Origin of the sequence: Mesorhizobium sp. M0195 (assembly GCF_040322115.1) — a bacterium.
Taxonomy (GTDB): domain Bacteria; phylum Pseudomonadota; class Alphaproteobacteria; order Rhizobiales; family Rhizobiaceae; genus Mesorhizobium.
Genome location: NZ_JAMYSV010000017.1, coordinates 1 through 96,752 on the forward strand (window position 1 = coordinate 1; position 96,752 = coordinate 96,752).

The window sequence follows — 96,752 nt, forward strand, 5'->3', positions numbered from 1 at the left end:
CACGGCATCAACACCTCCCGGCAAAAACCGAAAAGTGTTACCTATGTGTCCGGTACAAATCGTCACCTATGTCTCGGGCCGCTCAACAGCGGCTTAGCTGTTTTTGTTCCCGACACAGCCACCATCCGCCGCAGTTCTGACCAATCGCGCTATGCGCTCAGGCGAAATCGCGTGACATCGATGGCCGCGGCCATCAGTGTCTGTGTGTAGGTTGCCTGCGGATTACTGAAGATCGCCTCGGCCGGTCCCTCCTCGACGATCTTGCCCTGTTTCATGACGATGATGTAGTCGGCCATGGCGCGCACGACGGCGAGGTCGTGGCTGATGAACAGATAGGACAGCTCGTGGTCGGCCTGCAGCTTGCGCAGCAATTCGACGATCTGCTTCTGCACGGAGCGGTCCAGCGCCGAGGTCGGCTCGTCCAGCACCACCACTTTAGGCTTGAGTATCATGGCGCGCGCAATGGCGATGCGCTGCCGCTGGCCGCCGGAGAATTCGTGCGGATAGCGGTTGCGCGTGTTCGGGTCGAGCCCGACTTCTAGCAATGCATCGACCGCGCGGAGATCGCGCTGCCTGCCCGACAGATTGGGCTCGTGGACCAGCAGCCCCTCGGTGATTATCTGGCCGACGGTCATGCGTGGCGACAGCGAGCCGAATGGATCCTGGAAGACGAGCTGTAATTCGCGCCGCAGCGGCCGCATCGCCTGGCGATCGGCGTGGGAAATGTCGCGGTCGCCAAGCCGGATGATGCCGTCGCTGGGCAGGAGCCGCAGCAAGGCGCGGCCGAGCGTCGATTTTCCCGAGCCGGATTCGCCGACGATGCCGATCGTCTGGTTGCGCTTCAGCCGTATCGAAATGCGATCGACGGCGCGCAGCAGCAGCGGCTCGCCGCCAAGAAATCCGCCGCCGATCTTGAAGGTCACCTCGACGTTCCTGCCTTCAAGCAGGACAGGGGCATTCGGCGGCGGCGGCGCCTTGGTGCCGGTCGGTTCGGCGGCAAGCAGCATCTTGGTGTAGGCGTGCTGCGGGTTGGCGAAGATCGCTTCCGCTTCGCCCTCCTCGACCACCTCGCCATAGCGCATCACATAGACCCGATCGGCAAAGCGCCGGACGATGCCGAGGTCGTGGGTGATGAAGACGATCGCCATGCCGAGCTTGCGCTGCAATTCGGCGAGCAGCATGAGGATCTGTGCCTGGATGGTGACGTCGAGCGCGGTCGTCGGCTCGTCGGCGATCAATATGTCGGGGTCGTTGGCCAGCGCCATGGCGATCATGACGCGCTGGCGCTGACCGCCCGACAACTCGTGCGGATAGGATTTCATCCGCCGCTCCGGATCGGGAATATGGACCAGCCGCAGCAGCTTGAGCGCCTCCTCGCGCGCCGCCGCGGCGCCCAGCCCGCGATGCTTGCGGATCGGCTCGATCAACTGGTTGCCGATCGAATAGAGCGGGTCGAGCGAAGTCATCGGCTCCTGGAAGATCATGCTGATCTTGCGGCCGCGGATCTTGTTGAGCTCGGGCTTGCTCAAGGTCAAAAGATTGCGGCCGCGATAATCGACGGTGCCGGTGGCCTCGCCGTTCGAGGCGAGCAGGCTCATCGCCGCCATCATCGTCTGGCTCTTGCCGGAACCGGATTCGCCGACGACGGCGACGGTCTCGCCTGATTTGACGTGGATATTGATGCCCTTCACCGCCTCCACCACACCGTCGAGGGTGCGGAAGCGGACCCGAAGGTCCTTGACGCTGAGGATGGTTTCGGAAGCAGCCATCTCTCAACGATCCTTCGGGTCGAGCGCGTCACGCAGGCCGTCGCCGACGAAATTCAACGCGAACAACGTCGAGACGAGAAAGAATGCCGGGAACAAAAGCAGCCAGTTGGCCGAGCCGATGTTCTGGGCGCCGACCGAGATCAGCACGCCCCAGCTTGTCATCGGCTCTTGGACGCCGAGCCCGAGGAACGACAGGAAGCTTTCCAGGATGATGACCTGCGGCACCAGCAGCGTCATGTAGATCACCACCGGCCCGAGCAAATTGGGGATGACGTGGCGCAGCAAAATGCCACGCTGTCCGACGCCCATCGCCTCCGCCGCCTGGACATATTCCTGCCGGCGGATCGACAGCGCCTGTCCGCGCACGATGCGCGCCATGTCGAGCCACAGCACCGCGCCGACGGCCAGGAACATTAGCACGAAGTTCCTGCCGAAAAACACCACCAGCATGATGACGAAGAAGATGAACGGCAAAGAATAGAGCACGTCGACGACACGCATCATCACCTCGTCGACCCTGCCGCCGGCAAGGCCGGCGGTGGCGCCGTAGAGCACGCCGATGACCACGGCCACAATGCCGGCAAGCAATCCGATGGCCAGCGATATGCGCCCGGCCATCAGCGTTCGCGATAGCAGATCGCGGCCGGTGTTGTCGGTGCCGAACAGGAAATATTGCTGCTTGATCGAGGCACTCATCACCATTTCGAGACCATCCGGCGATTTGCTCTCGATCTTTGTGTCATCAAAGGTATCGGAACGATCAAGGTAGCGAATGTTGCGGTCGTCGATCGGCTTGGACGATCTGACGGTAACGAACACACGGCTGCCCTCCTGCCGCCAATCCTTGATGTCGACGCGCATACGCCTGATCGCCTCATCGAGAGCGCCTTCGATCATGTCGGCCTGCGGATAGGCGGAGAAGCTCGGCGGCGTGCGCACATAGTCGGCATAGATGGTGGTATACTGGTGCGGCACGAAATAGGGCCCAAACACACTGATGACGGTGATGAAGGCAAGATAATACAGACTGAACATGGCCGCGCGATTGGCCTTGAGGCGCGCCCAGGCGTCACCCCACAGGGATCGGCCGACGACCGGTGCGGCAACTGCGATATCAGTCATAGCGCACCCTCGGATCGACGACACCATAGAGGACGTCGACGATCAGGTTGAAGACAATAGTGAAGAGCGCGATGACCACCACCGTTCCCATAACCAGAGTGTAGTCGCGGTTGAGCGCGGCAACGACAAAATGGCGGCCGATGCCCGGTATAGAGAAGATGGTCTCGACGATGATCGAGCCGGTGAGAAGGGCTGCAGCTGCCGGACCGGTAAAGGAGACGATCGGCAGGATGGCGCCGCGCAGCGCATGCTTGACGACGACTGACCAGTCGGACAGGCCGAGAGCGCGCGCGGTACGGATGTGATGCGAGTGCAGCGATTCGATCATCGAGCCGCGCATCAGGCGGGCAACGATTGCGATCTGCGGCAGAGCGAGCGTCAGTACCGGGCCGACCTTGTTGATAAGGGCTCCATCGCCCCAGCCACCGATCGGCAGCAGCTTCCAGGTCAATCCGAATACAAGCTGGATTACCGGGGCGATGACGAAGGTCGGAATGGTGCTGCCGGCGGTCGCCAGCGCGATCACCGAATAGTCGGCAAGCTTATTCTGGTTGAGCGCGGCAACAGTGCCGAGCACGCTGCCGAGGAGCAGCGCCAGAACGAGTGCCGAAGCGCCGAGTTGGATCGAGATCGGCAGGCCCTCCCTGAACAACTCGCCGACGGTAAAATCCGGCATGTTGTAGCTGGGACCGAAATTGCCGCGCAGAAGATTGCCCAGATAGTGGACGTACTGCAGCCAGAGCGGATCGTTGAGGCCGAACTGGGCTTCGAGATTGGCCCTGATCTCGGGGCTCAGACCCCGCTCCTGGTTGAACGGGCCGCCCGGCGCGACACGTATCAGGAAGAACGCCATGGTCACGATGACGAACAGCGTCGGAATGGCGGTCAGAAGCCGCCGGAATACGTAACGCAGCATCGGTGCCCCGCTTGATCCAGAGCAGCGCGCGTCCGGCTGGACGATTGCGCTCTAGCCTTCAAATCTTCGCACCGACATTATCGAAAATCGATTCCGGTTTCCGGGCCGATGCGATGGCAAACCAGCACCGCCGCGCATTGAGTTGCGCGGCGGCCTGGCTAAGGGATCAGTCCTTGCTGATGAAGCGGGACGGATGGATGTCCATCACATTGTCGTCGAAGCCATGCAGCTTCGAGGAAACGATATCGTGGTAGCTATAGTAGAGAAGCGGGATCTCGCCGACGTCGTCGACGAGGATGCGCTCGGCTTCGGCGAGTTTCTTCATACGCTCTTCGGGCTTGCCGCCCGCGGCGGCCGCCTCGTCCATGGCTGCCTCGAATTTCGGACTGTTGTAAACCGAATAGTTGTTGCCGCTGGCCTTGCGAGAGATGCCGAGAAAGGTTTCCGGATCCTTGTAGTCGGCGATCCAGGCGGCACGCGCCACGTCATAATCACCCTTCTGCTCGAGGAAGGAGTAGTGGGTCTTGGTGTCGGTGTTGAGCAGCGTGACCTCGACGCCGAGCGGCTTCAGCTGTTCCTGGATGGCGACAGCGGTGTTCTTGTGGTTCTCCGAAGTGTTGTAGCGGATCTGCATCTTCAGCGGATGCTCGGGCGTATAGCCGAGCTTCTCCAGGATTTTCTTGGCTTCGTCTTCGCGGTCGATCTGCGGCATGTCGGCGTATTTTGCCAGAGCCGGCGTGTAGCCTTCGATGCCCGGAGGTACCATCGAATAGCCGGGCAGCATCGAATTCTGCCAGACTTTTTCGGCCAGGAAGTCGCGATCGATCGCCATAGAGATGGCGTTGCGCAGTTCGACATTGTCCCACGGCGCCTTGTCGGTCTTGATCGCATAATAGTAGATGCCGAGATATGGCCCGACGCGGACCTGGTCGCCGAATTTGGCCTTGAGATCTGCGAGCTGTTCGGTCGGCAGGTCACCATAACTGTCGAGTTCGCCGGCCTCGAAGCGCTTCATCGCTGACGAGCGATCCTCGGTCGGGATGTAGTTGACCACGTCGAACTTGACGCTCGCGGCATCCCAGAATTTCGGATTCTTGACCAGCTTCAGATGGTCGTTGGGAATCCACTCCGCCGCTGTAAAGGCCCCGTTGGAGACCAGCTTGCCTGCCTTGATCCAGTCGGCGCCAAGCTTTTCGATGGACGCCTTGTTAACCGGATAGGTCGCCTGATGGGTCAGCATCTCCAGGAAGTAAGGCGTTGGCGCCTTGAGCGTGACTTCGAGAGTATTTGCGTCAATCGCCTTGACGCCCATATCCTCCGGCTTACCCTTCTTGGTGTTGACTTCCTCGGCACCCTTCACTGGATAGAGCATGGAAGCGTATTCCGCAGCGGTGGCCGGATCTTCCAGCCGACGGAACGAATAAACGAAGTCGTCCGCCGTCACCGGGCTGCCATCCGACCAGAGGCCGTCCTTGCGCAGCTTGAAGGTGTAGACAGTGCCGTCGTCGGACACCGTCCAGCTTTCGGCGGCGCCCGGAATGAGATTCGTCTTCTGATCATGCATGACGAGGCCCTGGAACAGGTCGCGTATGATATCGGCTTCGTAGACCGTCGAGGTCTTGTGCGGATCGAGCGTCTCCGCTTCGGCGGCGGCTCCGCGGTTGTAGACGGTCTCGGCGAAAGCCGGCGTGTAGAACGTACCGGCGGCCAAGACCATGGTCGTGGCGAGTACCGTCGCCTTCAGCACATGTTTCAACATGGAGTTCTCCCTAATGACGTCGCCCTTCAGCCACGTCTCTAAGCGTTGACGCCCCGAAACCGATTGGCTGGTTCCTTTCGAGCGCGCAGCCGGTTCCCTTTCCGGCAGCTGGTGACCAAACAGTAACGTGGAGATTTTTTATTTCAACAGTCTCTCGGGGTCACCCAAAGTAAGGCGCCGGGACAGTCGTCTTGCGAACGGCCAATTAAGGATCGAAACCATGGGCTTGGCTGCGTTTCATCGCCCTGAAAACGCCCGTCCGCGGGAGATAATCTGGCGGATCATTTCAGTTTGCGGGAATGTCTTAATTGGTTCTTAGTCAACCATGGGTTACATTTTTGGACGGGTTCGGCACATCCCTCTTAAGTTCCGTGGACAAGGGCAATGGATAAGACAGACAGTAAAACTGTCTCATTAGCGGCAAAAAACACACGTCGAATAAGGACAAATCTACGCAAAATTGGAGATGAGTCCGGAACTTCCGCGATCGAATTTGCCCTGCTTTCACCGGTTTTCATCCTGCTCTTGCTCGGAATGGTTGCATATGGTATCTATTTTGGTGCAAGCAACTCCTTGCAGCAGATCGCCGCCGATGCCGCCCGCACTGCGATTGCCGGATTGAACCAAACCGAGCGCCAGGCGCTGGTGGCGAGTTTCGTCAAAAACAATGCCAGTGGATACCCGTTCGTCGATTCCGGCAAGCTGACCTATCAGGCGACGGACAGCACGGCCGACGGAAATCAGTTCGTCGTGTCGATCCAGTACGATGCCAGCAACCTGCCGATCTGGAACCTGTTACCAAGCCTTGCGATGCCGCAAACCACGATCACACGCAGGTCGACCATCAGGATTGGAGGCATTTGAATGTCGCAGTTCTTGCTGAGGGGCATCGGCCGGATCGCTCGCTCGATGGTTGGCGACGAGAAGGCGAACTTTGCCGTCATGACCGCGCTCATAGCGCCATTCGCCCTGGGGCTTGCGGCCTTCGCCGTCGACGAAGGTTCGATCTACACGGAGCGCAGGGAAGCCCAGGCGATGACGGATCTGGCGGCGATCACCGCGGCGTCGAACATCAACAATATGGAAGCCGCGGCAGTAACCACGCTCAGTGACAACCGAATGCCCGGCATCATTGTTCAAAAGCCAGGTCAGACAATCGTCCCCACGGCTGGGAAAACCGTCGTGTCCGTCACCGGCGGTCGATACTCAGCGGCTTCCTCCGTTGGTGTCGACAAGCGCTTCGAAGCCGGTAAAACGCCGTACAACGCCGTTCGCGTCACCCTGCACAAAATCCCCGCCCGGTATTTCGCCAGTTCGCTCATCCCTACTCCGGTTATCGGCACCGAAGCCATTGCCAGCGTGACCCCGCAAGCGATGTTCTCGGTCGGGTCAAGGCTCCTCAGCGTCAATGGCGGCATCCTTAACGCGCTTCTAAGCAAGTTGCTGGGCGGCAACATCTCGCTCAGCGTCATGGACTACAACGCGCTGATCTCGGCCGACGTCAACGTGCTTTCGTTCGTCGATGCCCTTGCCGTGCAGTTGCAACTGACAGGTGTCAGCTATTCCGACGTGCTGGCGTCAAAAGCGACGGTAGGCCAGATCGCGACCGCCATGGCCAATGCGTCCGGGTCGGGCAGCGCCAGCAAACTTGTGCTGCAGACGATCGCGTCAAGGGCCACGAACACGGTCAAGATACCCCTCAGTCATCTTATCGATCTTGGCCCGATCGGTAAGCTCGGCCTCGGACAAAAGTCTCCCGGCTTTTCCGTCGACGCAAGCGCGATGGGCATGCTGGGTGCCGCCGCCTCGCTGGCCAATGGCTCAAACCAGGTCCAGGTCGATCTCGGCGCCACTATTCCGGGACTTACCTCCACTACGCTCGCCATCGCCATCGGTGAACCGTTGCAATATTCACCCTGGCTGGCCGTAGGTGAAAAAGGCACCGTGGTGCGCACCGCGCAGACACGAATCAAGCTGGTCACCACAGTCGGCATCGGCAATTCCAATCTCGGCGGCGGCATCAGTCTGCTGTCCGTCAATCTGCCTCTGCATGTCGAAGTCGCCTATGCGGAAGCCAAGCTGACTGACATCAGCTGCCCGACGGGCCGGCCGGACAGCATCAAGGTCTCGATCGCCGCGCAGCCAGGCGTGGCCTCGCTGCACCTTGCCGCCAGCGACGCCGACAACAATCCATCGGCCTTCGCCGATTTCAGCAATCCGCAATCGTTCTCCGACACCACGATTGCCCAGGTAAGCGTGAAGCTTCTGCTGCTTACCCTCAATCTGCTCGATGTGAAGGGTTCTTCATCACTTGCCATCACCAACAACGATCCGACCACATTGACCTTCGACAGCACCGATATCGCCAACAAGACGATAAAAACTGTCGCCACAAAAAACCTGACGCAATCACTCACGACATCGCTGGTCAGCGGCCTCTCGCTCTCCGTCAATGCACTGGGCCTCGGGCTGGACGTGACGGCCCTGCTCGGAACGGTTAAGCCGGCGGTGGTAACGGTTCTGAACGGCGTGACGGCGCCGGTCGACGCACTGGTCTACAACGTGCTTGCGGCTGTCGGCGTGCATGTCGGCGAGGCCGATGTGCGGGTTGTCGGCGCGACTTGCGGGCGCTCCGTACTCGTTCAATGAGATGGAGATCAGCCGATCCGGCCGAGAAAGCAGCCTAGCGGCGGCAGCGACAGAGTTCCTTCCTGCAAGACGCCGGTAGTACTGCCAAGATCTATCGGCTCAATCGCTTCCAGATCCGGCGGCAATTGCCAGCCGGCCGGCTCGTTGGCGAAATTGAGGACACACAGCAGCTTTTCGTCACCGCCTTCGCGAATGAAAGCAAGGACGTCGCCTTCGGCATCGAGGAACCGGATCGAGCCTCGAACCAGCGCCGGATGCTGCTTGCGCAAGGCCAGCATCGCCCGGTAGCTCGCCAGGACGGAGGTTTGCTCGCCATTCTGGACGTCGACCGCCCGGGCGCGATGGCTTGCCGGGACCGGAAGCCACGGCTTGCCGGTTGAAAAGCCGGCATTGTCGGCGACAGCCTCCCAGACCATCGGCGTTCGGCACCCGTCCCGCCCCTTGATTGCCGGCCAGAAGCGGATGCCGAAGGGATCGCGCAAATCCTCGAACGCCAGTTCGGCCTCCTCCAGCCCGAGTTCTTCGCCCTGGTAAAGGCAGATCGATCCGCGCAAGCAGGAAAGCAGCACGATCGAGAATTTCGCCACCCTGTCCGGATCGCCGCCCGGCCTTGTCCATCGACTGACATGGCGCACGACATCGTGGTTGGAGAACGCCCAGCAAACCCAGCCGTCGAACACCTTACTCTCGAAGGCCTCGACACAGCCACGCACATGCGACGCCGAGAATTGCGGGCCGAGCAGATCGAACGTGTAGGACATTTGGAGCTTGTCGCCACCGCCGGTATAGGCGGCGAGTGTCTGCAAGGAACGAGTTTCGTCGCCAATCTCGCCGACAGCGACGCGACCTTCATACTCGTCAAGCAAGGCCCGGAAGCGCTTGAGAAAAGTAAGGTTTTCCGGCTGGCTCTTGTCGAACAGATGCTCCTGATAGAGATAGGGGCTGGTTGCCGTATTGGAGCCGGCGACGCTTTCCGCCAAAGGCGGGTTGCTGCGCAGCCAGCGGTCGTGGACGTAATAGTTGACCGTATCCAGCCGGAAACCGTCGACGCCGCGCTCGAGCCAGAACCGCACCGTTTCCAGCAAGGCGTCCTGCACCTGCGGGTTGTGGAAATTCAGGTCCGGCTGCGAGGCGAGGAAATTGTGCAGGTAATATTGCCTGCGCGTTGCGTCCCATTCCCAGGCCGGGCCGCCGAAAAGCGACAGCCAGTTGTTGGGGGCGGTGCCGTCGGGCTTCGCATCGGCCCAGACGTACCAGTCGGCCTTGGGGTTGTCGCGGCTCGTGCGGCTTTCGACGAACCATTCGTGCCGATCCGATGAGTGCGACAGGACCTGGTCGATGATCACCTTCAGGCCGAGCCGGTGTGCCTCGGCAACCAGCGCGTCGAAGTCCTCTGATGTGCCGAACATCGGATCGACGGCGCAGTAATCCGAAACGTCGTAACCCATATCGGCCATTGGCGACTTGAAGAAAGGCGACAGCCAGACTGCGTCGACCCCGAGCGATGCGACATGGGCCAGCCTCGAGGTGATGCCGCTGAGATCGCCGCTGCCGTCGCCTGTCGTGTCCTGGAAGGAGCGCGGGTAAATCTGGTAGATGACGCAGCCGCGCCACCATTCGGCATTGTCAGCCATCATAGCTTCCCCCTGCGCGCTCCTGCCCGGCCCAGTGTTCAATCATGAACATGACCGTTCGCCCAGGCACCGGCCGTGAGATGTCGCCAGTGTCCGTTTCGATGGCTGGGCGCCAGTGAAAACCCGCCCGTTCCGGCAGCGTGAACACGCAGGCCCGGCGGTCGCCGTTGATGACCACCGCAAGGCGACTGTTCTCACCGCTACCGAGAACCATGACCAGCCGGTGCCGCCTGGCATCGTGCCAGGCTGCTTCATCCAGCGGCACGCCGGTTTCCGTCAGCCAGACGACGTCAGGTATTTGCGAGCCGGCCGGCAGTTCTCCGGTCAGGAACCTGGTGTCCGAAAGCGCCGGCGCGGCACGACGCATCTTGGCGAGCAGAGCCGTGTACCGCTCCAGCGCCCGGTCGCGCCCGGACCAATCGAGCCAGGTAATGTCATTGTCCTGCGCGTAAGCGTTGTTGTTGCCGCGCTGCGTGCGGCCGAACTCGTCTCCGGCCGTCAGCATGATCGTGCCGCGCGAGGCAAAGAGCGTCGCCAGCAGCGCGCACTGGTCATCGAAACGGGCCGTAACGATTGACTGGTTATCCGTCTGACCCTCGACGCCATTGTTCCAGGACAGGTTGTCATCGTGACCATCGCGGTTCTGTTCGCCATTGGCCTCGTTGTGCTTGTGCTCGTAGGCAACGATATCGGCCAGCGTCATGCCGTCATGCGCAGCGATGAAATTGAGGCTTCGGCTCGCTGTCTGGCCTGCTTTGGAAAAGACGTCGGACGAACCGGCAAGCCGCGTCGCCAGCGCACCGATCATGCCGCCGTCGCCGCGCCAGAAGCGGCGGATATCGTCACGGTATCTGTCGTTCCATTCTAGGAAGGGCGGCGGAAAATTGCCGAGCTGATAGCCATCCGGTCCGACATCCCAAGGCTCGGCGATCAGCACCCGGTCGCCAAGAACAGGGTCGTTGCGAATGGCGTTCAGCAGCGGCGCATCGGCGTCGAAAACGCCGTCGCCGCGGCCGAGGATCGGCGCCAGGTCGAAGCGGAATCCGTCGACACCAGCGCGCTGGACAAAGTGGCGAAGCGTGTCGAGGACCATGTCCCGGACGACCGGATGGTCGCAGGCCACCGTATTGCCGGTTCCGGTGTCATTGACCAGAGCGCCGTCGGCCTCGTGCCGGTAGTAGGCGCGGCTGTCTAGGCCGCGCAGCGACAATGTCGGGCCGAGCCGGTCGCTTTCGCCGGTGTGATTGAACACCAGGTCGAGAATGGTGCCGATGCCGGCCTCGCGCAGCGCGGCGACCGTTCCGCGCAACTCGGCCAGACCGCCGGGCGCCAGTCGCGGATCGAGCGCCATGAAGGTCACGGGATTATAACCCCAGGCGTTGCGCAGCCCGAGCGGCGGCAAATGCCGTTCGTCGATCGATGCCGTCACTGGCATCAACTCAACGGCTGCAACACCGAGTTTTTGCAGATGCTCTACAACAAGGGGGTGAGCGAGAGCTGCAATGGTGCCGCGCTGTTTCTCGGGGATGTCCTTATGCAGCTTTGTGAAGGCGCGTACCGGCACTTCGTAGATTAGGCCGCCGGGCCGAAACAGCGGCGGCAAGGCGGGCCAGGGTTCCGGCAAGGCGCCGGCAATCGCCTTCGGCATCAGCGGCGCGGTATCGGCCCCCTCGCCCCGCCGCGCGGCCAGCCGGCCGTCATAGGCATAAGGCCTGTCGACCTCGACGGCGTAGGGATCGGCCAGCATCTTGTCGGGATCGAACCAAAGGCCCTGCTCCGGCGCGTAGTCGCCATCGGCGCGGAACCCGTATCGGCTGCCGGCGGCGAGACCGGCAACAAAAAGCGCGTGCACGCCCTCGCCTTCCGACTGGAGTTGCAGCCGGTCGATTTCGCGGTTGCCGCGCTGGTCGAAGATCGAGACCCAGATGCGCCGAGCCGACGAGGACCATGCGGCGAAGCGGATGCCTTCTTTGGTGATGGTTGCGCCGAGTTGGCTCATACGGCGTCTCCTTCTCCCCTTGTGGGAGAAGGTGGATCGGCGCGCAGCGCCGAGACGGATGAGGGGTGCTGGAAGAAACGAGGCATGGGCGATTTGAGCAAAGGTGTGCGCCAAGCTGGAACACCCCTCATCCGACCGAGCTTCGCTCGGCCACCTTCTCCCACAAGGGGAGAAGGGGGAGCCTCGCAACGCAGGCCGAACTCAGACGGCCGGCTGTCAACCAAAGTCACGTAATCACGCTCGGCTTGGCGCGGCCGGTATGGCTGCGAATCCCGGCGATGTCGTCGGCCGCCGCGATCAGACCGGCAAGCGCTTCCTGGGTGTCGAGATCGTGGCGGTTCGTGTCCGGCTCGTAGCGCTCGACATAAAGCCGCAGTGTCGCGCCCGAGGTGCCGGTACCGGACAGGCGGAAGACGACGCGTGAGCCACCTTCGAACAACACCCTGATGCCTTGGTTCTTGCTGACCGAGCCGTCGACCGGATCGTGATAGGCGAAATCATCGGCGCTGGCGATCGTCATGCCGCGCACGCTGGTGCCAGGCAGCGAGCCGAGCTTGGCGCGCAGTTCGTCGACGAGCGCATTGGCACGGTCGGTCTCGACCTCCTCGTAATCGTGCCGCGAATAGTAGTTACGGCCGTAGGCTGCCCAATGCTGGGTGACGATCTGCTTGGCGCTTTCGCCGCGCACGGCAAGGATGTTGAGCCACAAAAGCACCGCCCACAGGCCGTCCTTTTCGCGTACATGGTTGGAGCCGGTCCCCGCACTCTCCTCGCCGCAGATCGTCGCCATGCCGGCGTCGAGCAGATTGCCGAAAAATTTCCAGCCGGTCGGCGTTTCATAGATGCCGACGCCGAGCTTTTCGGCGACGCGGTCGGCAGCACCGCTGGTCGGCATTGAACGGGCTATGCCTTTCAGCCCGGCCTTGTAGCCCGGCGCCAGATGGGCGTTGGCGGCGAGCATCGCCAGCGAATCCGACGGGGTGATGAAAATGCCCTTGCCGATAATCAGGTTGCGGTCGCCATCGCCATCAGAGGCAGCGCCAAAGTCGGGCGCATCCGGGCCCATCATCTCGTCGTAGAGGTGTTTTGCATGCACCAGATTGGGATCGGGATGGTGGCCGCCGAAATCCGGCAGCGGAATGAAATTGCGGGCGGTGCCATTCGGCGCGCCGAGCCGGTTTTCGAGGATCTCCTTGGCGTAGGGGCCGGTCACCGCATGCATGGCATCGAAGCGCATGCGGAAGCCCGATTTGAACAGCGCCCGTAAGGCCTCGAAATCGAACAGGCTTTCCATCAGATCGGCATAGTCGGCAACCGGATCAATGATTTCGACGATCATGTCAGCCGCCGTGATCGTGCCGATCGTGTCGATGTCGACCGGCCCGATATCGGCGATCTTGAAGCTTGAAATCGCCTTGGTTTTTTCGAAGATCGCGTCGGTCAGCTTTTCCGGCGCCGGGCCGCCGTTGCCGGCATTGTACTTGATCCCGAAATCCTCATGTGGGCCACCCGGATTGTGGCTGGCCGACAGGATGATGCCGCCGAAGGTCTTGTATTTGCGGATTACATGCGAAGCGGCCGGCGTCGACAAGATGCCGCCCTGCCCGACCATCACCTTGCCGAAGCCGTTTGCCGCGGCCATGGCGATGGCCTTCTGGATGACCTCGCGGTTATAAAAGCGGCCGTCGCCGCCGATCACCAGGGTTTTGCCATCGAATCCATCCAGCGCGTCGAAGATCGACTGGATGAAGTTCTCGGCATAGTGCTCCTGCTGGAACACCGGGACTTTCTTGCGCAGCCCGGAGGTGCCGGGTTTCTGGTCGGGATAGGGTTTGGTGGCGACGGTGCGGATCATCAGTCAGGCAGCCCTTTTCGAAAGCAGCAAGCGATAGAGTTGAACATATTTTTCGGCGCTTTTGTCCCACGAAACGTCGGCCTTCATGCCTTGCCGCTGCATCGACGTCCACACCGCGGGATTGGCATGCGCCTCGACAAGGCGGCGGACGGCGTGCAGCAAGGCGCCGGCATTGGCGGGCGCGAATTGGAAGCCGGTCGCCACGCCGGCAGAGATGGCGGCTTCGTTGGCATCGATGACCGTGTCGGCAAGGCCGCCGGTGCGCGCGACGACCGGCACGCAGCCATAGCGCAGGCCGTAAAGCTGCGTCAGCCCGCAAGGTTCGAAGCGCGACGGGATGATGATGGCGTCGCAGCCGCCCTGCATGGTGTGGGAGAGTCCCTCGTCATAGCCGACGACCACGCCGATGCGGCCACGATGGCGGGCTGCGGCGGCAAGCAACGTGCCTTCCAGCCCAGCGTCGCCAGACCCAAGGATTGCCAGCCGTGCACCTGCCGCGACGATGCCGTCGACGGCCGCAGCCAATATGTCCATGCCCTTTTGCCAGGTCAGCCGGCTGACGACGCAGACGATCGGGCTGTCATCGCGATCGAGGCTGAAACGGTCCTCGACCGCGGCCTTGTTGGGCATTCGTGCCTTAAGCGTCTTTGCCGTGTAGTTGGAGACCAGATGCTTGTCGGTTTCCGGGTTCCATATCTCGGTATCGATGCCGTTGACGATGCCATGGAGATCGACGGAGCGCATGTTGATCAGGCCGTCGAGGCCCATGCCGAATTCGGGCAAACGGATTTCCTGCGCATAGGTCGGGCTGACCGTGGTGATCGCCCAGGCGGCCTGCAGGCCGGCTTTGAGGAAGCCGACGCCGCCGTAATATTCGACGCCGTCGAGCGCCATCGCCGCCGCCGGCAGGCCAAGCTCGCCAAAGATGCTGGCGCCGAACTGGCCTTGGAAGGCGAGGTTGTGCACGGTGATCATCGACGGCGTGCCGACCGCCTTGCCGTAGCGCATGTAGGCGAGCGTCATTGCCGACTGCCAGTCATGGGCATGGACGATATCGGGCAGGTAGCCCGAGATGGAGCCCCCGGCGATGTCGCCGCCTACCTGGCTCAAGGCAGCGAATCGCCGCCAATTGTCCGGCCAGTCGGCGCCGGTCGCGTTGCCGTATGGACCGCCCGGGCGGTCGAAAAGATGCGGCGCGTCGAGCACGAACAGGTCGAGGCCGGCGATCTGGACGGCGTGCACCGACGCCCTGCCGCCCTGCAGCAGCGGATATTGCTGAACCGCCTTCTTTTTCTTGAACGCGCCCATCACCTGCGGGTAGCCGGGGACGAGCGTGCGCATGGTGACGCCCTTGCCGGCCAATGCCATGGGCAAGGCGCCGGTTACGTCGGCGAGCCCTCCGGTCTTGACCAGCGGAAAGATCTCGGGCGCCACCGACAGAACCTGCATGCACTACGATCCCAGCCTGTTGATCATGTCCTGCGTGACCAGGCAGATGCCTTTTTCCGAAACGCGGAAACGCTTGGCGTCGAGGACGGGATCCTCGCCCACCACCAGCCCCTCCGGAATCCTGACGCCGTGATCGATGACTACGCGCTTCAGCCTGGCGTTGCGGCCGACATGGACGTCCGGCAGCATGACGACCTCCTCCAATGTCGAATAGGAATTGATGCGCGCGCCGGTGAAGATCAGGCTTCGCTTCAGCGAAGCGCCCGAAACGATGCAATCGCCCGACACGAGAGACGACACGGCCGACCCGCGGCGGCCATCCTCATCATGCACGAACTTTGCCGGCGGCTTCAACTCGGCATAAGTCCAGATCGGCCAGTCGCGGTCGTAGAGGTCGAGTTCCGGCGTGATGTCGGTCAGGTCGATATTGGCCTCCCAATAGGCGTCGACCGTTCCGACGTCGCGCCAATAGGCCTCGTTCTCGGCGGTCGAGCGCACGCAGGATTTGGCGAAGCGATGGGCGATCGCCTTTCCGTGCTCGACGATGTAGGGGATGATGTCCTTGCCGAAGTCGCGGCTCGAGCCGGGCTCTGCCGCATCGCGACGCAACTGCTCCATCAGGAACTTGGTCTTGAACACATAGATGCCCATCGAGGCCAGCGCAAAATCCGGCTTGTCGGGAATGCCCGGCGGATCGGCGGGCTTTTCGATGAAGGAGATGATGGTGTCCTTGGGATCGACATGCATGACGCCGAAGCCGGTAGCTTCCATGCGTGGCACTTCGAGGCAGCCGACGGTGACGTCGGCGCCGGCCTCGACATGTTGGCGCAGCATCATTTCGTAGTCCATCTTGTAGACATGGTCGCCGGCCAGGATGACCATGTATTCCGGCCCATAGGCCTCGATGATATCGATGTTCTGGTAAACGGCGTCGGCGGTGCCCTCGTACCATTGCGTTTCCGACACACGCTGGCTGGCCGGCAGGATGTCGAAGCTCTCGTTGCGCTCGGGCCGCAGGAAGTTCCAACCGCGCTGCAGATGGCGGATCAGCGAATGCGCCTTGTATTGGGTGGCGACGCCGAGGCGGCGGATACCGGAATTGAGCGCATTGGAGAGCGCGAAATCGATGATGCGGGTCTTGCCGCCAAAATAGACCGCCGGCTTGGCACGGCGGTCGGTCAGTTCCTTGAGCCGGCTGCCACGGCCGCCGGCCAGCACATAAGCCATGGCGTCGCGTGCCAGCGGCTGGGTTCGTTTTATTTCAGCCATTCCTATCCTCCCAGGTTAGATGCTCCAGACATAGCTCAGTCCGGGACGAATTCGAGCATGATCGTCGACAATGGCGGCAAAAGCATCGTCGCCGAGATGCCTCCTCCCGCTTCCGCTCGAGCCTCGACCGCGCCGCTGTTGCCCTTGCCGGAACCGCCATAGTCCGTGGCGTCGGTGTTGATGATCTCGCGCCATTTTCCGGCCTGCGGCAACGGCACGCGGTAATTGTCGCGCGGCACCGGCGTGAAGTTGGAAATGACGGCGACCGGGTTGCCGCCCGGCGCGCTGCGCAGCCAGGCAAAGACCGAGTTCGCGCTGTCGTCGACGATCAGCCAGGAAAAGCCCTCCGGCTCGCAGTCGCGGGCATGCAGCGCCGGGCGCGAGCGGTAGAGATAGTTGAGGTCGCGCACTGTCTGCCAGACGCCGCGGTGGAGCCGGAAATCGAGCAGGTTCCAGTCGAGCGCGCGCGCCTCGCTCCACTCGCGGCGCTGCGCGAACTCCTGGCCCATGAACAACAGCTTCTTGCCGGGATAACCCCACATGAAGGCGTAATAGGCGCGCAGCGTCGCGAATTTCTGCCAGTCGTCGCCGGCCATCTTGTTGAGCAGCGTGCCTTTGCCGTGCACCACCTCGTCATGGGACAGCGGCAGCACGAAATTCTCGCTGAAGGCGTAGACCAGGCCGAAGGTGATGTCGTTGTGGTGATGCTTGCGGAAGATCGGCTCCTTGGAAAAATACTCCAGAGTGTCGTGCATGAAGCCCATGTTCCACTTGAAGCCGAAGCCCAGCCCGCCTTCATGCACCGGCTGCGAAACTTTCGGCCACGAGGTCGATTCCTCGGCGATGGTCATCACGCCCGGATGGTGGCCGTAGACTTCCTTGTTCATGCGCTGCAGGAAACTGACCGCTTCGAGGTTTTCGCGCCCGCCCTTCTCGTTGGGGATCCATTCGCCGGCCTTGCGCGAATAATCGAGATAAAGCATCGAGGCGACCGCATCGACGCGCAGTCCGTCGACGTGATATTTCTCGGCCCAGAACAGCGCATTGTTGACCAGAAACGAAATCACTTCGCGGCGCCCAAAATTATAGATCGCTGTGTTCCAGTCGGGATGGAAGCCCTTGCGCGGATCGGCATGCTCATAGAGCGCGGTACCGTCGAACTTTGCCAGACCGTGTTCGTCAACCGGGAAATGTGCCGGCACCCAGTCGAGGATGACGCCGATGCCGGCACGGTGGGCGCCGTCGACGAAGCGGGCAAAACCGTCCGGATCGCCAAAGCGGGCAGTCGGCGCATAAAGACCCGTCGTCTGGTAGCCCCAGGACGGGTCATAAGGGTGTTCGGAGATCGGCATGAATTCGATGTGGGTAAAACCGGTCTCGACCACGTAAGGGATCAGCCTGTCGGCGAGCTCATCCCAAGACAGAAAGCTGCCGTCGTCGTGTAGCCGCCATGACCCGGCATGGACCTCGTAGATCGATACGGCTTCGCGCCTGTGGTCGGCATTGCGCCAGTAGTTCCGGTGCGCCTCGTCGCCCCATTCATGCGCCGGCGGCAATGCCGTCACCGAGGCGGTGGCCGGGCGCAGTTCGGACTTGAAGGCGAACGGATCGGCTTTGAGCGGCAATCTCACGCCATCCGGCCCGATGATTTCGTACTTATACGGGCGGCCAGCGCCGATGTCGGGAATAAATAGCTCCCAGATGCCGGTGTCGCGGCGGACGCGCATGGTATGCCTGCGGCCGTCCCACTCGTTGAAGTCGCCGACCACCGAGACGCGCCTTGCATTGGGCGCCCACACCGCAAAATGTACGCCCGATGCACCTTCATGGTCTATGAGATGGGCGCCGAGCTTGTCGAACAGCCTGAGATGCGATCCTTCGGCGATGTAATAATCGTCTAGCGGACCGAGCACGGGGCCGAAGGAATATGGATCGGTCAGCCACCAGTCACCGCCGGCGTTCCTGGCGTGGTAGCGCAGCGGCTGGCGTTTGCGCAGCGACAGTTTGCCTTCGAAGAAACCGCGATCGTCACGCCTCGACAGCTCGCCAGCCTTCTTGCCGGTCAGCGTGTAGGCAGTGACGGACTCGGCATGAGGAACGAAGCAACGGGCGACAAATCCCTTCCCAGCCTCATGCACGCCGAGCACGGCAAACGGGTCGCCGTGCGTGCCCGCGACAATCGCCGCGACATCGCTGGTTTGCGCCAGTCCGTCCGGCCCGCTTGTCGCAACGGTCGCGCGCGGCTTGCTCATCAGGCAGTGATCCTCCCCGGGGCACCAAGTGTATGTTTCTAGTGGAGTTTTGAATTCGACATTCGCATGCCGCCTGACCCTCCAAAGGATGCGAGGGTCAAATCCACTCCACTAGGACCACATTGTTCGTGGTCTCATGCAATCATATCAGGCGGGCACGTGCCATATGTCTTTCGCATATTGGCGGATCGTGCGGTCGGACGAGAACCAGCCGACGCGGGCCACATTGCGGATGGCTCTGGCGTACCAGTCCGGGCTGTTGCGCCAGACGGCATCGACGTCGCGCTGGGTGGCGGCGTAGGCATCGAAATCCGCGGCGACCATGAACCAGTCGCTCTGGTAAAGACCGTTGATCAGGTCGCGATAACGGTCCGGGTCGTCAGGTGAGAAGACGCCCGATGAAATCGCCGACAGGGCCTGCGCCAATTCGGGCGAGCCCTCGATCACGGCGCGCGGATCGTAACCATTGTTGCGCCGCTCGGCGACTTCCTCTGTGGTCAGGCCGAAGATGAAGATGTTGTTGTCGCCGACGCATTCCTTGATCTCGACATTGGCGCCGTCGAGCGTGCCGATGGTCAGCGCGCCGTTCAGCGCGAACTTCATGTTGCCGGTGCCGGAGGCTTCCATGCCGGCGGTCGATATCTGCTCCGAAAGATCGGCGGCCGGCATCATGATCTCGGCCAGGCTGACATTGTAGTTCGGCACGAACACCACTTTCAGCAAGCCGCGCACCGCGGGGTCGCGGTTGATGACACGGGCGACGTCGTTGGCAAGTTTGATGATCAGCTTGGCATTGTGATAGCTGGGTGCCGCCTTGCCGCCGAAGAATTTGACGCGGGGCATCCAGTCGCGCTCTGGATGTGAGCGGATCTGGTCGTAAAGCGCGACCGCTTCGAGAATGTTCAAGAGCTGGCGCTTATATTCGTGGATGCGCTTGACCTGGATGTCGAACAGCGCCGAGGGGTCCACCTTGATGCCGAGCCGGTCGGCAACAAGATTGGCAAGCCTCGTCTTGTTCGCCCGTTTGACGGCGGCGAACTTGTCTCGGAACGCGGCGTCCCCGGCGAAAGGATCGAGCCGCTTTATCTCGTCGATGTCGTCGAGGAAACCGTCGCCAATCGCCTCTCGGGTGAGTGTCGTGAGGCCGGGATTGCACTGGATCAGCCAGCGCCGCGGCGTGATCCCGTTGGTCTTGTTGTTGATGCGGTCCGGGTAGAGCCTGTGGAGATCGGCAAACACCGTCTCCTTCATCAATTCCGTGTGCAGGGCCGAGACCCCGTTGATCGAGTGCGAGCCGACAAAGGCCAGATTGCCCATGCGCACGCGGCGATCGCCATTTTCCTGGATCAGCGAAATGCGGCTGATCTGCTCGTCCGAGAACTGGTCGGAGGCGCGCGCCTCGAGCAGCACTTCGGCGTTGATCGCGTAGACGATCTGCATGTGGCGCGGCAACAGCCGCTCAAACAGCGGCACGGGCCAGCTTTCGAGCGCTTCGGGAAGCAGCGTGTGGTTGGTGTAGCCGAAGGTGCGCTTGGTGATGCTCCAGGCCTGGTCGAAATCCATGCCGTGGACATCCATCAACAGGCGCATCAGCTCAGCTACGGCGATCGCCGGATGGGTGTCGTTGAGATGGATCGCCGCCTTGTCGGGCAGCGATTGCAAGTCGCCATACTGGCTAAGATGACGCTGGACGATGTCCTGCAGCGAGGCGGTGGAGAAGAAATACTCCTGCCTCAGTCGCAGCTCCTGGCCGGCCTTGTGGGAATCGGCCGGGTAAAGGACGCGCGACAATGCATCGGCCTTGTTGCTTTCGGCGAGCGCGCCGATGTGATCGCCGGCGTTGAACTTGTCGAGCAGGATCGGGTCGACCGGCATGCCGGACCACAGACGCAGCGTATTGACGCGATTGGCCCGCCAGCCGACCACTGGCGTATCGTAAGCAACGGCCAGAACATGTTCGGTCGGCTTCCAGACGTGGCGCTCGAGCCTGCCGTCCTTCGAGGTGATCGATTCCACCGAGCCGCCGAAGCCGACCTCGAAGGAGCGCTCGCGGCGTTCGAACTCCCAGGGATTGCCGTGATCGAGCCATGTCTCGGGCAGTTCCACCTGCCAGCCGTCATGAATCTCCTGCCGAAACATGCCGTTGGCATAGCGAATGCCGTAGCCATGCGCGGGGATATCGACGGTAGCCATGCTTTCCATGAAACAGGCGGCGAGCCGGCCAAGACCGCCATTGCCAAGGGCAGCGTCCGGTTCGAGCGCTGCAATGATGTCGAGGTCGACGCCAAGCGACGACAGCGCCTCGCGCATATTGTCCATCAGGCCGAGATTGGAGAAGGCATCGCGCATCAGGCGGCCGATGAGGAATTCCAGCGACAGGTAATAGACGCGCTTTTCCTGCTGGGCGTAGGCCTCTTGGGTTGCCTGCATCCAGTGATCGACGATGCGGTCGCGCACAACCTTGATTGAGGCGGTAAGCCAATCGTACTGGGTTGCAACGTTGGTGCCCTTGCCGACCCTGTATTTGAGGGCCTGCAAGACTTCGTCGGCGAGCGTCTTGGGATCCGGGTTTTCGAGTGTGGGCGGAGGAGCTTCGGTTGTCATCGCGCGCGTCATGCTGCCTCTCGTGACGTTGCCAGGATCATGCGGCTTTCACCATCTCTACCAATGCTAGTGTATCCCACAGGATGTTCAATCGATTCAGTCGACCGAAAGCCGGGTTGCCCTGCGGCAATTTGGCATTTGGAAACAGCGCGTTCGGGTTCCTCGGCGATGGGCCTCAAGCTCTTGCTCAAGCTGCCAGCGCCGCTTCCGGCGGCACCTTGGCGCCGGTCATGAAGGCGACGGCGTCGGACATCGTATGCTGCTTGGGATCGATGACACACAGGCGACGGCCAAGCCGATGAATGTGGATGCGGTCGGCCACCTCGAAGACATGCGGCATGTTGTGTGAAATCAGCACGATCGGCAGGCCTCGCTTCTTCACGTCGAGGATCAATTCGAGGACGCGGCGGCTCTCCTTGACGCCAAGTGCCGCCGTCGGCTCATCCATGATCACCACCCGGCTGCCAAAGGCGGCGGCGCGCGCCACCGCCACACCCTGACGCTGGCCGCCAGAAAGCGTTTCCACGGCCTGGCTGATGTTCTGGATGGTCATCAGGCCAAGCTCCGTGAGCTTGTCGCGAGCGCGCTTTTCCATGGCTGGGCGATCGAGCATGCGCAGCCATTCGCCGAGGAACCCCGGCTTGCGTATCTCGCGGCCGAGGAACATGTTGTCGGCGATAGACAGCGCCGGCGACAGAGCCAGGTTCTGGTAGACGGTCTCGATGCCGGCCTCGCGGGCCTCCATCGGCGACTTGAAGGCGACGGGCTTGCCTTCAAGCCGGATCTCACCTTCATCGGGCACGACCGCGCCGGAAATCGCCTTGATGAGCGACGATTTGCCGGCGCCATTGTCGCCGATGACGGCAAGGATTTCGCCCGGATAGAGATCGAAATCGGCATTGTCGAGTGCGGTAACGCGACCGTAGCGCTTGACCAGGCTGCGCGCTGTGAGGATGGGTTCCTGGGTCATGGCTATGCCGAAACCTTTCTGATCCATTGATCGATCGCCACGGCGCCGATGATCAGCACGCCGGTGAGCAGCACCTTCCACTGCGGATCGGCGCCCAGCATGTTGAGGCCCATCGAGACGACGCCGACGATCATGGCGCCGAACAGCGTGCCGAGGATCGAGCCGCGCCCGCCGAACAGCGAAATACCGCCGATCACCGTCGCGGTGATGGCCTGAAGATTGTAGTCGGTCACGGCGGCGGAAGGCGAGATCGAGCCATTGCGGCCGATGGAGACCCAGGCTGCGAAGGCGGCGATCAGCCCGGCAAGGGCATAGACCGTCACCAGCACCTTCTTCGTCTGGATGCCCGACAGTTTCGCGGCCTCCTGATCGTCGCCAACCGCGTAGACATGGCGGCCCCACGCGGTGTGGTTGAGCACGTACCAGAGGACCAACACGAGAACGACCATGGCAATGACGCCAAGCGTCAGCACGGCCGTGCCGACCTTAAAGCTCAAGGCAAACAGGTGCAGCAGAGGCGCCTGAACGTCGACGTCGGTGTCGCGGATCGTCTCATTGGCCGAATAGATGAAGTTGGTGGCCATGACGATGTTCCAGGTGCCCAGCGTCACGATGAATGGCGGCAGCTTCATGTAGGCGACCAGCACCCCGTTGAGCAGGCCGCATGCGCCACCAGCGACAAGCCCGATTGCCACCGCGAGCACGGCCGGCATACCGTAGCTGACCGCGCAATTGCCCATGATCACAGCCGAAATCACCATGATCACGCCAATCGACAGGTCGATGCCGGCGGTCAGGATTACCAGCGTCTGCGCGGCGCCCAGAATGCCGACAATGGCGATCTGCTGAAGGATCAGCGTCAGCGTATAGGATGAAAAAAAACGCCCGCCGATGGTGATGCCGAAGATAATTATCGCGAGAACCAGCACGATCAGCGGCACCGCTGCCGGCGTGGAATGCAGGAAATGCTGGGCGCGCTTGACGGCCGATTTATGCTCGTCGAACGCGGCGACGCTTGTGTCGCTGCTCGATAGAACTTTTTCGAATTCTTGTGCTTGAGACATGTTTCCTCCCCTGGGCTTCAGCCAAGAGCCAACGCCGTCCACGCCTTCCGGTCTGCCGCCGGGACTATTTGCGTTTAGACCGGCACATCGTCCACCCTGATCGGCCGGGGATCAAGCCCCGGCCGATCGCGATCTGTTGCCGGTCAGGCCAGCCTCAGCCCCAGCACTTGGCGAGGCCTTCCTTGGTGTCGATGGACTTCACACCGTTGGCGGGCTTGTCGGTGACAAGGTTGACGCCGGTGTCGAAGAAGTTCTTGCCTTCGGTCGGCTTCGGCTTCGTCCCGTCCTTGGCGAAAGTGGCGATCGCCTCGATGCCGAGCGCCGCCATTTGCAGCGGATATTGCTGCGAGGTAGCGCCGATCACGCCTTCGGTGACCGACTTCACGCCGGGGCAACCACCGTCGACCGAGACGATCAGCACCTGGCTTTCGAGACCGACGGCCTTCAGCGCCTGGTAGGCGCCGACAGCTGCCGGCTCGTTGATGGTGTGGATGACGTTGATGGTGTTGTCCTTCTGCAGAAGGTTCTCCATCGCCTTGCGGCCGCCCTCTTCATTGCCGTTCGTCACGTCATGGCCAACGATGCGCGGGTCGTCCTCGTCGCCAATCTTGTTGGGGTCCTTCACGTCGATGCCGAAGCCCATCATGAAGCCCTGGTCGCGCAGCACGTCGACCGTGGGCTGCGACGGCGTCAGGTCGAGGAAGCCGATCTTGGCATCCTTGGCCTTATCGCCAAGCGTCGCGGCGGCCCATGCGCCAATCAGCTTGCCGGCTTCCAGATTGTCCGTCGCGAAGGTCGCGTCAGCCGCATCGATCGGATCAAGCGGCGTGTCGAGCGCTATCACCAACAGCCCGGCGTCCCGCGCTTTCTTCACCGTCGGCACGATGCCCTTAGTATCGGACGCGGTGATGAGGATACCCTTGGCGCCGTCGGCGATACAGCTCTCGATTGCAGCCACCTGGCTCTCGCTGTCGCCGTCGATCTTGCCGGCGTAAGTCTTGAGATCGACGCCAAGCTCCTTGGCCTTGGCCGTCGCACCTTCCTTCATCTTGACGAAGAAGGGATTGGTGTCGGTCTTGGTGATCAAGCAGGCGCCGACCCCGGCGGCCGATGCCGTCGACGCAAAGGCCATCAGGCTCAGTCCGGCCGCGGCGAACACGGTGGATTTCAACAGTTTTGACGTGGTCACGATTTTCCTCCCATGGAACCATTTAGGATGCCGGCCAACCGACATCTGCAGCGCGCCCGACGAAATCTCCCAGCATCGGCGCCGATCCCAAGAGACACCAGTCCGCCAGCACTGTCAATAATTAAATCACTCTTATTTATTATTGACAACGCAGGATTGTTCACCCACTCTAGACCAAAAGCATTGAGGGGAAACGACGGAGGAACAGGGTGGAGACCGGCGTTACGAGGCACGGTTCGCCCAATGCGGCCGAAAGCCGTCTGCACCGCGGCACCAATCAAAGCGGCATGCGGGACCACAATGAGCGGCTGGTGCTGTCGCTGGTGCGCCAGCATGGCAGCCTGGCCAAATCCGACATTGCACGCATGACCGGCCTTTCGGCGCAGACGGTCTCGGTGATCATGCGCGAGCTGGAGGAGGACGACCTGCTCGTCCGCCAGGCGCCGTTGCGCGGCAAGATCGGCCAGCCCTCGATACCCATGGCGCTCAATCCCGACGGTGCCTATTTCATCGGCCTGAAGATCGGCCGCCGCAGCGCCGAATTGGTGCTGATCGATTTCCTCGGCAACGTACGCTCGATGCTGCAGCATTCCTACCGCTACCCTGCCCCGCGCGAGACGGTGGAATTCGTCACAGGCGGCATGAACAAGATGCGCGGCGAGCTCACCCCGGCGCAAGATAAGCGCATTGCCGGGCTTGGCATCGCCATGCCGTTCGAATTGTGGAACTGGGCCGATACCGCGGGCGCGCCGCGCGAAATCATGGACGAATGGCGCCATCGCGACATCCGCGCCGACATCCAGGCGCAATGCGAATTTCCAGTCTATCTGCAGAACGATGCCACCTCGGCCTGCGGTGCCGAGCTCGTGTTCGGTCACGCGGCAGGTGCGGCACGCGATTTCGTCTATTTCTACATCGGCGCCTTTGCCGGCGGCGGCATCGTGCTGAACGGCCGGTTGTTTGGCGGCCCAACCGGCAATGCCGGCGCGCTGGGCTCGATGCCGGTGCCCGGGCCGGACGGCAAGCCGACGCAGTTGATCGACGTGGCGTCGATCGCCATGCTGGAAAAGGCGCTCAACGCGCGCGGCATCGAGGCCTCGCATCTGTGGACATCACCGGGGGACTGGGGCGAGATCGGCGCCGAGCTCGACGACTGGATCGCCAGCGCCTCGCAGGCGCTCGCCTATGCCATCGTTTCGGCGTCCTCCGTCATTGATTTCGAAGCCGCGGTGATCGACGGGTGGATGCCGCTTGCCGTGCGCAGTCGGCTTGTCGATGCCGTCATCCAGGCGATCGGCCGGATCGACGGCGAGGGCCTGAGGCTGCCGGCCATTCGTGAGGGAACCGTCGGCATTCATGCGCGGGCGCTGGGTGGCGCCAGTCTGCCGCTGTCGGAGCGCTTCCTCATCGGTTCGACCACGATTTCCCGGAGCTTCTGAGCATGCTGATCGGCATCCCGGCGCTGCTCGGCCCGGAGTTTCTGGCGATATTGCGCGCCATGGGCCATGGCGACGAGATCGCCCTGGTCGACGGCAACTACCCGGCCGAGCAGCAGGCACAGCGGCTGATCCGCGCCGACGGTCATCATCTCGTCCCGGTGCTCGATGCGGTATTGAGCGTATTGCCGGTCGACGACGCCGTGCCGCAGGCGCTGTTTCGCGCCTCGGCCAAAGGCGATCCCCTGCTCGCCGATCCGGTTCACCATGAGATGGAAGCGATCTGCGCCAGGCGTGCGCCGGGCCGCAAGGTGGTTGCGCTTGCCGGCGCCGACTTTTATGCACGGGTCAAGGCCGCACACGCGATCGTCGCGACGAGCGAGCCGCGGCTTTATGCCAACATCATCATTCGCAAGGGCGTGATCTATCCGCCGGAAAGCAAGACTTCATGATCCTCTGCTGTGGCGAAGCCCTGATCGATATGCTGCCGCGGACCACGACGGAGGGCGAGTCGGCCTTTGCGCCCTATGTTGGTGGTGCCGTCTTCAACTCGGCAATTGCGCTTGGCCGGCTCGGCGCGCCCGCTGCCTTCTTCTCCGGCCTGTCGTCGGATCTGTTCGGGGGCCAGCTCAGGGAGGCACTGGGAGCCAGCAAGGTCAGTTCCACCTATGCACACACCTCGCCGCGCCCGACTACGCTCGCCTTCGTGCGGCTCAACAACGGCCAGGCGACCTACACCTTCTACGACGAGAACACCGCCGGGCGCATGCTGACCATCGAGGACCTGCCGGAACTCGGCAGCGAGATCGAGGCCATGCTGTTCGGCGCCATCAGCCTGATCTCGGAGCCGGCCGGGTCGGCCTATGAAGAGTTCATGCGACGCGAGCATGAGCGCCGAGTGATGATGCTCGACCCCAACATCCGGCCAAACTTCATTCCCGACAAGGCCAAGCACCTCAGGCGCATCCGCGGCATGATGGCGATGGCCGACATCGTCAAATTGTCGGACGAGGATCTGAACTGGTTCGGCGAAGCCGGCTCGCATGAGGACGTCGTGCGCAACTGGCTGGACCGCGGTCCGAAGCTGATCGTCGTCACCCACGGCAGCGAGGGCGCGGTCGGTTACAGCAGCCGGCACCGGGTCACGGTCGTGCCGGACAAGGTCGAGGTGGTCGATACGGTCGGCGCCGGCGACACATTCAATGCCGGCATCCTTGCCTCCTTGCACGAACAGGGCCTGTTGTCGAAGACGGCCATCGCCGGCCTGCCGGAAGAAGCCATCCATAAGGCGCTGACGCTCGGCGCGAAAGCCGCGGCTGTGACGGTCTCGCGGGCCGGCGCCAACCCGCCGTCGCGGCATGAAATTGCCTAACCGGCTGGCAACACGCTCAAGGACCTGCCTGCCGCGATCACTTTATGTTTCGTCGACCCGGCGGGACGGGCTGTGAGGTCCATATCGAGCCGGCCGAAGCCCGGATTTCCCCGCGTTTAAGAGGGCAGGTCGGAAGTCAGCGGTAACAGGCTGCGACATTTGAGCAATTCAGGGTTTTGCCCTGCGGCTTTCTCGGCCGTGCCAAGTCTGCTACCAGCGGCCGGTTATCTGACTAAACCGTTTGAGGCCGACATGCAGTTCATCGATCTTGGCGCGCAGCGCGAACGCATCCGCGACAGGCTGAAAGCGGCAATCGACCGGGTCGTCGACGAAGGCCGCTATATCCTCGGACCTCAGGTCACCGAATTCGAAAACAAGCTCGCCGCCTATATTGGCACCAAGCATGTGGTCGCTTGCGCCAACGGCACCGATGCGCTGCTGTTGCCGCTGTTTGCCGCCGGCATCGGCCCGGGCGACGCGGTGTTCGTGCCGAGCTTCACTTTTGCCGCCACGGCCGAAGTGGTGGCGCTGACCAAGGCCGAACCGGTGTTCGTCGATGTCGATGCCGACAGCTACAATATCGACACCGCCAGCCTCGAGGCGGCAATCGCCATGATCAAGGCGGAAGGCCGGCTGAGGCCGAAGGCAATCATTCCCGTCGACCTGTTCGGCCTCGCCGCCGATTACGAGGCGATCATGGCCATCGCCGATCGCGAAGGCCTGATGGTCATCGAGGATGCGGCGCAGGCGACCGGGGGCTCGGCCGACGGCAAGATGTGCGGCTCGTTCGGCACCGTCGGCTCGACCAGCTTCTATCCGGCAAAGCCGCTCGGCTGCTATGGCGACGGCGGTGCGATGTTCACCAATGACGATGCGCTGGCCGAACAGCTGCGCTCGTTCGCCTTTCACGGCAAAGGCGAAACGCAATACGACAATGTCCGCGTCGGCATCAATTCACGGCTCGACACGCTTCAGGCGGCGATCCTGATAGAGAAGCTGGCCATCCTCGAGGACGAGATGGTGGCGCGGCAAGCGGTCGCCAATCGCTATGCCGAAGGTCTCGGCGATATCGTCAAGGCGGCACGCAATCTGGGCGGCGGCCGCTCGGCCTGGGCGCAATACGCCATCGAAACGCCGAAACGCGACGGGCTCAAGGCACATCTCGGTGAAAAGGGCATTCCGTCGGTCATCTACTATGTGAAACCGCTGCACAGCCAGATTGCCTATCGCGATTATCCGCGCACCCCGACCGGCCTTGCCGTTTCGGAAGAGCTGCCGAAGCGCATCCTGTGCCTGCCGATGCATCCCTATCTGAGCGAGGCTGACCAGGACCGGATCATCGAAACGATCCGTAACTATATCGGCTCGAATTCGGCGCATGTAGCGGCGGCATAAATTCGAAAGCTTCGAAGCGTGGTCGCGGATTACATCGACGAGTTCATCATGTTCTGCGCCGGGTTGTGGATGGCTGGCGTCGGCTTCGGATTCTTCTCGGACCCCTCTCAAGCTCGCCCCGGCCAACGGCAGGCATGGTGGACGAACTTTGGAACCCATTTTAAATGGATGGGGCCGCTGTTGATCCTCATCGCGATAGTGCTCGCATTCGCGGCGCTTTCCTAGCGGACCCTATTCGGCGGGCTATTCACGAGTTCGGTGCGATCAGCTTGAGTGATGGAAAATAGGTGCGATAGCGACCAGCATCGCGCGTGAACAGCGGCAGCCCATTGACCGCGGCATGGGCGCGCCGATGAAGAAGTCAGGCAGCACGCCGGTGCTCAACCCGCTCGATCTCGCGTAGTATTGGGTAAAGACCTTTCCCGCGAGGAACAGTGCTGCCTATGGTATCGGAGCGATTTCGAGACAGCTTTGTCAAGAAACGCGTCGAGATCCTCGATGCGCCCCGTATCGGAAAGCCAACTCGGCATAGACAGCATCGTTGATCAACAGCGGTCCATTCAGGCTTTGCGCCTCAAGCTGGGCGATCGACCAATCCGCCCAGTTCGGATCATTGGTGACAAGATTGAGCAGAACGTTGGTGTCGACCAGCGTCACACCTCGCCACGCGTCCATTTTCGGGTAGCACATGTGCTTCTGCATTGCCAAAACTCGTCGCCTGCCCTCACTCCCAAATCGGCCGGAGCGGCTTTCAAGAGTGCCGTCAGGGCAACATTTTTGAAGTGCTTTGCTCCGCGTCGAAGCATAGTCTGCACTGTCTTCCCTCTAGGCTGGCTATTTCATGAAGAAGATTGGTTTCCTCTCGTTCGGGCACTGGACGCCCTCGCCGCAATCACAGACCCGGACGGCAGCCGACGCGCTTTTGCAGTCCGTCGAGCTGGCCGTCGCGGCCGAGGAGCTGGGTGCAGACGGCGCGTATTTCCGCGTGCATCACTTCGCGCGCCAGCTCGCCTCGCCCTTCCCGCTGCTGGCAGCGGTTGGGGCGAAGACCAGCCGAATCGAGATCGGCACGGCGGTGATCGACATGCGTTACGAGAACCCGCTCTATATGGCGGAGGACGCCGGTGCCGCCGACCTAATCGCCGGAGGGCGTCTGCAACTGGGCATCAGCCGCGGCTCGCCGGAGCAGGTAATCGAGGGATGGCGCTACTTCGGCTACGCCCCGCAAGAGGGCGAGAGCGATGCCGACATGGCCCGCAGACACACCGGAGTGCTGCTCGAAGTGTTGCTGGGCAAAGGCTTTGCGCAGCCCAACCCGCGGCCGATGTTTCCCAACCCGCCTGGCTTGCTTCGCGTCGAGCCGCACTCGGAGGGCCTGCGCGAGCGCATCTGGTGGGGCGCCGCCACAAACGCCACCGCCGAATGGGCGGCGAAACTGGGGATGAACCTGCAGAGCTCCACGCTCAAATTCGACGAGGGCGGAAAGCCGTTTCACATCCAGCAGGCCGAACAGATCCGGGCTTTTCGTGAGGCCTGGAAGGCGGCCGGACACACGCGCGAGCCGCGGGTGTCGGTGAGCCGGAGCATTTTTGCGCTTGTCGACGATCGCGACCGGGCCTATTTCGGCGGCAACCAAAGCGGAGATCATTTCGGTTACATCGAGGCAGACAGGCTTGCCGTCTTCGGCCGCTCCTATGCCGCCGAACCGGACGTCCTGATCGAGCAGCTAAAGGGCGACGAAGCCATCGCCGAGGCCGATACGCTGCTGCTTACCGTCCCCAATCAGCTCGGCGTCGACTACAATGCCCACGTCATCGAGGCGATCCTGACCCATGTCGCTCCGGGCTTGGGCTGGCGCTGACGAGTTTGAGCAATCGACCGCAGGAGGCAGGAACCTCCCCTCCCGGCCCCGCTCAGGAACCGAACAGCCGCCTGTCCCAATACACGGGCTGATGCAGGCTGGCTGTGATCAAGGCAAACTCCGGATGGGCCGGATTGATCAACACGTTGTTGTCGAGGCGAGCCACGACGCTTGGTACGATTACGATCGCGCTGCGGCGCTCGATACACCAAGTCTCACCGAATTCCTTGCTCACCTTTGCCGGCATTACGTCCCAACCCGGCAGCGACGGCTGAGAAAAGGTCTCGTAGCTCAGCCCGCGCGGAACCATGATCTGGACGTAGTGCTGGTTGGGCGGCAGTCTGCCGCTGCCGTGCACTAGCTTTTCCAGCAAGGCAGTCGAATAATGCTCGCTGGCGTAGATCACCGGGCTGCCGGGCGTGTTCCAGCGGCCGGGCGCAATCGTCGAGCCCGTCGCGTCAAAGATCGGATAAGTGCCGGCAGGATCGCCGATCCTGAAGCACAGCAGCGTCCGATCGAGTATCTGCGCCGTCAAGCGGCGGTGCCGTACTTCAGGCCTGCAAGGATATCGATCACCAGCTCGGCGCCGATCTCGTTTTGGATGACCATTTCGATCGGGCGCCGGTCTTCCAGCATGGGATGAGGCCGAAATAGAAAGTCACGAGCCTCATCTTCGACCTTCCAGACGTCGAGGGCCAAGTCCCATACACGAGCAACTCGTGCCACCCGCATGCCCTCTTCCGAAGACAGTCGAAGAGCACCCCTCTTGCGACGTTCATAGGTTGCCTTTGGAACGAGGCGATATTTGAACTGGGCATCGGCCGGTGCCAGCAATTGTGAGACGCGTTCGAGCGCGCCGATGGGCAATCCGTCTTCAATTCGAGCCATCAGCCCGAATGGCGACCGTGCAGCCGTTTCCTTGGGCGGCAAGCCCAGCACGTCGGCGACATTTCCGAACGCCAGCATCATCACTGCCTCCTCATGTGAAGCATGATATACCTTCATGTGAGACTACGCGCAAGTGGGCTGCAGTCTCACGGCTGCTTTCCGTCGGCTCGTTTCAGCATCGTGAATGCGCGACTGATCCGTTGCAGCGCTGTGGCGTTGGCCAGCACTGCGTAAAGCGCGAACCCACCCGCCAGAATCCACGGCGATGCCGCGCCCAGGGCGGCCGCGACTCCGTCGGCGGCGAGCAGCACGCAAATGAAAACCAGACGTTCCATCCGCTCGAAGAAATCCGGCCAACCATGGTTTTCCACAGGGATTTCCAGCGCCGTCCGCGCCTTGGCGTAACTTGTGAGTATCCCGCCGGCGAACGCGACCATTGCGATCGCCCACAGATCGGCGACCCAGCCGATAGCCGCAAAGACGGCCAATTCCTGATAGCGGTCGACGACAGCGTCGAAATAGCCACCGGCCTTGGTGATCATATTTGTTCGGCGGGCGACAGCACCGTCCAGCGCATCGAAGGTGAAGGCAAACGCCAGGCAAAGGCCAAAGGCAAGGCTTGAATGGTGATAGACGTAGGCCGCCGACGACAAAGCGACTAGCACGAGCCCACTGGCCGTAACCTGGTTCGGCGTCATGCCGATCCCGATCAGCGGAGAAGCGGCCTGCTCCCATAGCGGGTCGATGCGACTTTTCATGAGACCGGCGATCATGGCGGCTCCTCTGATGATGTCGTTTCACCGAGCTTTACCAGCAATTTGCGGGTTTGTTCCACCGTCGCTACCGTTCCAATTGGTCAAAGCGGGCCGAGACCGGGCTCAGCAACATTCCCAACTCGCCGCAACAGCGATTTCTTTCGGCGAATGCGGCCGGCGGATTAAGGCGCTCGCCAAGCCGACGGCGCAAATCGACCGGCGGTCTGGCGGCCGCGCCCGAACGATGTGACTATGACTGCTTGCCATCCGTCGGAAGCCGGCCGAAACTCGATGCATAGATTTTCACCCAAGTTTGCTTACCTGCTCGCGACCTCTCTTGGCGCGGGATTATCTCCAATATGGCCGGGCACGGCCGGCGCAATGGTTGGAGTGGCTGTTGCCGCAGCTCTGATACCGGCATCGCCTTGGCTGACTGTGCTTGCCTATGCGGCCCTGTTCGCCGTCGGCGTATGGGCGTCGTCGCATGTCATCTCCCGAACCGGGACGGAGGACCCGCAGATCGTCGTCATCGATGAGACCTTCGGCGCCGCCGCGACACTTTCCATGCTTCCGATCGACCCACTCTGGTGGGCAGCAGGCTTCCTTGCTTTCCGGTTTTTCGACGTCGTCAAGCCTTGGCCCATCCGTATCATGCACGACAAGGTAAGGGGTGGGGCCGGCATTATGCTGGACGATGCCGCCGCGGCTGTCGTCGCTGGGGCGTTGCTGCTCCTGCTGAACGGTTTGATTGACCATTTGCGGTAATGGCGACATTCGGTCTGCCAAGGCCACGGTGGCCCATCGGCGCGGCGGAACGCAGGAGGTATCCGCGCGCTCACCGATGGTGTTCGTGTGCCTGCGTGCGGAAACCAAACCCGTCAAGTGTTTCGATCAGCACCTGTACGGGATCAGGCACGCCGTGCGATGACCGCCACGCGACAAAGCCGTCCGGCCTGACCAAGACAGCACCGCCGCTTTCAACCCCGCGTGGGTCTGGTCAGTCGTCGGACAAGAGAAAGCCTGTGCTGCAGCCGGCCAGGACCGCGCCTGCAATCCGCACGCGCGGATCGGGGAAACTCAGGACGCAATGATGTTTCGGACCGCTCCCGATGGTATAGATCGTTCGTGGAATGCCGTGCCGCACGCTACTACGGTGACACGCAAGTTCGACATCGATCTCTAGGCTTTCGAAATCCAGTATGTGTCGGTCACCAACCAAGCGTTCTCGCTGCCATTTTTTGGTCGCCCTCGGTGATATTGCGCGAGACGGGTAACCTTGCCTCGCGCAGCCTTGAGGGCGGCCATCAAGGCCTTTTCTTCGTCACTGCGCCTGGCTCCGCTGCAGGGGTAAAACCCGCATGGCACAAGTGATCGTACGGGAAAGGTATCGCCAGCCCTTTCCAGAAGCATCATGAAGCCTCGTTGGTCTTCGCCCGTGAACGGCAGCGCCATCCGGCCAGCGTCGGACAAATTTGAAAGCCACCGTTCCGGCACGTGCGTCACTCCGGCAAAGGCGACAACGACATCGAGGTCCGGCAGATCAACTGCCTGCGTTGCATCACCGGATACCACTTCGACATGGGCATAATGAGCAAGATTGCTTTGCGCGCGCCGGGCGAGTTCTTCGTCGATCTCATAGGCAATCACGCGTCCTTCAGAACCCGTCAGTTCAGCGAGGATGGCGGTGAAATAGCCGACACCGGCGCCTACCTGAAGGACGGTCTGGCCGGGAGCGATGTTCACATGGTCGAAAACCAAGGCCCAAAGCGACGGCAAACCGCTGTTTAATCCGCGCTTTTCGTCAAGTGAGACCAGAACGTCGTGGTAAATCTCATGAAGTGCGGCTGAAGGGCTGGTATGGACCGCCCCGATCTGCAATCTCGAATGGATACGCCATAGTCCGTTGCCAAGGTAGTGTTCGCGCGGAACCTTTGCGAAGGCCTCGATGACCGCAGGGTTGTGCAAGACCGGTGACGAGACACGCAGGTCTTCGGCAAACCACCGGCGCGCTTCACTAGCATCGCTTCTTGTTGGCATGGACTATTGGCTCCCGAATTGCGCGTGTTCAATCATCATTTCAGAAGCCGAACGGCGGCAAAGGCTCGCTATCCTCGTATGGACGGTGCGATCGACCGCTGCTTCGCCCAGCGCCCACCGCGAAGCCTATAAGTCCTGGCGATATGGAAGAACACTTTGCCCGACGATCACATCCTCCGGCTGGCGAGCAGCCTTGTGAGCCAGTCCGGATCCATTTCCGGCACGGAGGACAAAAGCCGTTCGGTATAGGGGGCATGCGGCGGCGTGAGAATTTCGCTCTTTAATCCCTGCTCAACGACTTTACCCTGGTGCATGACCACAATTTCGTCGGCGATGGCCCGCACGGTGGCAATGTCATGGGTGATGAAAATGTAGCTCATGCCGAGGTCGCGCTGAAGCCGCATTAACAGCTTCAGAATTTCCTCTTGCACAATCTGGTCGAGCGCGGACGTGATTTCGTCGCAGATAATGAGTTCCGGGTCGGCGGCCAAGGCCCGAGCGATGCAAACGCGCTGCTTCTGGCCCCCCGACAGTTCGGCCGGCAGACGGTCCAGGTAAGTTTCGCTCATCTCGACCATGTGCATGAGTTCGCCGATCCGCCGATCCCGCTGCGCGCCCTTGAGGCCGAGGTAGAATTCAAGCGGCCGAGCTATGACTTCTTCGACTGTCTGGCGCGGATTTAGGGCGTTGTCGGGCATTTGATAAATCATCTGTATGCGGCGCAGAATCTCTTTTGGGCGCGCCTTAAGGGTCTTGGAAAGGGCATGGCCGGCAAAGGAAATCGACCCCGAAAGCGGCGGCAACAGGCCGGTAACAACGCGAGCGAGCGTCGATTTCCCGGAACCGGATTCGCCGACCACAGCCACTGTTCTTCCACGTGGAACTTTGATGGAGACATCCTGGAGCACCTTTACCGTCCGGGCGTAAGCCGCGGTGACGTTGTCTATCGTAAGCAGATATTCATCGGCCGGAACTTCGGGCTTGGCGAGCTTGCGCACGGCCCAGAGCGTTTTGGTATATTCCTGGCTGGGATGGGCGAGCATCTGGCGTGTTTCAGCCTCCTCCACGGTAAGTCCATGGCGCAAAACCATGATGCGGTCCGCCATTTGCGCCACCACTGCCAGATCATGCGTCACATAGATTGCAGCCGTGTTGAATTCCTCCACGATGTTGCGAATGGAGGCGAGAACTTCGACCTGCGTCGTCACATCGAGCGCCGTCGTTGGCTCGTCGAAGACGATGAGGTCGGGACGACAAGCCATCGCCATCGCGGTCATTGCCCGTTGCAATTGTCCGCCGGAAACCTGATGAGGATAGCGGAAGCCGATGGTCTCCGGATCTGGAAGCTGAAGACGGCGATAGAGATCGACCGCACTCCGGTTCGCTTTTTCTCGGCTGGCAATCCCATGCGCCACCACAGTTTCGACAGTCTGATCGAGGAGTCGGTGAGCTGGATTGAAAGAGGCCGCGGCGCTTTGCGCGACATAGGCGATGCGGGAGCCTCTGAGGCGGCGGCGCCCTGTCTCGCTGAGTGCCAGAAGATCGATCCCGTCGAACAGGATCGAGCCCTTTGTGATTCGGCAGCCCGGCTTGGCGTAACCCATCGCCGCAAGGCCAATGGTGGATTTGCCCGCGCCAGACTCGCCGATCAGGCCAAGAACCTCCCCCCGCTTCAGCGCCAGATCGACCCCGCGGACAATGGGATGCCACCGCTCGTCCGAGAAGCCTTCCACATGCAAATTGCGGATCTGAAGCAGATCCTTGCCTTTTTCGCGCAAGCCGGGGGCGCTATTTTTCATCCCGCAACCCACTTGTTGCGTGGAGGAACCAGTCGACGACGAAATTCACGGAGACCGTGAGGAGGGCAATCGCGCCGGCCGGCAGAAGCGGCGTGACATCGCCGTAGGTGATCAGGGTCGCATTCTCGCGCACCATCGACCCCCAATCAGCGGTCGGCGGCTGAATACCAACGCCCAGGAAGGACAGTGCTGCGATCGTGAGGAATACAAAGCAAAATCGCAAGCCGAACTCCGCGACCAGCGGCGGCATGACATTGGGAAGGATTTCCTTGGCGATGATCCATTTCGGGCCTTCGCCGCGCAATCGCGCCACCTCGACATATTCCATCACGGCCACGTTAAGCCCGACGGCACGTGCTAGCCGAAACACGCGCGTGGAATCGAGCAGCGCGATGATGATGATCAGGCTGGTGATCGACGAGCCGAAGATCGAGAGCAGCACCAGGGCGAAGATCAGACTTGGGATCGACATCAACACATCCACGGCACGCGACAGTATCTGGTCGAGCCATCCCCTGTACAATGCGGCAAGAAGGCCGAGCGAGACGCCAACCGCGAAGGACAGCAATGTGGTGGCGACCGCGATACCGATGGTGTTGCGCGCTCCGTAGATCAAGCGTGTGAGCATATCGCGGCCGAGCTGGTCGGTTCCCAGTTTGAACTGCTGGCTCCACGGTGCGAAGGCTTCGCTGAAGACCTGCGTTTCGCCGTATGGGGCTATCCAGTGCGCGAACAACGCAACGATGACATAGCCGAGGATCACGAGGATGCCGAACCATGCACTGAAGGGTGCCTTCTTCAGCGCCGTCTTCGCCCGGGTGGTGCGCGAGCGCCTCAGCCTGTGAACCTGAGCGATTGGTTCGTAGCTGGTCATCGTGGATGCAAGAGCCTTGGATTAGTGGCGATGGAAATGATGTCGGCGGTCAGATTGAGCAGGATGTAGGTCGCCGCGAAAATCAGGGCGCAGGCCTGGACAACCGGAACATCCCTGGATTTGACCGCATCAACCATCAGCTGACCAATGCCGGGATAGACGAACACCACTTCGACCACGACCACTCCGACGACGAGATAAGCCAGATTGAACGCCACCACAGTGACGATCGGAGCCCATGCGTTGGGCAACGCATGCCTGAGTACGATTGTCATGGGCGACATTCCCTTGAGACGCGCCATGTCGATATAGGGGCTTGCCAGCATGTTGATGATCGCCGCTCGTGTCATGCGCATCATATGGGCGACGATGACGAGCGTAAGCGTGATCGCCGGCAAGGCTACTCTCCAAACATGCTCCCAGAACGGCGTCTGGTCGTTCACATTCGACAATGTCGGGAACTTGGGAACTGCATTGAGTATCCAGTTCAAAGAGACCGCAAGCCAGTGTGGCAGTGATTGTGCGAACTCGGATCCGATGAACGTGTCGCGCGAGATGACGAGGTAGGCAAGCATATAGGCGACGAAAAACTCCGGGAACGAAATCGTTGTCAGCGTCACTGCGTTCACCAGCCGGTCGAACCAGCCATTGCGGTAGAGCGCAGCGAGGATGCCCAGTCCCAGGGCCAGCGGAACTGCAATCAGCGCGGTCATCGATGCAAGGAACATCGTATTGTAGAGGCGTGGCGCGATGATCTCGGCCACGGTGCGCCGGTACCCGGTGCGGCTCGCGAATGAAGAGCCGAAATCACCGTGGAGCATTTGCCCGACCCAGACGAAGTAGCGCTCGACAGGCGGACGGTCGATGCCGATTTCTCGCTGGAAGGCGGCGACCGTTTCGGGTGTCGCGGATTGCCCGAGCATCGCCTTGGCGAAATCGCCCGGCAGCATTGCAATCGCAGAGAAGATAATGATGGACACGATGAACAGCGTGACCAGGCCGAGGCCAAGGCGTTGCAGGACCGTTCTTGCGACGGGGTTCATGTGCACGCGTTTCCCGTTGCCGTCGCTGCCCTGCCACACCCGGCAGGGCCCGCGGCTGCAAGCCGGAGCCCAGTAGCCGTCGCGGGTCCGGCCCGCACTCTCACGCAGTGGCGATCCACCAGCGTTCGGCCATCTTCAATCCATCATTCTCCCAGTTCGGCGCCACTTCGCCATGTGCGAGCTTGTTGGATTTGGCGCTGACGAAATTGTTGAAGACCAGCACGATGCTGCCGCCATCATCATGGGTCAGTTGCTGCATCTCGGCATACATTGCCGCCCGCTTGGCCTCGTCCGTTTCGGCGCGCGCCTGGACGAGCAATTCGTTGAAGCGGGGATTCTTCCAGAACGACTCGTTCCAGCTGGAGTCTGCGGCAAAGGCTTGCGTGAACATCCAGTCGGCTGTCGCGCGACCGCTCCAATACGAAGCGCACCAAGGTTTCTTGAGCCAGACGTTGTCCCAGTAGGCGTCCTCGGCCTCACGCACGACGTTTACGTCGATGCCGCACTGGGCTGCCGTCTCGCGGATGAGCGCAGCCGCATCGACCGCCCCTGCAAAAGCGGCATCGGCGACCGAAAGGTCCACCTTCAGTTTTTCCATTCCTGCCTTTTTCAGGTAATGCTTGGCTTTTTCCGGATCGAAACTGTGCTGCGGCTGCGGATTTGTGGCGAATTTGATCGCCGGCGCGATCGGGTTGTCATTGGCCACGGTGGCGTGACCGAGAAAGATCTTGTCGACGATCTCCTGACGGTTGATCGCCCATTTCAAAGCCATTCGGACGTCCGGATTGTCGAACGGCGCCATCGTGACATTCATTGGTAAGGTATAGTGGCCATAGCCGGTGACCTCGACGATTTCCACCTTGGGGTTGCGTTTCAGCATGCCGAGGGTCTTGAGGTCGGCGCGGCCAATATAGTCCACCTCCCCTGTCGATAGCGCGGCCATGCGGGCTGCGAGATCGGTGATGGCGATGAACTCCACCTCATCGAGGTAGGGTTTGCCGTTCTTGAAATAGTTCGGATTGCGCTTGAGTTTGGCCGAAACGCCGGGCTGGAAATTCTCGAGCACGAAAGCGCCGGTGCGAACGCCCGATCCCCAATCCGCCTTGCCGTCCTTGGCCGGCATGATGACCAGATGGTAGTCACTCATGATGTAGGGAAAATCGGCATTGCCGCTCTTCAACGTGAAGACAACCGTCTCCGGGCCATCCGCCTTGATGCTTGCTACGGGCTCAAGCAGCGGCTTCGCCGCCGATTTGGTTTCGTCGCCCATATGATAGCGCAGCGAAGCCACGACGTCGTCCGCCGTGACATTCTTGCCATTGTGGAAGGTTGCGCCCTTGCGTAGCTTGAAGACCCAGGTTTTGGCCCCGTCCGACGATTCAAAGCTCTCGGCAAGGTCCGGTTGGACGTTGCCTTTCGCGTCGACCTCGGTGAGGCTGTTGGACATCGAGCCCGAGAACGCAGTCTGTGTGAACGTATCCAAGTAGCCGGCCGGATCGATCGAATCTGTCGTTGCGCCATGTGCCATGCCGAGCTTGGCGAAGCCGCCCTGCAGCGGTTCGGCCCGCGCCGTGCTGACGAAGAGCTTGTCCGCAGCGGTGAGCGACAGCCCAGCGGCCAGCCCAAGATGAATGAAGTCGCGACGGGAAATCTTGCCGCGACCAATCAGGCTTTGAGCGATACCAAGCTTGTATTCAGATTCTGACATTTGACTCTCCCATTGCGGATTTTCCGCGTTATTGTTCGTCACGCACCCTGTGTAGAAATCTGCTTGTTAGCTGCGATCACCCTTTCTTTTGACTGCTCAAATCAGCACCTCAATCAGGCCGTCACATAGATACTGCCCGCCTCGACAGTGACTGGAAATGTGCGCGCGCGAACGGACGGATCGACCAGGGCCGCGCCTGATTTGATGTCGAATTCCCAGCCATGCCAGGCGCAGCGCACGATCTCGTTTTCGCGGTGATAGATGAATTGCGCCTCTTCGACCGGTGCAGTTGTTCCGCATTGCGGCCCCTCGCAAAGCGGAGCTCCACGGTGCGGACAAACATTCAGCAGCGCGTGGAATGAATCTCCTATGCGAAAAACGCCGACCGAAAGGCTGCGGATCTTGGCGATGAAGGGAGATCCGGTTTCGATCTCGTCGACTCTGCAGATGTATGTCTTCTCGGGCATCGTGTGCTTCCTCAGGCGGCATTCGCCGCTTGCGCGCGGGGGATGCGCTTGTAGACCTCCAGCGCGTTCAGCCCCATGATCTTGCTCTTCCAGGCAGGAGGGATTTGCAGCGTGTTGGCATCGTCGTAGTCCCAATGCGGATAGTCGGAGGCAAACATCAGCGTGTTTTCACCGTCCATCGCCTCGAGAGTGGACCAGAGATGCTGAATATTTGCGGGCTGCTCCAGCGGCTGTGTGGAAAAGCGGATGTTGCGCCGGCAATATTCGGAAGGCAGCATCTTCAGCCATGGCGTCTCTTTTCGTAGGGCTTTGTAATCTGCGTCCAGGCGCCACAGCACCGACGGCACCCAGGCGACGCCGCATTCGATGACCACGAAGTAGAGGTCCGGCCATTTTTCGAAGACGCCATGCGCAATCATGCTTGCGACATGCGAAATTGCCGACATGTGCAGGATAGCATGGGTCTCCCAGAAGAATGTCGTCGGCGCAGGAGCGATCGCAGTCGAATTCACGCCGCCATGGCCGCCCAGATGTATGGCAAAGGGCAGCCCCACCTCGGCGCATGCTTCATAGATCGGATGGTAAAACGGATCGCCATAGGGCTTGACGGAGCCTTGCGAGGCAAGAACCTGAACCATGCGCGGATGATTGCCCAGGCGGCGTATCTCGGCGGCCGCGAGCTTCGGATCCTGTGGCGCGATGACGATCGAGCCCATGAAGCGGTCGTCCTTCGGCAGCCATTGGTCGATCTGGTAGTCATTATAGGCGCTGACGAGGGCGCTGGCATAATAGGGATTGGCGAGAGTGGAAGCCTCGATCGGCTCATCGCCAGTCAGGATCGCCACATCGACCTTGTACTTGTCGAGGTGCTTCTCCTTCATGATGAGATAGTTGTCGGCTTCCGTCTTCGGACGGACGTCCTTGCGGGAGAAGTCCTGCGGATGAAACCAGGGACGATGGCCATGCGGGAAGGCGCCAACGGGACCTGTCTTCTCGCCTTCAACGAACATGTCCTTCCATAGGCCGGAAAGGTAAGGCTCCAACACGGTCGCGCTTGACCAGTAATTGTGACAATCGCAGTCGACTATGAACACGTTGCTCAGCTCCGTAGCTTCAGCCTGGTCGATCTGCCGGCCGATTTCACCGAGTGCAGCTTCGGCCTTGAGTATTGTTTGATCAAGCTTATGATCCTGCGCAATATGATCGACTTTTTCGATCGGAGGTCGCGTGCAGCTAGATCACATCGAAACCTTTCTCGACATCATCGAGTCGCGAAACTTCAACCGCACCGCCGATCGGTTGGGACTGACCCAGTCGACGATCAGCACCCGCATCAAGAATCTGGAGAGTGCGATCGGGTCCGAGCTCTTCCAGCGCGGGCGCGCCGGTGCTGAGCCGACAGCCGCCGGACGGCGGTTCGAAGCCTACGCCAGATCCCTGCTGTCGACCTGGTCGCAAGCTCGACACGATGTGCGAGCATTCAACCGTTTCGAGGGCACCTTGCGCATCGCCGCACAGGTGGGCATGACCCGCTCGGTCCTGCCCGGATGGGTCGAGACATTGTGCCAGGCGCTTCCAAGATCCTCGATCCATGTCGAGTCGGATTATTCGAACCAGATGGTCAGCGACCTAAGCATGGGAAATCTGGATATCGCCGTCCTTTATGCGCCTCGCTACCTGCCTGAGATCGCCTACGAACATCTGATGGTGGAGGAATATGTGATGGTTTCGACGGCTGCCAGAACGCTGTCCGACGTCGACCCTGAAACCTACATTCGCCCGGGCTACACCGCCGTGCTGGAAAAGACGCACGCAGAACTGCTGGCTCAACTGGCGATCTGCCGGCTTTCGACAGGATCGGAAACTCTGGCGGAGATCATGCTGCGGCGAACGGGCGGCACCTGCTACATGCGCAGCGATGATGCGCGCAGGTTCACAGCTGAACTTCCATCGTTCCTCGTCGAGGGCGCGCCGACGCTGCACCAGCCAGTCCATACCGCGATACTTGCGCGCCGCAAACACGAACCCATTATTCGTAAAGGCATCCGAGCTCTCCAGGTGGCGGTCATGTCACTGGAAGTTTAATCGAAATTGCCGATCATAAAGGTAGGATTGCGCGGCTGTTAAGCGGGTTTTGAAATGGCATCTTGGCTCGACTTCAAACCCGAGTTGAATGATGAATGCACACGCCGCCTTTGGGCCCTCCGGCTTCGTCCCGACGAAGCGTCATCGGCAGTGGGCCCAGAGCACGCCGCAACTTGTGCTCTGCCGGCGCGTGATCGACGAAACGCACGATGTGAAAACATTCGTTCTCACACCCGTTTCAGATCGGATGTTCTGCTTCAGCGCTGGCCAGTATGTTCTGGTGCACCTTACGATCGACGGTGCCGCAGTGACGCGCTCCTACTCTGTTTCGTCACCGCCGACGCGACCGCTCGACCTGCAGATTACCGTGAAACGAACGCCGGGCGGGCTCGTTTCGAATTGGCTGCATGACAATTTGAAGCCCGGCGATGGGATCGAGATCGAAGGGCCGCTCGGCTCGTTCAATCTCGACGATCTGCCGCACGGAAAGTCCCTTTTCCTTTCGGGTGGCAGCGGGATAACTCCCGTCATGTCGATGCTGCGCGCATTTACCGACCGCGCAGCCGACCAGGATATCCACTTCATTCACAGTGCGAGAACGCCGGACGACATCATTTTTCGGCTCGAACTGGACGCACTTGCCGCTCGCTTTCCCAATCTTCAAGTGACTTGCATTTGCAGTCAGGAAGACCCAGCCTGGACCGGTCCAACCGGACGCATTAACAGTCAGATGCTCCTGAACCTGGTTCGCGATCTCCACAGCCGCACCGTTTTTGCCTGTGGGCCGGAATCCTACATGAAGGCGGCACGCGGCTGCCTGGCCGCAATCGGCCTCGCCCCTTCACAGTATCATGAGGAGAGCTTCGGAGGCGGCAACAATTCGCGTTCGGTACTGGCTTCAGAGATTTCGTCTTCGGTCCGCTTCGCCCGCTCCGGCATTGCGCATCACTGCGCGCCTGGAGAGACCTTGCTCGAAGCGGCGCGCCAATGTGGCGTCTACGTCCCGACCGCCTGCCAGCAGGGAGTTTGCGGTACGTGCCGGATCGCCAAGCTGTCCGGCGAAGTCGTCATGGATGACGTAGGCGGGCTGACCTTGGAGGACAAATCGGCAGGCTACGTCCTGGCGTGCTGCAGCCGCCCACAAGGCGACGTTTTGCTTGATCTCTGATTGTACCGCATCGCGGGACGACATCGGGTCAGCCTTTGCATTCCACGACCAAGCCATACTAATGCGACCGCAAGTGATTAGCGTTTCGGAACCTGTTTTTCCGCCTACCACTTTCATCAGCGAGATCGTTTTGTACATGATCGCCAAGGGATGGGTGCCCAATTGGCTGCCTTTGCAACCAAGACAAAGGCAAGTGGTGGTCAGCCCAGCCGGATCCTTCGCAGCTACTCGGATGGGGTGGCGAACCCGGTGACTTACAGCATCAAACGATGTCTGCCCGACTCGTAAAGTTGTCCGAGCCGAAAGGTGACGCCCCGCCAAACTAGGAAGCCGATCTGACAACAGAAGGCAAGAGCTCCTGGATCATCCCTTGCCCGCGCGGTCCAACTGCGGCCACCCGATGCTTCGCAATTGAATAGCCGCTTCCCTCAACTCGCAGGGGACTCCCGGCGTCGGATTGAGGCAGGCCTAAGTGTTGGCAGCGGCCTTAGTATAGAGGCAATGACTACGCTCTCAAGTTGGAGCGCCCAAACAGAGCCACGGAAAAGCCGTTCATCGGAACCCGGATCTCATGAGATCCGGAGCGTCCACTCTCCGCCACCGCAATCGAAATCCGTTGTTTGTGAATATCCAAACCAACAAATCAGGTATCTTCCATGAGGCTCGTCTCCTATGCATGAGGCCCTGTGCCGGCCAGCCGGCTTAACTACTTGCCTTTTTTGAGGGTTCGGCGCCTCGATGTTCCGGCCTAGGCGGGGCGTTCGGCTCCCAGGTCTTTTGCTGACTTGTCGTCGCGCAAACCTTTGAACGCACCCTGCCTAACATTGCCACCGCGTGTCCAGCCCGCCATTTCGATTTCTGCAACAAGTTCCGGTCTGGTCCAAAATACGGCCGGATCTTCTTTTGGGGCTCCATTGCCGGCGAAGGGCGACGTCTTAGCCTCGGCAGCCTTTAGACGTGGGAGAAGCTGCTTGACCTTCGCCTTACTGTAGCCCGTCCCTACCCGGCCAATGTAGGCGAAATGGTCACCGCGATTGACGCCAACCAACAACGACCGAAACTTGCCGTTGGTGGATGACCACCCCCCGATAATCACTTCATGGCCAGACCGACATTTTGATTTCGCCCAGCCATCGCTTCTGCCCGACACGTACACCGCATCGATCTTCTTCGAGATGATGCCCGCAACTCGCAGGGCCGCATGACCGCTATTTGCGAAGTGTTCCACATAACGGACGAGCTGACTGCCCTCCCCATGATGAACATTGCTTAGCATCTGTTTCAGGCGCTCCTTCCGGGCGCAGAGCGGCATTTGCCGCAACTCGCCAGCGTCATCGAACAATATGTCAAAGGCAAAGAAGACAAGGTCATTGGTTCTCCTCAGCGACAAAGCGGCCTGTAGGGCGGAAAAATCCGGCGCTCCGTTTTCGCCATGCGCCACGATCTCGCCATCGATGATGACATCGGGAAGGCTTGACGCCTCTTTTGCAATTGCCGCAAACTTGTAGGTCCAATCCAGGCCTTTGCGCGTCTTCAGCGTGACGGCGCCGGCTTGAACACGCAGCTGGATTCGATAGCCGTCGAGCTTAATCTCGTGGACCCACTCGCGCCCACCAGGGGGTCGGGACAGGGTCTCGCACATTTGAGGGGCGATGAACTCCGGCATTCTTGCCTCGGCAGTGCGCGAGGCAGCTTTCCGGTGGGGCTGGGACGGCTTTGCTTTTTTGGTAGCACGCTTGTCCCTGGGTGCGCCCGGGTTACTGTCCCACACGACGCCGCCACTGCCTGCTGCGAAGCCGCTCATCGCAAAAGGTTTTGTGCCTGCACGCTTTCCGGCGCCGATCGTCGCCACAGTTCGGCCGGAGGCCTCCGCCAAGACCGCTTCGCCATCACCGTCGCGAGCTTGTTGATCGCTATGCTTGATCAGTAGCCAGTTTGATCGTTTTGCTGCCATGGTGCGCCGAGCATGCGTCCTCGTGGCGGCAACGACGGCAAATGCGGTGAAGAAGAGAATGCCTGGATCGGCGCCGCCACCTGACACTGAGCCGGCAACTATGCTGGCGAGGGAAGCGTTTCTGACGCTCGTCACGACTGCATCGGTCTCCGGGTCCACCCATTTGCGTACCCGGCCCATTCCGCGGACGACGACACCGAGCATGATGGTCATCAGGAGCGATCCGAAGACGCCAAGCTGGGACAGAACTGCGATCGGCCAGCTCGATGCCCTCGAACTGCCGAAACCGACGCCAAGGCCACTGGTGTCCAGGAAGGATTGCAGGCTCTTGATGTTCCAGTAGGTGCGCTCCTCGCCGGAGGCAGAATCCGCCTTGTTGATAATGGTGGCGTTTATTAGCTTGACGAACGGTTCTAGGAGCTCGGCATTGTAGAGGCTGATGCCTATTATGGCCACCACGCCTGTGGCCATTAGCGCGGTTATCAGTATCTCCTCGCGCTGAACCTTCCCCCTGAGGACCGAAAGCAACGTCGAGAAGGCGACCGGAATGCACAGGAGAATCAGACCAGCGTAGGCGGTCGATGATGTCGACAGAATGGTCAGGAAGAGCAGGACGCCTGCCAGCCACTGGGCAAGGCGTGATTTAGTCTTTCTCCAGTACGTGTAGCAGAATGCCAAGCAGGCGAGGGAAACGCCAGCGAAGGAAGAGGCCTCCGAAAAAGGTCCCGTGATCCGAACGAATCCTGCCTCGACCGCCTCCGTTATAAGGGCGTAGTTCGCGGTTCTGATCGGGGAGAGCAAATCTCCCGCCCCAGCGTTCTTGCCAATGAAATCGACCAGCCCCATGCCTGTGTGCAGACCGCACCACAGAAAGAAGCCGCGGCGGACCTGATCGATCCTGTTGGAGTGCAGCAGCAGCGCACAAAGCGCGATGGCGGTGAGCCCGCCAAGAATGAAGTAGCCCGTCTGGGAAACGTTGCCCGAAACCGGCGCGAGAGAAGCTTCGACGACGGCGCCGCGGGTTTTCGACTGTACGAAGACGGCGGTCTGTCCTGCGAAGAATCTTGGAAACAGCCATGCTCCGATGATTGCGTACGCTATGAGGCTCGTGAGAACCCAAACAGGGCGGATGCTTCCGAATACGCTGCCAAGGTCGAACCAGATGCGACGCCTTGCAGTAACCGCCATGACGAGCAGGGCCGCAAACATGGTGTAGATCAGTGGAGATGATCCACCTAAAAAGGTCAGGGTCATGAGGGCCGTCGCGCCGAACGCCTGGGAAGCTATCAGGCCTATGATCAGCATTCCCCTGGAATAGTAGGCAACGACCAAAATAGCCGCGCACACCAGCAAGCCCGGTAAAGAGACCTGCATTGTTGATCGGCCCTCCCGCTTGGTTTGGCCCTGGTGTGCGCACGCAGGACGCTGTCCGACGGCTCATCTTTCGGCAGGTGGGTATTCCGGGCAAGAGAGCCAAAGGGCGTAGCCTAAGATCCCGCAACTGCAGGACGCGGCAGGCACTCCTCCTTACGGTGGATACTCGGAGGCTTAACCGCCCTTGCAACAGTTTACCTCATTCAAACAGACGAGGACAGTGGGCCAGCCTGCCCCTAGGGTAAGAGGTCGTTCTGTCGAAATTATCCGGGAGATAATGGAGATTACATGGAAGGTGATGGGAAATAGAAGCAACCTCGTGATACTCCATGCAAACATTATTGCAGTTCATAAGCTCTCATCCCATAGGGGGGACATTGTCAAAGAACGAGTGGGGGAACGACGATTTTCTCGGTATTACCGCAAAAATCTACAAACCCCATTCGGTGATATGCCGCCAGGATGACGACAACAGCGAGATATTCATCGTAAAATCGGGTTGGGCCATCCTTTACCAGGGATTACTGGACGGAGAACGGCAGATCATCGACACTCCTCTTAGGGGGGACATTGTCGGTTTCCGTGGTGCGGACGGACCCCGTCTAGCGTCACTGGCGGCCATAACCGAACTAGCCGTTTATGAAATTTCCAGTAAGGAACTGGTAGAGGCGATCTTGTCGGACGGCCGCCTCGGCAAGAAGATCGCCTACTCCCTGGCCCGCCTGAACGCCATCCTTGCCGAACATCTTATGAATACCGGGCGGCGGAACGCGATGAGGCGCACGGCCCATTTCCTGCTCGAGTTGGAGGAGAGGCTCTCCATGGTTGGGCTGTCGGCCCATGGAAGATATGATTGTCCCCTTACCCAAAATGAACTGGCCGACATTCTTGGAATGACCACCGTTCACGTCAACCGAACATTAAGGGAACTTCGCAAGGCCGATCTCGTCTCTTTCAAGTCAGGCCATGTAGAGGTGATCAACCGCAAGAAGCTGGTTGAAACAGCCGGATTCGATAAAGAGTATCTCAGGTAACGGGTATCTCTGTTCGAGCGGCAGCGCATCGGCCATCAGTAAATTTTCCGCTGGGAGACACGACGTTTGCGGACAACTGGTCGTGCGCCGCATACCTGGCAGGGAGCGTATGTCTCGACGGCGGCAGCCGCGACGGCAACACGGTCTGTCGCGAGGACCGGCGCGCTGCCGAAATATCTGCAAGTGCCCACATAGTACGGGTAGACCAAGCGTTCTCGAGCTAAAGCGTTGGGCCGCTTGGCCATCGCCAGCAGGCAGTCGAACGTCGATCGCTAGTGCCTGCGGCGGTCCATGCCTGCGTCTTCAGCCAGATTGCAGTCCAGCTCGGCATGGGATTGTCTGAAAATTATGAAAAGACAACCTATGTTAGAGACTGCTTAATAATAAACCTTACACTTCCCAAGCTGGTCTCGCTGAGGGCGGAGAACTGCAAAAGGGTTTAGTGGGGTAATCGAGCCTCGACCTTTCACAAGGCGTGGTATCAAACCTTCAATGCTAGGGAATGAGGATACTATATCGGCCGCCGCAAGGCGGCTTGTTCGGGAAAGAGTGGGTATTGATATGGATTCCACAGCAGAACTGCATAACTACACTTCGGCCAATCGGTCAGGAGTTCCTTCCGACGGAACGGAAAGCGTCCGCGGGCAAGCAGGCAGGGAATGTCTCCTCATCCTGGACGGAAGAGCCTTAGACCGCGAGTGTCTCGCATCGGCTCTCGTGGACCACGATCTCGGCATGCAGGTCGTCGCCATGGGTTCGATCGGCGAATGGCGCGTGAAGAAGGGTTCGGCCCTTCCCCTTGCAGCCATACTCTTCAACCTTGGCGGCCGGAAGGTCACCGATCATGGCATCGCAGACGAGATCAGTCATATTTCGTCCGAGTTCAAATCAGTTCCTGTGGTCATCCTGGCCGACACCGAAGAGCTTGCACAGATACTGACCGCTCTCGAATGCGGCGCACGCGGCTACATTCCGACCTCAGTCGGTATCGACGTCTGTGTCGAGGCTATCAACCTTGCGGCAGCGGGCGGCATCTTCGTGCCAGCGAGCAGTGTCCTTTCCATGCGGCACCTGATAGATTCGGGCAGTCGCGACACGCAGCCTTTGACAGGCATGTTCACGCTCAGGCAGGCCGAGGTTGCCCAGGCGCTTCGGCGCGGCAAGGCGAACAAGATCATCGCCTACGAACTGAATCTGCGCGAAAGCACCGTGAAGGTCCACATCCGAAATATCATGAAGAAGCTGAAGGCGACCAACCGCACGGAAGTCGCCTACAAGGTCAACGATCTCCTCGCGGAAGGAACTCTGGCTCAAGAGTGACCCAGGCATAATGCTGCCTGCCTTGGGTCCCGGAAGTCGAAGGGCCTCCGTCATGGGTCTTCGGCACGATCGTCAGTTTGCCCAGTTGAGCGTAAGTCGGGTTAATTGCTGCCGCGGAATCGGCCGCTCAATCTGCAGTCTAAGCAGGCTCGGGATAGGTGTGTCTGCCAACCCATCGTATGGCCTCCTCGATCGTGTCGAAATTCTTGTGCTGCCCGCTCAGCAGCCCGAACCCCGTCTCGAGAAACCATTTGCCTTTCGTGGAGTAGACTTCCTCGTCGATCTGGGTAAGGACCGCCACCAGTTGGTCGCGTTTCCACACCAGAACTCCGGCTTCTCCGCCCTCGACCGTTCCGATCCGACTTCGCTGAACGACAATCCAGAAGCTATTTTTGCTTTGCCCATTTTGATGTGAACCCCTCAAATTCAAAATGGTAGTAAAAATTCGTTATATTTAATGTATGTATTCTTTTTCTTATCAACTCAGGCGGTGAATACAAGCTGTTTCACTCGATCAATTCGTTGATCCACCCTTATTCACAGGAGAATATGGGCCAACTGCTAAAGAATTTTGATCTTCCGGAGCGTGAAGGCCTCGGCGAAATGCTCTGGTGCTCGGCATTCCATTCCGCGCAACCTCGCAAGCCCGGCGAATGTCTCGCGGTCGAACCAGTCCTTGGAGCGCTGCGTCCCGAAATGTTCGTAGAGGAGCTCGATCTTGCGCTTCAGCACGTCGGCCGTGAGCGGCACGTAGGCATTGGGCTGGCAAAGGTCGCCATCCCATTTCGGGATCTCGTACTCGAGCACTAGATGATCGCGGAAGACGTTCCAGGTCAGTTGGTTAACCTCCCGGTGGTCCTGATGGGCGTCGAACCTAGCGTGGGTTAACACCACGTCGGGATCAACCCGTGATCTTACATCCGTCAGCCACTGCTTGATCGATCGGCTATGGGCAGGGAAGTAGCTGTCTTCGAAATCCGCAACGTCGACCGTGGACGAGCTCGATCCTTCGAGGAATGCTTCGGCCGAAGCCCTGGCTTCCGCGACCCGTCGACCGCCTGCGCTCAGCACGCACCAGCGGACGTCTAGTTTGACGCCCGACGCGATCAGGCCGAGTATCGTGCCTCCCGCACCGATTTCGATGTCGTCGGAATGGGCACCAAGGCAGAGGATCGAGAGTTCCTCCCCGCGACGTGCGAGGCCAAGCCCCCTCATGATACGGCCAGCAGCACATTGCGCCTGTTTTTCTCGGCGGTGACCTTCATATTCCAGGGCATGTCGCCCTTTTCGACCATGTCTTCAAGTGATTGCCAATCGCGCAGCGTGTCCATCGAACGCCAGAACCCTTCGTGCTTGTACGCCATCAGCTTGTTGTCAGCGATGAGTCGTCCGAAGGGTTCGAGAACAAGTTCCTCGCCGTCGCGTATGTAGTCGAAGATTTCGGGGCGGAATACGAAGTAGCCGCCATTGATCCAGATCTCCGACGTTTCCGTCGTGCGGAACTCGCGCACGCGGCCGTCTTCCGCGATGTCGGCCAAGTGGTATGTCAGCGGCGCGTGCACGGCAAGGAAGCAGCCGATCTTGCCGCTGGCCTCGAACTTCGCGATCATATCGTCGAGGTCGACATCGGTCAGGCCGTCGGAGTAGTTGGCCAGGAACATCCTCTCGTTCCTGACGTGATCCCGCGCGGCCCAGAGGCGCTCTCCGATGTTGCGCCAGATGCCCGTGTCGAGCAGGGTAATGCTCCAGTCCTTGACGATGTCGCCAAGCAGCTTCACGTCCTGGCCACCATGCGTGACCACGCAATCGGAAAAGGTCTGTGGCCGGGTGTTCAGAAAGAAATCCTTAATGACGGTTGCCTTGTAGCCCAGGCACAAGACGAATTCGTCATGTCCGTAATCGCTGTACCACTGCATGACGTGGCGCAGGATCGGCTGCTGGCCGAGCGGAATCATCGGCTTCGGTATGCTTTCGGAATAGTCCCGGATCCGGGTCCCGCGGCCTCCGCAGAAAAGGATGACTTTCATCTTGGTAACTCCGATGAATCGATCACTGTCACGAAAGGGATTGGCACCACGAATTTCGCGCCCCAAGCGGCGACATGGTGCATCTGCTGGACGATCTCGTCCTTCAGGTTCCACGGAAGGATTAGGATGTAATCTGGCTTGGCCTGATCGATCGCGTCGATGGGCTTGATTGGGATGTGCATGCCCGGCGTGAAGCGGCCGTGCTTATATGGATTGCGGTCCACCGTGAAATCGAGGAAGTCGGTGCCGATAGCGCAGTAGTTGAGCAGCGTGTTGCCCTTGCCAGGCGCGCCGTACCCGCAGATCCTCTTGCCTTCGTTTTTAGCCGAAATCAGGAACGCTAGGAGATCTCGCTTCGCGCGCTGCGCCTTGTAGCCGAAGGAGGTGTAGGTCGTCATTACAGTCAGCCCGTGCCTCTTTTCACGGTCGAGGAGTTCGCCGACATTGTGATCCACGGCCCAGCTGCTGCCCTCGTTGGCGAGATAAACACGCAGCGAGCCGCCATGGGTGGGCAGTTCCTCGACATCAATGAGCCGCAACCGGTGGCGGGCCGCCATCAGATCGATCGTCAGCAGCGAGAAATATGAAAAATGCTCGTGGTAGATGGTATCGAACTGGTTCTCGGCCATCAGCCGCTCGATGTGCGGGAACTCGAGAGTGATTACGCCCTCTGGTTTGAGAAGGATTTTCATTCCCGCGACGAAGTCGTTGAGGTTCGGCACCTGCGCCAGGACGTTGTTGCCAATGATGAGATCGGCGTGAAGCCCTTCGGTCGCCATTTCATTTGCCAGCCGCGCTCCAAAAAAGTCGACTCGGGTAGGCACGCCCTTCTCGACCGCAGCGCGCGCAACGTTGGCCGCCGGCTCGACGCCAAGCACGGGAACGCCGAGCGGCAGGAAGTGCTGCAGCAGGTAACCGTCGTTGCTTGCCAGTTCCACCGCAAAGCTGTGAGTTCCAAGCCCAAGCCGCTTCGTGATCGCCTCGCAATAGGCTTTCGAGTGGGCTACCCAACTTGTCGAGAAGGAAGAGAAGTAGGCATATTCGCTGAAGATGGTCTCGGGGCTCATGTACTCCTTGAGTTGCACCAGGTAGCAGCTGTCGCAGACCAGTACTTTGAGCGGGTAATAGAGTTCCATCTGGTCGAGCTGGTCGGCCCGCAGGAAGCCCTCGCAAGGAGGCGACATGCCTAGATCAACTAGCGTGTGGCACAGGCGCGATCCGCAAAGTCTGCAGCTGGCAGTCCGGCGTGCCCCGTTATGCTCGCGAACGATTTCGACAGCCTGAATGTTCATTCCGTGCTCCTGTCCCGCTGGTTTGAAAAGACGGAGACCCATTGGCCTGACCAAGAACCTTTGCCGCCGCGCTCCGCAGGAGGTGCTTCTTTTATGGCAGCGGCAGCTTAGGACGGTGCGCGCGCGGGTTCGATTTGCCAATCCGTTGGGTTGCCTTAATCCTAATAGGCAAACCGTAGGGGCAGTGAAGCCGCCAAGACCCTCGATCGGGTAAGCGACCGGCCCGGCATACCGCCATTGGAGAAGCCACCTAAGACTTAGGTAGCTCTTCCAGCCCGAGCGGGCGATGCCAACAATTGGACTGCCGGTCCTTACCCGGCAACTGGGGCTAAAGTTGACATGCAGTTTACCGAAACGGAGCTGAAGGGTGTCTGGCTGATCGAACCGACGCCGGTGATTGACGACCGCGGTTCCTTCACCCGCCTGTTCTGCGAAAAAGAAATGGCTGATTGCGGGCTGGTGACGCGCTTTGTCCAGCACAGCCGCGCTCATTCGGTCGAAAAGGGAACCCTCCGGGGGCTGCATTATCAAGAGGATCCGTATGCCGAGGTAAAGCTTGTCTCCTGTGTCCGCGGCGCGATTTTTGATGTCGTCGTGGACTTGCGCCTGAACTCGCCGACGCGCTACAGCTGGCTGAGTTTCGAGTTGACGCCCGAAAACATGAAACAGGTCTACATCCCTGCCGGGTTCGCCCACGGGCTCCAGACCCTGACGAACGATGCCGAGGTCTCGTATCTCATATCGCAGTTCTATACACCCCACGCATCGAAAGGCGTCCGCTACAGCGACCCCGCCATTTCGATAAACTGGCCTTTGATGCCGACCTCCATGTCGGAGAAAGACAGGACGTGGCCGCTGGTCAAGAAGCCGGTCCCCTAATGAACCGAAAGACTGGAAGCGAAAGGTTCAACAGCGCTCATGGAGGCCCCTCGGCCAGGAGACCGTGATCTGACAGTAATCTCGCGGCGCCGGCCAATTCCCTGAATGGCAGACCCGAGCACTCCGCCATGGAAAGAAGCGAATGCTGTCCGTCGGCGAGATTGAGCACCCAAAGCAGGGACATCGAGGTTGCTCCCGAAGACTTCTGCCCTCCCAGGGCTGCGTAGAGGCCGCGTCTGCCGAGCTGTGGTTCGCCCTTGGGAAAAAGGTTCGAAGGCGTCCAGTCCCCTTCGACGATGTCGATCACATCCGTCAGAATCCGGAAGGAGTCTTCCAGGTGCTCCGGGCCGATGAAGTCGAGATTGTCCGCCGACGTGTGGTATTCGGGGAAGGTGCCGTGGACGCTTCGCTGAAACATGCCGACTGGAAGATTGAAGCCCGGCGAACAATATTGCCTCTCATCATAGCCGTAAGGGGAGAAATCCATCAACTTTGCCCCTGCTTCCTGCCCGAGCACATGGGCCATGGCACGGTCGATGAAGGCGTCGCCCTGACGACTGCGCTTATATGCCGGGCTAGCGGCATCGCCAACGCATGACAGCACCAGACCGTGGTCGATCAGATGTGTCCGGTCCTCGTTGAGCGACAGCCATGCGATCGAGCCGATCGTGCCCGGAGCGAACAGGAAGCGGTAGCTGTATCTTGTTTTCCTTGCCTTCAGGCTTCTAGCAAGGGTTGCCAGCAGGGCCAGGCCTGAACAGTTGTCGTTGGCCAGTGACGGGTGGCAGATGTGTGCCGAAAGAAAGAATTCCCGCTCCGTCTGCCCGCAGTGCAGGTATTCGCCGTAAGTGAGACTGCCGTCCTTGAGTTCAGCATCGATCTCCACCCGATAGAGGCCGTCGGGCATCTTGGCGACACATTCGTAGGCCACGCAGAAGCCCCATGCCGGGGCGTAATAGCAGGTGCGGTATGGGATCACCTCTGGCTGTTCAGGCAGCGTATGGATGTGCGGCCGCAGTTCGTCGAGCGGCAGGACTCCCTTGAAGGGTACGCTGTAGTTGACGACGTGCAAGTTGGAGTCGGCGAAATCCACGACCGTTTTCCCGTCCGGGCCTGTGATGCTCGCCGAGCGGATGTTCCACTCCCTCGGAACAGTCCAGTCGAGCACCTGCGTCCCGGTGGGCACTTCGTGCCTTTCCAAATCAACGTGTCCCGATAGGATATCCAGCGTTTGTCGCACCCCATCTCCGGTGATGCTCCTGCAGATCGGAAAGAGACGTTCGACCAAGGCATAGATTTCCTGGCCGACGCCGATAGAAGACGGCCGCGGCCCGAGTCCGTAGGGGTTCAGGTGTTCCATTCCCATTACTCGGCTGCGACATCCAGCGTTGTCGAACGTTCAGCGACCCGCATGCGCCCGACTAAAAGTCCGTTGGCCAAAAGATACCGGATATGGCCGATGCGCTGGAAGCGGGGCCCCTCGAATTCCTCGAGAGTAACATTCGACTTGCGGTAAGCTTGGTAAAGCTGCTCGGCACCCTTACGCGCATCCCATTGCGGCTTGAAGGCAGGCAGGGTACGCGCGATTTTGTCGAAGCTGACGCGATAGGATCGTTTGTCGGGTCCAGCATCGGACGCGAATTCGAGTCGGCAGCCCGGCACGACCTCGGCGACGATCTTGGCTATATCGCGGATCCTGTAATTGTGATCCGTCCGACCCACATTGAAGGCTTCGTTGTGAATGATCTCGCGCGGTGCTTCCAGTCCGGCAATAAACGCCCTGGAAAAGTCCTCGATGTGGACGATCGGCCGCCACGGTGTCCCGTCGGATTTCAGGAGGATCACCCCTCTGGTAACGGCCCAGGCGACAAGATTGTTCAGCACAATGTCGAAGCGGAGCCGGGGCGACAGCCCGTAGGCCGTGGCGGGCCGGAAATAGGTCGGAGAGAAGCTGCTGTCGGCCAGTTCGGAAATATCCCGTTCGGAAAGCACCTTGGACCAGCCGTAGGGCGTAACCGGCTTGAGCTCGCCCGTTTCGTCGACCATTCCGTCGCCCGCCTGTCCGTAATTGCTGCACGATGACGCGAAGAGGAAGCGCGACACGCCCGCCTCCTTGGCCGCCTTCGCGAAGCGGACGCTACCCTTGTGATTGATCTCGTAGGTGATGTCTGGATCGAAGTCGGACAGCGGGTCGTTGGAAAGAGCCGCCAGGTGAATGACGGCGTCGAATCCTTCGAGGTCGCGCGCTTGCACGTCCCTGACGTCCTTTTGGATGGACGGGACGGAAGCCTGCTCTCCTCCCCAAGCAAAGGTGCAGCGCCGGTACAGGTCGCTATCGTAGCCTGTTACCGAATGCCCAGCACGGAGCAGCATCGTCACCATCACCGAGCCGATATAGCCTTGATGACCGGTTACTATGACTTTCATCGCACACCTCTTCTCGGGCGGATATGATCACGCAGAGGCTACGTGGGCTGAGAGGAGTGGGGGAGAACGCCAATGGGCGATCAGGATGCCCCGTTGGACGAAGCCTTACCGTCGGCTACCTCTTTCGGGCGGTGAGCCCCTAGTCCTTTCGACGGCTTTTCCGTCAAAGAATGGTCGAGAGCAGGAATTCGTGCTGGACTTCGAGGCTCTCCCTGAATTTTTCGACGCTGTTACGGACCCTGCGCGCATGTTCTTTCCCGATGCGCCACAAGCCACTGCCTGATCAAGATTTCGACATCGAAGCTTTCGACGCGCTGGCAAAATTCTGACGGAACCGCTCTGACCGGGCAATTGGTCGTTCTTCAGCGTATAGCCCAGTGATATCACGGGCTTTCCCGCCATCAGGGCGGCCACAATACTGGAAGCGGATCGCCACCACGAGATCGGTCAGGGCGAGTTGGCCGAAGACGTCGCGAAGGGAATGGACGGGTGGGCACGAAAGCCCTTGGGTATCAGTTTCGCCCAGGGCCGCCAGGACCGCCTCGACCGCGGGAGTATCACCTTCGTCGCCTGTGCGAGGGCGGACATTGTAGCCGCTGGCCAGGAGGTAGGTGACGAATATCGCTACTTTGGCAAATAAGATTCAGAGATGCCCAGCCCGCGCTCCTCGAAACCGCACCAGCCGCGGTAGTTCATTACGCCGACACCGACCGTGAGCGGGTGTGAAGGGTCGGCATTGGCAGATTGCGGAACGGGCAGCGTGAAAGCGAGATCGGGATCCATCGACTCCCGGCTGGTGTCGACGCCGACGCTTGCCATGAATTCCCTCGAGGCAGTGTCCCTGTAGCTCCGGTAGTCCGGCATGCGGGCCGCGCTTGTTATCAGCCATCGGCTGACGCGATGTCCCACCGGCCCGGCACCTACACTGACAAAAGCAATGCGCGTTCCGCGAGATGCGCTGCAAGGCACCATTTGAAGACGTCGAAGGGCATGCCCAACGGGCGGTCGCCGAAATAGTCAAGGATTCCCGTTCCAGGCACGACTATGACTTTCGCCTTGCGGATGTGCCGGACTGCACGGAGGAGATCCATCACCTTGCGGGGGATTTTCAGGAAAATGCAGTCGAGAAGGCCGGCGATCCCCTCTCCTCTCGCGATCCGCGCGTTGGGTCGCTTCTCCTTGAGGAACAGAGCATGGATTCGGGCGAGCCGTCATTGCCAAGGTTGCCGCAGCCGAACAGGCCCAAGATGGCGATGCCCGGTTCCCTGCCGCCGGCGGTTGCCGCTGCCTCGCCTTGCGGTCGTGGCAAGGCCGCGACCTCCCGTGGCTCACGTATGGCGCTCATTGGCTCTGCTCACTCAGGGTTCGGCACCGTGGAGGTTTCGCGGATGGCGGCGTGCCTGGATTTGAACTCCGCCGAAGTGATGATTCCGAAGGCCACGGCCTCACGCGTCATGGAACCCGCACGCAACTGGCGGGTGTAGCTTTCCAGTCCGTAACCGTCCGCGGGATGGTTCAGAAGCAGCAAATACAAAAAACCGACATAGTCGCGGTCCGTTAGGCCGATCGTGGCATATCTGGTTTCGTATTCGTCCGAGCGCATCATTTCCATGATCATGTCGGCGAGTTTGGTGTCTCCGCTTTCAAGTGCCGCCGACCATTGATTCACGCTGGCCGTGTCGCCCTTGTGGCCAAGGATGAGGCAGTAGACGAAACTTGCCTGCCGCACCTGCGTGGACTGGTCTGCAGCCATGGTCTCGGTGTCGCAGTCCCGATGCGGCTTGGTCAGCGGCAAAGGACCGCGGGTGAAGTCCCGTACCGTCTTGTAGGCAGGCTTCGGTTCACCGGTCACCCATTTGCCATCGGAGGGACCCACGAGCCTCACCAACCCCATATTGGCTTCGAAGCTCGGGGCCCAGTAGGTCTCATCGAGCAGTTCGTAGATGTGTGCGGCCTCGACCTTGTACTTCTCCTTGAGTTCGCGAAGCCGCGTCATTGCCTGCTTGATACCGTCGGCCTGCTGCCGCTCGCTGCGCTGACTTCCGGAAGGATTGTTGAATTCGGTGACCCAGATCGGCTTGCCATAACCAGAAATTTCGCGGAAAGCCCATTCTGGATCTTCGCCGTACATGTGCCAGACCGAGATATCCCAGGCGATCCCGTCGTGCTTCATCCGCGCGAACGCGCCGGTGTGGCCCCATCCGGCGGTGCCCAACGCCTTCCTGATCCCCGGGTCGACCTCTGTCATGCCGTCGGACAGGCCTTTGAGGACGGCGCTCACCTTCACCCAGCGCGGGCCGAAGTAGTCGAGCGTTCCCGTTCCTCCTGCCGGCCCCCATCCACATGGATATTGCGAGCCGTCGTCGCGTTTCTCACAGGGCTTGATGATGGCATAGTTCTCCATCTCGTTACCGAGTTCCCAAACCCGAATGTCGTTCTTGAACCTGGTGCCGAGGGTGACCGCCAGTCTCCGGGCATTCCCGTAGAGCTCGTCCGGGTTGTCCTTGTCCAGGTCGACTCCGGGCGTGATGAGGGGCAGGATCTCGATCCCTCTCGTCTTTCCCGCTTCGACAAGGTGGGCAAGGCTATCTACCTGGTCCTCTGCCGTGACGTTGACCCGGTACGATTTGAGGCCGAGATCCTTGATGAAATCGAGTTGCCTTTCGACCGGGATGCCCGGATAGGAAACTATTGGATGGCCATTGATGCCCCAGAGGAAATCGGCGGATGCAGGCGCAGCTGTTGCGAGCAGGCAGGCCGCAGCGATTGCAAGACGAAACGACACGGCACACGGGCCTCCCTACCCCACTTCGAAATTCGGGATAGTGGGGATTGCGTACGCTGGGCGCAATTTGCTCATACGGTTGAGTGGAAGCTCTCGTTACCGCTTTAGACGGTGTTCATTCTCTAGCCTATTTGGACGGCATGACCTTTAGACGGTGTTCATTCCCTAGCCTATTGGACGGCATGACCTTCACCCGGTTTGTCAGACTATCCGAGCGGGACGCAGAGGAAGTGAAAGATTCTGCGATTTCTGTCTGCCGGATCTCTTTAAAAGCGCGTTGCGCCTGGCAAGATTCACGCGGGGTACTTCAAGTCTCTGTTTTTGTGCAATGCTTGCGGTTGGCACTCTGGTCCGCTGCACTAATACTTGGTCCATACGAGGCGGCACGACCTCTCTTATCAGCCCGTTCAAATACCTCGGAGAATACCACTCGGATCCGAGAGAGAACATCCTTTCTCCTGAAAAGATGAGCAACGGGAGGGAGGACTGCCAAATGCGGCGACAGGCTGAAGGCGAACTTGAACAGACCAAAGGCCTCACGATACCTACCCCGGATCAGATGTGATACGGCCGACCAGTAGGCATCACAGGCCAAACTCACTCGCGCGAGCATAAGCAACTTGCCTGATTGGTTTTTGACCATGCTGTAGGACGATAAGAAGGTCTCGATGGCCATATACACGGAATCCAGTCTAAGCTTGAAGTCCTGCCAGTAAGCGCTCGAAATATTGCTCCTGTGCTCCCTTCGGATTCCCTGAATAGTATTTGTCTCAGCAACATCCCCGATACTGGCCAGCCGCATCAGCATCTCAAGGTCATTGGTGAACGGCAATTCCCTGATGTAATAGCCTGCACGTTTCTGCGCGACCGTTCGTACCAATATGAACCCGACCGGCCGTTGCAAGGGGCGGCGGCAGACATCCTCTATATATTCTGATCCAGAAATAATTGTCCAAGCCGGCGGCTCTGCAGCGGTCAACTCGGTCGGCAGAGCACCCTCGACATTAAGGATTTGTGCCCCCCCTTGCGCGACGGTTAGTGTAGGATGTTTCTCCATTATAGAGATGGCACGTGACAGACTGTCGGGCACAAGAATATCGTCGGAACAAAGTATCATAAAGTAATCCGCTCTCGCCTGGTCGATGCCTTCGTTCATGGAGGCCATAAGCCCGACATTGACCGGATGGGCGATAACTTGGATCCGCGGATCGGCGGCCGCTAAAGCACGGGCTACCTCGAGGCTGTTATCAGTCGACGCGTTGTCTATGACGAGCACGCGCAAATTCTCTACATCCTGCGACAGCACACTTTTGATACAGCCGGGCAGGAAGCGCCCGAACTGATAGTTCGGAATGACTACGTCGACGCTGGGCATGAGCACACTCCAGATTATTGCACAGCGTCGGGAAACCGCTCCGCACTAGCGATCCGACATCTTCGCACCGAGCCGCTTTCGGTGGTCAGGAAACTTCTGCGTGGGCCCACGTTTGCATCGTAACAATAGGATAGCTACTGGTCCACTCAATCAAAAGTGGAGGGTAGCTACCGCTAATTCGGGGCCGGCTGTCAGAGTCTAGAGATGGTATGGTTTTGACACTAGGCAAATGACATTGTTCCGGAGCGCGCTGTGAACGGGGGTGCTGCATGTCACTGAGGGTCGGAGACTGGGTCGAGGTGCGGTCTAAGGAAGAAATCCTTCGTACACTCGACAAAAATGGTCGGCTTGAGAAGCTCCCTTTTATGCCACAAATGTTTCGATATTGTGGCCTCCGCTTTCGTGTTTACAAGCGCGCGCACAAGACGTGTGACACGATCAACTTTGCTGGCGGACGTAAGTTATCCGGCGTCATCCATCTTGAAAAACTGAGGTGCGACGGCAACGCGTTTGGAGGCTGTCAGGCGGCGTGCCTGGTTTTCTGGAAGGAGGCATGGCTTAAGCCTGTGGACTCGCCGTCCTCGAATGGGGCTGTCTCGCTTCCGACTAAGATGGCGGACGGAACGGGTTGCACAGAAAGCGATGTGCTGGCTGGTGCGCGCGCCAAGAATCAGCCTTTGTCGGGTGGTCCGAGATACTCATGCCAAGCCACAGAACTTCTGGAGGCGACTACCCCTCTTCCTTGGTGGGATGTTCGGCAATATGCGGAAGACTATGCATCGGGAAATGCCGGCGCATGGCGCCTCTTCGCCGGGTTCGTCTATGCAACGATATTCAGTTGCTATCATTACACGCGCCGTTTAGGCCTCACCAGGTTGTCCTTGGGTGTCAGCTGGGTTTATGACAAGGTGCAGCACCTCTATGGTGGCGTTCCTTTCCCGCGATATCGGGGATCAATCCCTACCGGCCAGCCGGTTCCGACTGTCAAGCTTGATCTCCAACCCGGCGAGTTGATCAGGGTTAGATCCTATGAAGAAATCCTCGCGACCTTGGATGCCGACAACAAGAGCCAGGGTCTTACTTTCGATGCGGAGATGGTTCCCTATTGCGGTCATATCTTCAAAGTCAGATCACGCGTGACAACGTTCGTTAATGAAAAGACCGGACTTCTTACCAATCTCAGAGGGCCGGCCGTTATCTTGGAGAAAGTCTGGTGCAACTCGCGGTATAGCGATTGCCGGATGCAGTGCCCAAGAGCCATCTATCCTTGGTGGCGAGAGATATGGCTCGAGAGGGCCTCTGGCGACATGACTGATCAGAGAAGGCACGCGCAGACCGCTCAAACGGAGCCAAGCGCACATGCAGCCAGTGATACATGACCGACAAGACCCCGACCGCGAAAGGCGAGCGCCGTAACCTTAAGAGCGAAGCCATTCAAAGTGGCGTTGCCAGGATGGTGAGCCAGGGCGCGAACCTGATGCTCAGGGTGGGCTACATTGCCACATTGGCACGCCTGCTCAGCCCTAACGATTTTGGTCTGGTCGCGATGGTGGTGGCACTCACAGGCATTTTGGATGTCTTCACCACCGCCGGGCTTTCCTCCGCGACAATCCAAAGGCATGAGATTTCGTTCGAGCAGGTCTCGGCCCTGTTCTGGATCAATGTACTGGTAGGGATCCTCCTCACACTGGTCTGCGCCGCAAGTGCCTACCTCATCTCCACCTTCTACCATGAGCCGCGCCTGCTCTGGATCACCATCGCGATCGCTCCAGGTTTCCTGCTTAACGCGGCCGGTGTGCAGCATGCCGCTCTGCTGGAGCGCAATCTGCGTTATGTCACCCTGAGCGGAATCGATACAGGCGCCCTGTGCCTGGGCATCATGGCCGGTGTGCTGCTGGCGTTCCGTGGCGATGGGTACTGGGCACTGATCGCCCCGACCCTTATCTCACCGGCGGTCAGCAGCCTGGGCTACTGGATCGCCACTGGGTGGATTCCTGGACTCCCTCGGCGCGGCGCCAATATCGGCTCGCTCTTGCATTTCGGTGGAATTGTCACGCTGAACGGCCTTGTCGTCTATATTGGCTACAATGCCGAGAAAGTCCTTCTCGGGCGGTTCTGGGGCGCCGGATCACTTGGATTATATGCCCGGGCCTTCCAGTTGATCGGCATTCCCACGGCGACCATCAACAGCGCCGTCGGTGCGGTACTGTTCTCGGCGTTATCGCGGATGCAGCATGATCCCGCGCGGTTACGGAACTTCTACCTCAAGGGATACTCGATCGTCATCGCGGTAACGGTTCCCATCACAATGTTCTCGTTCCTGTTCGCACACGAAATCATCACCGTGGTGCTAGGCTCGCAGTGGACGGAGGCGGCGACTATCTTCCGGCTGCTCACCCCTACCATCTTGGTGTTCGGGATCATCAACCCCACATATTGGCTGCTCATCTCGACCGGCAGGCAGAAGCGCAGCCTGTATCTGGCCTTTGCCATCGCCCCTCTCGTCATCGTTTCCTACTGCGTCGGGATTTCCTTCGGCCCCGAGGGAGTGGCTCTGAGCTACTCGACGGCGCTGCTGCTCTGGCTCTATCCCCACCTGGCGTGGAGCCTGCATCGTACGCCGGTTTCAGTCGGGGATCTGTTGCGGACGATCATGAGGCCGTGGATGTCCGGCATCGTGGCCTCGGCGGGTGCGCTGGCAGTCCAGCGCTATCTCGGCCCCGAGGTTCCTTCGCTTCTGCGGCTCGTGGCGGGAGGGGTGGTCCTGACCAGTATCTACGGATTCGTCTTGCTGTTCGTGTTGGGGCAGATCAAGCTGTTCCAGGATGTGCTGCTGAGCTTCCGAGGCGAGGCGCGGGCCGGCGCTTGAGGCAGTTGGCAATGGCGAGGCCTGGCGCGCAGGATGAATGTCTTGGCTGTGGAAACACGCCTTCGGATCGCCTGACGTTTTGGATAGATTGGCGCCGGGCGGCGAAACTCTTACTGCCCGAGAGAAGCCCCTAGGGGTAGGACATGGCTGCTATAGCAATCGTCCATAGCTATCCGTACGACGCTTTCTTCGGCGGGGACGGTGCCTATATTCAGGCCTTCGGCCAATATCTTTTGAAGTCCGGGCACGAGGTACACGGGTATGTATCCGACATAGCGCGCGGACGAAGGAGCCCAATCTGCAGGAGTGCATATGAAATAGAAGAATATTTTTCGTGGCAGGTTCGTAAAAGCATCAGGTTGGGCCGGAGGACATTTCTATCCACAGAACTGCTTGGCCTCAGAAATCTGGCCGGATCGTTCCTCGGACGGAGAGCCGCACCGGTTCCCCCAGGGACGGAATGTCCCGAGGGAGAAATTCAGTGGGTGCTGGAACGTATCGATGCACTGAGACCGGACGCAGTCATACTGTTCCATGAGGCGGTACATTTCGCTCCCTCTCTCTCTCGCAACGGTCACAGGATTTTCTCGCTCGTTGGCCATCTTCAGCACCGCAGTGGGGCGTCGCACTGGGAGGCTGGAGGAAACCATGGCGCGGGCAAAATCTTGGCTGAGGAGCAGAGACTGTCCCACTCGCTGAACGCGGCGGAGTGCGTCGGTTTCAACAGCAATGATGACGCTTCCTACGCCCGCGACCGACTCGGGGTAAGACACGTGATCCCTCTCGGCATGGGCTTCAGCAATCACGAAAAGCCGCCGGAAAGCAATGAGCCCGTCGTCCTCTTTGTTGGGAATGCCACAGACCCGAATCGTGCCGCGCTCTCGTGGTTCCTGTCGGAGATCTGGCCAGCGGTTCGAACCTTCTGCCCCACGGCAAGGTTTCGGATCGTCGGAACCATTGCCTCCACGCGTGAGGCTACGCCGGAGGCGGACGGCCTCGAGCGTGTGGGGCCGCTCCCGGACCTTGGTCCCGAATATCGACGCGCCCAGCTTGTCGTGGCTCCGCTCGTATCCGGTACTGCCGGCGTCAAGATCAAGGTGGCCGAAGCCATGTCTTACGGCCGCCCCCTCGTGACGACCTCAATAGGGGTGGACGCCGGTGACGCCCATCAACTCGATGAGGGAGCGATCGTCGCTAACGGCGCTGCAGACTTCGCGCAGGCGGTCATCGCGCTGTTGAGCAATACGGAACTCCGGCGTCAGAAATCCGAAGGTACTGCCCGTGTCTTCGCCAATCTCTTTTCTTACGATGCGTGCTATGGCCCGTTCCTGTCCTGGCTCGGCAAGGTAGGCCAGGTGGCTGAAAACAAGCCGCCTTCATAGATGGCGTAGGGAGGCAGGGCCTTCTCGAGCCTTAGTTGGATTGACGGAGCGATGTGACTCGGAGCGGGCAGGCAAAGAACACACGACTGATAGGGTGGCCGGCAGGCCCGCGGCGTCTGGTCCGTGCGGGTCGGTCCATTCGTTCATCGTGCTCTCCTGGAGATCAATCCGCGGACTGGCAGCCGCTTAACTGTCGAACTCCCCGAAATCGCCTTGGAGTGAAGAAGGGCAAGCATGCTTTCCGAGGCATGGCTTTTCGACAGCGTCTGCCTTGGCCAGCTCTCAAGCACGCAACCGCTATGTTGCCGGAGGGTGGCGGGCTGGTGCAAAACTCAATCATAATGTTGGTCCGCTACTCGGCTTCCCTGCCTTTCCTCACTCAATCCCCTTTCTGGCCATCTCGCGATCGGTGTCGTCGGCTACGCACTTGTCGTCGGATCGGGAAAAGCAGGTCCGCGTGTTGGGGGCATCGCGGCCTCCGGGGGAAATCGGCCGTCCACTCGACGACTGCAGATAGGGGGCTGCGTTTTGCACCGCTACTCCTTTAGACGGGGGCCTTCCCTAGCCTTTTAGACGGCATGACCTTCCAACCGGTGTGTCGGACTATCCGTGCCGCATCCAGGCGGCCGCGCCCGGCCTGTTGGGGAAGAAGGGCACGCATGCTTTCTGTAAAACGCGACTCCTTATGAGCACAGGTGAACGCTACGTCCTGCTCGTTACGAATTTTGTCACTGCAGCCGTAGTCTCGCGAATATTGACGCCCGAGGAGATCAGGTCTCGGTGATCGGCATGGCCATCCTGGCGATTGTCATGTCCATTTAGGGAGTTCTCCAGTTCGAACTTCCTCATCCAGCGCGACGAACTGAGCCGCGAGGATATCGGGGGCCTTCATGGTGATATTCATCCTTACGGGAATCATCGCCGCCGTTCTTGTCGCCGTTCCCCTGGCGTGGCGTCGCTTTACGGGGAGCCGAATCTTGTTTCCTACTTACGGGTCATCTCGATCTGCCTTTTCCTCGACGCCTCATTCATCCTGATCAACGCTCTCCTGCGGCGGGAAATCCTTCGGCAAGGTAGCGGCCATCAACATAACAGGGACCACGACGGGTTCCGCGGCAACAATCGCGCTGGCGTTGGCGGGCTTCACCTACATGAGCTTCGCCTGGGGCTGGTTGATCGGCAGCGGTCTTGCCGCAGGCGTCGCCCTCGCCTTGCGACCCCATTTCTGGATGTTCAAGCCGTCCCTGGTCAACTGGCGCGGAATGACCTCGTTCGGTGGATACAACGGCGTTGTCGCCATACTTTACGGCATCTTTGACGCCCTGCCCCTACTCCTGTTGGGGCGCCTCGTGTCACCGCATACGGCAGCCTTGTTCAGCAGAACCCTCTTGATCGGCCAGATACCCGACAAACTGGTCCTCGGAGGTGCCATGACGGTCGTGCTGCCCGCCTTCTCCGCCGAGGTTAGGCAAGGCAGGGATTTGAAGGGCCCGTATCTCGCCGCCCTTTCTCTTGTCACCGCACTCCGCTGGCCCGCTCTCCTCGTGCTTTCGGTTCTGGCTTACCCCGTCGTGGTCGTGCTCAGTCATCAATGGATCGAGGTCGCTCCGCTCGTGCAAGTCGTCGCAGTCGCGCTCCTCTTCTCCTTCAGTTTCGAACTCAATTACCCGGTGATGGTTGCGGTGGATGCGACTTGTTTATCCGCGCACTGATCGTCTTCCCGCTTTCCGGCATTCTCCTGTCCATAGCCGTGATCTTCGGCGGACTGCAGGCGGCCGCCTGGTGCATGCTGGTGACCTTCCTTTCCAGGCATACGTTGCCTTGAGGTTCGTTCGGCGCAGGCTGGGACTGAGACGCAGGGACATCGCTGCAGCGCTATGGAGAAGCGCTGTCGTGGCCATGGCGAGCGCGGCTGCTCCGCTGTCCGTGATCGCTTTGTCAGGCTCCGGCTTCGCCCTTTTGTTCGGGCAGGCATTCGGGGCGGGATTGTTTGCGTTGAGCGGATGGGCAACAGCATTGATTCTTACCCGACATCCGCTCTTTGACGAGATAATGAAGACCATCCCGGTATTCCGGCGAGCCAAGCTCCGCCCGGGTGAATGAGGCTTGCGCATAGGAGAATGTTCTGTCAGCAACTCCTTCGGAAACAAAAGGCTCTGCGATAGTCCTTATTTGTAACGAGAACTATTTGCTGCCGACCTTCTCGGCGGCTCTTTCGGCTGATCACCACACAGCGGCTGATGTGCCGGTCTATATATTCGTGGTCAATTCCGATCCCGGATGGGCCAGCCAGTTCGACCATGCGGTGGCGGGCACCAAGATCAGGATAGAGGCGGCTCATCTATCTCAGCTCGAGGAAGCAACCCGGTTCCACCGCGACAGATATCTCCCCGCGATCGCACTGGCTCGGCTCTGGTTCGACGGGTTGCTCGACCAGGAAATAGACAGATTCTTCTACATCGACGGAGACACGATGGTCGACGGAGAGTTGGACAGCCTCTTGGCTGTGCGGCCTTCCCCCGGAAGGATCATGGCGGCCCCGGATGTAATGCGCATGTTCATGGACGAGAAAAGCCGGGGCAAGAAGCACGAGCTCGCCTACCTGAACGGCTTGGACTGCGATGCAGACAGCTACTTCAATTCGGGTGTGATCTACACGTCGCGCGAGGCTTGGAACAGCATCGTTCCGGAGGCGCTGGAATTCCTATTCGAGCACCCTGAACGCTGCCGCTCGTCAGATCAGAGCGCGCTGAATCACGCCGCCTACGGCCGCGTTGATATGCTGCCGCTCACATACAACTACCAGAGCGAGCACATGATGGTCCTCGACCCGCGTAGGAACGGGTTCGCGCCGGCAATTTGGCACTTCACCGGCGGGCCAAAGCCTTGGGATAGGCCGGGATGGCCTTGGGACGAGTATTTTAACAGATTCCACCGGATGGCAGAGCTGCTGCTCGTAGACTGCGATGTGAAAACGCCGAAGCCGCCTGAGGCTCAGATGCGCGCGGGAATTTCGCATAGGCGGCGGACAAAAAACAGGCTCAACTGGATCTACCCATGGCGCAAGATCACGAGGAAGGCAAAAATCCTGCGACTCTTATCTGCCGGATCCCTTTAATTCCGACTTTTTCCGGAAGGGCCGCTGTTGCGCGTTTGAGCGCCTTCGCTCCGTGGCCGAGCGTGTCTGCTGCGAGAATGTCGTCGGCGCAAAGGTTCATGAAGTAGTCGGCCTCGGCCCTGTCGATGGGTTCGTTGAAGGAGCCGTTGCGCCCAAGGTTTTTCTCGTGGCAAACGACTTCAACCCTCGGGTCCTGTGCCGCAAGACCTTGCCACCCCGATGCTATCGTCCGTCGAAGCGTTGTCGATGATGATCTCCCTGAGGCGTTCGACATCCTGGGACAGCACGCTGCCGACACACTCGGACAGAAAATGCTCGTAGTTGTAGCACGGTATAACGACGTCGAGGCTTGCCAATTGGCTCTCCCGCTAGCCCTTCACTGTTTTCGGCTTCCTGGCTCTGCTTGCCGCAGATTGCCAGCCGGTCAATTGCGGAACTCCCCAAAATCAGCGTCGACCTGTATCATGAGTTCGAGGTATTTCCACGCAATCCATCGCCAGGAATAACTGCTCGCCCTGGCGTATCCCTTGGTGATGAACCGCTCCCGCAACGCTGGGTCGAGCATCAGCAGGCGGACGGTTTCGGCCCACAAATGGACGTCGTCGGGATCGGCATAGAGAGCCGAATCCTCACAGATTTCGGGAAGACACGGCGAGGTCGAGGCCACGACCGGGCAGCCCGACGCCATCGCTTCGACGGCGGGTAGCCCGAAACCCTCGATCCGTGACGGGAACAGGAAGCACAGGGCGCCTTCGAGCGCCTTCTTAAAGTCGTCGTCCCCTATGCGGCCAAGGAGGACGATGTTCCCGGGCATTTCCGGGACGTACCGCAGGACCGTGTTCTCATTGACATCGCCGGGCATCCAGAGATCGAGACCCATCCCATCGAGGAGCGGGGCCAGCTTGGCGAGAAGCCCCATGTTCTTGTATTCTTGGTCCCGCCTTCCAAGACAGAGGACGTACGGCCTGCCGCGGTCCACGGTCAGTGACGATCTTGCTGCATTCCATCTCTTGGCATGGTCGCTGCCGTTGTAAGTGACGACGATGTTTTCCGCTGGCGCGATCCCGAATTTGACAAGATGGCTGCGCGAGAGTTGCGACACCGTCGTAATGCGGGCGGCTCGCCTGCCAAGTGCCGGCAAGATCAGTCGGTGCGCCCACCTGAAACCCCGCCCGTAGCTCGACGGCATGAGCCTAGTGTGCATATCATGGATGCACGCGATCTGGCGCTTCAGCACGATGGGAGCGAGGTTGCAAAAGCTTAGCAATCCTCCGGGCACGTGCCAGGGCAACTGCGCCTGCACCCACAATTGGGGAAGTCGCGGCAAGTTGAATTCGGGAACGACTCGGGTGGAGATGGCGTTGAGGCGGAAAGGTTCGGAAAGCGGACGCGGCACCACGAGATCGATCTCCAGATCGCGACCAAGCGGGTGCCCTTCCGAAATGAGGGCGTCGAGAGCCATGGTCACCTCGCTGGCGTAGCGAGCTATTCCGGTCGGTCTGAGCGTGGTGAAGTCGCCGTTTATCGTCCAACGCCGCCTCGCAGTTTCGCTGTCCGCCCACGTCCTGCCGGGATGCGCGACCAGATATTCGGGATCTTCGGCAAGCGATCTCGCCAGCACTGTGTCGGCGCTGTTTCTGTTCACCTGTTTGGGCCGTCTTGGTGGCCACTTTGTCGTATCGGTTTCGAGATTGCCCATGTCGCTCCCCCGCCCTTTCGGCGTCGCGAGCCAGACTAGCATTCTCGGGGGTGCAAGGGTCCTCAGACGTTTGAGGTAGGCACACTATCCCCCTCGCCTATCTGGATGATTCCCGGTCAGCCCCGATGACCCAATGGCCGTGATGACCGCCCGTCTTCGCGGCTGCACACTGAGGGTTAAAAAGGGGAACGCATGGCACGGCGTTGGACGATAAATGGGCGTTTTCTTTCCCAACCGACGACAGGCGTCCAGCGCTATGCGCGCGAGGTCGTCCGTTCGCTCGACGCTTTGATCGCGGAACAGGAGCCTCTCGCCCGCGGTCTCGAAGTCGGACTGCATTGTCCGCCGGGGTCGGGCGACATCCCCCTCGTTTCCATAGAACGCCGCGAGATCGGCAGCAAGAGGGGGCATGTCTGGGAGCAGGTGCAACTCCCGTCATCGCTAAACGGCAGCGGACTGCTCAGCCTCTGCAACACCGGACCGCTGCTTTCCCACAAGCACATCGTCTGCATTCATGACGCAAACGTCTGGAACGCTCCGCAGAGCTATTCCATCGCCTTTAGAGTAGTTTATAGGAATCTGTTGCCATGGCTCGGCAAGACGGCGTGGGGTATTTCGACGGTTTCCGATTACTCGTTGGGCGAACTGGTCCGCCGCGGCGTCATCCCGGCACAAGGGGCTTTCGTAGCGTCGAACGGCCATGAGCATGCCTTGCGGTGGAGGCCTGAACACTCGGTAGCGACACGACTGGCGGCCTCGCGGGAAACCATCGTTATGATCGGCAGTGCCGCACCCCACAAGAATGTGGAGCTCATCCTGAACATGGCTGACCATCTTGGCGAGGCCGGACTCAGGATCGCGATTGTCGGGATGTCGGATTCTCGTGTTTTTAGATCACCATCAGCCCGGGCCGAAGCCCGAAACATCCACTGGCTCGGGCGCATTTCCGATGGCGAGTTGGCGGCCCTCCTGAGGGACTCGCTGTGTCTAGCTTTCCCCTCCCTTTCAGAGGGCTTCGGCCTCCCGGTCCTCGAGGCGATGGCGGTCGGCTGCCCTGTGGTGGTTTCCGACCGCGCCAGCCTGCCGGAAGTCTGCGGGAGCGCAGCCCTGTTTGCACCTCCCGACGACCCGGAAGCATGGTTCGAAAGCTTCGTGCAGCTTCACGGTTCTCAGGCCTTGCGACTCCAGTTGATAGGCAAGGGCAGGGCGAGAGCCTCGGCATACAGTTGGAGGGCTACCGCCTTACGCTATCTCGAGGTAATGGCTGCTGCTGACGGAATCGATACGGAAACGAAGGTCGTCAGAGCGCGCGAACTTACATGATCTCGTGAAGTGCCTGGACAGCCCCGAGCGATTCCAGGATCGCGCGGTCGAAGTTCTCTTCGGAGAAGCGTCCTGCATTCCTGGTGCAGGCGCTGGGCGTGATGGCATAGCTGTTCTCTTCGAACCATTCGACTGCCTCCTTGAGGTGATCGACAGTTTGAGCCTTGAACAGCACTCCTGTCGGTTCGAGGGATGATCCAAGGCGCTGCACGATGTCTGCCGCCCCGCCGCGGCCGAAGGCAATCAGTGGCGTTCCGCAGGCCTGCGCCTCGGCCAGCGCTATGCCGAAATCCTCGCAGCCCGCAAAGACCATGGCCTTTGCCCGCGCCAAGCTGTCCACATAGTCTTTCCGAGGCAGATAACCCGAGAAGGTGACGTTCGGGCCGGCAAGCGCTCGCAGAGTGGATGATTGCTGCCCTTCGCCAACGATGATTAGCCGCCGCGACGGCATTTCGTTGAAGGCCCGGATGACGAGGTCGGTGCGCTTGTAAGGGGCGAGGAAGGACGCCGAAACGTAGTAGTCGTCCTTGTCCTCCACACAGGGCAGTTCTCCCAGAGAGACAGGCGGGAAAACGACGCGTGCCTGGCGCCCATAAATGTGCTGGATTCGGGAGCGGACGTAGTTCGAATTCGCCAGCATCATATCCGGCCCGTGCGCGGTCCTGGTGTCCCACGTCCTCAGGCGGTGCAGCATGTACCGATAGAGCATTCCCTTGGGACCGAAACCAAGCCGCGCTTGCTGAAGATAAGAAAACTGCTCGTCCCAGGCGTAGCGGACGGGGCTGTGCACATAACAAAGGTGCGGTTGGTCCGGCCTGGTGATCACGCCGCGCGAAAATGCGGCCGACGACGAGATCACCGCGTCGTAACCTGTCACATCGAACTGTTCGATCAGGAAGGGACAAAAGAAGAAGAGAGACCTATAGAATTTGTGCACCATTGGTATGCGGTTGGCTGCGGACGTATGGAATTCTACGTCGCGGAAATATTTCTCCTTTACATCGGCTGGCAAGAAATCGAAAAGCGTGAAGACTTCGGCATTAGGAAACTGCTTGCAAATTTGCGCCAGAACCCGTTCACCTCCCCGGAAATTCGGGCACCAGTCATGAACGACCGCGATCTTCGCGTACCTGTCGACGCCGGGCCCCGGCGCGGCGGGCAACTCCTCGATCGGCACGTTGACCTTGGCCGCGATGGCCAAATCGGAAGAGCGTTCGTGGAGCATGGTTCGCCTAGCCTCAGCAGGCCAGCAGTTTCCATTCCGTGTTATGGCTCCGGCAAGTTGTCCGATCGGTTACAGGTTGATCCGGGTGCATGCCTGCCTAGTACATATGGCTGTGGGGCATTCACCGGCTGTACTCCGAAAGCCTGTGTCCCGAGGTAGGCCAAGCTCCTGCCGTCTCCTTTTATGCAGGCTGTCTCGGTCCTCTCGTCGGCTTACGGTCCGCGGGAACCGAAACGGGATCCAGCATGAGACTCGCCGTAATCATCCCGACTCTTGGCCGCAGCGGACAGGTCGCGCGCCTGCTCAGATATTTGGGTGGCCAGACGAGACTTCCCGACGAGGTCATAGTGTCGGCGCCCGACGCCGCGCATGTCGAGCTGCCGGAAAGCTGTCCTTTCCTTTTGTCGCTCGTTTTCGGGCCGATAGGATCGTCTGCCCAGCGGAACACGGCTCTTGTACCCTCCCTGGAGCGCTTCGATATCATCACATTCTTCGACGACGATTTCGTTCCGTCCGCCGAATACCTGGAGCAGGTCGAGAAGGCTTTCGTTGAAAATAGCGGCTGGGCGGTGGTGACGGGCGCGGTCGTCAGGGACGGGGCCAACAACGCGGGGCTCACCTGGGAAGACGCCGAAGCCGCCCTGCGGGAGGCCGAGGGTAAAAAACAAGACGGACCATCGGTGGTCGACCATCTCGGCGCATACGGATGTAACATGTCCTTCCGTTCCTCGTTTGTGGACGACTTGCGCTTCGACGAACGGCTCGTCCTCTATGGTTGGCAGGAAGACATCGACTTCACCAGCCAGATGAGGTCCCGGGGCCGAGTGGTCTGCGTGACTTCAATCACGGGCGTGCATCTCGGCATCAAGACAGGGCGTGTCAGCGGAGAGCGGTTCGGATACTCCCAGGTTGCGAATGCGATCTACCTGATCAAGAAGGGCACTGTTCCGGCCTCTTTCGCGCTTCCCCTGATGTTCAGGAACATAGCGGCCAACCTCGCAAAGAGCCTGTGGCCCGAGCCGTTTGTCGATCGGAGGGGCAGGCTCAGGGGCAACATGCTTGCGATCCTGCACGTGGCTACAGGACGGATCGAACCCGAATACATCCTGAAAATCTGATGTGAGGAAGACAATGCGAAAATGGCTGGTCAGGGTGGTGGCGGCTTCACACGTGGCCGCGGCCTGCCCCTTGCCGACGGGGGCTGCCGAGTATCTCCTGGGACCGCAGGATAAGGTCAGGCTCAAAATTTACGAGTGGCGCGCATCACGCGATGTGATCTTCGAATGGACGGCTCTCAACGACGATTTCGTTGTCGGCGCCGACGGCACGCTCTTCCTTCCATTTGCGGGCCAGATACGCGCGCAAGGCACCGCCCCCGGCGACCTCGCCCGCGCGATCAGCGACCGCCTGACGCAGCATATGGGCCTCGGCCGCCAGCCGGATGTCGCCGTCGAAATCGTCCAGTACAGACCGTTCTACATAGTCGGCCACGTCGCGCAGCCCGGCGAGTTTCCCTATAGGCCCGGACTGACGGTGCTGCAGGCGGTGGGGATCGCGGGCGGCCTGCGGACACGCGAGGAAGACGTCTTGAGACTCGAGCGTGAAGTGATCGCGGGCCAAGGTGACGTGGGATTGCTGGCGCTGACCAACGTCAGCTTGCTTGCCCGCAAGGCGCGACTGGAATCCGAACTGGCTGGCAGCAACGACATCTCTTTCCCTGCAGAACTGAAGAACAGGGCTTCGAATGGAACGGTCGGATTGACGATGGAGCAGGAGCGCAAGATCTTCGCTGTTCGCAAGGACGCGCTGACGACGCAACTCCGTGCACTTCACGAACTCAGGGAGTTCCTGGAAAACGAACTGGTCTCGCTCGAGAAGCAGCTGACCTTCCACGACAAACGGGTCGAACTCGTCCAGAAGGAGCTTGCGGGCGTTTCGACCCTTGTCGAGAAAGGGCTTGCGGTTGCTCCGCGGGAATTCTCTCTGGCGGGAATGGTCGCCCAGATGCAAAGCGACAGGTTGGCTGCCGAGACCTCGCTCTTGCGGGTCAGGCAGGAGATAAGCAAGACTGACATCGAGATCCTCGACCTCAGCAATCGCCATACCAGCGAGGTCGCCGAGACGTTGAGGGAGACGCAGCTACAGCTCAATGAAGTCGGCAGTAAAGTCGACACCGCAGTACAGTTGCTGCACGAAACCGAGGTCACGGCCCCTGCTCTGCTCGCCCTCAGGGAACGCTCCGAAAGGGCCAAGCCGATCTTCAAGATCGTGAGGACGTCCGACAGCGGCACGGAAGAACTCACGGTTGAGGAAACGACGCCGGTCGAGCCCGGCGATACCGTGAAGATCGAGATCCCACTGCCGCAGTCAGGCTTGGCTGCGCTGCCTGCAGGCGGCAGCTCTCAGGCGGAGCCGATAGCGGTTCTGGGCGCCAACTGATCAAGTTGTATGGTCCAGCGCGGCCTTCGCCTCGTTCGCTCGTTGATCGGTCACCCACAGAATTGACGCGTTGGCGTGAACCGGGGCAGTTGCCATGTACTTTTAGGCACCCTATCAGGGAGCCGCCAAACGTGACAGAAATCACACCCTGACTGAACCTTCCCTGCCGCAAAGAGCCAATTGGTCCCGCGGGATACCAGTGGAGATATCGTGCTCATAAGTGTAGTGGCCGTATCGGCGGTCGGCGTTATGTTGGGAGTGCGGTTCAAGGCTCCCGCCCTTATCGCGGCCACCGGCCTGCTACTGATCGGGAGTTTTGTCTGGAATTCCCTAGGGCTGCCGGGCTACGTGACCGTCGCCAAATTCCTGATCCTGGCATTCGCATTGGCCTGCGCTTATATCGTAGGTCTGTTCCTTTCCGTGCACCGGAGGCGGGACGAACGGTGATCCTTGCGGACTTCAGCAAGCTCTGTCGATGCGAATGACCGCGAACACGGTCCTGAACAGGATCACGACGTCGACCCAGACCGACCAGTTCCGCACGTACTGGCTGTCCAGCGCCACGCGGTTGGCGTAGTCCATGCTGCTTCTTCCGCTCACCTGCCACAGGCCAGTGAGTCCCGGCCGCGTCCGAAGGTATTCCCCCAGGTGGTCGCCGTACCGTTTGAGTTCGTCATTCACGATGGGCCTTGGACCCACACAGCTCATGTCGCCGCGGATGATGTTGAAGAGCTGGGGGAGTTCGTCCAGGCTTGACTTGCGAAGCATCCACCCAAGGAATGTGACGCGAGGATCGTCCCGGATCTTGTGGGTTTCCTCCCATTCCAAGACGACTCCCGGATTGGCTTTGAGATATGCTTTTAGAACTTCTTCCGAATTGGCAACCATCGAGCGGAACTTGTAACAATTGAACGGTTTCCCGCCGAAGCCAACTCGGCTGTGCGAAAACACTGCTGGGCCTCCCGCCGTCACCCTGATCAGCAGGGCGACGACGATCATCACTGGCGCGGCGATCACAAGTGCCATGACCGCTACGACCAGATCCATGATCCGCTTCAGGAGACCTCCCAAGGGAGGCTCCGTCGCTCGTGTACTGGTGGCGGGCGACAGGTCTGTCAACACTGTCCCGGCACTGTCCTGGTCGGGCGCGGGAATAACGGGCAGTGCTATCGTTCTGCTGTCGGTCGCCGACAGTCGAGGTGACTGAACCCAGATCGGGGTTCCCTGATGCGACGGCTTCTCGACGGCATTCGTTGTCATGGGAGGGTCGCTGTTTCGAATTGTTCTCCACACTTTTCCAAGGTCGGAGCTCGTCGGCAAGAAAGGCAAAGGAGGTAGCGTGGCGGTCCTGAACTATCCCCCTAATCCCACGCTAATCCCAAGGAATGATCCCCCCCACGCTTTTGCGACTTTCGAAGGAGAATACCTCGCCATCCGTTCATGCTTTGCGGTGCTTGGCGCGCGCCTTCGTCAGAAGCACGCCAAGGACGGGCGTCCTGCTGGCCTGCAGCGTTCTGACTAGTCCCCGCAACGTTTCGACGTGTACCTTACCCCACTCGGCGAGGATGACCACGCCGTCCAGGACGGATCCGACCATCAGCATGTCGGCTCCCGAGGCAAGTGTCGGCAAGTCGAAGATGACAATGTCGTAGGGGGTAATGTCGCAGGCGGCAAGGTCCGAGAGAAACGCCTCCATATTACGTGGTGCCAGCAGGTTCTTGGCCTGGACGACCGAACTTGGAAGCAGGTCGAACGACCGCCCCGGAGCGCAGACGATGTTGAGCCGGACAGGATCTTGGAACGGTTTGTCCAGGGCGCCCGATGGGCCGAGTAGCCGCTTGGTCATAGCCGGCCGCCAGACGTCGGCGTCGATCACCAATGACTTCAGGCCGGACATCGCGTAAAGGGTGGCAAGATTGCTGGCAACGGAACTCTTCGAACTGTCATTGGATACAGCGGTTAACCCAAGGAATTTGATCGGGTGGTTGGTTTCCGCAAGGCTGATTTCGGTCCTCGCTTTCCTGAGGCTCTGGCTGTATCGGGAGTGCGGATATCTTGCCACTTCGTCGACGTGGCCTGATGCCCTCCTCCTGCTGATGGCCGGTAGTTCTCCGACGCATTCCACACCTAGATTCTCCCGGATGTGTCGGGGCGACCTTACGGTCCAGTCGAGCGTATGCCTTGCTAACGAAACGCCGATACCGAGAATGAACCCGGAAACCGCCGCGAAAGCCAGCATCAGCTTCGGCCTTGGAGCGCTCGGCTGGAGCGGCGCCGTCGCAGCTGTAATCACCCTTGCGTCTGCAACCGGGTACGACTGCTGGCTCACCGAGTTGGTGTATGCCTGCAGGAAGCTTTCATACATCTTCTGGTAGGTTTCGGCAGTTACCTCAAGCTCCTCAAGCGTCGGGACGGCGTTTGCCCCGTCCTCCGCTTCGCCTTCTTCGCCGACGCTGTAATCGTGCCGTGAACGGAACTCCTGCGCTTTCGCCATGGCCCTGTTCATCTGGGTGCGCAATTGGCGAAGGCGCTTCTCCAGCCATGCGCCGCCTTCCCTTGCTGCCTCGGCCTTGGTTTCGATCTGCTCACGCACGAAAGCATCGGCAGTGGCGTTCGCAATCCTGGCTGCGCCTTCGGGATCAAGTGAGGTGAAGGATATGTTGATGGCGTAGGAAACGCCAACTCTGCGGATGTCGAGGCCTTGGCGGAAAATCAACATGGTGCGCCGGGACTTCTGGTAATCGGTCAGCATCACAGGCGTCTCAGGCACGTCCAAGCCAGAAAACTCCCAAAGCGAGGTGAGCCAAGCGCTTTTCTGGAGCTCGAAAGCTTCAACCAGGATCGCTTTTATTTTCCTGATTCTCTCCACCAAAATCGGAACCTGTGGACGGTTGAACTTGGGATCGTCAACGAGTTTCAACCGATCGAGGACCATGACCGCAATCTTTTCCGACTGCATGACTGCGATCTGGCTTTCCACTTGGGCAGTGTCCAATGACAGATTGACTTCGCCCCCCTCCTGCAGGTGTTGCGGCAGTTTCGGCTCGATCAGGATTTGCGTGCTGGCAGTGAAAGCTGGGTCGGTGGTCAAATTGTGAAACCAGGCCACCAAGACAGCTGCGGCCACACAGGCAATGATCGTTCCGAAATAGCGCCTCAGAAATCCGGCTATATCGGCGAGGCTGATAAACTCCTGACTAGCGGAAGGCTGCAAGTCAGTTGTCGAGGCCCATTGGTGGGGGGATATGCGATCCAATCACGTTCTCCAGCACGCGTGCGGAAAAATCCTGCGCGCACGCCGTCTCGACGCAAGCGGTCCATGGCATTCGGCCGATGTTTTCATGAAAGCGAAGGCCCGGCGTTCCCAGAGTGCCGCAAAAGGCTACCCCTGCGCCAGGAAAGGTAAACGCCGCCAATGGGCGTATGGGCCTACGCCCTATGGGAGGAGAGAATGCGCGGCAGGCCTCGTTCTCGATCTGTCGACAAATGATATTGCGGTTCCAACGAGACTCGCCGTCCGCGGTTGATCGCTACATTCCGCGTGAGGTATCGATCTTCGCGCACATACGTTCGGGGTCTCGCCGTTTTCGATCGCCTCCAGTGCGAACGGCGCACAGTCCGTCATCCTTCTTCGCACGGGGGGCGGAGTTCCGCGGATGCCGTTGGATTTCCTTGAATGCCTTCGAGAAGGCGAGCCAAGCGTCAGAAACACCTTTCGCCGACATTCTCGCGGACAAGGAACCCGCGGGCCGCGGCATCTTGCAACGCATCCTTGTCGTCGGCGCCCGAGCAGAGTGCAGCTTCAGGAATACACTACCACGCCTGGACGCGTCATCATTTCGGCCATCGGCATGGATGCTCCCATTGGATGAGGGGGCGCGAACCAGCGTGTTAGGACTACTCGAATTCATGAGGGGGCCTGCGCCCGGCAGCGTGCTAGGGCTGTTCCGCGCCAGGGCGGAGCAAGATGGTGCTGGTCTCCGGCGCGACGTCGCGAGATGTTCGGGGCTCTCGATGCCGAGCGGCGCCGCAATCCAGAGGTCGGAGCCTACAACCAGACATTCTGAGAGGGACTGGACCATGCCGGAGCGGATCGTAAGTTTTGTCATGAGCGGGGGCGTCGGCTCACGGCTGTGGCCGCTCTCGCGCGAAGATAATCCCAAGCAATTCCACAACCTTTCGGGCGACGGCTCCATGCTTGCGAAGACTGTCCGGCGCCTCAAGGCGCGGAGGGACGGCGAGACGCCGATCTACCTGATAGCTTCCGAGCGGCATGCCGACCGTGTTATCTCGGACATCGGTCCGCTTGGCCTAAATGGCGGCAGACCGATTTTCGAACCCGTCGGCCGCAATACCGCCGCGGCGGTGGCCATAGCCACTTTGCACACGATCTCCGGATATGGCGGTGACGCGCTTGTGCTCGTGGTCCCCTCCGACCATCAGATATCGACCGAAACGCAATTCTGGGAAACCGTCGAGGCGGGCATACCCGCCGCCGATTCAGGAAGCATTGTCATTTTCGGCATCAGGCCGACGCATCCCGAAACCGGGTACGGCTACATCGAGGTTACGGCAAATAGTGACGGCGGGGCCGCCGTTTCCGTTTTGCACTTTGTCGAAAAGCCCAATGCCGAGACGGCCCGCAAATATGTGTCTTCGGGAAGATTCTACTGGAACGCCGGCATCTTCCTGTTTCGTGCCGACACGATGCGGAAGGCATTTCTCGACTTCCGGCCGGACATCTGGGACACCGCGGAACGGGCCTATAAAACTGCACGGACCGACGTCTCGGGCATCTACCTGCCCCAGGGCTTCTATTCGGCTGTCCCATCGACGTCGATCGACTACGCAGTCATGGAGCATGCACGCGGTATTGCGATGGTCACGGCTTCCTTCCGCTGGAACGACCTTGGATCGTGGCAATCGCTGCTGGAAGCCAGCCCGACGGACCGCGACGGCAATGTCGTAATCGGCGACGTTGTCGCCCTGGATTGCGGCAACTCCTATCTCCGGAGCCAGGGCAGACTGCTGACAGTCATCGGAATGAAAAATGTGGCGGTGGTGACAACACCGGACGCGGTTTTCGTCGCTCCTGTCAGCCACAGCCAGAATGTCAAGAAAGTCGTCGAACAACTCGAGAAGAGCGGACGACTCGAGACGAAGTTCACGGCGTCGGAAGACCGGGTCATCATCAGCGGGTCATGGCGCAAGCGCGTCGAGCACTGGCTCTTCAACGAAACCCTGCCGCTGTGGTCCACTGCAGGTGTCGACGATGTGTATGGCGGCTTCCACGAGGCTCTCGGTTTCGATGCAAGGCCGCTGGGGAAACGCAAGCGCATGCGCACGATGGCTCGCCAGATTTACGCGTTCGCGGTGGCCAAAGAACGCGGCTGGGTCGGTCCGGCCGACAAGCTCATCGACCACGGCATCGACTTCATCGCGAGACACGGCCGCACCGATCGCGGTGGCTGGGTGCGCACCCTTAATTCCGACGGTAGCGTGGCTGACCCGGCGGAGGACGCCTACGATCATTCCTGCGTTCTCCTGGCGCTTGCCCATGCTCATCGATGCGGCCATCAGGACGCCCTACGGCTGGCACAAGAGACGTTCCATTTCATCGACACCCATCTCGAGGACGATAACCTCAACGGCTTTCTCGAACCCTCCGGCCGGGACGGGGTGCGGTTCTCGAACCCGCATATGCACATGCTGGAATCCTTCCTTGCTTGGCATGGGGTCACCGGCGACCGTGCATATCTCCGTCGGGCGGCACGCATCGTCGATCTCTTTCGGTGCCATTTCTTCGACCAGGAGAGCTGGACGCTTGGGGAACATTTCGATGTCGAGTGGCTACCGTTGCCGGGAGACGAGGGACAGTGGACCGAACCAGGGCACCATTTCGAATGGGCCTCGCTCCTCGTCGATTTCGCGCGGGCGAGCGGGCAGAGAGACTTGGCAGCGTACGCAAGGAAGCTCTATTCGTCGGCGATCGCCAGCGGATTGAACCGGGCCACGGGGCTGGCTTATGCAGCCGTGTCGCGGCAGGGAATGCCCTTCGACCGGCTCTCCCGCAGCTGGCCGCAATGCGAAGCCATCAAGGCGTCCATCGCCCTGGACGGAATTGGCGGGCCCGATCTGAAACCAGAGATCGAAGCTCGTGTCGCCCGCCTCTTCAAATGGCATATCGATCCCGCACCGCTTGGCTTGTGGGTCGACAGGATTGACGAGCGCGGAAGGTCACTGGCGACTGAGGTCCCCGCGAGCATTTTCTACCATCTCGTGACGGCCTTGATGCAGTATCTGGACAAGACCGGAGGACAAGTCGAACCATTCCCGCTACCAGCTTTGGATATGAGCAAGGCCGTTCCGAAGCAGGTTTACGGCTGACCCAACTGTCCGCCATGTGCGAAAACTAGATACCGCGCATGGCGGCGCGACTGGGGTCAGGGAAAACCGCGCCCGACTTCGGCCCAAGGACTGTTAGCCGTCGATTCGGCATGCCGCGGCAAGCGTATACCGGCTTCGTACCGACCGCTCGGACAACCGTCGATGAACGTTTGGAAACAGCCCGTCACGGACTCAGACATGCCTAACAAACGGTTAACCGTCCTCATCGCTGAGCCGGTTGGTAGAGACGAAACCCGCTAGCCGCCCTGAGGTCCCTTCATGGCCCCCCACTGGTTCAACCCTCCGGTCCCCGTCAAGACCGAGCGTCCCGGGATCATCCGCAACGTCAACAATGCCGAGGCAGCCGGCGAGGAGCTGATGAAGTGGACCATCCGTGGCCCTTGGTGGGACCTCGCGGTGCGCGTTTGCATCGCAGTGATTTTCGACGAGATGGAACCTGAGGAGGCCCGCAAGGCATTCCTGGCTGCTGCAAAAGAGGAGGGGACGTTACTCCCCCCAAGGACAACTAGCTAAATTGGATTGCGGTATGAGGTTCTATGTGTCTCTGACCAACACCGCCTTCGCGAAAGGAGCCCGCCGCGGTGAGGGAGAGGCGACGGACCCCCCACAGCGGCTGCACATCCACGAAGAATCGACCGCTGCGAGCTCTAAACCCGCGAGGGCCTACATCGTTCCCTCATCCGCGCCTACGCGAGTTGCGGCTGACTGGGAAGGGACGCCCCGAACATGACAAAGAGAAACAAAGAAGATTATCAGTCCGTCTCCAAAGCAGTTCGGAAACTGATCCGTTCTGAAGACAATCGTCGTCACATGCACAAGCTGTTAAGGCTAGAAGTCGAACCAGAACTGCCGCCGACCCTAGCGTCATTACTCGCGGCTATTGATCGGGCCAAACAGGGGCCGACCGAAGAAGGTGCCTAGCGGGCTGGCTAAACGTTAAACAGAGGCTCGCTCCGTGCTGGTTTCTCTGATCCCCTCTTAGAAAATTCCTACAAACATTCCCCTTGATTTTTCCCGACAGAGGATCATCAATGTTCCCTTGGGTATTCGCTGAGGTGGAGGCCTTGGATGAACGTTCGGACGAACTGCCGACCCAACAAAGTGACTGCCAATGAGCTTGTTGAAGAGCTGATTTTAGAAGACCGGCGCGGCCAAATCATTTCCGTCAAAGAGACTATCGCAGCGGTGCGTCGAGACGGGCCACATCTGGCGGAAACTGACTGCGATCTGGTGGGGCTTATTGTCGATTTTGCCCCAGCCTTTGGCCTGTTCGTCGCGTTCGACCTTCGCGAATAGCGGCATGGCGCTCTCCATTGGTTCAACCCTCCGGTGTACGTCGGGACGACCGACCCAGGTTGTGGGACGAAAGGCGGATCGAGGAGCGCTCTACAGGGTCGAGAGGGGCATGGGAGGTCCTCGCGCGAGCCAATATATCCGATCACCGGCTCAGAAACTCTAGCCAAACATTCCTGACAGTTGCGGCCCAGCACCGTACCAATGTACGATTCATACATGGCATTGATGTCGGTCAGGGAGGGAGTAGAGTCCCCTTCGGCGTGTCCCTGGGGAGGGTTGGCCCATCCGCGCAGCATCCGGTTCAGCCGCTTCCGGCCGGTAAGTCTCCTGCCTGAGTGCAAGCGCCAGTTCACCGAGCCACCGTTCGACCCCATAGGCTTCGATGTCCGCAAAGTCCCGACCATCTGCGCCCGGCGCGCCCTTGTTGGAGCGGCACTGGGCATAGGCGTACGCCAGAATATCCTCGCGGCTGATCTTGTTGTACAGGGCATAGAAACGATAACCGGCTTCTGCCTTCGCTTTCGCATGTGACGCCGTCTGAAAGTTCCTGAACACTTTTCGGAGTTGATAGGTTGCCCAATCGCCAGGTCCCTCTCCGCTTATTGCGTTCGTCTTGAACTGAGGTGCCTTCCCTCCACCGGCGTTACCCGGCTTCAGCGGTACTACGAACCTCTCCGCCACCCCAGGGCGCCCGGCCTGTCCCTCGCGGGCATCCGGTTGGTCATCCCTGACCACGTCCTGGGGCTTCCCGTGTTGCGTGCACTTTCCTTGTGTACATGCTGCCGCCACTACCCCGGTGCAGCAGATGGGCTCAAACGTCGCTCAAATTCACCCATCCGTATCAGCCTTCCCCGAAAGGGCTGTCGGGTCGGCCTGCACATCGACCTTTTCGAGGCTTGCTCAGCGTTCACTCACGTTGCGGCCTGCACACTCGCGCGGTCACCAATTCGTGACCCGCTAATCGACGGCTTCAGCCATTTCGTCACCTCCATGACTGCTCCGATTGCTTCCGGCTGGAGCGGTTGCCGGGTGGGGCTTGCACCCACTGGAAAGTGCCGCCTTGTCACGGCGCACACCCCTAATGGTCATTCCGGAGGCGAGATTGCAGGTCCGAATCGGATTGAGAAAACGGACGTTCGGTCATCCATCTGCGCCGACCGTCGCGCCACCCCGCTGGCGAGACGCCCGTGAGCCTCTTGAAACTCCGACTGAAGGCCGCCTCCGCCGGCGTACAAGCCTACGGTGAAGGCCGCCTTGTCGCCTTGGGACGAACATTGCAAGTCCGGGGAATAATCCTGGGAGGAGTCCTATGACGATTCCGCGCGTGGAAGTGATCACCTTGGTGCAGCGCCGGCGGCGCTGGTCGCGGGCGGTGAAGGAGCGGCTGGTTACGGCGCGTTCGAGCCAGGCGTCACGGTATCGGAGGATACGCAGTATCGTGTGCCGGCTACGTCAACCGATTTGCGACATCTCCCAAATTTCTCGTGAAATGTTGGGGATAACCGTACTGGCCGCATTGCGACGGAATGGGTGTCCACTACACGATTAGGCCTTGGTGGGGTTAACCGCAAGAATGTTGAGAGAACGAGGTGCCCATCAATGGCTGCGACGGATCTTCCTGGCGATTGGACCGGACAGTACAAGGGATCGAAACTGAACCTCTCGGGGTTCAAGCTCTCCTTTTCTGACGAGTTCAACACGCTTGATGTCGTGCCGAACAACGGCACCGGCAAGTGGTTCGCGCCGGTACACTCCCCCTACGGGGCCGCCACGTTCATGTCGCCGGTGGGGGCAACGAATCCGTTCTCTGTCTCTGACGGGAAGCTGACCATTACCATGAAGCAGGCGGGCGGCGTCTGGCAGTCGGGAACGATGCAAACGGTTAACAGCGCCGGCCAGGGTTTCGCGCAAGTGAACGGGTATTTCGAGATGCGCGCCGCCTTTCACGGCGGGGCGGGAGCCTGGCCGGCCTTCTGGATGCTGCCGCAGGATACCTCCGTACCGCGTCCTGAGGTCGATATCGTTGAAGCGTATGGCGGCGATCCTGATGGTCATCACCGGGCGGTGCACTTGCGCACTTCGGAAAGTTACGCTCGGGGCGACTATACGCGCCTGGCCGATTCGATGTTCGACGGGGCGTTTCACACCTATGGCGCGAGGATCACGACGGACTGGATCACCGTCTACTATGACGGCCAAGAGTTGAGCCGCTTTCCAATGAGCGAGTTCTTCCGCACGCCACTTTATATGGTGGTCTCGCTGGCCATGAATCCCAAAGAGGTCGAGCAGGCGTCCGGCACGTACAAGATGGTCGTCGACTACGTCCGCGCCTATGCCGCGCCGAACGTGATGGAGCAGCACCTGACCGGGACGGCTGCGGCGGATATCCTGAAGGGCGGCAATTTTGATGACGTTCTGGACGGCAGAGGTGGTGCTGACAGAATGTCCGGCGGTCTGGGCAACGATACCTACCGCGTCGATAACGCATTCGACGTAGTCATTGAGGCTGAGGGCGCCGGAATCGATCTGGTCTCCAGCCTGATATCGTATTCGCTGTCCGGCCGGCAAATAGAGCAGCTCACGCTCACCGGCGTTGCCGACATCGACGCGATGGGTAACGAACTCGACAACACGCTGGTCGGCAACGCCGGCAGGAACCTGCTATCCGGCGGGGTCGGAATCGACAAGATGGAGGGCGGCGCAGGCAACGATACCTACTATGTTGACAATGCGCTCGACCGCGTGGTCGAGGGCGACGCGGCGGGCAACGACCGGGTATTCAGCTCGATCACCTATTCACTGCCCAGCCATGTCGAAAATATGACTCTCACGGGCGTCGCCAACATCAACGCCCAAGGCAATTCTTCCGACAACGAGCTGACCGGGAACAATGGGAACAACCGGTTATCTAGCTATGATGGCGCGGACCGGCTCGATGGCGGGACCGGGGCTGACCTGTTGAATGGCGGTGCCGGCAACGATACCTATTATGTGGACAATGTACTGGACAACGTCATCGACGAAGCGGGCCTCGACCAGATTTTCAGCTTGGTCACGTACTCACTGGCGGTCGATCGCCGGCTGGTAGAAAATCTGCATCTGACCGGAAACGCCAACGTCGGAGCCACGGGAAATTCCCTCGACAACGTGCTCGACGGCAACGACAGCGACAACAAACTGGACGGCGGCCGAGGCAATGATTCCGTGCTTGGGCGGGGTGGCAACGATGCACTAACGGGCGGTCTGGGCATTGACCAGCTTACTGGTGGCGGCGGCAACGATTCCTTCGTTTTCAGCGCGCCGCTCTCAGTGGCAAACCGCGACATCATCACTGATTTCAACCATACGGCCGATACATTCAGGCTCCAGAATGCGGTAATGCAGGAGCTGGGAGCCACCGGAGCCCTCGAGCCAAGGTATTTCTTCGCTGGAACTAGCGCGCACGACGCCGACGACCACATCGTCTATGACAAGGCTACGGGTGCGTTGTTTTACGATTCCAACGGAAACGTCGCAGGCGGCGTGACACAGCTCGCGACGCTGACGAACAGGCCGACGCTGCTGGCCGACGATTTTTTCGTGATCTGATCCGGCGCCTACAGCGGTGCGCGTGAAAACGAGATCTCACGGTACACGACAGTCAGGGTGAGAACGGGATGATGTGTTTGGATTGAAGATTCCTCAGCAAAAGGATCTTCGCCCATGCCACTGATTCATTCCGCTCTCATCGAGACGTTAGGTTGGCACTTTGCATTGAGCAAGGGCCGGCTTGTGACGCTTGCAGTGCTGATCGCCGGGCTTGCCCAGTCGCGCAGCGTCAACCTTTCGCATCTGGCCGTGCATCTGTGCGGCCCGGTGTGCCATGCCTCGAAATATCGGCGGCTACAGCGGTTCTTCCAGTTCGTCCAGCTCGACCAAGCCGTGGCGGCGCGGCTCGTAGTGTACATGCTCAACCTGGAGCGACCAAAGTATCTGGCGCTCGATCGCAACCAACTGGAAGCTCGGATCGCGCGACATCAACATCCTGATGCTGGCGATCGTCACAAGGCGCTTCCGGGTGCCGCTGCTGTTTGCCTTACTACCGCATCAGGGCAACTCCGACACGGGTCACCGCATCGCACTGATGCGCCGTTATCTTAGCCTGTTTCCTGCTGCCTCCATCCGCTACCTGCTCGCCGATCGTGAGTTCATCGGCGCCGAATGGATGGATTTCCCCAACGAAAACAATATCCCCTTTGCCATCCGGGTGAAGGTCGACATGACCGTCACCCTCGAGGACGGTCGCTCATGGTCGCTCGCCACGCTCTTGCGGCGCAGGCGGGCCTGATGCGCAACCCTCGTCGGGTACCTCAACGGCACAGTAGGCGCCACGCGCGAGCCTCTTCGTCTTGCCGCCAAACGCCTTGGCAACGGCGAATGGCTGATCGTGGCCACCAATCGCCCGATCCGAAGCAGGCCCTCAACGACTACCGAAAGCGGTGGGGTATCGAATGCCTGTTCGGTGATACCAAGACACGAGGCCTCAATCTCGAGGACACCCACATCACCAATCCCGAGAAGTTCGCAAGCCTCATCGTCGTCGTCGTCATGCTCGCCATCACATGGGCCTATCGATGCGCCACCCAGACCCATGGGCATAAAGGCCATACCGCGCAAAAGCCACGGTAGACGGGAGAAGTCGTGGTTCCGTATCGGTCTCGACGCGCTGAGGAACTGGATACTCAACAGCCCCAAAGCAGCTGCCCATGCATGGCTCGCAAAAGCACCCCGACGACCGATTACGGTCTCAAAACACGCCTGAGTCGTGTACCGTGAACGAGATCACCGCGCACCGCTGTAGCTTCTTGTTTGCGCATCGCTTTGTTCGAAAAACCGGTGACCACTTTTTCGAGCGCTAGTTCTACTGCGTCATAAACTGTGTTGGATGTCTTTGGCAGCAGGGATATCGTGTGATGTTATTCCTACAACGTCGCTCCGACTGATCCAGTGCCCGTTCGTGACAGCTAGCGAGAACAGCGCCCATAAGCTCCGGCAAGGCCGCTGGTGGCTTTTCCCGTGGTGGGCGAAGGAGATGCCGAACGCCTGATTTCAGGCGTTCGCGATCGACTTCCAGCGCGCCAGCCGCTCTGCGATCAACTCCGCGCGCTGGCGATCGTCGTTTCCGTCCAGGATGGCCAATCCGCCGGATCGGCGCCCAGGTAGACACCGGATGTCCGCGCGTTCACGCCCTCGGGGCCGTCCGAACGGGTCGTAAAATACCCGGCGGCGCGATCGACGCACTCCAGCAGGATCTCTCCCCTACCGCACAATTGCGGTGCGCTAGGGTCGCGGGGCCGTTCTCGATTCCAGTAGTAGAATACGCCGGCAGGCTCCTTCCTCTCCTTCAGGGCTTCGCTCCAGTATCTGGCGGACAGAGTGCCGTCCTCCAGCCATGAGCGGCCACGCAGCTCCAGCGTACTGTCGAGGGCTCGCGAGATGCGCAGGAGGCCTACGGCGGAAGGCTCCCGCGGGCCCGCGCGCCGAGAGGGAGAATTGCCACCACAGGCCCTCAATGCGTGCGACGCGGCCCTAGCTCTCGATCGCCTTTCGAAGCTTCTGGTTGATGGTCCTCATCTCGGCAGCCTTTGTCGCTTCGCCGTATCGTACGCACGTCAATCCGAGGAGATCGGTCGGAAGCTTCGAACCCCTCGCATGCAGTATGAAGGTTCGGCGCGAGCCGAGGACGCTGCTGAAAGACCGGCTTCGAAGACGACATGGTCGCGCGGAGAAGCCTGGCCGGAAACAGCGGAAGGGGAAGCGTGCAGGCTGGCCGTCGTCCAGTCGTCGCGGGCGAACACGAACGCCGCGAAGTCCACTTCACGCGTAAGCTCGAGGAGACGGGTCAGCGTGGTCGTGCCTGGATTGAAGGATGTCGTCCAGGGATCCGACATGCGCGACGTCTTCGAGGCCGCGCGTAAGCGCCTGCACCAGCTTCATCTGCGCTCCCGACGAGCCAAGGAAAATGCGGGGCTTGTTCATCTATTCCCTCACTACAGCAGGTCGTACCACCGCCGTCCCCGCTGCCACGGTGTCTTAACCACGCTGAATGCGTAAGACACGCACGGAAACGATCCCCGCCCGCGGCCGAATCTGTAGGGTACTTGTGGAGAGCAGCCACCGAGAGAACTGCACTTGCGTGCGCCTTCCGCGTTAGGCTGTCGCGACCTGAAATGACCTGCCGAGGTGGAAGGAGCCCCGCTAGTTGGCGACGGCTCGCAAGGGCTAGTCCCGATTTGAACCGCTGAGGACCTTTGCCACCTATGCGCCACCGATCTTCGTCGAGGGCGCATTCATCGCCGCCTCTGGCGGCTTCATCTCCATCGCCGTGGCGATCGGCATCTCGGTCTGGCGGGCGCGCGAGGCGAAGAACGTCGAGACATACGGATCGGCGCGCTGGGCGAAACCGTCAAGTCCGCCGGTCTGCTCGGGCTGACGGCGTGGTACTCGGCATGTTCGATCGCGATTATCTCCGTCACGACGGGCCGGAACATGTTCTGTGCTTCGCGCCGACGAGAAGCGGCAAAGGCGTCGGCCTCGTCGTGCCATCGCTTCTCACCAGGTCGGGCTCGGCCATCGTGCACGATATCAAGGGTGAGAACTGGCAGCTCGCTGCAGGCTTTCGCGCCAGGCACGCCAGGCACGGGCGGGTGCTGCTGTTCGATCCCACGAACAGGAAGTCCTCCGCCTACAACCCGCTTCTCGAAGTGCGCCGCGGCGAGTGGGAGGTGCGTGACGTCCAGAATGTCGCCGACGTGCTGGTCGATCCCGAAGGCTCGCTCGAAAAGCGCAATCACTGGGAGAAGACCAGCCACTCACTGCTCGTCGGGGCGATCCTGCACGTACTCTACTCCGAGCCCGACAAGACGCTGGCCGGCGTCGCGGGATTCCCGTCAGACCCAAAGCGGCCGATCGAGACCACTCTGGCAGCGATGATGACGACGCCGCATCTCGGAGAGATCGCCTCGCATCCCGTCGTCGCCTCAACGGCGCGCGAGCTCTTGAACAAATCCGACAACGAGCGGTCTGGCATTCTCTCCACCGCGATGTCGCTCACGCCGTGCTGCTGCTGGACCGAGCCGGATGGCACACCACCGGCAATCTCGTCTGGCCAAAAAACATCACGCCGATCCTGCTGCCATCGCGCTCTCCGGAGCTCAATCTGGTCGAGCAGGTCTGGCAACATCTGCGCGCCAACTTCCTCTCCAACCGCGTCTTCGACACATATGGCGACATCATCGACGCTGCCTGCGACGCATGGAAAAGGCTTGCCGCAAAGCCCGACGCAATCACCTCAATCGGAATGCGGAAGTGGGCACATTCAGGTCATTTATGAGGGCCGTTGGTATAAGTTAGCGTAGCGCCCTGCCCTCCCCTAGGCCTGCAAAGCCCTCACCCTAGATTCGGCGGCGGCATCTTGAAAAGACATGCACACGGCGGGATTACGCCTGTACGAACATTGGCCCTGCACCGGAAAGCAGACACGCGCAATGCGATTGCGAGCAGACGGGTTCGCGAATGTCGCGATCAACCGTGAGGCTGGTGCACATTCATCTCGACCTATCTTGATCACGCAGGATTACCCCTGCGTACCCGTCTGGCGGCCCCACTTGGAACTACATGCCGGAAAACGGTAGCCATCCATGAAGAAGGGGAACGCTTTCGTCGTAAAGCTGAGCAAGAGGACCATCAAACGTGCTGCCTGATAGTTATCGGCTCTTGGCCGGCGCAGGTTCAAATCAGGGACGCGCAACCACCGATACCGACATTCACTGATCGTAGTGATCTGAAAAAACTGAGCCGCATCTTGTTACCGGTAGTCTTAAGGCCCGCTCCCCTCATCACGACGCTGGAAGCAGACGACGCACGCCCAAGACTGGCTCGCGCGCAGCGCCGACGGCCGATGGTCGCCAGCCACGTCTCGCCGAACGGCCCCATGTTCACGGCCGTTGGCCGCGTCGAAACCTCGTGATCGAGCGGCAAAAGCGGCAGCACCAGTTCGCCGAAGCGATAGGCTTCCTCCAGATGCGGATAGTCGGGCAGGATGAAGGTATCGATCCCAATGCGCGGTATTCGTCGATCCGCTCCGCCATTGTCGCCGCGTCGCCGACCAGGGCGGTGCCGGCGCCACCGCGCTAGGCCGACGGCCGGCCCTCAGGGTTCGGGCTGATTTCGAGTTTGTCGCGACGGCCCCCGTGCAGCCGGCCCATGCGCGACTGGCCGACGGAATCCATGCGCGAAAACCTTCTGCGCCTTTGAAAGGCTCCGATGACTCAGAAACCCTGCGCTCTCAATTAACCCAATTCTGTCTCATTGGCGCTGACGCCGGTGAGAAGGCGCATATGTCCGGTGCGGCGACTTACGACGCCGACGAGAAGGACTTTACCGAGGGATGCGAGGACGACCGGCACCACTTCCGGTTTCATTGTCTCCCCGGAGCATGCCACGGAGATGCTCGAGCACGTGGGATATGCATCATTGAACGATCAAAGGCGATCTCGCCAAGAGCAACAGACTCTAACGCGGCGCGATTGAGGATCGTCAGCGAGCCGTGGTCGTATCGGGTCATATACCGCCGTTCCCATTCTCTCAGGCAACGATTCACTTTCGCTCGAGAAGCCGGGACCATTGCCGCGAGGTCGGTCTGCGAAATGTGGATACTCAGAGCTCTATCCACGGTAGTCGTGCTGTGCGGCCTCTCTGTCAATCGCAAGAGCGTGCTCGCCAATCGAGTGGATAGGGCACTGGCCGCACTTTGGATCACTCGCTCCTGCGCGTCGTGGGTTGCTTCGCACAAGTACGGGATCACCTTTAATGCGAGATCGGGGTGTTTGTCGAAGACCCTAACCATGAAAGCTACTTCGATTTGCAGCAAGTCGCTGTCCGCAACTGACTCAGCATTCATGTTACTTCTTCGCGTGATGAACAACCTAGTCAGGTCGAAAGTGTCACCGGGACCAAGATCTGCAAAGATGAATTCACGTCCATCCGAGATGGGAGCACTAAGCCGAATTTTTCCTTGAATTATGTAGTAAATATAAATTGGCACGTCGCCAAGGCGAGTTAAGACTTTATTCTTCGGAACCCTTCGTAGAATGGCCACTTTCGCCAGTTCACTAAGAATACTTGGGTCAAATTGCTGAAATAAGCGTATTTTATCGAGCTGTTTGACCCGGACCTCAGCGCCGCAATCTGCCATGGCTCCTGCCCCCCTGATAGGGTAAAGCGCCCCGGTCCCCAAAAGCGTTGCCTTGACTACCTCTTAGAACGAGCCCGATTTCGGGCCGTTCTCGCGCAAGAGCGCTCAGACAGAAGTGTTACCATATTAGGATAGCATAAAATAGGCACTCCTATGTGCCCGGGGTAACAGCGACCCTGTCTCTGAGAGAGTTTAAATCAAATGTGATCGACTGAAAGCCGTTGGGATAACCCCCTTCTATGGGACGGCGTGTGCCATGCCCCAAGAAGGAGAAGGGATACAACAGGATTCGGGGGCTTGTCTCCATGCGGCATGCACCAACCCAGGCGTCGCGTGCGTTCTTGAAGCGGAGCGTAGAACCGCTACGGCTTCCTGTGGGAGCAGTTTGCGTGTTTCTTGCAACTGCTGATTTCCTCCTTGGAGAGACGATACTTCTTGCGTCAAATGACGTCTATCATAGGTACGTCGGCGTGAGCCCGCCAGATATTTGGGAGACGATTTATCTAAGTGTTACCGCCGGCCTATTGCTTGTCGCATTCATGGGGGCCAGAGGCGCCTACACGATCAGTGGCATCCTGGACGATCACCGCGTGATCAAAACACTCTTCACCGGGTGGTTATTCGTTTTCTTTTCAATTCTCTGGCTCGCCTTTCTCACGAAGACGACGTCGACGTTCTCCCGCGGTTCCTTGACGCTGGCGTTTGCGGTCGGATTCCCAACCCTGCTGCCTGGCCACGTGGTTCTAGCGCGTGTGCTGAAACGGCTTCTGGCCGCCGAGAAGCTCGTCCTGCGCACAGTTTATCTGTTTTACGCTGGCGGTCCTGGAATGGAAAAGGGGATAATCGGCAAGCTCGGGCAACAGGGCATCGCGGTTTGCGGTGTTTCGAACATCGAGAACCATGATGGCACGATCGCAGCACGATCGGTGCAAGCCGCCGTCGCAGCTGCGCAGGCTGCGTTCCGTAGTGACCCGTATGGGGCAGTTTATCTCTTTTGCTCTTGGGATCAGCGGAAGTTGATCGCAGGCATCCTGGACGAAATGTCCCGCCTCCCGCTGCCGATCTATCTTTTCGCCGATGCCTACATAGACAAGATTCTGGCCGGATGCCCGCTGCACACCGGCTGGCAGCGAGCCTTCGAAGTCCAGCGCGCGCCTTTGAGGCCTGCCGAACGCCTGCTGAAGCGGTTATTCGACATTGCCTTTGCATCACTGCTACTGCTCTTCCTGTTTCCGTTGATGGCCGTAGTCGCGTGTGCCATCGCGCTCGAGAGCGGTCGCCCAGTGCTGTTTCGGCAGACGCGGCGGGGTTTTTGTGGTAAGCCATTCAATATTTACAAGTTCCGATCAATGACCGTGCAGGAGAACGGTGCGGAAATTCGCCAGGCTCAGCGTAATGATGCGCGGGTTACCCGACTTGGCCGAATATTGCGCCAGTCAAATATCGACGAGCTGCCGCAGTTATTTAATGTGCTTCGGGGGGAAATGTCCCTCGTGGGGCCGCGACCCCACGCCCTCGCTCATGACGATACCTATAGTGCGATTATTGCGAGCTATGCTTATCGCCATCGTGTAAAACCCGGTTTGACAGGCTGGGCTCAGATCAATGGCTTTCGAGGGGAAACGAAGGAGCTGTGGAGGATGGAAAAACGCGTAGAGCATGACCTCTGGTACATACAGTCCTGGAGCGTGCAGCTCGATCTCAAGATAATTTGGACAACCGCTGTACTGGTGCTTTCGGATCGTAATGTCTATTGATGTATAGCAGCTTCTCAGAGACCGTTTTGAAAATCGGCTGACTATGGGTTCCGTCTGGGGCTGGGTTATGATTCAAGCTTTGGATGCGGACAGAGCCGTGGCCGGATGGCCCAGATCCGCCAAGAAGACCTTGCGCTACCCGTCTGATTTGACGGATGAGGAGTGGGAGCAGTTCGCGCCGCTGATGCCCAAGCCTGGGCGGCGTGGCCGTCCGCGCGAGGTTGATTTTCGCGAGGTGATCAATGCGGTGCGCTACCTGGTCCGTTCGGCTTGCGGCTGGCGGATGCTGCCGATCCACTTTGGACCCTGGCAGACGGTCTATGGCTGGTTTCCAGAGCTGGCGCGGCGGTTTCTGTTCCAGACCGTCCACGATGTGGCGCTGATCCTGGATCGTGAGCGGGCCGGACGCGAGGCGAGCCCGTCGGCGGTGATCGACAGCCAGTCTGTCAAGGCTCCGCAAGCTGGAACAAGGGGTTACGACGCCGGAAAGAAGATCGTCGGCCGCAAGCGACACATTGCCGTCGATACGGATGGGCGGCTCTTGATGGTCAATCTCACCACCGCCGATATCTCCGACAGCGCCGGCGCTCAGGCGATCTTGGATGGTAGCCGCAAGCGTTGGCCCTGGGTGAAGCATCTATTCGCCGACGGCGCCTATGACAGGCTGAAGCTCATGGACAAAGCCGCCTATCTCGACTTCGTGGTCGAGATCACTCGTCGATCCGACGACCAGAAGGGCTTCCAGATCCTGCCCCGCCGCTGGGTCGTCGAGCGGACCTTCGGCTGGATGACAAGATGCCGCCGCCTCGTGCGCGACTACGAGCAGCGCATCGATGTCTCGCAAGCCATGATCCTTGTCGCAATGGACGGCAATCTCATCCGCCGAAACGCTCATCCGTGAATTTCAAAACGGACTCTTAACTCTGTGTCCATGGAACCGGTAGCAGGCCGTAGAGCGGCCTCTCACATTAACTGCGCATTCTAAGGACAGTTCACGGTGGATGGATGGGGCACACCTCGCTCCAGACAACCAAAGGCTACGCCCACACGCCGAAGCACCTTCAGGCCAGTCTGAGCGTCTCTGAGGACGCGGAACAGGTCGATGCCGCGCTGCACTTGGCATGACGCGCGAGACCGACCGCACCGGCACGGCGGTCTTGTAGCATCGCCGGGAAGACTTGACAGGTTCTACCGAGCGCTCGCACCTTTGGGCATTGGAATACCTGTCCTGCCTGACTGGCTGCGGGACAGCTGCTTGAGAGAGCGGGTGAGCGGTGCCTCTACCCACAAATGCAGGCCAACGCTGAAGAGACAGACAGCGGCAAATGCGGCGAACAAATAAAAAGTGGCTGAGAAAATGGAACCAGCCGGAAGCACTTTTGCCGCAAGAAAGTACACGCCGTGCAGAATCAGCGGATGGATTAGGTAGGTCGCGTAGCTCGCAGACCCCAGCAGGAGAGCGCCTCGATGCGACGCCCGATGGTTTGAACGCTCAAGTATCAACGCTCCGGCGACGATGACCGTCGCTGGTAGGCCAAGCCGCATGAGCCTGATTTCCCCGGTGCGCGTAACCTCGACGCCCAAGTACCAGTCCTGGGCAATCAGCACAGCAATGGCTACCCCAATCGCGAGGACACTCAGTGTTGCTCCGTGGGGCAGGTCGAGTGCCCGTGACTTCAGATATAAGAGCCCCAGCAAGCAGCCGAGCGCGAACTCAAGTAGGATGGCATTCGTATAGTACTCGATCACAAAAGATTGTGGCTTGAATACTACGCCCATGAACCAAAACGACAGAAAGACCACCGACAAAATGGTAGTTGCCCGACTAATTCGACCCGAAAGCAGGAAAAGGCCGAAGAAGAAATAGAAAAAGGCCTCGTAGATCAGTGTCCATGCCGGACTGAGTATGGGCTCCGAAACGCCGTCGAGTCGTATATTCGGCAGTAAGAACAGGGATGTCAGCAGGTCCGAGCCGTCCCAATTGTGCAGTCCTGACGGACTGAAGCCGACAGAGCTGACGGCTACTATCGCGAAAGTGGTGATCCAGTATAGCGGCAATATCCGGATGAGTCGGTCACGCCAGAACGCGGCGGGGCCACAGTGGCTTCTGTCGCTCGCATAAACCATGATGAAGCCAGATATGACGAAGAATATATCGACACCCGCAGCCCCCAGATGTGAATGAAAGGGAAGCGGGTGCAGGCGCTCGATGAACGGTTGGGCATGGTACAAAACCACCGCATAGGCGGCCACAGCCCGAAGCACCTGGAGATTGTTCAGCATCAGCCTGGCTCTCGCGCTCGCGACAGTCATTTAGTCTGACCGGAGGTGATTTCGGAGGCAATTACCTCTTTCGACGCCTCGCATGCGACGTCGTACCTCCTATTGGGGAGATGGCGCTGCGCCCAGGCTCGCCCTTTCTGTCAATCGGCTCGCAATTATTCCACGCCGAAATACACAAGGCCTCGCATTGGACTGGCCACCGTATTCGAATGGGACATTCGCCGCCGAGCAAGACAATGCCAAGGCGGCTCACCGCGGCATTTGGCAGGGCCGGTTCGATCAACCTTGGGATTGCCGTGCGGCGAACGCCGACAACGTCGAGACAGTCAGCGAGCGATCCACCGGGTTCGGGCTTCTCAGAGACCGTTTTGAAAATCGGCTGACTATGGGTTCCGTCTGGGGCTGGGTTATGATTCAAGCTTTGGATGCGGACAGAGCAGAGCCGTGGCCGGATGGCCCAGATCCGCCAAGAAGACCTTGCGCTACCGTACGCCTCCGGCGAAGGCCGCCTTGCGCGAGCATGGCACGGTAGCGAAGCTGCGCTCTTAAGGTCGTCCTTACGAGCGTAGTTAGCAGCACAGCATGAGCCAGATGACGATATTGACCGGGCCGGAGCGCCGTCGTCGTTGGAGTGAAGAGGATCAGTGCCGGATACTGGCCGCGGCATTCGCGCCCGGGGCCACAGTGGCGGCGGTTGCGCGTCAGTACGATGTCGCGACCAGCCTGATCTATAAGTGGCGCCGCACGGTGAGAGCCCGCGAGACGGGCTTTGCCGAAGTTGTCGTGGCTCCCGATGAGCCTGTCGCCGTTTCGCGGCCGGCGGCATCCCCAGCGGTGATCGAGCTGGAGGTCGCCGGCAAGGTGCGGCTGCGGATTCCGCTGACCACGCCGCCAACACTGGCGGCAGCGATGGTGAAGGCGCTGGGCGTTTCATGATCCCGGTTCCGAGCCAGGTGCGGATCTGGTTGGCGGTCGGCCGGACCGATATGCGTCGCGGGATGCAAGGCCTCGCTCTGCAGGTTCAGGAGACGTTGGGCCGGGATCCGCATGCCGGCGATCTTTATGTCTTCCTTATCTGGCATGATGGGCTCGGCATGTCGCTATATGCAAAACGGCTCGAGAAGGGCCGGTTTCTCTGGCCGTCGCCGGCGGACGGTGCGATTTCCATATCACCGGCGCAGCTCGCCTACATGCTCGACGGGATCGATTGGCGCAACCCGCGTCACACGTTCCGCCCGCAGCGCGCGGGCTGAGTTTTTCTTTGAGTTTGCGCCATTTTCCGCGAGTCAGCGGACGCGTTTTATGATTCACTCCAGGGCATGGTTGCCACCGCCCAGGATGCTGTTCCGGACGATATTGGCGCGCTGAGAGCAGCGCTGACCGCGGCGCTGGCCAGAGCCGAAGACGAGGCCGCGCGCGCTGCGCTGGTCGAGGCCGAACTGGCGGTCGCCAGGGCCAAGGCATCGGATGATGCGGCGCTGATCGCACATCAGGATCTGACGATCCGGAAGCTGCAGCGGGCGCTGCATGGTCAGAGTTCTGAACGCTCAGCCCGTCTGCACGACCAGATGGAGCTCACCTTCGAGGAACTCGAGAGCACGGCGACGGAAGACGAGATCGCCGCCGAACAGGCCGCGGCCCGGACCACCGAGGTGGCGCCTTATGTGCGCAAACGACCAGCGCGCCAGCCATTTCCCGAGCATCTGCCACGCGAACGCGTGGTCGAGCCGGCGCCGAGCGCTTGCCACTGCTGTGGCGGTCATCGGCTGCGCAAGCTTGGTGAGGATATCACCGAGACGCTGGAGGTGGTGCCGCGGCAATGGAAGGTGATCCAGCACGTGCGGGAGAAGATCCTATGGGCGA

The 96,752-nt window shown here is 60.0% G+C and carries 77 protein-coding genes and 8 pseudogenes; 40 read left to right on the plus strand and 45 right to left on the minus strand.

Annotated elements, in window-relative coordinates; genetic code table 11:
- Positions 1-149 precede the first annotated feature (149 nt).
- From NKJ12_RS25090 to NKJ12_RS25105, 4 genes are all read right to left on the minus strand, one after another.
- Positions 150-1,769: an ABC transporter ATP-binding protein gene (locus NKJ12_RS25090; RefSeq protein ID WP_254819906.1), complete on the minus strand. Its 1,620-nt coding sequence runs from the start codon at positions 1,767-1,769 to the stop codon at positions 150-152.
- Between the two features lie 3 nt (positions 1,770-1,772).
- Positions 1,773-2,891 carry an ABC transporter permease gene (locus tag NKJ12_RS25095; RefSeq protein WP_254819905.1) on the minus strand — a complete coding sequence of 373 codons (1,119 nt, stop codon included), beginning with the start codon at positions 2,889-2,891 and terminating at the stop codon, positions 1,773-1,775.
- Positions 2,884-3,807, minus strand: coding sequence for an ABC transporter permease subunit (locus NKJ12_RS25100; RefSeq protein WP_352507586.1), 924 nt, complete (start codon positions 3,805-3,807; stop codon positions 2,884-2,886). The genes NKJ12_RS25095 and NKJ12_RS25100 overlap by 8 nt, the downstream gene beginning before the upstream one ends.
- Positions 3,808-3,973: 166 nt before the next feature.
- Positions 3,974-5,566 carry a peptide ABC transporter substrate-binding protein gene (locus NKJ12_RS25105; protein WP_352507585.1) on the minus strand — a complete coding sequence of 531 codons (1,593 nt, stop codon included), beginning with the start codon at positions 5,564-5,566 and terminating at the stop codon, positions 3,974-3,976.
- 384 nt (positions 5,567-5,950) lie between these two features.
- On the opposite strand from NKJ12_RS25105, the gene NKJ12_RS25110 reads away from it, so the two are divergent.
- Both NKJ12_RS25110 and NKJ12_RS25115 read left to right on the plus strand, forming a co-directional pair.
- A complete protein-coding gene (locus NKJ12_RS25110) occupies positions 5,951-6,430 on the plus strand; it encodes a TadE/TadG family type IV pilus assembly protein (RefSeq protein WP_352507584.1) in 480 nt (159 codons plus the stop codon).
- A 45-nt stretch (positions 6,431-6,475) separates the two neighbouring features.
- Positions 6,476-8,215, plus strand: coding sequence for a pilus assembly protein TadG-related protein (locus NKJ12_RS25115; RefSeq protein WP_352705817.1), 1,740 nt, complete (start codon positions 6,476-6,478; stop codon positions 8,213-8,215).
- A gap of 8 nt (positions 8,216-8,223) precedes the next feature.
- Here NKJ12_RS25115 and bglA read toward each other — a convergent pair whose 3' ends face one another.
- The 10 genes from bglA to NKJ12_RS25165 form a co-directional block, all read right to left on the minus strand.
- Positions 8,224-9,852, minus strand: a complete 1,629-nt coding sequence (gene bglA / locus NKJ12_RS25120; RefSeq protein ID WP_352705719.1) for a beta-galactosidase BglA — start codon at positions 9,850-9,852, stop codon at positions 8,224-8,226.
- A complete protein-coding gene (gene glgX / locus NKJ12_RS25125) occupies positions 9,842-11,848 on the minus strand; it encodes a glycogen debranching protein GlgX (protein ID WP_352705720.1) in 2,007 nt (668 codons plus the stop codon). Before glgX ends, bglA begins: the two co-directional genes overlap by 11 nt.
- 226 nt (positions 11,849-12,074) lie before the next feature.
- The gene (locus NKJ12_RS25130; RefSeq protein ID WP_352687673.1) at positions 12,075-13,703 is read right to left on the minus strand and encodes an alpha-D-glucose phosphate-specific phosphoglucomutase; all 1,629 of its coding nucleotides are present in this window, start codon (positions 13,701-13,703) and stop codon (positions 12,075-12,077) included.
- Positions 13,704-13,706: 3 nt separating this feature from the next.
- Entirely contained in the window at positions 13,707-15,152 is a 1,446-nt protein-coding gene (glgA, locus tag NKJ12_RS25135) for a glycogen synthase GlgA (protein ID WP_352687675.1), read from the minus strand.
- Positions 15,153-15,155: 3 nt separating this feature from the next.
- On the minus strand, positions 15,156-16,421 hold the full coding sequence (glgC, locus tag NKJ12_RS25140; protein ID WP_254819896.1) for a glucose-1-phosphate adenylyltransferase: 1,266 nt from the start codon (positions 16,419-16,421) through the stop codon (positions 15,156-15,158).
- A 35-nt stretch (positions 16,422-16,456) separates the two neighbouring features.
- Positions 16,457-18,673, minus strand: coding sequence for a 1,4-alpha-glucan branching protein GlgB (gene glgB, locus NKJ12_RS25145; protein WP_352705722.1), 2,217 nt, complete (start codon positions 18,671-18,673; stop codon positions 16,457-16,459).
- Positions 18,674-18,820: 147 nt separating this feature from the next.
- Positions 18,821-21,289, minus strand: coding sequence for a glycogen/starch/alpha-glucan phosphorylase (locus tag NKJ12_RS25150; protein ID WP_352705724.1), 2,469 nt, complete (start codon positions 21,287-21,289; stop codon positions 18,821-18,823).
- 175 nt (positions 21,290-21,464) lie between these two features.
- The gene (locus tag NKJ12_RS25155; RefSeq protein WP_254819893.1) at positions 21,465-22,247 is read right to left on the minus strand and encodes an ATP-binding cassette domain-containing protein; all 783 of its coding nucleotides are present in this window, start codon (positions 22,245-22,247) and stop codon (positions 21,465-21,467) included.
- Between the two features lie 2 nt (positions 22,248-22,249).
- Entirely contained in the window at positions 22,250-23,311 is a 1,062-nt protein-coding gene (locus NKJ12_RS25160; protein ID WP_352479482.1) for an ABC transporter permease, read from the minus strand.
- A 154-nt stretch (positions 23,312-23,465) separates the two neighbouring features.
- Positions 23,466-24,443 carry a sugar ABC transporter substrate-binding protein gene (locus NKJ12_RS25165; protein WP_502894341.1) on the minus strand — a complete coding sequence of 326 codons (978 nt, stop codon included), beginning with the start codon at positions 24,441-24,443 and terminating at the stop codon, positions 23,466-23,468.
- 266 nt (positions 24,444-24,709) lie between these two features.
- On the opposite strand from NKJ12_RS25165, the gene NKJ12_RS25170 reads away from it, so the two are divergent.
- The 5 genes from NKJ12_RS25170 to NKJ12_RS25190 all read left to right on the plus strand — a co-directional run bounded on the left by NKJ12_RS25170 (position 24,710) and on the right by NKJ12_RS25190 (position 28,928).
- Positions 24,710-25,939 (plus strand): ROK family transcriptional regulator, encoded by a 1,230-nt coding sequence (locus NKJ12_RS25170; protein WP_352705726.1) that lies wholly within the window; start codon positions 24,710-24,712, stop codon positions 25,937-25,939.
- A gap of 2 nt (positions 25,940-25,941) precedes the next feature.
- On the plus strand, positions 25,942-26,388 hold the full coding sequence (locus NKJ12_RS25175) for an RbsD/FucU family protein (protein ID WP_352705729.1): 447 nt from the start codon (positions 25,942-25,944) through the stop codon (positions 26,386-26,388).
- Positions 26,385-27,308 (plus strand): carbohydrate kinase family protein, encoded by a 924-nt coding sequence (locus NKJ12_RS25180; RefSeq protein WP_352507571.1) that lies wholly within the window; start codon positions 26,385-26,387, stop codon positions 27,306-27,308. The genes NKJ12_RS25175 and NKJ12_RS25180 overlap by 4 nt, the downstream gene beginning before the upstream one ends.
- A 252-nt stretch (positions 27,309-27,560) precedes the next feature.
- Positions 27,561-28,703, plus strand: coding sequence for a DegT/DnrJ/EryC1/StrS family aminotransferase (locus tag NKJ12_RS25185; protein WP_352507570.1), 1,143 nt, complete (start codon positions 27,561-27,563; stop codon positions 28,701-28,703).
- A gap of 18 nt (positions 28,704-28,721) precedes the next feature.
- The gene (locus tag NKJ12_RS25190) at positions 28,722-28,928 is read left to right on the plus strand and encodes a hypothetical protein (RefSeq protein WP_352507569.1); all 207 of its coding nucleotides are present in this window, start codon (positions 28,722-28,724) and stop codon (positions 28,926-28,928) included.
- A 22-nt stretch (positions 28,929-28,950) separates the two neighbouring features.
- Here NKJ12_RS25190 and NKJ12_RS25195 read toward each other — a convergent pair.
- Positions 28,951-29,360 (minus strand): annotated as a pseudogene (locus tag NKJ12_RS25195) (type II toxin-antitoxin system VapC family toxin).
- A 184-nt stretch (positions 29,361-29,544) separates the two neighbouring features.
- Between NKJ12_RS25195 and NKJ12_RS25200 the strand changes: the two are divergent.
- Positions 29,545-30,564 carry an LLM class flavin-dependent oxidoreductase gene (locus NKJ12_RS25200; RefSeq protein ID WP_352507568.1) on the plus strand — a complete coding sequence of 340 codons (1,020 nt, stop codon included), beginning with the start codon at positions 29,545-29,547 and terminating at the stop codon, positions 30,562-30,564.
- A gap of 52 nt (positions 30,565-30,616) precedes the next feature.
- Here NKJ12_RS25200 and NKJ12_RS25205 read toward each other — a convergent pair whose 3' ends face one another.
- The 3 genes from NKJ12_RS25205 to NKJ12_RS25215 all read right to left on the minus strand — a co-directional run bounded on the left by NKJ12_RS25205 (position 30,617) and on the right by NKJ12_RS25215 (position 32,225).
- On the minus strand, positions 30,617-31,099 hold the full coding sequence (locus NKJ12_RS25205) for an RES family NAD+ phosphorylase (protein WP_352507567.1): 483 nt from the start codon (positions 31,097-31,099) through the stop codon (positions 30,617-30,619).
- Entirely contained in the window at positions 31,096-31,530 is a 435-nt protein-coding gene (locus tag NKJ12_RS25210; RefSeq protein ID WP_254819913.1) for an Xre family toxin-antitoxin system antitoxin, read from the minus strand. Before NKJ12_RS25210 ends, NKJ12_RS25205 begins: the two co-directional genes overlap by 4 nt.
- Positions 31,531-31,598: 68 nt before the next feature.
- Positions 31,599-32,225, minus strand: coding sequence for a CDP-alcohol phosphatidyltransferase family protein (locus tag NKJ12_RS25215; protein WP_352507566.1), 627 nt, complete (start codon positions 32,223-32,225; stop codon positions 31,599-31,601).
- 273 nt (positions 32,226-32,498) lie between these two features.
- Here NKJ12_RS25215 and NKJ12_RS25220 point away from each other — a divergent pair, with 273 nt between their 5' ends.
- Positions 32,499-32,972 (plus strand): phosphatidylglycerophosphatase A family protein, encoded by a 474-nt coding sequence (locus NKJ12_RS25220; protein WP_352705733.1) that lies wholly within the window; start codon positions 32,499-32,501, stop codon positions 32,970-32,972.
- 70 nt (positions 32,973-33,042) lie between these two features.
- On the opposite strand, the pseudogene NKJ12_RS25225 reads toward NKJ12_RS25220, so the two are convergent.
- The 8 genes and pseudogenes from NKJ12_RS25225 to NKJ12_RS25260 form a co-directional block, all read right to left on the minus strand.
- Positions 33,043-33,183 (minus strand): annotated as a pseudogene (locus tag NKJ12_RS25225) (aromatic-ring hydroxylase C-terminal domain-containing protein); the annotation flags it as partial.
- Positions 33,184-33,386: 203 nt separating this feature from the next.
- Positions 33,387-34,244 (minus strand): protein-L-isoaspartate O-methyltransferase family protein, encoded by an 858-nt coding sequence (locus tag NKJ12_RS25230; protein WP_352705735.1) that lies wholly within the window; start codon positions 34,242-34,244, stop codon positions 33,387-33,389.
- 167 nt (positions 34,245-34,411) lie between these two features.
- The gene (locus NKJ12_RS25235) at positions 34,412-36,043 is read right to left on the minus strand and encodes an ABC transporter ATP-binding protein (protein WP_352705737.1); all 1,632 of its coding nucleotides are present in this window, start codon (positions 36,041-36,043) and stop codon (positions 34,412-34,414) included.
- A complete protein-coding gene (locus tag NKJ12_RS25240; protein WP_352705739.1) occupies positions 36,033-36,917 on the minus strand; it encodes an ABC transporter permease in 885 nt (294 codons plus the stop codon). The genes NKJ12_RS25235 and NKJ12_RS25240 overlap by 11 nt, the downstream gene beginning before the upstream one ends.
- A complete protein-coding gene (locus NKJ12_RS25245; RefSeq protein ID WP_352507561.1) occupies positions 36,914-37,960 on the minus strand; it encodes an ABC transporter permease in 1,047 nt (348 codons plus the stop codon). Before NKJ12_RS25245 ends, NKJ12_RS25240 begins: the two co-directional genes overlap by 4 nt.
- A gap of 100 nt (positions 37,961-38,060) precedes the next feature.
- On the minus strand, positions 38,061-39,668 hold the full coding sequence (locus NKJ12_RS25250; RefSeq protein WP_352705741.1) for an ABC transporter substrate-binding protein: 1,608 nt from the start codon (positions 39,666-39,668) through the stop codon (positions 38,061-38,063).
- 113 nt (positions 39,669-39,781) lie between these two features.
- A complete protein-coding gene (locus tag NKJ12_RS25255) occupies positions 39,782-40,135 on the minus strand; it encodes a Rieske (2Fe-2S) protein (RefSeq protein WP_292653661.1) in 354 nt (117 codons plus the stop codon).
- Between the two features lie 11 nt (positions 40,136-40,146).
- The gene (locus tag NKJ12_RS25260) at positions 40,147-41,229 is read right to left on the minus strand and encodes an amidohydrolase family protein (protein ID WP_352705744.1); all 1,083 of its coding nucleotides are present in this window, start codon (positions 41,227-41,229) and stop codon (positions 40,147-40,149) included.
- 133 nt (positions 41,230-41,362) lie between these two features.
- On the opposite strand from NKJ12_RS25260, the gene NKJ12_RS25265 reads away from it, so the two are divergent.
- Together NKJ12_RS25265 and NKJ12_RS25270 are read left to right on the plus strand one after the other, a co-directional pair.
- Complete coding sequence (locus NKJ12_RS25265; RefSeq protein ID WP_352705746.1) at positions 41,363-42,220, plus strand: LysR family transcriptional regulator; 858 nt, start codon at positions 41,363-41,365, stop codon at positions 42,218-42,220.
- A gap of 211 nt (positions 42,221-42,431) precedes the next feature.
- A complete protein-coding gene (locus NKJ12_RS25270; protein WP_352705749.1) occupies positions 42,432-43,388 on the plus strand; it encodes an FAD-binding oxidoreductase in 957 nt (318 codons plus the stop codon).
- A 748-nt stretch (positions 43,389-44,136) separates the two neighbouring features.
- Here the strand turns inward: NKJ12_RS25270 and ligD are convergent.
- Positions 44,137-46,716 carry a non-homologous end-joining DNA ligase gene (ligD, locus tag NKJ12_RS25275; RefSeq protein WP_352705751.1) on the minus strand — a complete coding sequence of 860 codons (2,580 nt, stop codon included), beginning with the start codon at positions 46,714-46,716 and terminating at the stop codon, positions 44,137-44,139.
- Positions 46,717-47,093: 377 nt separating this feature from the next.
- Between ligD and NKJ12_RS25280 the strand changes: the two genes are divergently transcribed.
- Together NKJ12_RS25280 and NKJ12_RS25285 are read left to right on the plus strand one after the other, a co-directional pair.
- Positions 47,094-47,750 (plus strand): Crp/Fnr family transcriptional regulator, encoded by a 657-nt coding sequence (locus tag NKJ12_RS25280; protein ID WP_352705754.1) that lies wholly within the window; start codon positions 47,094-47,096, stop codon positions 47,748-47,750.
- Between the two features lie 561 nt (positions 47,751-48,311).
- Positions 48,312-49,070, plus strand: a complete 759-nt coding sequence (locus tag NKJ12_RS25285; RefSeq protein WP_352507591.1) for a LuxR C-terminal-related transcriptional regulator — start codon at positions 48,312-48,314, stop codon at positions 49,068-49,070.
- Positions 49,071-49,209: 139 nt separating this feature from the next.
- Here the strand turns inward: NKJ12_RS25285 and NKJ12_RS25290 are convergent, their stop codons facing one another.
- From NKJ12_RS25290 to NKJ12_RS25305, 4 genes are all read right to left on the minus strand, one after another.
- On the minus strand, positions 49,210-49,392 hold the full coding sequence (locus tag NKJ12_RS25290; protein ID WP_352705756.1) for a hypothetical protein: 183 nt from the start codon (positions 49,390-49,392) through the stop codon (positions 49,210-49,212).
- Between the two features lie 239 nt (positions 49,393-49,631).
- A complete protein-coding gene (locus NKJ12_RS25295; protein ID WP_352507554.1) occupies positions 49,632-50,285 on the minus strand; it encodes a PIG-L deacetylase family protein in 654 nt (217 codons plus the stop codon).
- The gene (locus tag NKJ12_RS25300) at positions 50,282-51,097 is read right to left on the minus strand and encodes a sugar phosphate nucleotidyltransferase (protein ID WP_352507553.1); all 816 of its coding nucleotides are present in this window, start codon (positions 51,095-51,097) and stop codon (positions 50,282-50,284) included. The genes NKJ12_RS25295 and NKJ12_RS25300 overlap by 4 nt, the downstream gene beginning before the upstream one ends.
- Positions 51,094-52,389 (minus strand): methyltransferase domain-containing protein, encoded by a 1,296-nt coding sequence (locus NKJ12_RS25305; protein ID WP_352705759.1) that lies wholly within the window; start codon positions 52,387-52,389, stop codon positions 51,094-51,096. The genes NKJ12_RS25300 and NKJ12_RS25305 overlap by 4 nt, the downstream gene beginning before the upstream one ends.
- Before the next feature lie 339 nt (positions 52,390-52,728).
- Here NKJ12_RS25305 and rfbC point away from each other — a divergent pair, with 339 nt between their 5' ends.
- Positions 52,729-53,268 carry a dTDP-4-dehydrorhamnose 3,5-epimerase gene (gene rfbC / locus NKJ12_RS25310; RefSeq protein WP_352705761.1) on the plus strand — a complete coding sequence of 180 codons (540 nt, stop codon included), beginning with the start codon at positions 52,729-52,731 and terminating at the stop codon, positions 53,266-53,268.
- 37 nt (positions 53,269-53,305) lie between these two features.
- Here the strand turns inward: rfbC and NKJ12_RS25315 are convergent, their stop codons facing one another.
- The 5 genes from NKJ12_RS25315 to NKJ12_RS25335 form a co-directional block, all read right to left on the minus strand.
- On the minus strand, positions 53,306-54,628 hold the full coding sequence (locus NKJ12_RS25315; protein WP_352705763.1) for a DUF4910 domain-containing protein: 1,323 nt from the start codon (positions 54,626-54,628) through the stop codon (positions 53,306-53,308).
- Between the two features lie 5 nt (positions 54,629-54,633).
- Positions 54,634-55,695, minus strand: a complete 1,062-nt coding sequence (locus NKJ12_RS25320) for an NAD-dependent epimerase/dehydratase family protein (protein ID WP_352705765.1) — start codon at positions 55,693-55,695, stop codon at positions 54,634-54,636.
- 624 nt (positions 55,696-56,319) lie between these two features.
- Positions 56,320-56,667: a polysaccharide pyruvyl transferase family protein gene (locus tag NKJ12_RS25325; RefSeq protein WP_352507548.1), complete on the minus strand. Its 348-nt coding sequence runs from the start codon at positions 56,665-56,667 to the stop codon at positions 56,320-56,322.
- Positions 56,668-57,049: 382 nt separating this feature from the next.
- Positions 57,050-58,480, minus strand: coding sequence for a DUF4214 domain-containing protein (locus tag NKJ12_RS25330; protein ID WP_352705768.1), 1,431 nt, complete (start codon positions 58,478-58,480; stop codon positions 57,050-57,052).
- A gap of 307 nt (positions 58,481-58,787) precedes the next feature.
- On the minus strand, positions 58,788-59,855 hold the full coding sequence (locus tag NKJ12_RS25335; protein ID WP_352507546.1) for a glycosyltransferase family 2 protein: 1,068 nt from the start codon (positions 59,853-59,855) through the stop codon (positions 58,788-58,790).
- A gap of 269 nt (positions 59,856-60,124) precedes the next feature.
- Here NKJ12_RS25335 and NKJ12_RS25340 point away from each other — a divergent pair, with 269 nt between their 5' ends.
- The 7 genes from NKJ12_RS25340 (at position 60,125) to NKJ12_RS25370 (ending at position 67,224) form a co-directional block, all read left to right on the plus strand.
- Positions 60,125-61,234, plus strand: coding sequence for a hypothetical protein (locus NKJ12_RS25340; protein WP_352507545.1), 1,110 nt, complete (start codon positions 60,125-60,127; stop codon positions 61,232-61,234).
- Positions 61,231-62,724, plus strand: coding sequence for a lipopolysaccharide biosynthesis protein (locus NKJ12_RS25345; RefSeq protein ID WP_352507544.1), 1,494 nt, complete (start codon positions 61,231-61,233; stop codon positions 62,722-62,724). The genes NKJ12_RS25340 and NKJ12_RS25345 overlap by 4 nt, the downstream gene beginning before the upstream one ends.
- A 485-nt stretch (positions 62,725-63,209) precedes the next feature.
- Positions 63,210-64,106, plus strand: a complete 897-nt coding sequence (locus NKJ12_RS25350; RefSeq protein ID WP_352691193.1) for a glycosyltransferase — start codon at positions 63,210-63,212, stop codon at positions 64,104-64,106.
- 1,088 nt (positions 64,107-65,194) lie between these two features.
- On the plus strand, positions 65,195-65,818 hold the full coding sequence (locus NKJ12_RS25355) for an oligosaccharide flippase family protein (protein ID WP_502900474.1): 624 nt from the start codon (positions 65,195-65,197) through the stop codon (positions 65,816-65,818).
- Complete coding sequence (locus NKJ12_RS25360) at positions 65,800-65,931, plus strand: hypothetical protein (protein WP_352705771.1); 132 nt, start codon at positions 65,800-65,802, stop codon at positions 65,929-65,931. The genes NKJ12_RS25355 and NKJ12_RS25360 overlap by 19 nt, the downstream gene beginning before the upstream one ends.
- Before the next feature lie 68 nt (positions 65,932-65,999).
- Positions 66,000-66,209 carry a hypothetical protein gene (locus NKJ12_RS25365; protein WP_352705773.1) on the plus strand — a complete coding sequence of 70 codons (210 nt, stop codon included), beginning with the start codon at positions 66,000-66,002 and terminating at the stop codon, positions 66,207-66,209.
- Positions 66,210-66,267: 58 nt separating this feature from the next.
- On the plus strand, positions 66,268-67,224 hold the full coding sequence (locus NKJ12_RS25370) for a glycosyltransferase family 8 protein (protein WP_352705819.1): 957 nt from the start codon (positions 66,268-66,270) through the stop codon (positions 67,222-67,224).
- Here NKJ12_RS25370 and NKJ12_RS32310 read toward each other — a convergent pair.
- A pseudogene (locus NKJ12_RS32310) lies at positions 67,175-67,511 on the minus strand (glycosyltransferase family 2 protein). The gene NKJ12_RS25370 and the pseudogene NKJ12_RS32310 overlap by 50 nt on opposite strands.
- Before the next feature lie 137 nt (positions 67,512-67,648).
- Positions 67,649-68,923 carry a glycosyltransferase family 4 protein gene (locus tag NKJ12_RS25380; RefSeq protein WP_352705776.1) on the minus strand — a complete coding sequence of 425 codons (1,275 nt, stop codon included), beginning with the start codon at positions 68,921-68,923 and terminating at the stop codon, positions 67,649-67,651.
- Positions 68,924-69,211: 288 nt separating this feature from the next.
- Here NKJ12_RS25380 and NKJ12_RS25385 point away from each other — a divergent pair, with 288 nt between their 5' ends.
- Positions 69,212-70,246 (plus strand): glycosyltransferase family 4 protein, encoded by a 1,035-nt coding sequence (locus NKJ12_RS25385; RefSeq protein ID WP_352705778.1) that lies wholly within the window; start codon positions 69,212-69,214, stop codon positions 70,244-70,246.
- Here the strand turns inward: NKJ12_RS25385 and NKJ12_RS25390 are convergent.
- Positions 70,239-71,471, minus strand: coding sequence for a glycosyltransferase (locus tag NKJ12_RS25390; protein WP_502900471.1), 1,233 nt, complete (start codon positions 71,469-71,471; stop codon positions 70,239-70,241). The two genes, NKJ12_RS25385 and NKJ12_RS25390, sit on opposite strands and share 8 nt — an antisense overlap.
- A gap of 245 nt (positions 71,472-71,716) precedes the next feature.
- On the opposite strand from NKJ12_RS25390, the gene NKJ12_RS25395 reads away from it, so the two are divergent.
- The 3 genes and pseudogenes from NKJ12_RS25395 to NKJ12_RS25405 all read left to right on the plus strand — a co-directional run bounded on the left by NKJ12_RS25395 (position 71,717) and on the right by NKJ12_RS25405 (position 73,910).
- A complete protein-coding gene (locus NKJ12_RS25395; RefSeq protein WP_352705783.1) occupies positions 71,717-72,589 on the plus strand; it encodes a glycosyltransferase family 2 protein in 873 nt (290 codons plus the stop codon).
- Between the two features lie 13 nt (positions 72,590-72,602).
- A pseudogene (locus NKJ12_RS25400) lies at positions 72,603-73,001 on the plus strand (polysaccharide biosynthesis/export family protein); the annotation flags it as partial.
- A 3-nt stretch (positions 73,002-73,004) separates the two neighbouring features.
- Complete coding sequence (locus NKJ12_RS25405) at positions 73,005-73,910, plus strand: HlyD family secretion protein (RefSeq protein ID WP_352705827.1); 906 nt, start codon at positions 73,005-73,007, stop codon at positions 73,908-73,910.
- A gap of 459 nt (positions 73,911-74,369) precedes the next feature.
- Here NKJ12_RS25405 and NKJ12_RS25410 read toward each other — a convergent pair whose 3' ends face one another.
- Entirely contained in the window at positions 74,370-75,032 is a 663-nt protein-coding gene (locus NKJ12_RS25410; RefSeq protein WP_502896122.1) for a sugar transferase, read from the minus strand.
- A 316-nt stretch (positions 75,033-75,348) separates the two neighbouring features.
- Positions 75,349-77,166 carry a GumC family protein gene (locus NKJ12_RS25415; protein WP_352705788.1) on the minus strand — a complete coding sequence of 606 codons (1,818 nt, stop codon included), beginning with the start codon at positions 77,164-77,166 and terminating at the stop codon, positions 75,349-75,351.
- A gap of 776 nt (positions 77,167-77,942) precedes the next feature.
- Between NKJ12_RS25415 and NKJ12_RS25420 the strand changes: the two genes are divergently transcribed.
- The 8 genes from NKJ12_RS25420 to NKJ12_RS25455 all read left to right on the plus strand — a co-directional run bounded on the left by NKJ12_RS25420 (position 77,943) and on the right by NKJ12_RS25455 (position 86,282).
- Positions 77,943-80,297, plus strand: a complete 2,355-nt coding sequence (locus NKJ12_RS25420) for an AGE family epimerase/isomerase (RefSeq protein ID WP_502905736.1) — start codon at positions 77,943-77,945, stop codon at positions 80,295-80,297.
- A 279-nt stretch (positions 80,298-80,576) separates the two neighbouring features.
- On the plus strand, positions 80,577-80,831 hold the full coding sequence (locus NKJ12_RS25425; RefSeq protein ID WP_352705790.1) for a DUF982 domain-containing protein: 255 nt from the start codon (positions 80,577-80,579) through the stop codon (positions 80,829-80,831).
- 213 nt (positions 80,832-81,044) lie between these two features.
- Positions 81,045-81,239 (plus strand): hypothetical protein, encoded by a 195-nt coding sequence (locus tag NKJ12_RS25430; protein ID WP_352705793.1) that lies wholly within the window; start codon positions 81,045-81,047, stop codon positions 81,237-81,239.
- 147 nt (positions 81,240-81,386) lie between these two features.
- Positions 81,387-81,614 (plus strand): hypothetical protein, encoded by a 228-nt coding sequence (locus tag NKJ12_RS25435; protein ID WP_352705795.1) that lies wholly within the window; start codon positions 81,387-81,389, stop codon positions 81,612-81,614.
- Positions 81,615-83,213: 1,599 nt separating this feature from the next.
- The gene (locus NKJ12_RS25440) at positions 83,214-85,202 is read left to right on the plus strand and encodes a family 16 glycosylhydrolase (RefSeq protein WP_352705797.1); all 1,989 of its coding nucleotides are present in this window, start codon (positions 83,214-83,216) and stop codon (positions 85,200-85,202) included.
- Positions 85,203-85,316: 114 nt separating this feature from the next.
- Positions 85,317-85,754: a hypothetical protein gene (locus NKJ12_RS25445; RefSeq protein ID WP_352705799.1), complete on the plus strand. Its 438-nt coding sequence runs from the start codon at positions 85,317-85,319 to the stop codon at positions 85,752-85,754.
- Positions 85,738-85,941 carry a hypothetical protein gene (locus NKJ12_RS25450; RefSeq protein ID WP_352705800.1) on the plus strand — a complete coding sequence of 68 codons (204 nt, stop codon included), beginning with the start codon at positions 85,738-85,740 and terminating at the stop codon, positions 85,939-85,941. Before NKJ12_RS25445 ends, NKJ12_RS25450 begins: the two co-directional genes overlap by 17 nt.
- The gene (locus tag NKJ12_RS25455; protein ID WP_352705825.1) at positions 85,941-86,282 is read left to right on the plus strand and encodes a transposase; all 342 of its coding nucleotides are present in this window, start codon (positions 85,941-85,943) and stop codon (positions 86,280-86,282) included. The genes NKJ12_RS25450 and NKJ12_RS25455 overlap by 1 nt, the downstream gene beginning before the upstream one ends.
- Positions 86,283-87,265: 983 nt before the next feature.
- Here the strand turns inward: NKJ12_RS25455 and NKJ12_RS25460 are convergent.
- Positions 87,266-87,544, minus strand: coding sequence for a TIR domain-containing protein (locus tag NKJ12_RS25460; RefSeq protein WP_352705802.1), 279 nt, complete (start codon positions 87,542-87,544; stop codon positions 87,266-87,268).
- Positions 87,545-87,903: 359 nt separating this feature from the next.
- Between NKJ12_RS25460 and NKJ12_RS25465 the strand changes: the two are divergent.
- Both NKJ12_RS25465 and NKJ12_RS25470 read left to right on the plus strand, forming a co-directional pair.
- Positions 87,904-88,702, plus strand: a pseudogene (locus NKJ12_RS25465) (type IV secretory system conjugative DNA transfer family protein); the annotation flags it as partial.
- Positions 88,702-88,986 (plus strand): annotated as a pseudogene (locus NKJ12_RS25470) (transposase); the annotation flags it as partial. The pseudogenes NKJ12_RS25465 and NKJ12_RS25470, both read left to right, overlap by 1 nt.
- A gap of 486 nt (positions 88,987-89,472) precedes the next feature.
- Here the strand turns inward: NKJ12_RS25470 and NKJ12_RS25475 are convergent.
- Together NKJ12_RS25475 and NKJ12_RS25480 are read right to left on the minus strand one after the other, a co-directional pair.
- Positions 89,473-89,893: pseudogene (locus tag NKJ12_RS25475) on the minus strand (hypothetical protein); the annotation flags it as partial.
- A 179-nt stretch (positions 89,894-90,072) separates the two neighbouring features.
- Positions 90,073-90,849, minus strand: coding sequence for a Crp/Fnr family transcriptional regulator (locus tag NKJ12_RS25480; RefSeq protein ID WP_352705804.1), 777 nt, complete (start codon positions 90,847-90,849; stop codon positions 90,073-90,075).
- A gap of 389 nt (positions 90,850-91,238) precedes the next feature.
- On the opposite strand from NKJ12_RS25480, the gene NKJ12_RS25485 reads away from it, so the two are divergent.
- Both NKJ12_RS25485 and NKJ12_RS25490 read left to right on the plus strand, forming a co-directional pair.
- On the plus strand, positions 91,239-92,606 hold the full coding sequence (locus NKJ12_RS25485) for an exopolysaccharide biosynthesis polyprenyl glycosylphosphotransferase (RefSeq protein WP_352705806.1): 1,368 nt from the start codon (positions 91,239-91,241) through the stop codon (positions 92,604-92,606).
- A 105-nt stretch (positions 92,607-92,711) separates the two neighbouring features.
- Positions 92,712-93,507, plus strand: a pseudogene (locus NKJ12_RS25490) (IS5 family transposase).
- Between the two features lie 287 nt (positions 93,508-93,794).
- On the opposite strand, the gene NKJ12_RS25495 reads toward NKJ12_RS25490, so the two are convergent.
- Positions 93,795-94,889 (minus strand): acyltransferase family protein, encoded by a 1,095-nt coding sequence (locus NKJ12_RS25495; RefSeq protein WP_352705808.1) that lies wholly within the window; start codon positions 94,887-94,889, stop codon positions 93,795-93,797.
- Between the two features lie 582 nt (positions 94,890-95,471).
- Here NKJ12_RS25495 and tnpA point away from each other — a divergent pair.
- The 3 genes from tnpA to NKJ12_RS25510 all read left to right on the plus strand — a co-directional run.
- Positions 95,472-95,825 carry an IS66-like element accessory protein TnpA gene (gene tnpA, locus NKJ12_RS25500; protein WP_352705810.1) on the plus strand — a complete coding sequence of 118 codons (354 nt, stop codon included), beginning with the start codon at positions 95,472-95,474 and terminating at the stop codon, positions 95,823-95,825.
- Positions 95,822-96,142 (plus strand): IS66 family insertion sequence element accessory protein TnpB, encoded by a 321-nt coding sequence (tnpB, locus tag NKJ12_RS25505; protein WP_352705813.1) that lies wholly within the window; start codon positions 95,822-95,824, stop codon positions 96,140-96,142. Before tnpA ends, tnpB begins: the two co-directional genes overlap by 4 nt.
- A 66-nt stretch (positions 96,143-96,208) precedes the next feature.
- Positions 96,209-96,752 (plus strand): IS66 family transposase (locus NKJ12_RS25510; protein ID WP_352705815.1); only part of this gene is annotated, 544 nt, incomplete at its 3' end.

Excerpts from the sequence above, each read along its gene's own strand:
- NKJ12_RS25335 (WP_352507546.1), bottom strand. The coding sequence starts at position 59,855 with ATGCCCAGCGTCGACGTAGTCATTCCGAACTATCAGTTCGGGCGCTTC.
- NKJ12_RS25255 (WP_292653661.1), bottom strand. The coding sequence starts at position 40,135 with ATGCCCGAGAAGACATACATCTGCAGAGTCGACGAGATCGAAACCGGA.
- NKJ12_RS25175 (WP_352705729.1), top strand. The coding sequence starts at position 25,942 with ATGCTGATCGGCATCCCGGCGCTGCTCGGCCCGGAGTTTCTGGCGATA.
- NKJ12_RS25445 (WP_352705799.1), top strand. The coding sequence starts at position 85,317 with ATGCCACTGATTCATTCCGCTCTCATCGAGACGTTAGGTTGGCACTTT.
- glgC (WP_254819896.1), bottom strand. The coding sequence starts at position 16,421 with ATGGCTGAAATAAAACGAACCCAGCCGCTGGCACGCGACGCCATGGCT.
- NKJ12_RS25450 (WP_352705800.1), top strand. The coding sequence starts at position 85,738 with ATGCGCCGTTATCTTAGCCTGTTTCCTGCTGCCTCCATCCGCTACCTG.
- NKJ12_RS25440 (WP_352705797.1), top strand. The coding sequence starts at position 83,214 with ATGGCTGCGACGGATCTTCCTGGCGATTGGACCGGACAGTACAAGGGA.
- glgA (WP_352687675.1), bottom strand. The coding sequence starts at position 15,152 with ATGCAGGTTCTGTCGGTGGCGCCCGAGATCTTTCCGCTGGTCAAGACC.
- NKJ12_RS25220 (WP_352705733.1), top strand. The coding sequence starts at position 32,499 with ATGCATAGATTTTCACCCAAGTTTGCTTACCTGCTCGCGACCTCTCTT.
- NKJ12_RS25100 (WP_352507586.1), bottom strand. The coding sequence starts at position 3,807 with ATGCTGCGTTACGTATTCCGGCGGCTTCTGACCGCCATTCCGACGCTG.
- glgX (WP_352705720.1), bottom strand. The coding sequence starts at position 11,848 with ATGAGCCAACTCGGCGCAACCATCACCAAAGAAGGCATCCGCTTCGCC.
- NKJ12_RS25210 (WP_254819913.1), bottom strand. The coding sequence starts at position 31,530 with ATGCTGGCGTTCGGAAATGTCGCCGACGTGCTGGGCTTGCCGCCCAAG.
- NKJ12_RS25095 (WP_254819905.1), bottom strand. The coding sequence starts at position 2,891 with ATGACTGATATCGCAGTTGCCGCACCGGTCGTCGGCCGATCCCTGTGG.
- NKJ12_RS25235 (WP_352705737.1), bottom strand. The coding sequence starts at position 36,043 with ATGAAAAATAGCGCCCCCGGCTTGCGCGAAAAAGGCAAGGATCTGCTT.
- NKJ12_RS25155 (WP_254819893.1), bottom strand. The coding sequence starts at position 22,247 with ATGACCCAGGAACCCATCCTCACAGCGCGCAGCCTGGTCAAGCGCTAC.
- NKJ12_RS25315 (WP_352705763.1), bottom strand. The coding sequence starts at position 54,628 with ATGGAACACCTGAACCCCTACGGACTCGGGCCGCGGCCGTCTTCTATC.
- NKJ12_RS25165 (WP_502894341.1), bottom strand. The coding sequence starts at position 24,443 with ATGGCCTTTGCGTCGACGGCATCGGCCGCCGGGGTCGGCGCCTGCTTG.
- NKJ12_RS25115 (WP_352705817.1), top strand. The coding sequence starts at position 6,476 with ATGGTTGGCGACGAGAAGGCGAACTTTGCCGTCATGACCGCGCTCATA.
- NKJ12_RS25245 (WP_352507561.1), bottom strand. The coding sequence starts at position 37,960 with ATGAACCCCGTCGCAAGAACGGTCCTGCAACGCCTTGGCCTCGGCCTG.
- NKJ12_RS25105 (WP_352507585.1), bottom strand. The coding sequence starts at position 5,566 with ATGTTGAAACATGTGCTGAAGGCGACGGTACTCGCCACGACCATGGTC.
- ligD (WP_352705751.1), bottom strand. The coding sequence starts at position 46,716 with ATGCAGGTCTCTTTACCGGGCTTGCTGGTGTGCGCGGCTATTTTGGTC.
- NKJ12_RS25295 (WP_352507554.1), bottom strand. The coding sequence starts at position 50,285 with ATGAGGGGGCTTGGCCTCGCACGTCGCGGGGAGGAACTCTCGATCCTC.
- NKJ12_RS25185 (WP_352507570.1), top strand. The coding sequence starts at position 27,561 with ATGCAGTTCATCGATCTTGGCGCGCAGCGCGAACGCATCCGCGACAGG.
- NKJ12_RS25215 (WP_352507566.1), bottom strand. The coding sequence starts at position 32,225 with ATGATCGCCGGTCTCATGAAAAGTCGCATCGACCCGCTATGGGAGCAG.
- NKJ12_RS25455 (WP_352705825.1), top strand. The coding sequence starts at position 85,941 with ATGCGCAACCCTCGTCGGGTACCTCAACGGCACAGTAGGCGCCACGCG.
- NKJ12_RS25390 (WP_502900471.1), bottom strand. The coding sequence starts at position 71,471 with ATGCTCCACGAACGCTCTTCCGATTTGGCCATCGCGGCCAAGGTCAAC.
- NKJ12_RS25300 (WP_352507553.1), bottom strand. The coding sequence starts at position 51,097 with ATGAAAGTCATCCTTTTCTGCGGAGGCCGCGGGACCCGGATCCGGGAC.
- bglA (WP_352705719.1), bottom strand. The coding sequence starts at position 9,852 with ATGATGGCTGACAATGCCGAATGGTGGCGCGGCTGCGTCATCTACCAG.
- NKJ12_RS25090 (WP_254819906.1), bottom strand. The coding sequence starts at position 1,769 with ATGGCTGCTTCCGAAACCATCCTCAGCGTCAAGGACCTTCGGGTCCGC.
- NKJ12_RS25180 (WP_352507571.1), top strand. The coding sequence starts at position 26,385 with ATGATCCTCTGCTGTGGCGAAGCCCTGATCGATATGCTGCCGCGGACC.
- NKJ12_RS25160 (WP_352479482.1), bottom strand. The coding sequence starts at position 23,311 with ATGTCTCAAGCACAAGAATTCGAAAAAGTTCTATCGAGCAGCGACACA.
- NKJ12_RS25250 (WP_352705741.1), bottom strand. The coding sequence starts at position 39,668 with ATGTCAGAATCTGAATACAAGCTTGGTATCGCTCAAAGCCTGATTGGT.
- NKJ12_RS25320 (WP_352705765.1), bottom strand. The coding sequence starts at position 55,695 with ATGAAAGTCATAGTAACCGGTCATCAAGGCTATATCGGCTCGGTGATG.
- NKJ12_RS25425 (WP_352705790.1), top strand. The coding sequence starts at position 80,577 with ATGGCCCCCCACTGGTTCAACCCTCCGGTCCCCGTCAAGACCGAGCGT.
- NKJ12_RS25325 (WP_352507548.1), bottom strand. The coding sequence starts at position 56,667 with ATGGTGCCTTGCAGCGCATCTCGCGGAACGCGCATTGCTTTTGTCAGT.
- NKJ12_RS25480 (WP_352705804.1), bottom strand. The coding sequence starts at position 90,849 with ATGGCAGATTGCGGCGCTGAGGTCCGGGTCAAACAGCTCGATAAAATA.
- NKJ12_RS25430 (WP_352705793.1), top strand. The coding sequence starts at position 81,045 with ATGACAAAGAGAAACAAAGAAGATTATCAGTCCGTCTCCAAAGCAGTT.
- tnpA (WP_352705810.1), top strand. The coding sequence starts at position 95,472 with ATGAGCCAGATGACGATATTGACCGGGCCGGAGCGCCGTCGTCGTTGG.
- NKJ12_RS25380 (WP_352705776.1), bottom strand. The coding sequence starts at position 68,923 with ATGGGCAATCTCGAAACCGATACGACAAAGTGGCCACCAAGACGGCCC.
- NKJ12_RS25460 (WP_352705802.1), bottom strand. The coding sequence starts at position 87,544 with ATGTCGGATCCCTGGACGACATCCTTCAATCCAGGCACGACCACGCTG.
- NKJ12_RS25130 (WP_352687673.1), bottom strand. The coding sequence starts at position 13,703 with ATGATCCGCACCGTCGCCACCAAACCCTATCCCGACCAGAAACCCGGC.
- tnpB (WP_352705813.1), top strand. The coding sequence starts at position 95,822 with ATGATCCCGGTTCCGAGCCAGGTGCGGATCTGGTTGGCGGTCGGCCGG.
- NKJ12_RS25495 (WP_352705808.1), bottom strand. The coding sequence starts at position 94,889 with ATGCTGAACAATCTCCAGGTGCTTCGGGCTGTGGCCGCCTATGCGGTG.
- NKJ12_RS25340 (WP_352507545.1), top strand. The coding sequence starts at position 60,125 with ATGTCACTGAGGGTCGGAGACTGGGTCGAGGTGCGGTCTAAGGAAGAA.
- NKJ12_RS25285 (WP_352507591.1), top strand. The coding sequence starts at position 48,312 with ATGGATTCCACAGCAGAACTGCATAACTACACTTCGGCCAATCGGTCA.
- NKJ12_RS25395 (WP_352705783.1), top strand. The coding sequence starts at position 71,717 with ATGAGACTCGCCGTAATCATCCCGACTCTTGGCCGCAGCGGACAGGTC.
- NKJ12_RS25305 (WP_352705759.1), bottom strand. The coding sequence starts at position 52,389 with ATGAACATTCAGGCTGTCGAAATCGTTCGCGAGCATAACGGGGCACGC.
- NKJ12_RS25435 (WP_352705795.1), top strand. The coding sequence starts at position 81,387 with ATGAACGTTCGGACGAACTGCCGACCCAACAAAGTGACTGCCAATGAG.
- rfbC (WP_352705761.1), top strand. The coding sequence starts at position 52,729 with ATGCAGTTTACCGAAACGGAGCTGAAGGGTGTCTGGCTGATCGAACCG.
- NKJ12_RS25200 (WP_352507568.1), top strand. The coding sequence starts at position 29,545 with ATGAAGAAGATTGGTTTCCTCTCGTTCGGGCACTGGACGCCCTCGCCG.
- NKJ12_RS25230 (WP_352705735.1), bottom strand. The coding sequence starts at position 34,244 with ATGCCAACAAGAAGCGATGCTAGTGAAGCGCGCCGGTGGTTTGCCGAA.
- NKJ12_RS25150 (WP_352705724.1), bottom strand. The coding sequence starts at position 21,289 with ATGACGCGCGCGATGACAACCGAAGCTCCTCCGCCCACACTCGAAAAC.
- NKJ12_RS25240 (WP_352705739.1), bottom strand. The coding sequence starts at position 36,917 with ATGACCAGCTACGAACCAATCGCTCAGGTTCACAGGCTGAGGCGCTCG.
- glgB (WP_352705722.1), bottom strand. The coding sequence starts at position 18,673 with ATGAGCAAGCCGCGCGCGACCGTTGCGACAAGCGGGCCGGACGGACTG.
- NKJ12_RS25345 (WP_352507544.1), top strand. The coding sequence starts at position 61,231 with ATGACCGACAAGACCCCGACCGCGAAAGGCGAGCGCCGTAACCTTAAG.
- NKJ12_RS25110 (WP_352507584.1), top strand. The coding sequence starts at position 5,951 with ATGGATAAGACAGACAGTAAAACTGTCTCATTAGCGGCAAAAAACACA.